The 115343-nt window shown below is 75.1% G+C and carries 100 protein-coding genes and 3 tRNA genes (2 of these 103 cut by a window edge); 58 read left to right on the top strand and 45 right to left on the bottom strand.

Going from position 1 to position 115343, the window contains the following annotated elements; genetic code table 11:
• The 4 genes from ACWIX6_RS20200 to ACWIX6_RS20185 all read right to left on the bottom strand — a co-directional run.
• On the bottom strand, positions 1-57 hold the 5' end (the start) of the coding sequence (locus tag ACWIX6_RS20200; protein WP_448614225.1) for a hypothetical protein. It extends 174 nt beyond the left edge of the window; only the first 57 of its 231 coding nucleotides appear in the window; the start codon lies at positions 55-57; the stop codon falls past the left edge of the window.
• A gap of 316 nt (positions 58-373) precedes the next feature.
• On the bottom strand, positions 374-1906 hold the full coding sequence (locus tag ACWIX6_RS20195) for a carboxyl transferase domain-containing protein (protein ID WP_448614224.1): 1533 nt from the start codon (positions 1904-1906) through the stop codon (positions 374-376).
• Positions 1903-3135, bottom strand: coding sequence for a CaiB/BaiF CoA transferase family protein (locus tag ACWIX6_RS20190; RefSeq protein ID WP_448614223.1), 1233 nt, complete (start codon positions 3133-3135; stop codon positions 1903-1905). The genes ACWIX6_RS20195 and ACWIX6_RS20190 overlap by 4 nt, the downstream gene beginning before the upstream one ends.
• 45 nt (positions 3136-3180) lie before the next feature.
• Positions 3181-3786 carry a 5-formyltetrahydrofolate cyclo-ligase gene (locus ACWIX6_RS20185; RefSeq protein WP_448614222.1) on the bottom strand — a complete coding sequence of 202 codons (606 nt, stop codon included), beginning with the start codon at positions 3784-3786 and terminating at the stop codon, positions 3181-3183.
• Between the two features lie 44 nt (positions 3787-3830).
• On the opposite strand from ACWIX6_RS20185, the gene ACWIX6_RS20180 reads away from it, so the two are divergent.
• The 6 genes from ACWIX6_RS20180 to ACWIX6_RS20155 all read left to right on the top strand — a co-directional run bounded on the left by ACWIX6_RS20180 (position 3831) and on the right by ACWIX6_RS20155 (position 10692).
• Complete coding sequence (locus tag ACWIX6_RS20180) at positions 3831-4757, top strand: UTP--glucose-1-phosphate uridylyltransferase (RefSeq protein WP_448614221.1); 927 nt, start codon at positions 3831-3833, stop codon at positions 4755-4757.
• Positions 4758-4854: 97 nt separating this feature from the next.
• Positions 4855-6339: a molybdotransferase-like divisome protein Glp gene (glp, locus tag ACWIX6_RS20175; RefSeq protein ID WP_448614220.1), complete on the top strand. Its 1485-nt coding sequence runs from the start codon at positions 4855-4857 to the stop codon at positions 6337-6339.
• Between the two features lies 1 nt (position 6340).
• Positions 6341-6958, top strand: a complete 618-nt coding sequence (locus ACWIX6_RS20170; RefSeq protein ID WP_448617015.1) for a GNAT family N-acetyltransferase — start codon at positions 6341-6343, stop codon at positions 6956-6958.
• Between the two features lie 232 nt (positions 6959-7190).
• Positions 7191-7892: a divisome protein SepX/GlpR gene (sepX, locus tag ACWIX6_RS20165; protein ID WP_448614219.1), complete on the top strand. Its 702-nt coding sequence runs from the start codon at positions 7191-7193 to the stop codon at positions 7890-7892.
• 125 nt (positions 7893-8017) lie between these two features.
• Positions 8018-10504 carry a PQQ-dependent sugar dehydrogenase gene (locus ACWIX6_RS20160; RefSeq protein ID WP_448614218.1) on the top strand — a complete coding sequence of 829 codons (2487 nt, stop codon included), beginning with the start codon at positions 8018-8020 and terminating at the stop codon, positions 10502-10504.
• Between the two features lie 114 nt (positions 10505-10618).
• Positions 10619-10692, top strand: a tRNA-Ala gene (locus ACWIX6_RS20155).
• Between the two features lie 96 nt (positions 10693-10788).
• Here ACWIX6_RS20155 and ACWIX6_RS20150 read toward each other — a convergent pair.
• From ACWIX6_RS20150 to ACWIX6_RS20140, 3 genes are all read right to left on the bottom strand, one after another.
• Entirely contained in the window at positions 10789-11817 is a 1029-nt protein-coding gene (locus ACWIX6_RS20150) for a methyltransferase (RefSeq protein ID WP_448614217.1), read from the bottom strand.
• A 176-nt stretch (positions 11818-11993) separates the two neighbouring features.
• The gene (locus ACWIX6_RS20145) at positions 11994-13040 is read right to left on the bottom strand and encodes an alpha/beta fold hydrolase (RefSeq protein WP_448614216.1); all 1047 of its coding nucleotides are present in this window, start codon (positions 13038-13040) and stop codon (positions 11994-11996) included.
• Between the two features lie 717 nt (positions 13041-13757).
• Positions 13758-14363, bottom strand: coding sequence for a DUF1326 domain-containing protein (locus ACWIX6_RS20140; protein WP_448614215.1), 606 nt, complete (start codon positions 14361-14363; stop codon positions 13758-13760).
• A 466-nt stretch (positions 14364-14829) separates the two neighbouring features.
• Here ACWIX6_RS20140 and ACWIX6_RS20135 point away from each other — a divergent pair, with 466 nt between their 5' ends.
• From ACWIX6_RS20135 to ACWIX6_RS20115, 5 genes are all read left to right on the top strand, one after another.
• Positions 14830-15486, top strand: coding sequence for a hypothetical protein (locus ACWIX6_RS20135; protein WP_448614214.1), 657 nt, complete (start codon positions 14830-14832; stop codon positions 15484-15486).
• Positions 15483-16271 carry a signal peptidase I gene (locus tag ACWIX6_RS20130; protein WP_448614213.1) on the top strand — a complete coding sequence of 263 codons (789 nt, stop codon included), beginning with the start codon at positions 15483-15485 and terminating at the stop codon, positions 16269-16271. Before ACWIX6_RS20135 ends, ACWIX6_RS20130 begins: the two co-directional genes overlap by 4 nt.
• Positions 16272-16454: 183 nt before the next feature.
• Positions 16455-17456 (top strand): hypothetical protein, encoded by a 1002-nt coding sequence (locus tag ACWIX6_RS20125; protein WP_448614212.1) that lies wholly within the window; start codon positions 16455-16457, stop codon positions 17454-17456.
• Entirely contained in the window at positions 17453-19147 is a 1695-nt protein-coding gene (locus ACWIX6_RS20120) for a diguanylate cyclase (protein WP_448614211.1), read from the top strand. Before ACWIX6_RS20125 ends, ACWIX6_RS20120 begins: the two co-directional genes overlap by 4 nt.
• Before the next feature lie 158 nt (positions 19148-19305).
• Positions 19306-19500, top strand: coding sequence for a hypothetical protein (locus ACWIX6_RS20115; RefSeq protein WP_448614210.1), 195 nt, complete (start codon positions 19306-19308; stop codon positions 19498-19500).
• A 185-nt stretch (positions 19501-19685) separates the two neighbouring features.
• Here the strand turns inward: ACWIX6_RS20115 and ACWIX6_RS20110 are convergent, their stop codons facing one another.
• Positions 19686-21212 carry a dolichyl-phosphate-mannose--protein mannosyltransferase gene (locus ACWIX6_RS20110; protein ID WP_448614209.1) on the bottom strand — a complete coding sequence of 509 codons (1527 nt, stop codon included), beginning with the start codon at positions 21210-21212 and terminating at the stop codon, positions 19686-19688.
• A 103-nt stretch (positions 21213-21315) separates the two neighbouring features.
• On the opposite strand from ACWIX6_RS20110, the gene rsmI reads away from it, so the two are divergent.
• Positions 21316-22164, top strand: coding sequence for a 16S rRNA (cytidine(1402)-2'-O)-methyltransferase (gene rsmI / locus ACWIX6_RS20105; RefSeq protein ID WP_448614208.1), 849 nt, complete (start codon positions 21316-21318; stop codon positions 22162-22164).
• 58 nt (positions 22165-22222) lie between these two features.
• Here the strand turns inward: rsmI and ACWIX6_RS20100 are convergent, their stop codons facing one another.
• Together ACWIX6_RS20100 and ACWIX6_RS20095 are read right to left on the bottom strand one after the other, a co-directional pair.
• Positions 22223-23098, bottom strand: a complete 876-nt coding sequence (locus ACWIX6_RS20100) for an endonuclease domain-containing protein (RefSeq protein ID WP_448614207.1) — start codon at positions 23096-23098, stop codon at positions 22223-22225.
• 131 nt (positions 23099-23229) lie between these two features.
• Complete coding sequence (locus ACWIX6_RS20095) at positions 23230-24354, bottom strand: magnesium and cobalt transport protein CorA (RefSeq protein WP_448614206.1); 1125 nt, start codon at positions 24352-24354, stop codon at positions 23230-23232.
• A gap of 154 nt (positions 24355-24508) precedes the next feature.
• Here ACWIX6_RS20095 and ACWIX6_RS20090 point away from each other — a divergent pair, with 154 nt between their 5' ends.
• From ACWIX6_RS20090 to ACWIX6_RS20055, 8 genes are all read left to right on the top strand, one after another.
• Positions 24509-26014: an amino acid permease gene (locus tag ACWIX6_RS20090; protein WP_448614205.1), complete on the top strand. Its 1506-nt coding sequence runs from the start codon at positions 24509-24511 to the stop codon at positions 26012-26014.
• 108 nt (positions 26015-26122) lie between these two features.
• Entirely contained in the window at positions 26123-26779 is a 657-nt protein-coding gene (locus ACWIX6_RS20085; protein ID WP_448614204.1) for a hypothetical protein, read from the top strand.
• Between the two features lie 54 nt (positions 26780-26833).
• A complete protein-coding gene (gene metG / locus ACWIX6_RS20080; protein WP_448614203.1) occupies positions 26834-28654 on the top strand; it encodes a methionine--tRNA ligase in 1821 nt (606 codons plus the stop codon).
• The gene (locus ACWIX6_RS20075) at positions 28651-29523 is read left to right on the top strand and encodes a TatD family hydrolase (protein ID WP_448614202.1); all 873 of its coding nucleotides are present in this window, start codon (positions 28651-28653) and stop codon (positions 29521-29523) included. Before metG ends, ACWIX6_RS20075 begins: the two co-directional genes overlap by 4 nt.
• Positions 29524-29778: 255 nt before the next feature.
• Positions 29779-30615 carry a hypothetical protein gene (locus ACWIX6_RS20070; RefSeq protein ID WP_448614201.1) on the top strand — a complete coding sequence of 279 codons (837 nt, stop codon included), beginning with the start codon at positions 29779-29781 and terminating at the stop codon, positions 30613-30615.
• A gap of 349 nt (positions 30616-30964) precedes the next feature.
• On the top strand, positions 30965-32089 hold the full coding sequence (locus ACWIX6_RS20065; protein ID WP_448614200.1) for a transglycosylase family protein: 1125 nt from the start codon (positions 30965-30967) through the stop codon (positions 32087-32089).
• A gap of 73 nt (positions 32090-32162) precedes the next feature.
• On the top strand, positions 32163-32984 hold the full coding sequence (rsmA, locus tag ACWIX6_RS20060; protein ID WP_448614199.1) for a 16S rRNA (adenine(1518)-N(6)/adenine(1519)-N(6))-dimethyltransferase RsmA: 822 nt from the start codon (positions 32163-32165) through the stop codon (positions 32982-32984).
• 136 nt (positions 32985-33120) lie between these two features.
• Positions 33121-34092, top strand: a complete 972-nt coding sequence (locus ACWIX6_RS20055; RefSeq protein ID WP_448614198.1) for a 4-(cytidine 5'-diphospho)-2-C-methyl-D-erythritol kinase — start codon at positions 33121-33123, stop codon at positions 34090-34092.
• 137 nt (positions 34093-34229) lie between these two features.
• On the opposite strand, the gene ACWIX6_RS20050 is transcribed toward ACWIX6_RS20055, so the two are convergent.
• Together ACWIX6_RS20050 and ACWIX6_RS20045 are read right to left on the bottom strand one after the other, a co-directional pair.
• Complete coding sequence (locus ACWIX6_RS20050) at positions 34230-34895, bottom strand: TetR family transcriptional regulator (protein ID WP_448614197.1); 666 nt, start codon at positions 34893-34895, stop codon at positions 34230-34232.
• Positions 34892-35890 (bottom strand): acyl-CoA desaturase, encoded by a 999-nt coding sequence (locus ACWIX6_RS20045; RefSeq protein WP_448614196.1) that lies wholly within the window; start codon positions 35888-35890, stop codon positions 34892-34894. Before ACWIX6_RS20045 ends, ACWIX6_RS20050 begins: the two co-directional genes overlap by 4 nt.
• A 344-nt stretch (positions 35891-36234) precedes the next feature.
• Here ACWIX6_RS20045 and ACWIX6_RS20040 point away from each other — a divergent pair.
• The 11 genes from ACWIX6_RS20040 to ACWIX6_RS19990 all read left to right on the top strand — a co-directional run bounded on the left by ACWIX6_RS20040 (position 36235) and on the right by ACWIX6_RS19990 (position 51759).
• Positions 36235-36310 (top strand) — tRNA-Gln (locus ACWIX6_RS20040).
• Positions 36311-36398: 88 nt separating this feature from the next.
• On the top strand, positions 36399-37946 hold the full coding sequence (gene glmU / locus ACWIX6_RS20035; protein ID WP_448614195.1) for a bifunctional UDP-N-acetylglucosamine diphosphorylase/glucosamine-1-phosphate N-acetyltransferase GlmU: 1548 nt from the start codon (positions 36399-36401) through the stop codon (positions 37944-37946).
• The gene (locus ACWIX6_RS20030; RefSeq protein WP_448614194.1) at positions 37943-38923 is read left to right on the top strand and encodes a ribose-phosphate diphosphokinase; all 981 of its coding nucleotides are present in this window, start codon (positions 37943-37945) and stop codon (positions 38921-38923) included. Before glmU ends, ACWIX6_RS20030 begins: the two co-directional genes overlap by 4 nt.
• Before the next feature lie 401 nt (positions 38924-39324).
• Positions 39325-40017, top strand: a complete 693-nt coding sequence (locus ACWIX6_RS20025) for a 50S ribosomal protein L25/general stress protein Ctc (RefSeq protein ID WP_448614193.1) — start codon at positions 39325-39327, stop codon at positions 40015-40017.
• Entirely contained in the window at positions 40014-40676 is a 663-nt protein-coding gene (gene pth / locus ACWIX6_RS20020) for an aminoacyl-tRNA hydrolase (RefSeq protein WP_448617014.1), read from the top strand. The genes ACWIX6_RS20025 and pth overlap by 4 nt, the downstream gene beginning before the upstream one ends.
• A gap of 199 nt (positions 40677-40875) precedes the next feature.
• Positions 40876-42381, top strand: a complete 1506-nt coding sequence (locus tag ACWIX6_RS20015; RefSeq protein ID WP_448614192.1) for a sugar transferase — start codon at positions 40876-40878, stop codon at positions 42379-42381.
• Positions 42382-42615: 234 nt separating this feature from the next.
• Positions 42616-43977 carry a DUF1972 domain-containing protein gene (locus ACWIX6_RS20010; protein WP_448614191.1) on the top strand — a complete coding sequence of 454 codons (1362 nt, stop codon included), beginning with the start codon at positions 42616-42618 and terminating at the stop codon, positions 43975-43977.
• Positions 43974-44753 carry a CDP-alcohol phosphatidyltransferase family protein gene (locus tag ACWIX6_RS20005; protein ID WP_448614190.1) on the top strand — a complete coding sequence of 260 codons (780 nt, stop codon included), beginning with the start codon at positions 43974-43976 and terminating at the stop codon, positions 44751-44753. The genes ACWIX6_RS20010 and ACWIX6_RS20005 overlap by 4 nt, the downstream gene beginning before the upstream one ends.
• Entirely contained in the window at positions 44750-45466 is a 717-nt protein-coding gene (locus ACWIX6_RS20000) for a hypothetical protein (RefSeq protein ID WP_448614189.1), read from the top strand. The genes ACWIX6_RS20005 and ACWIX6_RS20000 overlap by 4 nt, the downstream gene beginning before the upstream one ends.
• 273 nt (positions 45467-45739) lie before the next feature.
• Positions 45740-50281, top strand: coding sequence for a PKD domain-containing protein (locus tag ACWIX6_RS19995; RefSeq protein ID WP_448614188.1), 4542 nt, complete (start codon positions 45740-45742; stop codon positions 50279-50281).
• A gap of 197 nt (positions 50282-50478) precedes the next feature.
• The gene (locus ACWIX6_RS19990) at positions 50479-51759 is read left to right on the top strand and encodes a hypothetical protein (protein WP_448614187.1); all 1281 of its coding nucleotides are present in this window, start codon (positions 50479-50481) and stop codon (positions 51757-51759) included.
• Between the two features lie 30 nt (positions 51760-51789).
• On the opposite strand, the gene ACWIX6_RS19985 is transcribed toward ACWIX6_RS19990, so the two are convergent.
• The 3 genes from ACWIX6_RS19985 to ACWIX6_RS19975 are packed head-to-tail and all read right to left on the bottom strand — an operon-like array spanning position 51790 to position 55455.
• The gene (locus tag ACWIX6_RS19985) at positions 51790-52926 is read right to left on the bottom strand and encodes a glycosyltransferase (RefSeq protein ID WP_448614186.1); all 1137 of its coding nucleotides are present in this window, start codon (positions 52924-52926) and stop codon (positions 51790-51792) included.
• Between the two features lie 49 nt (positions 52927-52975).
• Positions 52976-54253 carry an O-antigen ligase family protein gene (locus ACWIX6_RS19980; RefSeq protein WP_448614185.1) on the bottom strand — a complete coding sequence of 426 codons (1278 nt, stop codon included), beginning with the start codon at positions 54251-54253 and terminating at the stop codon, positions 52976-52978.
• Entirely contained in the window at positions 54250-55455 is a 1206-nt protein-coding gene (locus ACWIX6_RS19975; protein ID WP_448614184.1) for a YveK family protein, read from the bottom strand. Before ACWIX6_RS19975 ends, ACWIX6_RS19980 begins: the two co-directional genes overlap by 4 nt.
• Positions 55456-55852: 397 nt before the next feature.
• Between ACWIX6_RS19975 and ACWIX6_RS19970 the strand changes: the two genes are divergently transcribed.
• The 4 genes from ACWIX6_RS19970 (at position 55853) to ACWIX6_RS19955 (ending at position 62109) form a co-directional block, all read left to right on the top strand.
• Positions 55853-56296, top strand: a complete 444-nt coding sequence (locus ACWIX6_RS19970) for an adenylyltransferase/cytidyltransferase family protein (RefSeq protein ID WP_448614183.1) — start codon at positions 55853-55855, stop codon at positions 56294-56296.
• Between the two features lie 106 nt (positions 56297-56402).
• Positions 56403-59948, top strand: a complete 3546-nt coding sequence (gene mfd, locus ACWIX6_RS19965) for a transcription-repair coupling factor (protein ID WP_448614182.1) — start codon at positions 56403-56405, stop codon at positions 59946-59948.
• A gap of 233 nt (positions 59949-60181) precedes the next feature.
• Positions 60182-61210, top strand: a complete 1029-nt coding sequence (locus ACWIX6_RS19960) for a SurA N-terminal domain-containing protein (RefSeq protein ID WP_448614181.1) — start codon at positions 60182-60184, stop codon at positions 61208-61210.
• 5 nt (positions 61211-61215) lie between these two features.
• Positions 61216-62109: a MazG family protein gene (locus ACWIX6_RS19955; RefSeq protein ID WP_448614180.1), complete on the top strand. Its 894-nt coding sequence runs from the start codon at positions 61216-61218 to the stop codon at positions 62107-62109.
• Positions 62110-62175: 66 nt separating this feature from the next.
• On the opposite strand, the gene ACWIX6_RS19950 is transcribed toward ACWIX6_RS19955, so the two are convergent.
• Positions 62176-63132: a hypothetical protein gene (locus ACWIX6_RS19950; protein WP_448614179.1), complete on the bottom strand. Its 957-nt coding sequence runs from the start codon at positions 63130-63132 to the stop codon at positions 62176-62178.
• Positions 63133-63257: 125 nt separating this feature from the next.
• Here ACWIX6_RS19950 and eno point away from each other — a divergent pair, with 125 nt between their 5' ends.
• The 4 genes from eno to ACWIX6_RS19930 are packed head-to-tail and all read left to right on the top strand — an operon-like array spanning position 63258 to position 66913.
• Positions 63258-64547: a phosphopyruvate hydratase gene (eno, locus tag ACWIX6_RS19945; RefSeq protein ID WP_448614178.1), complete on the top strand. Its 1290-nt coding sequence runs from the start codon at positions 63258-63260 to the stop codon at positions 64545-64547.
• Positions 64548-64578: 31 nt separating this feature from the next.
• On the top strand, positions 64579-65415 hold the full coding sequence (locus ACWIX6_RS19940) for a septum formation initiator family protein (protein WP_448614177.1): 837 nt from the start codon (positions 64579-64581) through the stop codon (positions 65413-65415).
• Complete coding sequence (locus ACWIX6_RS19935) at positions 65412-65966, top strand: DUF501 domain-containing protein (protein ID WP_448614176.1); 555 nt, start codon at positions 65412-65414, stop codon at positions 65964-65966. The genes ACWIX6_RS19940 and ACWIX6_RS19935 overlap by 4 nt, the downstream gene beginning before the upstream one ends.
• Entirely contained in the window at positions 65963-66913 is a 951-nt protein-coding gene (locus ACWIX6_RS19930) for a Ppx/GppA phosphatase family protein (RefSeq protein WP_448614175.1), read from the top strand. The genes ACWIX6_RS19935 and ACWIX6_RS19930 overlap by 4 nt, the downstream gene beginning before the upstream one ends.
• Before the next feature lie 137 nt (positions 66914-67050).
• Here the strand turns inward: ACWIX6_RS19930 and ACWIX6_RS19925 are convergent, their stop codons facing one another.
• Positions 67051-67356, bottom strand: coding sequence for a DUF4235 domain-containing protein (locus ACWIX6_RS19925; RefSeq protein WP_448614174.1), 306 nt, complete (start codon positions 67354-67356; stop codon positions 67051-67053).
• A 63-nt stretch (positions 67357-67419) separates the two neighbouring features.
• Here ACWIX6_RS19925 and ACWIX6_RS19920 point away from each other — a divergent pair, with 63 nt between their 5' ends.
• The 3 genes from ACWIX6_RS19920 (at position 67420) to ACWIX6_RS19910 (ending at position 69736) form a co-directional block, all read left to right on the top strand.
• A complete protein-coding gene (locus tag ACWIX6_RS19920) occupies positions 67420-68187 on the top strand; it encodes a uracil-DNA glycosylase (protein ID WP_448614173.1) in 768 nt (255 codons plus the stop codon).
• A gap of 45 nt (positions 68188-68232) precedes the next feature.
• A complete protein-coding gene (locus ACWIX6_RS19915) occupies positions 68233-69615 on the top strand; it encodes an NAD(P)/FAD-dependent oxidoreductase (protein ID WP_448614172.1) in 1383 nt (460 codons plus the stop codon).
• 47 nt (positions 69616-69662) lie between these two features.
• Positions 69663-69736, top strand: a tRNA-Leu gene (locus ACWIX6_RS19910).
• 11 nt (positions 69737-69747) lie between these two features.
• Here ACWIX6_RS19910 and ACWIX6_RS19905 read toward each other — a convergent pair.
• Positions 69748-70941, bottom strand: a complete 1194-nt coding sequence (locus ACWIX6_RS19905; RefSeq protein WP_448614171.1) for a MalY/PatB family protein — start codon at positions 70939-70941, stop codon at positions 69748-69750.
• A 185-nt stretch (positions 70942-71126) separates the two neighbouring features.
• On the opposite strand from ACWIX6_RS19905, the gene ACWIX6_RS19900 reads away from it, so the two are divergent.
• Positions 71127-71936, top strand: coding sequence for a Bax inhibitor-1/YccA family protein (locus ACWIX6_RS19900; protein WP_448614170.1), 810 nt, complete (start codon positions 71127-71129; stop codon positions 71934-71936).
• A 166-nt stretch (positions 71937-72102) separates the two neighbouring features.
• Here ACWIX6_RS19900 and ACWIX6_RS19895 read toward each other — a convergent pair whose 3' ends face one another.
• A complete protein-coding gene (locus tag ACWIX6_RS19895; protein ID WP_448614169.1) occupies positions 72103-73323 on the bottom strand; it encodes an acetyl-CoA C-acetyltransferase in 1221 nt (406 codons plus the stop codon).
• 81 nt (positions 73324-73404) lie between these two features.
• On the bottom strand, positions 73405-74424 hold the full coding sequence (locus ACWIX6_RS19890; RefSeq protein WP_448614168.1) for an SGNH/GDSL hydrolase family protein: 1020 nt from the start codon (positions 74422-74424) through the stop codon (positions 73405-73407).
• A gap of 104 nt (positions 74425-74528) precedes the next feature.
• Between ACWIX6_RS19890 and ACWIX6_RS19885 the strand changes: the two genes are divergently transcribed.
• Entirely contained in the window at positions 74529-75884 is a 1356-nt protein-coding gene (locus tag ACWIX6_RS19885; RefSeq protein WP_448614167.1) for a DUF2252 domain-containing protein, read from the top strand.
• Here ACWIX6_RS19885 and ACWIX6_RS19880 read toward each other — a convergent pair.
• From ACWIX6_RS19880 to ACWIX6_RS19870, 3 genes are all read right to left on the bottom strand, one after another.
• Positions 75877-76356, bottom strand: a complete 480-nt coding sequence (locus tag ACWIX6_RS19880) for a GNAT family N-acetyltransferase (protein WP_448614166.1) — start codon at positions 76354-76356, stop codon at positions 75877-75879. The genes ACWIX6_RS19885 and ACWIX6_RS19880 overlap by 8 nt on opposite strands.
• 124 nt (positions 76357-76480) lie before the next feature.
• On the bottom strand, positions 76481-78478 hold the full coding sequence (locus ACWIX6_RS19875) for a VWA domain-containing protein (protein WP_448614165.1): 1998 nt from the start codon (positions 78476-78478) through the stop codon (positions 76481-76483).
• 1 nt (position 78479) lies between these two features.
• Positions 78480-79943 (bottom strand): sigma 54-interacting transcriptional regulator, encoded by a 1464-nt coding sequence (locus tag ACWIX6_RS19870; RefSeq protein WP_448614164.1) that lies wholly within the window; start codon positions 79941-79943, stop codon positions 78480-78482.
• A gap of 99 nt (positions 79944-80042) precedes the next feature.
• Between ACWIX6_RS19870 and ilvA the strand changes: the two genes are divergently transcribed.
• On the top strand, positions 80043-81329 hold the full coding sequence (ilvA, locus tag ACWIX6_RS19865; protein WP_448614163.1) for a threonine ammonia-lyase: 1287 nt from the start codon (positions 80043-80045) through the stop codon (positions 81327-81329).
• 58 nt (positions 81330-81387) lie between these two features.
• A complete protein-coding gene (locus tag ACWIX6_RS19860; RefSeq protein WP_448614162.1) occupies positions 81388-83469 on the top strand; it encodes a M3 family metallopeptidase in 2082 nt (693 codons plus the stop codon).
• A 129-nt stretch (positions 83470-83598) separates the two neighbouring features.
• Here ACWIX6_RS19860 and ACWIX6_RS19855 read toward each other — a convergent pair whose 3' ends face one another.
• On the bottom strand, positions 83599-83922 hold the full coding sequence (locus ACWIX6_RS19855; protein ID WP_448614161.1) for an RNHCP domain-containing protein: 324 nt from the start codon (positions 83920-83922) through the stop codon (positions 83599-83601).
• A 17-nt stretch (positions 83923-83939) separates the two neighbouring features.
• Positions 83940-84446, bottom strand: a complete 507-nt coding sequence (gene greA / locus ACWIX6_RS19850) for a transcription elongation factor GreA (RefSeq protein ID WP_448614160.1) — start codon at positions 84444-84446, stop codon at positions 83940-83942.
• A gap of 191 nt (positions 84447-84637) precedes the next feature.
• On the opposite strand from greA, the gene mca reads away from it, so the two are divergent.
• Both mca and ACWIX6_RS19840 read left to right on the top strand, forming a co-directional pair.
• A complete protein-coding gene (gene mca, locus ACWIX6_RS19845) occupies positions 84638-85525 on the top strand; it encodes a mycothiol conjugate amidase Mca (RefSeq protein ID WP_448614159.1) in 888 nt (295 codons plus the stop codon).
• Complete coding sequence (locus tag ACWIX6_RS19840) at positions 85522-85872, top strand: hypothetical protein (protein WP_448614158.1); 351 nt, start codon at positions 85522-85524, stop codon at positions 85870-85872. The genes mca and ACWIX6_RS19840 overlap by 4 nt, the downstream gene beginning before the upstream one ends.
• Positions 85873-85974: 102 nt before the next feature.
• Here the strand turns inward: ACWIX6_RS19840 and ACWIX6_RS19835 are convergent, their stop codons facing one another.
• Entirely contained in the window at positions 85975-86553 is a 579-nt protein-coding gene (locus tag ACWIX6_RS19835; RefSeq protein WP_448614157.1) for an AMIN-like domain-containing (lipo)protein, read from the bottom strand.
• Positions 86554-86764: 211 nt separating this feature from the next.
• On the opposite strand from ACWIX6_RS19835, the gene ACWIX6_RS19830 reads away from it, so the two are divergent.
• From ACWIX6_RS19830 to ACWIX6_RS19805, 6 genes are all read left to right on the top strand, one after another.
• Positions 86765-88771, top strand: a complete 2007-nt coding sequence (locus ACWIX6_RS19830) for a thioredoxin domain-containing protein (protein WP_448614156.1) — start codon at positions 86765-86767, stop codon at positions 88769-88771.
• 44 nt (positions 88772-88815) lie between these two features.
• The gene (locus tag ACWIX6_RS19825) at positions 88816-89397 is read left to right on the top strand and encodes a hypothetical protein (RefSeq protein WP_448614155.1); all 582 of its coding nucleotides are present in this window, start codon (positions 88816-88818) and stop codon (positions 89395-89397) included.
• Between the two features lie 51 nt (positions 89398-89448).
• Positions 89449-90111 carry a maleylpyruvate isomerase N-terminal domain-containing protein gene (locus ACWIX6_RS19820; protein ID WP_448614154.1) on the top strand — a complete coding sequence of 221 codons (663 nt, stop codon included), beginning with the start codon at positions 89449-89451 and terminating at the stop codon, positions 90109-90111.
• A 130-nt stretch (positions 90112-90241) separates the two neighbouring features.
• The gene (locus ACWIX6_RS19815) at positions 90242-91486 is read left to right on the top strand and encodes a geranylgeranyl reductase family protein (RefSeq protein WP_448614153.1); all 1245 of its coding nucleotides are present in this window, start codon (positions 90242-90244) and stop codon (positions 91484-91486) included.
• A 100-nt stretch (positions 91487-91586) separates the two neighbouring features.
• Positions 91587-91922, top strand: a complete 336-nt coding sequence (locus tag ACWIX6_RS19810; protein WP_448614152.1) for a PadR family transcriptional regulator — start codon at positions 91587-91589, stop codon at positions 91920-91922.
• Complete coding sequence (locus tag ACWIX6_RS19805; protein ID WP_448614151.1) at positions 91919-92974, top strand: HAAS signaling domain-containing protein; 1056 nt, start codon at positions 91919-91921, stop codon at positions 92972-92974. Before ACWIX6_RS19810 ends, ACWIX6_RS19805 begins: the two co-directional genes overlap by 4 nt.
• 34 nt (positions 92975-93008) lie before the next feature.
• On the opposite strand, the gene trhA is transcribed toward ACWIX6_RS19805, so the two are convergent.
• Positions 93009-93839, bottom strand: a complete 831-nt coding sequence (trhA, locus tag ACWIX6_RS19800) for a PAQR family membrane homeostasis protein TrhA (protein ID WP_448614150.1) — start codon at positions 93837-93839, stop codon at positions 93009-93011.
• 122 nt (positions 93840-93961) lie between these two features.
• On the opposite strand from trhA, the gene ACWIX6_RS19795 reads away from it, so the two are divergent.
• The 4 genes from ACWIX6_RS19795 to ACWIX6_RS19780 all read left to right on the top strand — a co-directional run bounded on the left by ACWIX6_RS19795 (position 93962) and on the right by ACWIX6_RS19780 (position 97720).
• A complete protein-coding gene (locus ACWIX6_RS19795; RefSeq protein WP_448617013.1) occupies positions 93962-94735 on the top strand; it encodes an isoprenyl transferase in 774 nt (257 codons plus the stop codon).
• A 43-nt stretch (positions 94736-94778) separates the two neighbouring features.
• Complete coding sequence (locus ACWIX6_RS19790) at positions 94779-95996, top strand: DUF885 domain-containing protein (RefSeq protein WP_448614149.1); 1218 nt, start codon at positions 94779-94781, stop codon at positions 95994-95996.
• Between the two features lie 5 nt (positions 95997-96001).
• Positions 96002-96187 carry a hypothetical protein gene (locus ACWIX6_RS19785; RefSeq protein ID WP_448614148.1) on the top strand — a complete coding sequence of 62 codons (186 nt, stop codon included), beginning with the start codon at positions 96002-96004 and terminating at the stop codon, positions 96185-96187.
• A 237-nt stretch (positions 96188-96424) separates the two neighbouring features.
• Positions 96425-97720: a PhoH family protein gene (locus ACWIX6_RS19780; protein ID WP_448614147.1), complete on the top strand. Its 1296-nt coding sequence runs from the start codon at positions 96425-96427 to the stop codon at positions 97718-97720.
• 109 nt (positions 97721-97829) lie between these two features.
• Here the strand turns inward: ACWIX6_RS19780 and ACWIX6_RS19775 are convergent, their stop codons facing one another.
• The 18 genes from ACWIX6_RS19775 to ACWIX6_RS19690 form a co-directional block, all read right to left on the bottom strand.
• A complete protein-coding gene (locus tag ACWIX6_RS19775) occupies positions 97830-98756 on the bottom strand; it encodes a hypothetical protein (protein WP_448614146.1) in 927 nt (308 codons plus the stop codon).
• Positions 98757-98923: 167 nt separating this feature from the next.
• Complete coding sequence (locus tag ACWIX6_RS19770) at positions 98924-99190, bottom strand: hypothetical protein (protein ID WP_448614145.1); 267 nt, start codon at positions 99188-99190, stop codon at positions 98924-98926.
• A 52-nt stretch (positions 99191-99242) separates the two neighbouring features.
• Entirely contained in the window at positions 99243-102233 is a 2991-nt protein-coding gene (locus ACWIX6_RS19765) for a hypothetical protein (protein WP_448614144.1), read from the bottom strand.
• A complete protein-coding gene (gene flhA, locus ACWIX6_RS19760; protein ID WP_448614143.1) occupies positions 102214-104256 on the bottom strand; it encodes a flagellar biosynthesis protein FlhA in 2043 nt (680 codons plus the stop codon). The genes ACWIX6_RS19765 and flhA overlap by 20 nt, the downstream gene beginning before the upstream one ends.
• 293 nt (positions 104257-104549) lie before the next feature.
• Positions 104550-105680: an EscU/YscU/HrcU family type III secretion system export apparatus switch protein gene (locus ACWIX6_RS19755; protein WP_448614142.1), complete on the bottom strand. Its 1131-nt coding sequence runs from the start codon at positions 105678-105680 to the stop codon at positions 104550-104552.
• A 6-nt stretch (positions 105681-105686) separates the two neighbouring features.
• Positions 105687-106451, bottom strand: coding sequence for a flagellar biosynthetic protein FliR (gene fliR / locus ACWIX6_RS19750; protein ID WP_448614141.1), 765 nt, complete (start codon positions 106449-106451; stop codon positions 105687-105689).
• A 7-nt stretch (positions 106452-106458) separates the two neighbouring features.
• Entirely contained in the window at positions 106459-106734 is a 276-nt protein-coding gene (fliQ, locus tag ACWIX6_RS19745; protein WP_294690416.1) for a flagellar biosynthesis protein FliQ, read from the bottom strand.
• Positions 106731-107591 (bottom strand): flagellar type III secretion system pore protein FliP, encoded by an 861-nt coding sequence (fliP, locus tag ACWIX6_RS19740; RefSeq protein ID WP_448614140.1) that lies wholly within the window; start codon positions 107589-107591, stop codon positions 106731-106733. Before fliP ends, fliQ begins: the two co-directional genes overlap by 4 nt.
• The gene (locus ACWIX6_RS19735; protein ID WP_448614139.1) at positions 107588-108022 is read right to left on the bottom strand and encodes a FliO/MopB family protein; all 435 of its coding nucleotides are present in this window, start codon (positions 108020-108022) and stop codon (positions 107588-107590) included. Before ACWIX6_RS19735 ends, fliP begins: the two co-directional genes overlap by 4 nt.
• Positions 108023-108176: 154 nt before the next feature.
• Complete coding sequence (fliN, locus tag ACWIX6_RS19730) at positions 108177-108929, bottom strand: flagellar motor switch protein FliN (RefSeq protein ID WP_448614138.1); 753 nt, start codon at positions 108927-108929, stop codon at positions 108177-108179.
• Positions 108929-109891: a flagellar motor switch protein FliM gene (locus tag ACWIX6_RS19725; protein WP_448614137.1), complete on the bottom strand. Its 963-nt coding sequence runs from the start codon at positions 109889-109891 to the stop codon at positions 108929-108931. The genes fliN and ACWIX6_RS19725 overlap by 1 nt, the downstream gene beginning before the upstream one ends.
• Before the next feature lie 205 nt (positions 109892-110096).
• A complete protein-coding gene (locus tag ACWIX6_RS19720; protein WP_448614136.1) occupies positions 110097-110573 on the bottom strand; it encodes a flagellar basal body-associated FliL family protein in 477 nt (158 codons plus the stop codon).
• Entirely contained in the window at positions 110570-111586 is a 1017-nt protein-coding gene (locus ACWIX6_RS19715) for a flagellar motor protein MotB (protein ID WP_448614135.1), read from the bottom strand. The genes ACWIX6_RS19720 and ACWIX6_RS19715 overlap by 4 nt, the downstream gene beginning before the upstream one ends.
• Positions 111583-112353 (bottom strand): motility protein A, encoded by a 771-nt coding sequence (locus tag ACWIX6_RS19710; protein ID WP_448614134.1) that lies wholly within the window; start codon positions 112351-112353, stop codon positions 111583-111585. The genes ACWIX6_RS19715 and ACWIX6_RS19710 overlap by 4 nt, the downstream gene beginning before the upstream one ends.
• Positions 112354-112356: 3 nt before the next feature.
• On the bottom strand, positions 112357-112644 hold the full coding sequence (locus ACWIX6_RS19705) for a flagellar FlbD family protein (protein ID WP_448614133.1): 288 nt from the start codon (positions 112642-112644) through the stop codon (positions 112357-112359).
• 251 nt (positions 112645-112895) lie between these two features.
• A complete protein-coding gene (locus tag ACWIX6_RS19700; RefSeq protein WP_448614132.1) occupies positions 112896-114182 on the bottom strand; it encodes a flagellar hook protein FlgE in 1287 nt (428 codons plus the stop codon).
• 64 nt (positions 114183-114246) lie between these two features.
• Positions 114247-114681, bottom strand: a complete 435-nt coding sequence (locus ACWIX6_RS19695) for a flagellar hook assembly protein FlgD (protein ID WP_448614131.1) — start codon at positions 114679-114681, stop codon at positions 114247-114249.
• Between the two features lie 18 nt (positions 114682-114699).
• Positions 114700-115343, bottom strand: partial view of a flagellar hook-length control protein FliK gene (locus tag ACWIX6_RS19690; RefSeq protein ID WP_448614130.1) — the 3' portion only. It continues 721 nt past the right edge of the window; 644 of the gene's 1365 nt are visible here — the last part of the coding sequence; the start codon falls outside the window, past its right edge — the gene reads right to left on this strand; the stop codon is at positions 114700-114702.

Raw genomic sequence — 115343 nt, 5'->3', positions numbered from 1 at the left:
GGTGTGCACCGAGCCCCCCTCGGGGTTGAGCCCCAGGGTGACGGCCAGCAGCTCCATCAGCGTGGACTTGCCCGCACGGCCCCGTCCTGGCGTGCCCTGAGCTTGCGAAGGGCTCGGGGACGGGGTCCTTTCACTGGGCGATCGCCGACACCGTCAGCGGCCAGGCCGACCGCTGCTCCGGGGCCGGTGGCGGGGCGTCGCGGTCCGGCCGGAGGCGGCGGATCGGACGGCGGTCCACGTCGGGCATGGTGCCGCACGGCCCCCCTGCAGGGTCCCGCCACGAGCCCCCAGTGGTGGGGGCATGGTGCCGTACGGCCCCCCTGCAGGGTCCCGCCACGAGCCTGCGAGTGGTGGGGGGCAGGGGGGTCCTTCCTCAGCGGCCGAGGTGCCGCCAGCGGCGGGCCCGGCTGCGCATCCGCTCGGCGGGGTCCCGGCCCAGCAGGCCGGTCAGCTCCTCGGCGAGCACCCGGCCCATCCGCTGGCAGAACTCCACCGGCTCGTCGGCGGCGTCGGGGCGTTCGGGCACCACCCGGTCGACGATCCCGTCGCGCCACAGGTCGGTGGCTCGCACGCCCTGCGCGGCGGCCATCTCACCGGCCCGGTCGACGGTGCGGTGCACGATCGCACTGGCCCCCTCGGGCGGCAGCGGGCCCAGCCAGCCGTTCGCCGCGGCCAGCACCCGGTCGGCCGGCACCAGGGCCAGCGCGCCGCCACCGGTGCCCTGCCCGAGCAGCACGGCCAGCGTCGGCGCGTCCAGCATCACGAGGTCCTGCAGGCAGCGGGCGATCTCGCCGGCCATGCCGCCCTCCTCGGCCGCCACCGACAGGGCCGCGCCGGGGGTGTCGATGAGGGTGAGCAGCGGCAGCCGCAGCTCCGCGGCCAGCCGCATCCCGCGCCGTGCCTCGCGCAGGGCGCCCGGCCCGAGCGGCGCGGACAGCGACTGGACGGTGCGGTCCTGGCCGAGCACCACACAGGGCGCCCCGCCGAAGCGGGCCAGCGCCAGCAGCAGCCCCGGGTCCCGCTCGCCCGCCCCGGTGCCCGACAGCGTCACCACGTCGGTGGCCGCGGTGCGCAGCAGCTGGCGGGCGCCGGGCCGGTCCTCGCGGCGGGACGCGGTGACGACGTCCCACGCCGTCCGGCCGTCCTCGGGGTCGTCGGCGTCGGTGCCGTCGCCCTCGACCGGGCCCTCCACCTGGGCGCCGCGGTGCCAGGTGGCCCGTGCCGCGAGCACCTGCAGCGCGCGGTCGGCCACCTCGGCGATCTCCTCCGGCGGCACCACCCCGTCGATCAGCCCCCGCTCGGCGAGGTGCTCGGCGGTCTGCACGTCGGGCGGGAACGGCTCCCCGTACAGCGCCTCGTACACCCGCGGGCCGAGGAAGCCGATCGCCGCACCGGGCTCGGCGATGGTCACGTGGCCCAACGACCCCCACGACGCCAGCACCCCGCCGAACGTCGGGCCGCGCAGGTAGACCAGGTAGGGGAGCCCCGCCTCCTTGTGCCGGGCGATGGCGGCGGTGATGCCGATCATCTGCAGGAACGCGACCGTGCCCTCCTGCATCCGGGTGCCGCCGGAGATGGGCGCGGCCAGCAGCGGCAGGCCCTCGTCGGTGGCCCGCTCCACGGCGGCCATCAGCCGCTCGGCGGTGGCGATCCCGATCGACCCGGCCAGGAAGCCGAACTCACCGGCGACCACCGCGACGCGGCGGCCGCGCAGCGTCGCCTCCCCGGTGACGATGGCCTCGTCCTGCTGGGTCTTCCGGGTGGCGGCGGCCAGTTCGCGGGCGTACTCGTCGTCCACCTCGCGCGGGGGCACCGGGGTGTCCCAGGTCTGCCAGGACCCCGGGTCCAGCACCATGTCGCGCAGCGTGCGGGCGTCCAGCCGGCGTGCCCGGGGTGCGGCCGTCACGTGGCGTGCCCGTCCTCCACGTCGGCGCCCGCGGGCTGGGCGGTCCCGGCGGAGCCGGACAGCCAGGCGCGGATCGCGTCCCCGTCGGCGCCGAGGACCGGCGGCGGGGTGTGGTCGCGGCGGGTGGTCTCGGACTCGCCGTCCGGGCTCGCGGCGAAGAACCGCAGCGGCGGCCCGGGCAGCGTCAGCGGCCCGGCGGTGGGGTGCTCGACGGAGATCTTCAGCCCCTGCGACTCCACCTGGTCCCAGCCGTAGACCTCGTCCAGGGTGCGCACCTTGCCCGCGGGGACGCCGGCGGAGTCCAGCCGGGCGAGCAGCTCCTCGGCCGGGATGTCGGCGAAGACGCCCTCCAGCAGGGCGATGACCTCGTCCCGGCGGGCGACCCGCTCGCCGTTGGTGGCCAGCCCGGGTGCCTCGGCGTCCAGCCCGAACTCCGTGCACAGCCGCCGCCACAGCCCCTCGCTGCCGCAGGACAGCTGGACGCTGCCGCCGCCGGCGCAGTGGAAGAGCCCGTACGGGGTGATCGAGGGGTGGTGGTTGCCCTGGGCGCGGTTGACCTTGCCGGCGACGGTGTACGCCGTCCCCTGGTAGGCGTGCACCCCGACGACGGCGGACAGCAGCGAGGTGCGCACCACCTGGCCGCGGCCGGTGCGCTCGCGCTCGAGCAGGGCGGCCAGCACGCCGTAGGCGCCGTACATGCCGGCGAGCAGGTCGCTGATCGGGACGCCGACCTTCTGCGGGTCCTCGGGCCCGGCGCCGGTCAGGGACATCAGGCCGCCCTCGCCCTGGGCGATCTGGTCGTACCCGGCCCGGCCGCCCTCGGGCCCGTCGTGGCCGAAGCCGCTGATCGCCAGGCTGACCAGCCGGGGGTTGAGCTCGGCGAGCGCGTCGGTGCCGAAGCCCAGGCGGGCCAGCGTGCCGGGCCGGAAGTTCTCCAGCAGCACGTCGGCGCGCCGGATGAGCTCGGTCAGCACCTCCTTGTCGCCGGCGTCCTTGAGGTCGAGGGCGATCGACTCCTTGTTCCGGTTGGCGGAGAAGAAGTAGGTGGACTCCCGCCCGGCCGGGGTGTCGACGAACGGCGGGCCCCAGCCGCGGCTGTCGTCACCGGAACCGGGCGTCTCCACCTTGATCACCCGGGCGCCGAGGTCGCCGAGCATCATCCCGGCGTGCGGTCCGGCCAGGGCGCGGGTCAGGTCGACGACGAGGACGCCGTCCAGGGGGCCACTCACAGCGGGCCGTCCTTCCGTTCGGGGGCGGTGGGCGCCGTCACCTTCTCACCGGAGCCCGCCCGGGGCACGGTCGAGTTCCCGCCAGCCGCCGGTCGGCGTCACCACGGCGTGCACCCCGACGTCGTGCTCGCCCGCGGGCAGCTCGTCGAGCAGCTCGTCGTCGAACACCACCGCGACCAGCAGCGCGTCCGTGCGGACCAGCCGCAGCGCGCGGTCGTAGTACCCGCCGCCGCGGCCCAGCCGGGTGCCGTCCGGGGCAACGGCCAGGGCGGGGACGACGACGACGTCCGCCGTCCCCAGGGTGGCGGCCGGCAGCCGCGGCCCGGGCGGCTCGGCCAGCCCGAAGCGGCCGGGCGCCAGCCGGCCGTCGTACCCGGCCCAGGACAGCTCGCGCCCCCGGTCGGGGACGACGGGCAGCAGCAGCCGGCCCACGACGGCGGCCAGCGCCGCGGGCAGCGGTCCGTGTCCCGGTTCCTCGGCGGTGGGCACGTACCCGGCGACCACGGGGGTGCGGGCCAGCCGGGCGGCCAGGCCGGCGGCGAGCAGCCGGGCCGCCAGCGTCCGGTCGGCCGGCGGCCGGGCGGCCCGCGCGGCCAGCAGCCGGGCCCGCAGCTCGGCCTTGCGGGTCACCATCGCGGGGGAGTCGGCCACGGCGGCAGGCTAGGCCCGGGCGGGCGGCTGGCTAGGCTCGCGCCATGCCGAGCCCGTCCACCGAGCGTCCGACAGCCCCGACGACGACCAAGGCCGTCATCCCGGTAGCCGGGATGGGCACCCGCTTCCTGCCCGCCACCAAGGCGGTGCCCAAGGAGCTGCTGCCGGTCGTGGACCGGCCCGCCCTGCAGTACATCGTGGAAGAGGCCGCCCGCGCCGGGCTGGGCGAGGTCCTGATGGTCACCGGCCGGAACAAGGCCGCGATCGAGGACTTCTTCGACCGCACCCCCGAGCTCGAGACGGCCCTGGAGAAGAAGGGCGACCGGTCCCGGCTGGACGCCGTGCACGCCTCCACCGACGTCGCCCAGGTGCACTTCGTGCGTCAGGGCGAGGCGCGCGGCCTCGGGCACGCGGTGCTGCAGGCGGCGGCGTTCGTCGGCGACGAGGCCTTCGCCGTGCTGCTCGGCGACGACATCATCGACGCCCGGGACCTGCTGCTCGAGGAGATGCTCGCGGTCCAGGCCGAGCACGGCGGCGCCGTGGTCGCCCTGCTGGACGTGGGCCGGGAGAACATCAGCAAGTACGGCGCCGTGGCCGTGGACGGCGACGGCTCCACCGTGCGGGTCACCGGGCTGGTGGAGAAGCCCCCGGCCGACGAGGCGCCCAGCAGCCTGGCCATCATCGGCCGCTACGTGCTCCCGCCGGAGGTCTTCCCCGCGCTGCGGATCACCGAGCCCGGCGCCGGCGGGGAGATCCAGCTCACCGACGCGCTGGTCAAGCTGGTCGAGGACGGCGTCCCGGTGCACGGGGTCGTCTTCTCCGGCCGCCGCTACGACACCGGCGACCGGCTGGACTACCTCAAGGCCGTGGTCCAGCTGGCCGTCGAGCGGGAGGACCTGGGCCCGGCGCTGCGCCCCTGGCTGCAGCAGTTCGTCGCCGACCTGCCGGCCGAGGGCGCGTCGCCGGCCTGACCGGCGCCCGCAGAGGGCACGATCGCAGTCGGGACGTCCGGGGACGCCCGCTCGTGCGGGCCCGGACAGCGACGACGGCAGGACGACGGTGGTGGGCATGACCGAGGACAAGTCACGCGGGTGGTTCGGCGGCGGTGCCCGCGAGACCACCCAGCTCGACCTGGAGCGCGGCACCCCGGTGCCCCGGGAGGCGCCGGACAGCCGGCTCCCGGACCCCCCGGCGGCGGGCAGGGACACCGTGCAGGTCGACCGGTCGGTGTTCGCCGCCGAGCGGGTGCCCTCCCCGGCGGTGTCCTCCGGCGACCGCGCGCCCGACCCGGTCGGTGACACCGGCTCGGTCGACGTGTCGGCGCTGCGGCTGCGCACCGTCGAGCAGCACCTGGACGAGATCCTGGGCAACGTCCCGCAGCCCGACCCGATCGAGCTGGCGGTCCTCGACGCCCAGGGGCTGCTCTGCGCCGAGCTGGTGACCAGCACCCGCGCGTTGCCGTCCTTCGAGCAGGCCGGGCTGGACGGGTACGCCGTCTCCTCCGCCGACATCACCGCCGCCAGCGTCGAGACGCCGGTCGAGCTCGCGGTGGTCGGGACGAGCACCGCCGGGTCCGGCGAGCGCGCCGCGATCGGCCCGGGGCTCGCCCAGCAGGTCGCCGTCGGCGCGATGATGCCCAGCGGAGCCGACGTCGTCGTCCCGGCCGCGTGGACCGACCAGGGCGCGGCCCGGGTGGCGGTCTACGCCGCCCTCGCGCCGGGCAGCTACGTGCGCCGCACCGGGGACGACGTCGCGCCCGGCGACACCGCGGTGCAGATCGGCACGCCGATCGGCCCCGCCCAGATCAGCCTGCTGGCCGCGGTCGGCCGGGAGCGGGTGTCGGTGCGCCCGCGCCCCCGGGTGGCGGTGCTGTGCGCCGGCGACGAGCTCGTCGACGTCGGCGCCACCCCCGGCCCTGGCCAGGTCGTCGACGTCAACAGCTACGCGCTGGCCGCGGCCGCCCGCGACGCCGGCGCCGAGGCCTACCGGGCGGGCATCCTGCCCAGCGACCCGCGGCGGCTGACCGACCTGCTGGAGAGCCAGCTGCTGCGCAGCGACGTCGTGCTGATCGCCGGCACCTTCGCCAGCGGCGGGGCCGACGTGCTGCAGGAGGCGCTGCACGCCCTCGGCGGCATGTCCTTCACCCAGGTCGCCATGCACCCCGGCCCGCTGCACGCCTTCGGCCGGCTGGGCCGTGACCAGGTCCCGGTCATCTGCGTGCCCGGTGAGCCGGTGGCCGCGCTGGTCGCCTTCGAGGTGTTCGTCCGGCCGGCGATCCGGCTGATGCTGGGCAAGCGCCAGCTGTTCCGCCGCACCGTGCAGGCCGTGTCGGCCCAGCAGCTGCTCTCGCCGCTGGGCTACCGGCAGTACCTGCACGGCCAGGTGATGCGGCACCCCGACGGCGGCTACGTCGTCGAGCCGATCGGCGACGGCGACCAGGCCATGCTCGCCCGGATGGCGCGGGCCAACTGCCTGATCGTGGTGGACGAGGACGTCACCGAGGTGTCCGCCGGCGGCCTGGTGACCGTCATGCCGATGCTGCTGGGCGGCTGACCTGGAACCGGCACCGCATCCCGGCTGGCCGGCCCGGCTGGCCTACGGCCCGGTCGAGCTGGTCCCGCTGCAGCGCGGTGACGCGCGCGAGTGGTCCCGGCTGCGCGCGGCCAACGAGGACTGGCTCGCCCCGTGGGAGCCCTCCGCCGGCACCGCCTGGCCCGACCGGCACTCCGCGGCGGCCTACCGGGCCATGCGCCGGGCGGCGCTGCGGCGGGCCCGGGACGGCGCGTCGCTGCCGTTCGCGCTGCGCTACCAGGGCCGGCTGGCCGGGCAGGTGACGGTGGACAACGTCGTCCGTGGGGCGCTCCGCTCCGGTCACCTGGGCTACTGGCTGGACCGGGCCGTGGCCGGCCGTGGGGTGGCGTCGCTGGCGGTCGCGCTGGTGTGCGACCACGCGTTCGGCCCGGCGGGGCTGCACCGGCTGCAGGCCGACATCCGCCCGGAGAACCGGCCCAGCCGGCGGCTGGTCGAGCGCCTGGGCTTCCGCCAGGAGGCGCTGTTCCGCTCGTACCTGGACATCGACGGTGCGTGGCGCGACCACCTGGGCTACGCGCTGCTGGCGGAGGACGCGCCCGGCGGCGTGCTCGCCCGGTGGCGGCAGCGTGCCGGTCACTGACGGACCGCACCCGGGAACGGGGCGCGGTCGGACCCTGCCCCGACCAGGGGCTCCGGCCGGCGAGAGGGAGCGCGACACGCCGGTGTGCCGCGAACCTGCAGCGACACACCGGTGAGCTTCCGCTGTATCGGCAGGTCGCGTCCCTAGATTGACCGACGAGTGACAGGTGTGACTCGTGTGGTCCCAGGGATGGGGGTCGCAGGGTGCCAGGGATGGATCGAGGTGTTCGGTGATGGGATCGGGCGTGCTGCTGGCCGCTCTCGTCGTGCTGTGGTTCGTCGTGCTGGTGCCGATGGTGGTCACCCGCGGCGAGCCGAGGACGACGGGCTCCGGGTCGGCCGAGTCGGGACGGACCCTGCAGCGGCGGAGGGCGGTGGACCCCGTCGTCTCCGCGCCGACCGAGCGGGTGACCATCGACCGCGCCGCGCTGCGCACCTCCGGTGAGCTGAAGGTGGACGTGCACGCCGTGCGCCGCCGGACGCTGGGCGGGCTGGTCGCGCTCACGCTGCTGGTGCTGGTGGGCGCGCTGACCTACCGGTCGTGGCTGTGGGCGCCCCAGGTGCTGCTCGACGTCGCGGTGGTCGGCTACCTGATGGTGCTGCGGGCCGCCGCCCAGCGGGAGCGCCGCGCCGCGGCCCGGCGCGCCGCCCGGATGGCGCACCGCCCGCCGGCCCGGGCCGCCCAGCGGGTGCAGCGCCCCACGCCGATGGCGATGCCGCAGGTCGTGCAGCCGGTCTCGGTCCAGCCGTCGGCCCCCACGCACCCAAGCCTGCCGCTGGCGCCGGTGCACCCGCTGCGCCCCGGCCGGGTGGTCGCCGCCCGCACGCCCACCCCGGCCGGCTGGCAGCAGAGCGCCGTCGTCGGCCTGGACGACGAGGACATCGGCTTCGCGGAGATCGACGTCTACCAGCCCCGGCGCGTCGCCAACGGTTGACCGTGTGGCGCCGGGTCCGGGCGGACCCGGCGCTGCCCGTCGGCTCGGGAGGTGTCGGTTGTGACCCAGGTCACATCCTGGTACCCACGACTGATGCCGCCGACAGCGCACGACTCCGTCCCCGCGTGAGGTCCGCCGCCCGCTCGCTCCAGATCGCCCTCGTCCTGCTCCTGGTGACCACGATGACCGGGCTGGCCCCCGGGACCGCGGCCGCCGAGGCGGGCCTGCCGGCCGGGTTCGCGCTGGTGGACATGCCCAGCGGGCAGGACGAGCTGCTCACCGACGTCGCCTTCGCCCCCGACGGCAGCTACGTCACCACCGGCAAGAACGGCCGGGTGGCCTGGGTCTCGGCCGACGGCCGGGCCACCACCCTCGCCGAGCTGCCCGTGGTCGCCACCCGGGACCTCGGGCTGGCCGGGGTCGCGCTGGCCGCCGACCACGCCACCTCCCGGCGCCTCTACCTCGCCCGGACGACGACGGTCGGCGAGCAGACGGTCATGCGGCTGAGTTCCTGGGCGCTGGCGGGGGAGCCCGAGCCGACCTCGCTGACCGACGAGCGCGTCCTCTGGGACCTGCCCGTGGGGTCCGACGTGCACGCCATGACCGACGTGGCGACCGCCCCCGACGGCACGCTGTTCGTGACGATCGGGGACAGTGCCGACCACCCGACGGTGGACCCCAAGGCGCTGCGCGCGCTGGACGTCGACCAGGGCTACGGGAAGCTGGTGCACGTCACCCCCGACGGCGCCGGCGTCCCGACCAACCCGTTCTACGACCCGGCCGCGCCCTCCTCCTGGCGCAGCCGCGTCTACGCCAGTGGCTTCCGCAGCCCGTTCCGCGTCGGCCTCGACCCGGTCAGCGGGGCGCCGGTCGTCGGCGACGTCGGCTGGAACTCCTGGGAGGAGGTCGACCTGGTCCGGCCCGGGAGCGCGTACGGCTGGCCGTGCTGGGAGGGGCGGGCGCCGACGCCGGGCTACGCCGACCTCCAGGGCTGCCAGGGCGTGCCCAACACCGAGCCGCTGTGGACCTACCCGCACGGGCCGATGGGCACCGCGGTCACCGGCGGCACGGTCTACACCGGCGCCTCCTACCCCGAGCAGTACCGGGGCGCGTACTTCTTCGGCGACTACGCCTCCCAGCGGCTCTACACGCTCCGCTACGACGACAGCGGGCAGCTCGTCGGCGAGCCCGAGGCCGCCGGGTTCGGGGCGGAGCAGGGCGCGCCGGTCTCCTTCGCCACGGCCGCCAACGGCGACGTGGTCTACGCCGACATCGTCAGCAGCCGGCTCCAGCGGCTGGTGCACGTCCCCGGCAACCGCGCGCCCACCGCCCGGGCCGTGCCGACCGTCGACGCGGCCTCCCGGACCGTCACCTTCGACGGCAGCACCTCGAGCGACCTGGACGGCGACGCGGTGGACCACCGGTGGGACTTCGGGGACGGTGCGACGGGTGCCGGCCCGCGAGTGACGCACACCTACGCGGAGCCCGCGACCGCGCCGGTGACCGCCCGGCTCACCGTCACCGACCCCTCCGGGGAGCAGGGGACGGCGGAGGTCGTCGTCGTCCCGGCCAACGCCGCGCCGGTGGTCTCGCTCACCGCGCCGGCGGCGGACCGGCAGTTCGCGGTGGGCGAGCCCGTTGAGGCCACCGCCACGGCCGTCGACCGGGAGGACGGCGAGCTGCCCGTCCGGTGGAGCGTCGTCCAGGTCCACTGCGGCGGCGGGTACTGCCACGACCACCCGGGGGAGTCCTTCCAGGGCGGGACGTTCGCCCAGCCGTTCGACGACCACGGCGACGCGACGCAGCTGGTCGTGGTGGCCTCCGCCACGGACCGGTTCGGCGTGGTGACCGAGGCCCGCTTCACCGCCCAGCCCCGGCTGCGGGTGCTGACCCTCACCAGCGCGACGCCCAGTGCCCTCACCGTGGACGGCAGTGCCCGGGCCGTCTCGCAGGTGACCGTCGGCGCCCGGGTGGCCGTGGCCGCGCCGGCGCTCGCCAGCGACGGCGTCGCCGGCTTCGACGGGTGGGACGACGGCGGGGACCGCGAACGGACGCTGGTGATGCCGGACGCCGACGTGACGCTGACGGCCGTCTACCGCACGCCGATCGAGCGCCGGTTCGCCGACGACGCGGCGCTGCGTGCGCTGCTGGGGGAGCCGACCGGGCCCGAGGTCGGCGATGCCGCGCTGCGGTACCGGGAGCACACCGGCGGCCGGCTCTACTGGACGCCGGACTCCGGGGTGCACGAGGTGCACGGGCTGGTGCTCGCGGGCTACCTCGCCGCCGGCGGCTCCGCGCTGCTCGGCGCGCCCGTGATCGACGAGGCGGCGACCCCGGACGGCGTCGGGCGGCACAGCGACTTCGAGCGCGGCGTCGTCTACTGGACGCCGGACACCGGGGCGCACGAGGTGCACGGTTTGGTGCTCGCCCGCTGGCAGGAACTGGGGCGCGAGGCGTCCTACCTGGGCTACCCGACGAGCGACGAGTACGACGTGCCGGGGGGCCGGCGGTCGGACTTCCAGCGGGGGTCGATCACCTGGGACGCCGCGACGGACTCCGTCGTCGACGAGCCGTCGGGCGGTCCGCCCGTCCTGGCCGTGGCCGGCGTCTGAGCGAGGATCCCGTTCTCCGCACCGTCCGCGAGCTCACGGCGAGCCTCTGGACGGGTCCGCCACGCGCCCCCCACCGCACCGCCGCACGGGCGGACGGTAAGCTGTCCGACGCAAGGGGCTGTGGCGCAGTCCGGTAGCGCACCTCGTTCGCATCGAGGGGGTCAGGGGTTCAATTCCCCTCAGCTCCACTGCGGTAGGGGAGGGGCCGTCTCCCCATGGGTGACGGCCCCTCCCCGCCACTGCGTCAGTCCGCTGGCTGGCGGGTCAACTGCGCGGCAAACGGTCTACTTGTAGGCGATGGCTGCACTGGCGGGGCCGGCCAGCGGCAGGATCTCCGTCGTTCGGAAGCCGATCTGGTGGCACCAGCTCGCGAAGTCCCTTCCGGTGAAGTCGAAGGCGTCCCCGAACTCGATGAGCATGTTGAGCGACATCATCAGGCCGAATGCGTTGTCTCGACGGGGGTCGTCGATCAAGTTCTCGATGACGATGAACGCGCCGCCCTCGGGCAGGGCGTCATGAGCGGATCTGATCAGTGTCAGCTTCCGGTCGAGGTTCCAGTCGTGCAGGATCATGCCCATCGTGATGACGTCGGCTCTGGGTAGTGCGTCGACGAGGAAATCGCCTGATGCGCTGGTGACACGGTCGGCGAGGCCGGCGTTCGCGATGGTCTTCTCCGCGATGGGTGCGACCACCGGGAGGTCGAAGGTCGTGCACCTGAGGTGACTGTGCCGGCGGGCAAGGATCGTGCTCAGCTGTCCCGTGGCCCCTCCGACGTCGCACACGGTGTCGTACCTGGAGAAGTCGAAACGCTCGGCAAGGACATGGAAGTTGCCGAGAGAGATGCCCTCCATCGCATGCATGAATTGTGTGAGCCTCGCGGGGTCCGCGTAGACCTCGTCGAACATCGGCCGTCCGGTGAGCTTGACCTCGTTCTGGGGCAGGCCGGTCCGCAGCGCCTCGGTGAGCCCGCCCCAGAAGCCGTACAGCCGGGCGTTGAACATCTCGAGGATCCCACCGATGTACGTGGGGCTGCGTTCGTCCAGGTACGCGGCGGTGTCGGGAGTGTTCCGGTAGCGCCCTTCGGTGCCCTCGCCGTCGCGGTCGAGGAGACGCAGTGCGACGAGCGTGTCGAGGAAATCGTAGGTGCCCCGTTGTGACAGGCCGGCCTGGGTCCTGATCTCCTCGCCGGTCAGCGAGTCCTCGCCGAGCAGGGTGAACACCTGCAGCTCCACCGCGGAGAGCAGGGTCTTCGACGCCCAGAAACCCGAGCCGACCTGCATGATGTGCGACGGGTCGGTCTGCGTGTTCGACATGGTGCCCTCCACGGTCGGTCGAGGTGCCTCGTCCAGCGCTTTCGCGCGGCACCTGGTGGAGCTCACGCTAGGTAGCCGGCGTATGCCGTCGCATCGGTGGAACTGCGCATCTGCAGGGCGCTGGTGGACAGTCCCGACGGCGGCTCACGTGTCGATGGTGCGCGACCTGCGTGCGACTACGTAGTCCGCGGTTCCGCGTCGGCCGACGGCTCCACCTCGCCGGCTGGGCTCAGCCAATGAGCCACTGCCTCGGTCCGCCCTCGCACTCCGAGCTTGCTGTAGATGTTCAGCAGGTGCCGCTCGACCGTACGGACGCTCAACACGAGGCGTCCGGCGATGGCGAGGTTCGTGCAGCCGTCCGCCACCAGCCGGAGCACCTCCTCCTCTCGCGGGCTGAGCTGAGCCGACCGTCCACCGCCGTGGGCGCCGGCCGTGAATGCGTTGATCCGGTCCGCGATCGCAGCCACGTCACCGACGGTGTAGAGGTGCGCCTCGCCGTCCAGCATCTCCAACTTCGCGCCCTTGATGCTGCGCGCGAGCCAACGTGCCGTCTCGGTGGGGACGAACGGGTCGCCCCAGCGGCACATCACGAGCGTGGGCGTCCGGATCTCGGCCAGTAGGTGCGATACGTCGTGCTGGTCGGACGCGTCCCGGAGCGCGATCGTCATCTCCGGCGTCGCCGCCGCTCGCATCAGCGCCGCGAAGGCCTCCACGTCCCTTCCGTTGCACCCGGGTGTCGCCAGGGCGGCGATCGCCTTGGTCGCCGCCGGCCAGTTGGCCAGCATCAGGTCCCGCAGTGGCGGCCACGTCCGTGCGTCGTGCAAGGGGCCGGCCCCCGTGCCGTAGAGGATCAGGTGCGACACCCGACGTGCCTCGCCATGGGCGAAGGCGACCGCCACAGGTCCGCCACGCGACGGGCCCATCAAGGCGAACCGGCGAAGACCCAGGTGATCGGCCACATCCGTGAGCACCTGGACTTCGGCCTCGAGCGAGAAGTCGTGTCTGTCCCGGTCCGAGAGACCGGTTCCCCAGCGGTCGTAGTGCACCACCGTGTGGTGGGCTGCCAGCGCGTCGTTGAACTGCCGGTAACCCGACATCGCCGTCACCGCATCGAGGTGGGTGATCCACGGCGGGATGATGATCAGCGGCGGACCGGTGCCCTGCGTCGTGTACGCGATCTGCGCCCCGACCCGGGAATGCAGGAAGCTGACGCCGCCCGACATGTCGTGAAGGGTATCGGCGGACCCCGCTGTAGTGAGAGGAGAGCGACGTCTCCTCCCGGGTGGGTCCACCTCACCGCGGGGGTCACCGCTCCCATGGAGCCCGGAGCTCGACGCCGGCCCGCTCCAGCGCCTGCCGCACCGTTTCGGCATCGCAGCCGTAGTGATCGGCCAGGCGCTGGCACGACCACCCCTCCCCGTACGGCCGGAGCAGGTCGTCGAGGCGTTCGGCTGGGATGCCCCGGCGCCGTGACTGGATTTCAGGCCCGGCGCAGATGTCCGGCCACGGTCGTCCTGGGCGTCTTCCAGCGAGCTGCGAGCACCTTCATGTCGTCGCCGCCCTCGTACTCGGCGATCAGCTGCTCAACCTGCTCGGCCGTCAGGCGGTGCCGGATCTGCCGCAGCTTCGCGTCAGGTCATCGCTCACCGACGGCCACACGTCCGCCCCACTCGACCGGGCGCTGCACTCGGCGGCGGTGTCGGCACCGGAGGACCGGTGGCGCCCGGTGGACACATCACTCGATGCTCCATGCCTCCGCTGCCGTCCAGGGCGGGCAACAGCCACGGGATCAAGGGAGCGAGAGCGGCGCGCGCCGAACCCCACGAGCGACTGTCGGTCGAGCGAGCGCGATCGCCGCCGGTGACAGCGCTCGGCCCGGCCGGGACCGACGTGCAGGGACCCGGTCGTGAGCAGCGTGAGCAGCTCGGGCGACGAACAGCTCACGAGCTCCAGTCGAACGTGCCCGACGAACCGGAGCCACCGCTCTCCCATGCACGCATGTCGGGTCCGGCCCAGCGGCTGCCGTCACTGCGGGGCAGGGCGACGGTCCCGAGCCCGAACGCCGTGGCCGCCGCCGCGCCCTGCACGACCGTGACCCTGCCCGTCGGGTCCTGTGCCGGCGCCTGGTACTGCACGTGACCGACGTCCCCGACGCGCATCGACGGGGTCTCACCGTCGTTCAGCTCGAGCCTGGTGACCTCCGTGGGAAGCCACTCCGAGATCGTCCCTTGCCAGACGGCCTCGAGGTGCCCGCCCCGCCTGCCCGCGAAGATCTCCTCGAGCGCGACCCGCTGCTCCTGGCTCGCCGACTCGTCCAGGTACAGACGGGCGATGCCGTTCCCGCTGAAGAAGTCCGCGGGCCAGTCGGCCCGGAAGGCGACCTTCCCGCCGCCGAGGTCCACCCCGTCCGACTGGCCTTCCCGGACGTCGAAGAACAGCACCCCGGAACACCATCCCCGGTCGGGCTCTGCCGGCCCGAGCCAGCACGGGCACCACATCTTGCAGCTGCAGTGTTCCCACCATCGTCCCCTGACAGACCAAGCCATCGCTCCTCCTCCCCGAGCCGAGACCCTGTACTCGGGCGACTCCCATCGGGACCGGGCTGTGCCCGGAGGCCTGCTCGCGTCGTTCGCTCCGGCGTCCGACCACCCGAGGTACAAGCGACCACGCACCAGGGATGTTCGCGCCGATCGAGGCAGCGGTCCAGGGTCCGCAGGCCCTTCTCCCGCGTCCACCTCCTGAGCGCGAGCAGGCTCGCGGGCGGTCAGGCCGCAGCACCGGAGCGGACCCCGCCCGTCAGGGCTGCCAGCGGTAGACGGCATCCACACACGGACGGTGTCGTCGGGGACCTTGGGTCCGGCGGCACGTGGGCCCGTGCAGCTCCTGTCCCTCCCGTCACCACCCCGACGGGTGACCCGGCCGCCCCCGGTCCTCAGGGGGACCGCCCGGGTGCCCGATGCCTCCTGTGTCGAGCAGCAGCAGCTGCTCCCACCCCCCCCGGAAGGAGGCATCGTGGGCGTTTCCGTGCCCGCCGCTCGCCGCACGATGCTCGCTGCCGCGGTCCCCGTCGGACTCGTGCTGAGCGCCGCGCTGACCTGGAGCTCGACGTACGCCGCTTTCTCGGCGAACGCCGGCAACACCGGCAACACGTGGCAGACCGGCACCGTCGCGCTCGCCGACAACGACAGCGGCGCGGCCCTGTTCACCAGCGCCGACAACGGCGCGCTGAAGCCCGGGTCCACCCGGTCCCGGTGCATCCGCATCGACTACAGCGGCGACCTGCAGGCCGACGTCCGGATGCACGTCGCCACCCCGACCTCCGGTGCGGCCACGCTCGACCCCTATCTGGTGATGAGCGTGGAGCGCGGCGAGGACGTGGCCGCCGGCACCACGGTGGCGGCCGACTGCACCACCGGCTTCGCGCAGACCGCGACCCGCACGTTCCTCTTCAACACCCACCAGGCCAACGACCCCCTGGCCGACCAGACCATGACGATGGCGCGGCTGAAGAGCGAGAAGGGCACGTACGCCACCGGGCTGGTCGTCGACGGGACCACCGACCAGGGTGCGTCCCTCACGCTGAAGATCACCTACGTGGTCAGGGACGTCAACGAGGCGCAGAACACCACCTCCGACGCCACCTTCACCTGGGAAGCGCGCAACACGTGACCCCCGTCCTGAGCCCGGACGCCGCGGTGCGGCCGATGCCCCCGCGCTCCGCCTGGCCGGCCGTGCCGTCGCTTCCGGAGCACCGGCCCACCGCCGAGCCCCCGGCTCCGGCTCCGGCGTCCTGGCCGCTGGCCGTGTGCCGGGCCGTCGTCGCCGGGGTGCTGATGACGCTGGCCGGCCTGGTGCTCATCGCCGTGTCACCGCGCGGCGCCGGCTGGGAGGGCCACGTCGTCGTCTCTGGCTCGATGGCACCGCGGCTGGCCCCGGGGGACATCGTGCTGACCCGACCGGTGCTGCCGCAGGAGCTGCAGCCCGGGCAGGTCCTGCTGTTCCCCGACCCGGACAGCCCCGAGCGGCTGCTCCTGCACCGGCTGGTCTCCTTCGACGAAAACGGAGCCCTGGTCACCCGCGGGGACGCGAATCAGAGCAACGACAGCGTGCCCGTCCCCGTCGCCAGCGTCATCGGCCAGGCCGAGCTGCGGATCCCCTACGTCGGGCTGCCCACGTACTGGCGGCTGCAGGGCTCGTGGGGGCACATCGCCCTCGTCGCCGGGGTCCTCGCCGCGGCCACGGTGTTCGTCTCCTGCAGCGGCGGCAGCGCTCGGGCCGGAGGTGACCGGCCGCCGGCCCCCGCCGCCCCGACCGGACCGGCCGGGCGGCACGCCCACCGGCGGGAGGGCCGACCCACCGGGCACCGTGCAGGGTCCCGCGCCGGCCGCCGTCGGGGCTGGCGCGCCACCACGACCGGCGACCGGGAGCTGCGGCTCGCCGGTGGGCGGGCGTAGACCCCGACGCCCCCCGCTCAACATCCGCCCCGCCGGGCCGATGACATCGGGGAGGAGTGCCGCCGTCCCGGCGGACGGCTCGCGGGGTGTCCCCGCGGAGGAGGGGAGGCCGCGGTGGGCCCAGCGCCGGTCGGACCGCCCCGCCGGGGCAGCCGCGCGGCTGCCTGGTGCATCGGCGCCGCTGTGCTCACCACCCTTGCCGGCGGCTGGCTGCCGACCGACCTCCGTCCCGCCGCGGCCGGCACCAGCGCCGTCAGCCTCGTCGATGACCGCAACGGCGCCGCTCTGTTCACCGCCACCCGCCTGCACCCCGGCTACGTGGAGACCGCCTGCGTGGCCCTCAGCGTGTCCGGCTCCGCGCAGTCGTTCAGCGAGGTGACGCTCAGCGCCGAGGTGACGCAGGACGCCCTCGCCCCGTACCTGCAGGTCTCCGTCGAGCGCGGCACGCTGACCGACCCGGCGAGCTGTGCGACGTTCAGCGGGGGGCAGGTCTGGGACGGGACGCTCGCCCAGCTGCCCCGGACGCCGGCGGCCGGAATCCCGACCGGCTGGCAGCCGGGGGAGCTCCCCAGCACCGTGTACCGCTTCACCGTGACCGTCCTGGACGACCCGCGGGCGCAGGGCCTCGGCGCCGCGGCGGCCTTCGTCTGGGCACTGGACGTCGAGCCGGTCATGCCGGAACCGGACCCGGTCCCCGAACCCGTGCCTGCTCCTGTCCCGGAGCCGGTCCTCCCGACCGATCCGGCCGGCGAGCCCGCGCCCGAGCCGATCGCGCTCCCGCCGGCACCAGTCGCTGCCCCCCCGACGCCGACGCCGACGCCTACGCGGCCCCAGCCAGCGCTCCCCACCGATCCGACGCCCCTCCCCTCCATCCCGGTCGACAACCCCGCCCCCGCGGTCCGGCCGACCGGCGGGCCGCCCCGGACCGGCGACGTGGTGCAGGCGCCGCTGCTGAAGGCCTTCCCCGCGACCGTCGAGGAGGTGGTGGCCGCCGTCGGGGAGACCGCGATCGCCGTCGTCAACGACGGGCAGTTCCCCCTGGCGCTGGTCGCGGTGGTGGTCGGGTTCCTGGCCGTGCAGGGCCGGCTGGATCACCGCGACCCCAAGCTGGCGCTGGCACCCGTGCGCACCGACCTGAACGACTTCCGAGACTTCCCCGAGATGCCGAGGACGGCGACGACATGAGCCAAACGCCCAGCTCGCCCCAGGGCTCCTTGGACATCCTCCCCCTGGCCGACCGGCTCCGGTGGCTGCTCGCCGTCCGGATCGGCGTGGTCCTCCTGCCGCTCGCGGCCTGGCTCGTGACCCGGACCCCGGAGGCGACCTCGCCGTACCTGCTCGTCGTCCCCGGCGCCGCACTGCTGGCGACGGGGCTGCTGCTGCACCGGCTGTCGGCCCGTGGTCGCCGCTGGGCGGTCGCGGCCATCACGCTGCCGGTGATCCTGGACGCTGTCCACCTCGGGTGGGCGCTGTACCTCACAGGGGGCATCACCGGTCCGGTCGTGTACCTCATCGTGCTGCACGTGCTCGCCGTCACCCTGCTGGGCTCCTTCCGCAGCGGGCTGAAGCTCGCGCTGTGGCACTCCCTCGTCGTGATGTGCGCGCTGGAGGGCGTGACCACCGGCCTGCTGCCCGCGAACGGCGGGGTCGACGGCTTCGACAAGCTCACGTACAGCATCTTCCTGGCCGCGGTCTGGGTGACCGCGGTGACGACGGCGGGGCTGGGCGCGGTCAACGAGCGGGAGCTGCGCCGGCGCCGCTACGACGAGGCGGCCCTGCGCCGCCTGGCCGCCGCTCTGCACGAGGCGGACACCACCACTCTGGTCGCGGAGGCGCTGCTGGACTTCACCGTCGACGCTGCCGACACCCCGATCGCCGCCGTCCACTGCCACGTGCCCGGGGGGAAGGGCGTGCCGGAGATGGACCTGGCGGTCCGCAAGCGCCGGGACGACGAGGCGGAGCTGCTGCGCAGCGTCGGCGCGCCGGATCCGGGCTCCCTCCTGGTCGAGGCGACCCGCCACGGCAGCACGGTCCTCGCTGCCATGCGCGGCCCGGACCCGTGGGTCGACGAGGTGCTGGAGGGCGCGGGTCGCGTCGTCGCCGTCCCGTTCGGGCTCGACGGGCAGGGTGGCGGGGTGCTCACCTTCGCCGACGACGCGCGCACCGGGTCGCGGATCGAGCAGCGCCGGGTCAGCGTCGCGGAGCAGGCCGTGGCCCATGCGGCGACCGCGTTCGCCCGTGTGACGCTGCTGGAGCACCTGCAGGCCAGTGCCCTCACCGACGGGTTGACCGGGGTGGCGAACCGGCGGGCGTTCGATGCTGCGCTGGACCGGGAGCTGGCCATCGCAACCCGCGCCGGCGAGCCGCTCTCGGTGGTCATCATCGACCTGGACCACTTCAAGAGCCTCAACGACACCTACGGGCACCTGGCCGGCGACGACGTGCTGCGAGCGGTGGGCGCTGCGCTGCGCTCGTCCATCCGGCAGGGCGACATCGTCGCTCGGTACGGCGGTGAGGAGTTCGCCCTCGTCCTGCCCGGGACCGAGGCCGGGGACGCCGTCGGGATCGCCCAGCGGGTCCGCGAGGCGCTGAGCCGGATCGACGGACCACGGGCGGTGACCGCCAGCCTGGGCATCGCCTGCCGTCCGCACGCCGGGCTCACCGGGGCCGAGCTCCTGGCCGCCGCCGACAAGGCCCTGTACGCGTCAAAGGAGGGGGGACGCGACCAGGCGAGGATCGCGGGCCTGGAGGGTCCGGTCACCGGCGTCGCCGTCGACAGCGCGGTCCCGGCCGACGGTGGGCCGGGGAGTCGGCACGCGTCAGCCGGGCCGGACCTGCTCCCCGGGGTGCACGTGCAGGCGCCCGCCGGGCGCTGAGCACCACGCGCCGGGGAGCTCCTGACCGGCTCGAGCCGGACCGGGCTCGAGGCCGCGGCGGGGCGCGCCAACAGCTCGTCGAGGGCCTCGGCATCCCGCGGGGGCCCCTCGCGGTACCCCGGCGCCTTTTCCGCGGTGCGGGCGCCGTCCGGCTGTCCGTGCTGCTCCCGGTCGCGTTGACGGCGGCGATCCCGCCGACCTCCGCCGCGTTCGCCGCGTTCGCCGCCACCACCGTCACGCCCGGCGACATGCCGTCCGCCGACCAGCTCGCGACCCACGGGCCCGTCCGCCGTCTGCACCTGCTCGACCCCGGTCGCCAGCACCTTTCGTGCCGCCGGCACTGCCACCGGTAGTCCCCGGCGTCGGTGGTCACCTCCGGCGGTGCCACCGGTACCGGCGTGACCGCGCCCACGCCGTCGTCGTCGACCACGGCGACCCACACGCGGGGTCGTGCACTGCCCCGCGTGTCGGCACCCGGACATCAGCCGCCACCGCTGCGTGTGCTCCGGTCACACCGGCCTGCTGAGCGCCGGGACCGTCAGAACCAGGAGGGGAACCACATCCGCGCCAGCCAGTCCGCCCGGCTCAGCGGCTGCCCGCTGAGCACCGGGTAGAAGTAGGCGAACGTCAGCACGACCACCGCCAGGTACAGGCACACCGCGCCCAGCCCCAGCCGGCGCCGGACGTCGTCCGCCCGGGGCGGGCCGAGCACGTCCTGCAGCAGCAGCGTCACCGCCAGCACGAAGAACGGCGTCACCGGCGCCATGTAGAAGAAGAACATCGTCCGGTCCAGGTTGATGAACCAGGTCAGCCAGCCCGCGGCCACCGCCACCGCCACGGTCAGCGCCGCGGGGTCGCGCCGCGCGGCGATGCGCCAGCCCAGCCAGATGAGCGCGGGGACGAACGCGTACCAGAGCGTCGGCGTCCCGAGCATGAGGACGTACCGGACCACCTGGTCCCCGGCCGCGTCGGTGAGCCCCTGCGGGTTCCACAGCAGCACCGGCCGCCCGTTGACCAGCCACGACCACGGCCCGGACTCCCACGGGTGCGGCGAGGACAGGCCGCTGTGGAACGTCAGCCACTCACCGTGCATGTGCCACAGCGAGCGCAGCGCGCCGGGGACGACGTCGAAGGCGGTGTCGGGGTGCTGGTCGGCCCAGTGCCGGCCCTGGGCGGTCTCGTCGAGGAACCACCCGGTGAAGGAGGCCAGGTAGGTCAGCACCGGGACGACGGCGAGCGCCCACAGCGCGCCCGGCAGCCCGCGCCGGACCGTCACCCGCGTGGGGCCCGGCACCCCGGCCGCCCGCCACGCGGCCCGGTCCCAGAACAGCGACAGGACGGCGAACGCGGCGAGGAACCAGATTCCGCTCCACTTCACCGCGCAGGCGCAGCCGAACAGCACGCCGGCCGCGATCCGCCAGCCGCGGGGCCCGAGCGCGAAGCCGGCCGCCGGCACCCGGTCGGCGGCCTCCCGGACCCGCCGGCGCACCGTGTCCCGGTCGACCACCAGGCAGGCCACACCGGTGACCACGAAGACCTGCACGAAGACGTCCAGCAGGCCGATCCGGGACAGGCTGAACGACAGCCCGTCCACGGCGAGCAGCAGGCCGGCGACCAGCCCGAGCAGCGTCGACCCGGTCAGCCGCCGGGCCAGCCGGGTGAGCACGACGACGGCGACGGTGCCGGCGACCGCGGCGGGCAGCCGCCAGCCCAGCGGGTCGTACCCGAACAGCGCGATGCCGCCGGCGATCAGCCACTTGCCCAGCGGCGGGTGGACGATGAACGTGTAGCCGCGGTTGTACTCCGAGCCCCAGCGGAGCAGCTCCTGCGCCTCGGGCGGGTAGTAGGCCTCGTCGAAGACCAGCTGGTCGGGGTAGCCGATGTCCCAGACCCGGGAGACGAAGGTCGCCAGCCCCAGCGCGACGGTGAGCACCGCGGCCAGCCGGCGGTCGTCGGGCAGCGGGGGAGTGCCCTGCCGGCGGGGCAGCGGCGGCCGGCGGCGGCGCGCGGCCGGACGGGGTGCCTCCGGCGTCGACTCCGCCCGTTCCGGGGTCAGCACCGCCATGCGCGCCAGGGTAGACAAGGACCCGGCTGCCCCCCGGCACTCGCGGGCTCGCGCCGGGCCCCTGCAGCCGGGCCGGGGGCAGCCGGCGTGACAGGCTCGGCGGGTGAGCGACGGTGCGGGGCGGCTGGTGCTGGGTGGCGCGCCCCTCGGTCAGCCCGGGGACGTCGGCCCCCGGCTGCGCGAGGTGCTGGCCACCGCCGACGTCCTGGCGGTGGAGGACACCCGGCGGCTGCACCGGCTCGCCGCGGACCTGGGCGTGACCTTCACCGGCCGGCTGGTCAGCTTCCACGAGTCGGTCGAGCAGTCCCGGCTGCCCGGTCTGGTGGCCGCGATGCGGGACGGCGCCACGGTGCTGCTGCTCACCGACGCCGGCATGCCCTCGGTGTCCGACCCCGGCTACACCCTGGTCCGCGCCGCCGTGGAGGCCGGCGTCGTGGTGACCTCGGTGCCCGGCCCCTCCGCCGTCGTCACCGCGCTGGCCGTGTCCGGGCTGCCCTGCGACCGGTTCTGCTTCGAGGGCTTCCTGCCGCGCAAGGGCGGCGAGCGGCGGGCCGCGCTGGCGGCGCTGGCCGCCGAGCCGCGCACGATGGTCTTCTACGAGTCGCCGCACCGGCTGGCCGACGCCCTCGCCGACGCCGCCGCGGCGTTCGGCGACGACCGGCCGGCCGCCGTCTGCCGGGAGCTGACCAAGACCCACGAGGAGGTCCGGCGGGGGCCGCTGTCGGCGCTGGCGTCCTGGGCCGCCGAGGGCGTGCGGGGGGAGATCACGCTGGTCGTCGCGGGCGCCGTCGCCGGGCCGGTGTCGCTGTCCCCGGCGGAGCTGGCCGCGGAGGTGGCCGCCGAGGAGGCTGCCGGGGCCACCCGCAAGGACGCCATCCGCGCCGTCGTCGGCCGGACCGGGCTGCCCCGCCGGGCCGTCTACGACGCCGTGGTCGCCGCCAAGGGCTCCTGAGCGCGCACCCGTCGGGGTCTCGCGGCGGACCGAGACCCCCACGAGCGCGCAGTGGTCGTCACATGGCCAACGCGGTGGCGATCCGGGCGATCATCGGGCCCGGATGGTGCAGGTCGGCGGCGGTCACGAAGACGACCCGCCAGCCCGCCGCGGTGAGCCGGTTGAGGCGCTCCCGGTCGCGGGCGAACTGGCCCGGCTCGGCGTGCCACAGCCCGTCGTACTCGAGCGCCACCCGCTGGGCCGGCCAGCCGAAGTCCACCCGGGCCACGAACCGGCCGCCCTCCCGGACCGTGAACTGCGCGACCGGCGCCGGCAGACCGCTGCGTCCGATGGCCAGGCGGAGCCGGGTCTCCTGCGGCGACTCCGCCAGGCCGTCGGCGAGTGCGCAGGCGTCCCGCGCCCGCCGGGTGCCCCGGCCGGTGAGCTGCGTGGCCAGCTGCCGGACCGGGTCGAGGTCGACCATCCCGGAGGCGACCATCCGGTCGACGGCCACCACGCCGTCGTCGCCGGGCAGGGCGGCGGCCAGGCCCACGGTGGTCGCCTCGGGCGTCGTCACGGGGACGTCCCGCCGGCGGATCACCCAGGGCGGGGGGAGACGTGCCCGGCGCACCGTCGTCCCGGTCACCCGGACCTGGGCCGCGCCGGCGGGGACGGTCAGCTGCACCGGATCGTCGGCGGTGGCGAGCTCCACGCCCCACAGGACGGCGGCGCTGGCGCCGGTGACCACGGAACCGGGCAGCAGGACCCCGGCGGCGGCCCGGGCCCGGAGCGCATGCGTGACGGGGAGGTCCCGGTGCACGTACACGTCGCGGAAGAGCGCTCGCCAGGTCCGGCCGCGCAGTTGGTCCGGCGTGAGGAGGCCACGGCGGACCGCCACCGAGCCGCGGAACACCCGATGGCGGAGCTGTGGGGGCACGGCCGCGGCGACAGGCACCGGGGAACGGTGCCCGAACCGGTCACTCCACCGCTCGCGTCGTCCACAGCCGGCCTCGACTGCGCGCAGATCGGGGTCTCACCGACGGAGCAGACCCCGATGGCCGCGCACTCGCTGCGGGCGGAGAGGGGTCAGAGCCAGCCGCTGCGCTTGAAGCCGCGGTACAGCAGGAAGCAGGCGGTCAGCATCGCCAGCAGCGCCATCGGGTAGCCGAAGCGCCAGTGCAGCTCCGGCATGTGCTCGAAGTTCATCCCGTAGACGCCGGCGATGGCGGTCGGGACGGCGATGATCCCGGCCCACGCGCTGATCTTGCGCATGTCCTCGTTGTCGGCCAGCGAGGTGCGGGCCAGCGAGGACTGCAGGATCGAGGTGAGCAGCTCGTCGAGGCCGGTGACCTGGTCGCGGGTGCGCAGCGCGTGGTCCTGCACGTCCCGGAAGTAGGTGCGCATCGCGTCGGGCACCACCGCCAGCGGCCGCTCGGCCAGCGTGGACAGCGGCAGCTCCAGCGGCCCGACCGCCCGGCGCAGCTGCATCAGCTCCCGCTTGAGCTGGTAGATGCGCGCGCTGTCGTCGGTGCGGGCCGGGCTGAACACCGAGGCCTCGACCTCCTCGACGTCGTCCTCGACGGCCTGGGCCACCTCCACGAAGTCGTCGACCACCTGGTCGGCCACGGCGTAGAGCACCGCGGCCGGGCCGTGGCAGAGCAGGTCCGGCTGGTCCTCCAGCTGGCGGCGCAGCCGGCCCAGCGACCCGTGCGATCCGTGCCGGACGGTGATGACGTGGTCGGGGCCCAGGAAGACCATGACCTCGCCGGGGATGACCACCTCGCTGGTGCTGGTGAGCTCCTCGTGCTCCACGTACTGCGCCGTCTTCAGCACCATGAACAGCGCGTCGTCGTCGAAGCGCTCCAGCTTGGGTCGCTGGTGGGCGTAGACGGCGTCCTCGACGGCCAGCGGGTGCAGGCCGTAGTGCGCCCCGATCGCGGTCAGCGCCTCCTCGGTCGGCTCGTACAGCCCCAGCCAGACGAACCCGCCGAGCTCGCGGGCCACCCGCAGCGCCTCGGACGGGTCGACGTCCTGCCGTTCACCCCGGACGTACACGGCGCAGTCCACCACCGGGTCGGCGGCCGCCTGGGTGGCCGTCCGGTTGCGGGGGGCGCCGGCCGGGCGTGGGCGCACGGTCGGGGACAGCCCGGTCGGCGGCGGTCGCGTGGAGGTCCCGGTCGGCGGGTCGTGCGGGCGGTCGTTCTCGCTCACCGGACCTCCTCGGTCGTGCTGCTGGGCCGCCGCCGGGCGGGCGGTCGGCACCGGGCAGCGTAGGCATGCGGCCGGTGGCCGTGCGTGGCACGCTCCCCGCAGCAGACGATCACGATCCGGCCGGCGTCCCGCGCCGACCCGGGAGGGGGACGGCGTGGCCGACAACAGGGCGCGGGTGAAGAGCGTCGAGGAGTCGATCCGCGACACCGAGGAGCCCGAGCACCAGCTCAAGAAGAACCTCTCCGGCCTGGACCTGACCGTCTTCGGGGTCGGGGTGATCATCGGCACCGGCATCTTCGTGCTGACCGGTGTGGTCGCCAAGACCGCCGCCGGCCCGGCGGTGGCCATCTCCTTCGTGATCGCCGGTGTGGTCTGCGGCCTGGCGGCCATCTGCTACGCCGAGTTCGCCTCGACCGTGCCGGTCGCGGGCTCGGCCTACACGTTCTCCTACGCCACCCTGGGCGAGTTCGTCGCCTGGATCATCGGCTGGGACCTCGTCCTGGAACTCGCGCTCGGCGCCGCCACGGTGGCGGTCGGCTGGTCCGGCTACCTCAACCAGCTGCTCGGTGACCTGGGGATCCCGCTGCCCACGTCGATCGCGGGCGAGACCGCGAGGTTCAACATCCCGGCGATCCTCATCGTCGCGGTGATGACCGCGGTGCTGATGTTCGGCATCAAGCTGTCCTCGCGGGTGACCTCCGTCATCGTCGCGATCAAGGTCGCCATCGTGCTGCTGGTCATCGCGGTCGGCCTCTTCTTCGTCAAGGCGCAGAACTACACGCCCTTCGTGCCGCCGGCGCAGCCGACCCCGACCGGCAGCGGGCTCACCGCGCCGCTCATCCAGACCCTGTTCGGGTTCGCCCCCAGCACCTTCGGGGTCGGCGGCATCCTCGCCGGCGCCGCCATCGTCTTCTTCGCCTTCATCGGCTTCGACATCGTCGCCACCGCCGCGGAGGAGACGAAGAACCCCTCGCGAGACCTGCCCCGCGGCATCATCGGGTCGCTGGTCATCTGCACCGTGCTCTACGTGGCCGTGTCGCTGGTCGTGGTGGGCATGCAGCCGTACACCGAGCTGTCGGAGGCGGCGCCGCTGGCCGACGCCTTCCGGAGCGTCGGGCTGCCCTTCCTGTCCGGTGCCATCTCCGTCGGCGCTCTGGCGGGGCTGACCTCCGTGGTGATGATCCTGATGCTCGGCCAGTCCCGGGTGCTGTTCGCGATGAGCCGTGACCACCTGCTGCCGCCGAAGCTGGGCACCGTCCACCCGACGTACGGGACGCCGTACAAGATCACCATCATCACCGGCATCTTCGTCGCGGTGCTGGCCGGCCTGGTGCCGCTGAGCACGCTGGCCGAGCTGGTCAACATCGGCACGCTGTTCGCCTTCGTGCTCGTGTCGATCGCCGTCATCGTCCTGCGCCGCACCCGGCCCGAGCTGCCGCGGGCCTTCCGGGTCCCGCTGGTGCCGCTCCTGCCGGTGCTCTCGGCACTGGCGAGCATCTACCTGATGCTCAACCTGCCGGTCGAGACCTGGTTGCGGTTCATCGCCTGGATGCTGCTGGGCGTCGTCCTCTACTTCGTCTACGGCCGGCGCAGGTCCCGGTTCTCCGTCCGCGGCGCCGCCGAGCGCGCGGCCGCCGGGCGGGCCCCCGGCGGGACCTGACCCGACCGGGGGTCACCCGGACGGGTGGATCCCGGCCGCGGGCCTCCGGCCGGCCCCTGACACGGCCGACCTGACTGGAGACAGCCCGTCCCCGGTCAGGGAGTCCCCGTGCCCAGCACCACCGCGCCCGACGCGACCCCCGTCGTCCGCCCGGCCCCGCCCGTCCCGGCGCGGGGGCCGGTGCCGCTGCCGGTGGTCGCGGTCGCGCTGCTGGCGGTGGCCGAGTCCCTCGCGCTGCTGGCCCTCGGGCTCACCGGCCTGGACGGCGTCCTCGCCGCCCGGGTGCGTCCCGACGGAGCTGTCGTCGCGCTCGTCCTGCTGGTGCTCGCGACCTGGGTCGTGCTGTGCGCGGGCGGCGGCGCCAACCTGGCCGACGGCGCCGGCCGCCTGCTGCTCGTGTCCGTCTCCGCGGCGGAGGTGGGCCTGCTGCTCGCGGTGACCGGAGCCGGGCTGCTCGGCGTCGGCGGGGTGGGGACGGTGGTCGTGGGGCCGCTGGGCGCCCTGCCGCTGCCCGCACTGACCCTGCTCGGTCTCGGCGTCCCGATGACCAAGCTGCTGCTGGCCTTCTCCCTCCCGGCCACCGAGTGGCTGGCCGCGGGTCCCCGGCCGCGGGCGCGCCGTCCCGCGCTGCCGCCCCGGCAGCGGGTGGTCCGCGGCGTCACGCTCGGCGTCATCGGCCTGGCCCTGACCACCGTGGCACTGGTCGGCCCACCGGCCGGACCGGCGACCGTCGCCGACCCCGCGTCCGTCGGCACCGCACCCTGAGGTCCCCGGGCCGCCGCGCGGAACCGGCTGGACGCCGCTCACTAGAGTCGGGACGTGAGTGACAGACACATCCTGACCGCCGTCGCCTGGCCCTACGCCAACGGGCCGCGGCACATCGGCCACGTCTCGGGCTTCGGCGTCCCCTCCGACGTCTTCAGCCGGTACCACCGGATGGCCGGCGACCAGGTGCTGATGGTCAGCGGCACCGACGAGCACGGGACGCCGATCACCGTCGCCGCCGACGCCGAGGGCGTGACCCCCCGGGAGATCGCCGACCGGAACAACCGGGTGATCGTCGACGACCTGGCCGGCCTCGGGATGAGCTACGACCTGTTCACCAGGACGACGACGGCCAACCACGCCGCGGTGAGCCAGGAGATCTTCCTCGGGCTGCTGAGGAACGGCTACGTCTTCCCGCAGACCACCCTGGGCGCGATCAGCCCGTCCACCGGGCGCACGCTGCCCGACCGCTACATCGAGGGCACCTGCCCGATCTGCGGCTACGACGGCGCCCGCGGCGACCAGTGCGACAACTGCGGCAACCAGCTGGACCCGGTCGACCTGATCAACCCGGTCAGCCGGATCAACGGCGAGACCCCGAAGTTCGTCGAGGAGGAGCACTACTTCCTGGACCTGCCGGCGTTCACCCGCGCGCTCGGCGACTGGCTGGGCACCCGCAAGAGCTGGCGGCCCAACGTCCTCAACTTCAGCGTCAACCTGCTCGAGGACCTCAAGCCGCGCAGCTACACCCGCGACATCGACTGGGGTGTGCCGGTGCCGCTGGAGGGCTGGCGGGACCGGCCGGACAAGCGGATCTACGTCTGGTTCGACGCCGTGGTCGGCTACCTGTCGGCGTCCATCGAGTGGGCCCGCCGGTCCGGCGACCCGGAGGCATGGCGTGCGTGGTGGCAGTCGCCGGACTCCGACGCCTACTACTTCATGGGCAAGGACAACATCGTCTTCCACGCCGAGATCTGGCCGGCCCAGCTGCTCGGCTACAACGGCGAGGGCGACAAGGGCGGGACGCCGGGCTCCTACGGCCGGCTCAACCTGCCCACCGAGGTCGTGTCGAGCGAGTTCCTGACCATGGAGGGGCGGAAGTTCTCCTCCTCCCGGCAGGTGGTCATCTACGTCCGCGACTTCCTCGCCCGCTACGACGCCGACGCGCTGCGCTACTTCATCGCCGTCGCCGGGCCGGAGACCCAGGACACCGACTTCACCTGGGCGGAGTTCCTCCGGCGGAACAACGACGAGCTGGTCGCCGGGTGGGGGAACCTGGTCAACCGCTCGGTGTCCATGGCGGCCAAGAACGTCGGCGCCGTCCCGACGCCCGGTGAGCTGACCGACGCCGACCGGGCACTGCTGGCCACCACGTCGGGGGCCTTCGGACCGATCGGGGACCTGCTGGCCCGCAACCGGCAGAAGGCCGCGGCCACCGAGGCGATGCGGGTGGTGGGGGAGGCCAACAAGTACCTGTCGGACCAGGCGCCGTGGAAGCTCAAGGAGGACCCGGCCCGCCGGGACACCGTCCTGCACACCGCCCTGCAGGCGATCAAGGACTGCAACGCGCTGCTGACCCCGTTCCTCCCGCACTCCTCGCAGCAGGTGCACGAGCTGCTGGGCGGCACGGGCGTCTGGTCCGCGCTGCCCACGGTCCAGGAGGTCACCGACCTCGACGACGGCTCGCCGTACCCGGTCATCACCGGTCCGTACGAGCAAGCGCAGGCGGTGTGGGGCTCCACGCCGCTGGCCGCCCCCGGCACGCCGCTGGCCCCGCCCAAGCCGGTGTTCACCAAGCTCGACCCGTCGGTGGTCGACGAGGAGCTCGCCCGGCTGGCCGAGGGCGGGAAGTCCACGGGGGACGGCGCGGCGTGAGCAGGTCGGCGGCCTCCCGAGCCAACCGGCGGGGCGACCCGCCGCCGTCCCCGGAGCCGCTGCCCGCCCCAGCGGTGGACAGCCACATGCACCTCGACATCGCCGTCGGCGGCGAGGACCGGCAGCCCACCGACGCCGAGGTCGACGAGGCGGTCGCGGCCGCGGTCGCCGTCGGGGTGCCGCGGCTGGTCCAGGTGGGGGTGGACGTCGGGTCCTCGCGCTGGTCGGCGGAGCTGGCCGCCCGGCATCCGGCCGTGCTGGCCGCGGTCGCGCTGCACCCGAACGAGGCCGGCGTCGGCGCGGCGACCGACGAGGCGCTGGCCGACATCGACGCCCTGGCGGCGTTGCCCCGGGTGCGGGCGGTGGGGGAGACCGGCCTGGACCGCTACCGCACCGGCCCGGAGGGGTGGGCGGCGCAGGAGGCCTCGTTCCGGGCGCACATCGGGATCGCGAAGCGGCACGGGACGGCGCTGGTGGTCCACGACCGGGACGCGCACGAGGAGATCCTGCGCGTGCTGGACGACGAGGGCGCCCCCGAGCACACCGTCCTCCACTGCTTCTCCGGGGACGCCGGGTTCGCGCGGGCCTGCGTCGAGCGCGGCTTCGTGCTGTCCTTCGCCGGCACGCTGACGTTCAGCAGCGCCGGCCGGCTCCGCGAGGCGGCCGCCCTCACCCCGCTCGAGCAGCTGCTGGTGGAGACCGACGCGCCGTTCCTGACCCCGGTGCCGCTCCGCGGCCGGCCGAACTCCTCCCGGCTGGTCCCGCACACCGTCCGCGCCCTGGCCGACGTCACCGGCACGCCGCTGGACCAGCTCTGCGCAGCCCTGACCGCCACCGCGGAGCGCGTCTTCGGTCCCTGGAAAAGCTGAAGGACCCCGTCCTCCTCAGCCCTCGCACGCTCGGGCCGAGCCTCGGGACGGGGCCAACACCCCCACGCCTCGCACGCTCGGCGTGGGCCCCTGCGGCGGGGCCTGAGCCGGGGCCAACCACCCCCACGCCTCGCACGCTCGGCGTGGGCCCCTGCGGCGGGGCCGGGGCCGTCGCCCCACCCCTCGTCGGCTCAGGACGACGATGTGCCCGAGGCCGGGCCCCGGCTCACAGCGAAGGGGGGCACACTGTTCGGCGTGGGCCGCCTCATCGCCGTCGTCCTCTTCATCGCCCTGATGGTGCCCGCCGGGCTGCTGGTCCGCGGGTGGTCGCTGGCTGCCGGCCGCCGGGCCGTCGCCGGCGCCGCGGTCGAGTTCGTCGTCCCGACCCAGGCCGGTGCCGCCGAGCTGACCCGCCAGGCCGTGCACGGCCGCCGGGTGCGGCAGCTGGGCCTGGCCCTGGGCCTGCTGGCCGTGGTCGCCAGCGTCTTCCTGCTTGCCGAGGCGTCGGTGTTCCTCTGGCTGCCGGTGCTCGTCGCCGGCCTGCTGCTGGGGGTGCTGCTCGCCGAGGCGAGCCGGCCCCGGCCGCGGTGGGCGCTGTCCTCGCCCGCGCGCCGACAGCGCCGCACCGAGCAGGTCTCGCCGTGGCTGCTGTGGACCATGCGCGCCGCCGTCGCCGGTGAGGTGCTGGCCGCCGTGCTGCTGGCCGACGACCTCGGCCGGCCGCTGACCGTGGCAGCGCTGGCGGTGCCGCTGGTCGGCTGGCTGCTGGCGGAGGCCGCGCTGCTGCGGGTGCTGCTCCGGCCGCTGCCCGCCGAGGGGGCCGACGTCCCGGTCGACGAGGCGCAGCGGACCTGGACGGCGCACCTCGTCGTGGCGGCCACCAGCACGCTGGCCCTGCTGCCGCTGGGCAGCCTGCTGCTGGTCGCCGGGCTCGGGCTGGGCGAGCGGGCCGCCAGCGTGGGCGCCGGGCTGGTGCCGGTGGCCCTGGTGGCCGGCGGGTTCTCCGCCCTGACGGCCGGGTTGGCCGTCGCGGGCTTCCTGGTCACCTGGCTGCGGCCGGTCCGGCACACCAGCCGGGCGCTGGCGAGCTGAGCGGGGCGCTCGGTACCCCCTCGGCCCCCGATCAGTCCTGTGGCTCTTCCCACTGATCAACTCCGGCCCGGAGCCCAGCTGGGCGGCGCGTGTGTCACGTTGCGTGTCGGCGCGCCTGCGCAACGACGTGTCGACAAGGCGCTTCACTGATGCCGCACGGTTGTCTTCCGTACCGCGTTCGTTATCGTGTCGTGACCGACCAGCCGGGGTGGGGAACGCCCAGGCAACGGCCCCGCTGACCCTGGGGCCCCACGTCGGGCCGCACGACGACGGACCGCCGCCTCCGGGCGGGGTCTGTGGACTGCTGCCCACGTTCCCCTGCCCGGACCTGTGACCACGTGGATGTGTTGTGCGCCGTTCCTTGAAGCTCAGTCTGTTCGCCCTGGTCCTGCTGGGCCTCGTGGGCGGCTCCCTCGCCTACTTCGTCGCCCAGAAGACGGTGACCCTCACCATCGACGGCCAGTCGCGCGAGGTGAGCACCTACGCCTCCACCGCCGGGGAGATCCTCGCCGACGAGGGGCTGAGCCCGGCCGCGCACGACGTCGTCCTGCCGGCCACGGACGCCGCGGTCGGCGACGGTGACACCGTCGTCCTGAACCGGGCGCGCCCCCTGGCGCTGACCGTGGACGGCGTCCGCAGCGACGTCTACACGACGGCCCTCTCCGTGGACGACGCGCTCGAGCAGCTCGGCTACCGCGAGGAGGACCTCGTGCTGTCCGCCAGCCGCAGCGAGCGCCTCCCGCTCGACGGCATGGACCTGGCGATCCAGACCCCCAAGGACGTCACCCTGATGCTGGACGGCCAGCAGCGGGTGGTCACCACCACCGCCCCCACCGCCGGCGAGCTGCTCGCCGAGCAGGGCGTCGCGCTCGCCCCGACCGACCGCACCAGCCTGGCGGCCACCCAGCCGCTGCTGGACGCGATGGTGCTGCGGGTCTGGCGGGTCCAGGTCAGCGACGTCGCCGAGGTGTCGACGATCGACTACGAGACGGTCGAGACGCAGGACGCCGAGGCGCTGGTGGGCACCCGCACCGTCACCGTCAAGGGCGTCGAGGGCGAGCAGACCACCACCTTCCGGGTCACCCTGACCGACGGCGTGGAGACCGCGCGCGAGCAGGTCGGCGTCGAGGTCACCAAGCCCGCGGTCGACCAGCAGGTCGCCGTCGGCACCAAGCCCAAGCCGGCCCCGGCCCCCGCGCCCGCCGGGAGTGGCGCGCCTGCCCCGGCAGTGGCCGGCGGCAGCGTCTGGGACCAGCTCGCCAAGTGCGAGGCCGGCGGCAACTGGGCCATCAACACCGGCAACGGCTACTACGGCGGGCTGCAGTTCTCGCTGGGCACGTGGCGCGCCAACGGCGGCACCGGCATGCCGCACGAGGCCAGCCGCGAGCAGCAGATCGCCGTCGGCGAGCGGGTCCAGGCCTCGCAGGGCTGGGGCGCGTGGCCCAGCTGCACCCGCAAGCTCGGCCTCCGCTGATGAAGGACCCCGCTGCCCCCCACCGCTCGCACGCTCGCGGCGGGACCCTGCAGCGGGGCCGGTCCTGACGGCCTTGCTGGGCCCGGCCGCGATCCGCGACCTGGCCCAGCAGCTCGACCTGCGTCCCACCAAGGCGCTGGGGCAGAACTTCCTGCACGACGCCAACACCATCCGCAAGATCGTGCGCACCGCCGCCCTGTCGGCCGACGACGTGGTGTGCGAGGTCGGCCCCGGACTCGGCTCGCTGACCCTGGGGCTGCTGCCGGCCTGCGCAGCCGTGACCGCGGTGGAGATCGACGAGCGGCTGGCCGGCCAGCTGCCCCGCACCGTCGCCGAGCGCCTGCCGCGGTACGCCGACCGGCTCACCGTGGTCACCGCCGACGCGCTGCGCGTGACCGAGCTGCCCGGCCCGCCGGTCACCGCCCTGGTCGCGAACCTGCCCTACAACGTGGCCGTGCCGGTGCTGCTGCACCTGCTGGAGCTGCTGCCCACGGTGCGCAGCGCCCTGGTCCTGGTCCAGGCCGAGGTGGCCGACCGGCTGGCCGCCGCCCCCGGCACGCCCGCCTACGGGGTGCCCAGCGTCAAGGCCGCCTGGTACGCCGACGTGCGCCGCGCGGGCAACGTGCCCCGGCCGGTGTTCTGGCCCGCCCCCAACGTCGACTCAGGCCTCGTGGCGCTCACCCGGCGGCCGCCCCCGCCGGGGGACCGAGCCGCGACCTTCGCCGTCGTCGACGCGGCGTTCGGCATGCGGCGCAAGGGACTGCGGGCCGCCCTGGCCCGGTGGGCCGGCAGCCCGGCGGCGGCCGAGGCCCGGCTGCGGGCCGCCGGCATCGACCCGGCGACCCGCGGCGAGCAGCTGTCGGTCACCGACTTCGCCCGACTGGCCGCGACCTGAAGGACCTCCCCGCCGTGGCCCGCTCCAGGGACCCGGCCCCAGCTCGCGAGGGTCGGGGAGCAGCGGGTCCTCCCACTCGTGGCAGGCCTCTGCGGGGAGGCCGGTCCGGCCGGTCGGGACATGGCAGGGTGTCCCGGTGATCAACGCGACGCACGGGGGGCCGGGCCGGATCGCCGGCAACGGCGCCGTGGTCGCCCGCGCCCCCGCCAAGGTCAACGTGCACCTGCGGGTGGGCCCGCTGCGCGCCGACGGCTTCCACGAGCTGACCACCGTCTACCTGGCCGTCTCGCTGTCCGACACCGTGACCGCGCGCCCCGGGGAGGGCATCACGCTCACCGTCCGCGGTGAGGGCAGCGCCACGGGGCGCGGCCCGGCCAGCGTGCCCACCGACCGCGGCAACCTGGTGTGGCAGGCCGCCGAGCTGCTGGCCCGGCACGCCGGCGTGGCCGCCGACGCGCAGCTCGAGGTGGACAAGTCGATCCCGGCCGCCGCGGGCCTGGCGGGGGGCAGCGCCGACGCCGCCGCCGCCCTGGTCGCCCTGGACGCGCTCTGGGGCACCCGGGCGACCCGCGGCGACCTGGCCGGGCTGGCCGCCCAGCTGGGCAGCGACGTCCCGTTCAGCCTGCTCGGCGGGGTCGCCCTGGGCACCGGTCGGGGGGAGCAGCTGTCCCCGGTGCTGGCCCGACGGCGCAGCGACTGGGTGCTGGGCATCGCCGGCGAGGGCCTGTCCACCCCGGCCGTCTACGCCGAGCTGGACGCCCTGCGCGCCGGGGGGACGGCGGCCGACGGCGACGCGGCCGGGGACGCCGCCGAGCCGGTCATCGCGGCGCTGCGCAGCGGCCCTCCGTCGGCGCTGGCCGCCACCCTCGCCAACGACCTGCAGGCGCCGGCGCTCCGGCTGCGGCCCGAGCTCCGGCGGGCGCTGCGGGCGGCCACCGAGGCCGGCGCGCGTGCCGCGGTGGTCAGCGGCTCCGGCCCGACGGTCGCCGCGCTGGCCGACGACGAGGACTCCGCGATCGAGCTCGCCGCCCGGCTGGCCGGCGCCGGGGTGTTCCGCACGGTGCGCGCCGTCCACGGCCCGGTGCCCGGCGCCCGGCTGGTGGGCTGAGAAAGGACCCTCCTGCCCTTGGCCCCGTCCCGAGGCTCGCCCCGAGCCTGCGAGGGGTGAGGAGGACGGGGTCCTTCAACTCGCGGTGGGCCCCTGCAGGAGGGCCGGGACGGGGCCGGGCCCTGCTGGGCGGGCGGTCAGGAGGGCGGTGGCGCCGACGGGCGGAGCCGGCCGACGAGGCCCGGGGACGGGTCGAGGTGTGCCAGGCCGTTGTAGGCCAGGTTCACCAGGTGCGCGGCCACCTGCCGCTTGCCCGGCGTCCGGTGCTCCAGCCACCACTGGCCGACCAGCGCCACCATCCCCACCAGCGCCTGGCTGTACAGCTCGGCGGCCCGCGGGTCGTACCCGTTGCTGCCCAGCTGGGCGGCCAGGATGTGCTCGACCTTGCGGGCCACCTCGCTGATCAGCGACGAGAAGGTGCCCGACGCGGCCACCGGTGAGTCGCGGGTGAGCACCCGGAAGCCGTCGGTCTCGTCCTCGATGTAGTCCAGCAGCACCAGCGCGGCGCGCTCCAGCAGCTCGCGGGGGTGCCCGCCGGAGGCGAGCGTGGAGGTGAACCGGTCCAGCAGTCGCTGCATCTCCCGGTCGACGACGACGGCGTACAGCGCCTCCTTGCCGCCGAAGTGCTCGTAGACGACCGGCTTCGAGACGTCGGCGCGGGCGGCGATCTCCTCGATCGAGGTGGCCTCGTAGCCGCGCTGGGCGAACAGCTCCCGGCCGACGTCGAGCAGTTGCCGGCGACGCTGGGCCCGGGTCATCCGTACCCGCGGCCGGTGCCCGCCGGCGCTGCCGGGTGCCGTCACGCGGCGGGCGCGGGCTCGCTCTGCCGCCGCTTCGCCGCCAGCCGGACCGGGTCGGGCCACTTGACGTCCCGCGCCCAGCCGAGCTTCTCGAACGCCCAGATCACCCGGGCGCTGATGTCGACCTGCCCGGGCAGCACGCCGTGCCGCGCGCAGGTCGGGTCGGCGTGGTGCAGGTTGTGCCAGGACTCGCCGAAGCTCAGCACGGCCAGCGGCCAGAAGTTGGTGGACCGGTCCCGCGAGGTGAAGGGCCGGCTGCCGACCGTGTGGCAGATCGAGTTGATCGACCAGGTGACGTGGTGCGAGAGCGCGACCCGGACCAGCCCGGCCCAGAAGAACGCCGTCCACGCGCCGGTCCAGCTCATGGTGACCAGCCCGCCGATCAGCGCCGGCAGCGCGAGGCTGAGGAAGGCCCAGAGGACGAACAGCCGGCTGGTGCGGCGGACGGCGGCGTCCTTGAGCAGGTCGGGGGCGTAGCGCTGCGGGTTGGTCTGCCGACGGTCGAAGAGCCAGCCCAGGTGCGCGTGGAACATGCCCTTGAGCAGCGAGCGGGTGTCGGTGCCGTAGCGCCACGGGGAGTGCGGGTCACCCTCCCGGTCGGAGAAGGCGTGGTGCCGGCGGTGGTCGGCGACCCACTGGACGACCGGACCCTGGATCGCCATGCAGCCGGCCACGGCCAGCGCCACCCGCAGCGGCGTGCCGGCCTTGAACGACCCGTGCGTGAAGTGCCGGTGGTAGCCGACCGTGATGCCCAGCAGGGTGAACACGTAGAAGACCGACGAGAGGACGACGTCGGTCCAGGACAGCCCCCAGCCCCACACCGCGGGCACCACGGCGGCCAGCGCGAGGAACGGGACGAGGACGAAGACGTAGAGCGCGATCTGCTCGACCGCACCCTTCTCCGCGCCCAGCGCGTTGGCCGGGAGGTTGGCGTCCGGGCGGGCCGGCCTGGTGGGGCGGGCCGGCGCGGTCGTGCGGTCGAGCGCGGGAGCGGACACGGGGCCTCCGGTGCGGGATGTCGCCGGCGGGCTCGTGGGCCGGTCGGCAGTGCGGCGATCCGGCGGGCACCGGGTTACGCGGCCGTAACCTACGTCACCGTAAGCGGGACGGCGCGGTGAGGTCCGGCGAGCGGGGCCACCGCTGTGCGCTCCGGACGGCCTCCGTGCCGTCGAGACGGCCGTCGGCGCACACCGCCGTCGGGCGGCCGGTGCCGACCACTGGGTGCCCGGGCGCCCGCCCGGCCCTACGCTCAGGTCCGGGTCACCGGTCTCCCGGACGTCCCGGTCGAGGCGCGCCGGTCCGGGCGTCCGGTCGAGGCGCCGCGGACGGGTGGCGCCGTCGATGGGGGATGGGGTAATCGGCAGCCCGCCGGCCTTTGGAGCCGTGCAGTCTCGGTTCGAGTCCGAGTCCCCCAGCCACGACGGCCGCTCTGTGCCCGGTCCCGGGACCCGTCCGGGCCGGGCGGGAGCGGGGGCGTCCGCCCGACCACGCCAGCCGAGGAGTCACGTGAGCCTGCCAGCACCCCCGCCGTCCACCACCGGTGCAGCGTCCGCAGCGGACCCGGTCGTGACCGCCGTCGTCGTCCTGGCCGCCGGTCAGGGGACCCGGATGCGGTCCCGCACCCCCAAGGTGCTGCACGAGCTGGGCGGCCGCTCGATGCTCGGCCACGTGCTGGCCGCCGCCGCCCCGCTGGGCGCCGCCCGGACGGCCGTCGTCGTCGGGTCCGGCCGCGAGCAGGTCACCGCACACCTGGACGCCGTCGCCCCGGCCGCGCTGGCCGTGGTGCAGGAGGAGCAGCGCGGCTCGGGCCACGCCGCGGCGGTCGCCCTCGACGCGCTGCCCGACGTCGCCGGGCCGGTGCTCATCGTCAACGGCGACGCCCCGCTGCTCCGGACCGAGACGCTGGCCGGCCTGGTCGCCGCCCACCGCACCGGCGGCAACGTCCTCACCGTCCTCACCGCCGACGTCGCCGACCCCGCCGGGCTGGGCCGGATCGTGCGGGACGCCGACGGCGCGGTGCGGCAGATCGTCGAGGAGAAGGACGCCGACGACGCCCAGCGGGCCATCACCGAGGTCAACGCCGGGGTCTACGTCGGGGACGCCGCCGCCGTGCGGGAGGCGCTGACCCGGGTCGGGTCGGCCAACCAGCAGGGCGAGCAGTACCTGACCGACGTCCTGGGCCTGCTCGTCGCCGACGGCCGGCCGGTCGGTGGCCACCGCGCCGACGACCCGGCAGACACCCTCGGATGCAACGACCAGCGCGAGCTCGCCGACCGGCGCCGGACGCTCAACGACCGGGTGCTCGACCGGCTGATGCGCGACGGCGTCGTCGTCGTCGACCCGCGGACCACCTGGGTGGACGTCACCGCCGAGGTCGCCGCCGAGGTGGTGCTGCACCCGGGCACCCAGCTGCTGGGCGCCACCACCGTCGCCGCCGGCGCCGTGGTCGGGCCGGACACCACCCTCACCGACACCGAGGTGGGGGAGGGGGCCGTGGTGGTCCGGACGCACGCCCAGCTCGCCGTCGTGGGGCCCGAGGTCTCCGTCGGGCCGTTCGCCTACCTCCGTCCCGGCACGCAGCTGGCCCGCGGCGCCAAGGTCGGCACCTTCGTGGAGACCAAGAACGCCCGGCTCGGCGAGGGTGCCAAGGTGCCGCACCTGTCCTACGTCGGCGACGCCACCATCGGCGAGCACACCAACATCGGGGCCGCGACGGTCTTCGTCAACTACGACGGCGTCGCCAAGCACCACACCACCATCGGCCGCCACGCCCGTACCGGCGCGGACAACATGTTCGTCGCCCCCGTGCAGGTCGGGGACGGTGCCTACACCGCCGCCGGGTCGGTGATCACCCAGGACGTGCCGCCCGGTGCCATGGCCGTGGCCCGGGGACGCCAGCGCAATGTGGCAGGCTGGGTGGGACGCCGACGCCCGGGGACCCCCGCGGCCGAGGCCGCCGCAGCGGCGCAGGACGGTACCGGCCGGCGCGGCGGGGACCGGTCGCCGGACCCCGCGCCGGCCGACGAACGAGCAGGGGGACAGCAGAGCCGATGAGCACGATCCGGCAGACCACCAACAAGAGCCTGATGCTCTTCTCCGGCAGGGCATTCCCCGAACTGGCGGACGAGATCGCCGGGCACCTGGGCGTCAGCCCGATCCCGACGTCGTCCTACGAGTTCGCCAACGGCGAGTTGTTCGTGCGGTTCGAGGAGTCGGTACGCGGCTGCGACGCCTTCGTCGTGCAGAGCCACACCGCCCCGATCAACACCTGGCTCATGGAGCAGCTGATCATGGTCGACGCGCTCAAGCGCGCGTCGGCCAAGCGGATCACCGTGGTCGCGCCCTTCTTCCCCTACGCCCGGCAGGACAAGAAGCACCGCGGCCGCGAGCCGATCTCCGCCCGGCTGGTCGCCGACATGTTCAAGACCGCCGGCGCCGACCGGCTGATGACCGTCGACCTGCACACCGCGCAGATCCAGGGCTTCTTCGACGGCCCCGTCGACCACCTGTTCGCGATGGACCTCCTCATCGAGGAGGTCAAGCGGAAGTGGGGCGACCGCGACCTGACCGTCGTGTCCCCCGACTCCGGTCGCGTCCGGGTCTCCGAGCGGTGGAGCGACAAGCTCGGCGGCACGCCGCTGGCCTTCATCCACAAGACCCGCGACGTCAGCCGGCCCAACGAGGTCGTCGCCAACCGCGTGGTCGGCGAGGTCGAGGGCCGGGTCTGCATCCTTGTCGACGACATGATCGACACCGGCGGCACCATCGTGAAGGCCGCCGAGACGCTGTTCGCCTCCGGCGCCGCCGAGGTGATCATCACCGCGACGCACGGCGTCCTCTCCGGCCCCGCCGTCGACCGGCTCAAGAACAGCCGGGTCAGCGAGGTCGTCATCACCAACACGCTGCCCATCGAGCCGGCCCGCCAGTTCGACAAGCTCACCGTGCTCTCCATCGCCCCGCTGCTCGCCCGGGCGATCAAGGAGGTCTTCGAGGACGGCTCGGTGACCAGCCTGTTCGACGGGGCTTCGTGACATCGCGATCCTGACGGATCGCACCGCGGCCAGCGGCCGTCCCCGGCGGCCGCTGAGCCGTTGCCCGCCGCGTCGTCAGGGAGCCTCCGGCCCCCGTGACGGCGCGGCGGTCGGACCGGCCTGCGGTCCTCGGCGGGAGCCTCCGGCCCCGCGCCGCTGACCGCAGACGTCCCTACCGGGACGACGGTCCGGGGTCCCCCGGTGAGGGCGCTGGTCCGCCCAAGCCTCCTGGGTCTTCGACTCGCTCGATGTCGACCGCATGTCGTCGGGTAGGCTGGTCGTCGCTGCCCGGCGAGGGAGACGGTCCGACCGTGCTCCGTGATCGACGTGCGTGCTCCCTCTCGGGTGTGCCGCGCTCGCCGGCCCAGGACCCCGATCCACCTGTTGAGGAGCACACCACCGTGGCTGACTTCCGCCTCGAGGCCCAGACCCGCACCGAGTTCGGCAAGGGCAGCGCCCGCCGGACCCGCCGCGAGGGCCGCGTCCCCGCCGTCCTCTACGGCCACGGCCAGGACGTCGTCCACCTGTCCCTGCCGGCCCGCGAGTTCGCCGCGGCGCTGCGCAACGGCGGCACGAACGTGCTGCTGACCGTCGTGCTGGACGGCAAGGAGCAGCTCGCGCTGACCAAGGCCGTGCAGCGCGATCCGATCAGCCGGGTGCACGAGCACGTCGACCTGCTGCTGGTCCGCCGCGGCGAGAAGACCACCGTCGACGTCCCCGTCGTCATCGTCGGCGAGCCGGCGCCGGACACCATCAGCAACCACCAGCTGAACACCGTCTCCCTCGAGGCCGACGCCACCAACCTCCCGGAGACCATCGAGGTCGACATCACCGGCCGCACTGCGGGCAACGGCATCACCGCCGGCGACCTCCCGCTGCCGGCCGGCGCGACCCTGGTCACCGACCCCGAGGCGCTGGTCATCGGCTTCCTCGGCGCGCCGACCGCCGAGCAGCTCGAGGCCGAGCTGGCCGACGCCGAGGCCGAGGCCGGCATCGAGCGCGACGAGTCCGACGCCGACGGCGACGTGGTCGGCGAGCCGTCCGACCAGGGCAGCGGCGAGTCGATCGAGGCCGCCGACTCCGACGAGTCCTGAGTCCGCTGAGCGAGAGCACGACCCGCGGGGGCGCCGGCACGGCCGGCGCCCCCGCGGCGTCTCCGGCCCCGCCCTCCGAGGGCCCCTTTCTCGTCGTCGGCCTCGGCAACCCGGGTCCCGGCTACGCCGGGAACCGGCACAACGTCGGTGCCATGGTGCTGGCCGAGCTGGCCGGCAGGGCCGGGATCAAGCTGTCGCCGGGCAAGGGCCCGCGGGCGCGGGCGGTGTCCGGTGAGGGCCGGCTGGCCGGCCGCCGGGTGGTGCTCGCCCAGCCGACCAGCTACATGAACGAGTCCGGCGGGCCGGTCCGCGGGCTGCTGGACTACCACTCCCTGCCGGCCGGCGACCTGGTCGTGCTGCACGACGAGCTGGACCTGCCCTTCGAGGTGGTGCGGCTCAAGCGCGGCGGCGGGGAGGGCGGGCACAACGGGGTCCGCTCTGTCTCCCGCTCCCTGGGCACCCGCGACTACCTGCGGGTGCGGATCGGCATCGGCCGGCCGCCGGGCCGGCAGGACCCGGCCGACTTCGTGCTGAAGGACTTCTCCGCGACCGAGCGCAAGACCTTGGACCTGCTGGTCGCCGAGGCGGCCGACGCCACCGAGCTGCTCCTCGAACGGGGACTCGAGGCCGCCCAGAACGTGGTGCACCCCCGCAGCTGAGCCGACCGCCCGCACGAACGGGTGGTCGGCCGGGGGGAGCGGCGTCTCCCTTCGAGTGAAGACGGGGCGGAGCGATTGCCGCTCTGGTGACTCACGGTGATGGTTGGGCCCGTCGTCGACCGGCGCCCATCCCCTGGACCGGGGGCACGTGGGCGTCGGCGGCGACGTTCCGTCACCGCCGGAGTGCCTGGGAGAAGCCGTGCTGCTGGAACGCACCGAACTGACCGGCCGCCTCGGCCGGGCCCGGGTCGTGCCCACGCCCCGCCCGTCCCCTCCGCCGGCCGCCGCCCGGCCGGTCCGGCTGGCGCACCGCGGCGCGCGTCGCTGGGTGCGCCGGTACCAGCGGCTGCTGCTCACCGCCGAGGTCCTGGCCGCGGCCTCGACCGGCACCGTCGTGGTCGCCCTGCACCCGGCACCGGTCACCCCGTACAGCGACCTGCTGTGGGCCAGCGCCTCCCTGGTCGTCTCGTGGCCGGCCCTCATCGCCGCGTGCGGCGGGTACGACCAGCGGCTGTTCGACTCCGGCGGCGAGGAGTACCGCCGGGTCGGACGGGCGGGGCTGGTGCTGCTCGCCGTCCTCGGCTTCGTGTCCTACGCCGCCGCACTGGAGCTGAGCCGGGCGCTGGTGGTGCTCGCCGTCCCGGCGCTCACCCTGCTCACCCTCGTCGGCCGCTACGTCGCCCGGCAGCTGCTGCACACCCAGCGGGCCTCCGGCCGGTGCGTCAAGCGGGTCGTCCTGGTCGGCCGCGGCGGCGCCGCGCTGGAACTGCTGGACCGGATGCGGCGTACCCCGCACGTCGGCCTGGACGTGGTCGCGCTGTGCGTGCCCGTCGCCGACCGGACCCGGGTCGAGGCCGCCGTAGACCTGCCCGTCTCCGGCCTGGAGGACGTGCTGGGCACCACCGCCCGGACCGGGGCCGACGCGGTGGCGGTCACCTCGGCCAGCGACACCGCCTCGGCGTACCTGCGCACGCTCAGCTGGCAGCTGGAGGGCAGTGGCCTGGAGCTGCTGGTGGCCCCCGGCCTGGTCGAGGTCGCCGGCCCCCGGCTGCACATCCGCCCCTTCGACGGGCTGCCGCTGCTGTCGGTGGAGCAGCCCACTTTCTCCGGCTGGCGCCGGGTGGTGAAGAACGGGCTCGACCGGTCGGTGGCGCTCGCCGGCCTGATCGCGCTGCTGCCCGTGCTGGTCGCCATCGCGCTGCTGGTCCGCCGGTCGGGCCCGGTGTTCTACCGGCAGCGGCGGGTCGGCCTGGGCGGCGTGGAGTTCAGCATGCTGAAGTTCCGCAGCATGGTCGTCGGGGCGGACCAGCAGGTGGCCGGGCTCAGCGACGGCAACGACGCGGACGGCCTGCTGTTCAAGATGAGGGCCGACCCCCGGGTCACCCCGGTGGGCCGCTGGCTGCGCCGGCTGTCCCTGGACGAGCTGCCCCAGCTGGTCAACGTGGTGAAGGGCGAGATGTCCCTGGTGGGTCCGCGTCCGCCGCTGCCCGCGGAGGTCGCCCGCTACGACAGCTCGGTGAGCCGCCGGCTGCTGGTCAAGCCGGGCCTGACCGGCCTCTGGCAGATCTCCGGCCGCAGCGACCTCCCGTGGGAGGAGGCCGTGCGGCTCGACCTGCGCTACGTGGAGAACTGGTCGCTGGCCCTGGACCTGCTGATCCTCTGGAAGACCGTGCGCGCCGTCGCCACCGCCTCCGGCGCCTACTGAGCCGCCGCTCCGGCGCCTGCCGAGCCATCGCTCCGCCCGCCGGACCGCGGTCACCCGTCGGGGTGACCGCGCCGCCCGTGGACGAGAGCCGCCGTCCGCCCGGACCGATGGTCTCGGTGATCGGGCCGACGAGGTCCGGATGAGGTCCATCCCGCCGGACGGCGCGGAGTCGGGCCGGCGCCCTCGCGGCCGCCGGCCCTGCCGCGGCGTCCGGAGGAGAAACGGAGCGACACGATGGCACGACGCACCTCGGGCAGGCTGCGCATCGCCCTGGTGGGCACGCGTGGCGTGCCGGCGCGCTACGGCGGCTTCGAGACGGCGGTCGAAGAGGTCGGCCGCCGGCTGGCCGACCAGGGGCACGACGTCGTCGTCTACTGCCGGACGACGGCGGACGGCGACCGCCCGCGGACCCACCTCGGGATGCGGCTGGTCCACCTGCCCGCGCTGCGCCGTCGGTCGCTGGAGACGCTGAGCCACACCGGGCTGTCCGTGGCGCACCTGCTGATCCACCGGGTGGACGCCGCCATCGTCTTCAACGCCGCCAACGCGCCCTGGCTGCCGCTGGTGCGCGCCGCCCGGATCCCGGTCGCCACGCACGTGGACGGCCTGGAGTGGAAGCGGGCCAAGTGGGGCGGGGTCGGCCAGCGCTACTACCGCGCGGTGGAGGCGCTGTCGGTCCGCTGGTCCGACGCGCTGATCGCCGACGCCCGCGGCATCGCCGACTACTACCGCGACGAGTTCGCCGCGCCGACCGAGCAGATCGCCTACGGCGCCCCCCAGGTCGACGGCTCGGCCACCGGCAAGCTGGCCGAGCTGGACCTCACCCCGGGCGGCTACCACCTCGTCGTCGCCCGCTTCGAGCCGGAGAACCACGTCGACGTCATCGTCGACGGCTACCGGCGCAGCTCGGCCGCGCTCCCGCTGGTGGTGGTCGGCTCGGCGCCCTACGCCGACGAGTACACCCGCCGCGTGCACGCGCTGGGCGACGACCGGGTGCGCTTCCTGGGCGGGGTGTGGGACCAGGAGCAGCTCGACCAGCTGTACGCGCACAGCCGCACCTACCTGCACGGCCACTCGGTGGGCGGGACCAACCCCTCCCTGCTGCGGGCCATCGGCGCCGGTGCGGCCACCATCGCCTACGACGTCTCCTTCAACCGCGAGGTGCTGGAGACCAGTGGCAGGTACTTCACCACCGCCGGGGACGTGGCCGCGGCACTGGAGGCGGCCGAGGCCGACCCGGACCGGACCGCGCGGGACGGCGAGCAGGCCCGGGCGCTGTCCGCCCGCTACGACTGGGACGCCGTGGCCGCCAGCTACGAGGTGCTCTGCCGGCGGCTCGCCGCGCGGGACTTCCCGCGCTCGCGGCCCAGCGGCCGGCGTCTGATCGCCGGTCCGGCTCCGGCGCCCCGGCCCGTCCCCGAGCCGGCCGACCGGCCGGAGCAGGCCGTGCCCGCACCGGGTCCGGCCGGGCCGGCGACCGTGCCGGCGGTGCCCGCTCCCCGGCGTCCCCGGGCGCACCCGCCGCTCCGCCGTCCGGCGGCTGCCGGCGCCGAGCCGCCAGCCCCGGCGACACCGGCACGGGTGGCCGGGGCGTGAGCCAGACCCTGCCGCCACCGCCGGCGCCGTCCCCGCTCCGCCCGGCCGGCGAGTCCTTCGGCACGACCGTGCGCCGCCTCCGGGCGGCCCAGAAGGGCGCGGCCGGCGCGCCGGCGTACTCCCGGTTCGTCAACCGGCGGCTCGGCCGGGCGCTGGCCGCGGCCGCATTCCACGCCGGGCTGACCCCGAACGCGGTCACCGCGCTCAGCGCCCTGTGCACCTTCACCGGGATCGGGCTGCTGGCCGCGGTCCCGGTGTCGGGGACCCTCGGCCTGGCGGTCGCCGGCCTGCTCGTCCTCGGGTACGCGCTGGACTCCGCCGACGGCCAGCTCGCCCGGCTGCGCGGCGGCGGGTCACCGGCCGGGGAGTGGCTGGACCACATGGTCGACGCCGCCAAGATCGGCAGCCTGCACCTGGCGCTGCTGGTCGGGCTGTACCGCTCCGAGCCGGGAGACCGGGGCGCGGAGCTGCTGCTGCCGCTGGGCTTCTCGGTGGTCGCGGTGGTGCTGTTCTTCGCCACCCTGCTCAACGAGGCGATGCGCGCGCAGCACGGAGCGCCCACCCGGGCCGCCGGCGCCGCCGGTGAGCGCCCCGGCGTGCTGCGCTCGCTGGTGGTCGCCCCCACCGACTACGGGGTGCTGTGCCTGGTGTTCGCCCTCCTCGGCGCGCCACCGGTGTTCCTCGCGGCCTACGGGCTGCTCTTCCTCGCCACGGCCGGCTACCTGGCCCTGGCCTCGTTCGCGTGGTTCGCCGAGATGGGCAGGTTGGGTCGATGATCAGCACCCCGCAGGGACCGGACACCCCGACGCCGCCGCGCCCACGCCGGCGCCGGCTGGTCGCGGCGGCGGTCGGGGCAGTGCTGGTGGCGGCGCTCGTCGTCCTCGGGTCGGTGCTGGGACCGGACGAGGACGCCACCGCGGCCGGCAGCCCGGCTGCGGGTACCTCGGCGGCGTCCCCGTCGGCGTCCCCCACCGGGGACCCGGCGACGACGGACCCGACCGCGGAGCCGGGCGCGGCGGCGACCACGTCCGACGCGCCCGCTGTCGAGGACCCGGCGCCGTCCCCGGCGGCCGGGGGCCTGGACCAGCCGCCCCCCTCGCTGCCGGCCGTCCCGCTGGACGAGGAGGTCCCGGTGCAGGGCGTCACCGCGTCGCTGACCCGGATCGAGTCGATCCAGGGGGAGGCGACCGGTCCGGGCAACGTCAACGGACCCGCGCTACGGGTCACCGTGCGCCTGGCGAACGGCACCGGCGCCGACCTCGGCGTCGACGGGGTGACCGTGGACCTCGCGTACGGCGCCGACCGGACCCCCGGGTCCCCGCTCGACGACGTCTCCCAGGCGCCGTTCGCCGGGGTGCTGCGTCCCGGCGAGGCCGCGGAGGGGACCTACGTCTTCCGGGTGCCCTCCGGCGAGCAGGACGACGTCACGATCGGCGTCGGCTCTGCCGCGGGCGCCCCGATCGCCGTCTTCACGGGGTCGCCCGGCTGACCCCCGTCCTCCCGCACACCGGCCCCCTCGACCGCCTGGTCGAGGGGGCCGTGCTGCGTCCGGGGCGTTCCCCGTCCACAGCACGGAAGGTCACCGTCCGGGTGGCCTGAGGGCCGGATCGACTCCGCAGAGTGCCGGAACGGGCGATCTCTCCGCCCTAACGTGTACCCACCGTCACCGGATCAGGGGATGAGGGCGGAGCCCTCGTCACGCTTAGTGTTCGTCGACCGGTCCACCAGGACCGGCCGATGGCTGAGCGAGCGGGGAACACGGATGTCTGGACGGACGTCGGCGACGGCGCGGGCGCTGGTGGCGGGGGTGCTCAGCTGCCTCCTGGTCGGCGGCGCCGTGGGCGGGGTCCTCACCGGGACGGCGCGCGCGGACTCCGCACCGGTCAACCCGGCCGACCCGGGCACCCCGCCCACGGTCACCGCCGACGCCCTGCCGACGGTGCAGGTCGACGGCGTCGTCTGGTCGCAGGCCGTGGTGGGCACCACCGTCTACGCCGCGGGCGAGTTCGCCACCGCCCGCCCCGCGGGAGCCGCGCCGGGCACCCAGCTGACGACCCGCCGGAACCTGCTCGCCTACGACATCCGCACGGGCGCGCTGATCACTTGGTTCGCCCCGGACCTGAACGCCCAGGCCCGGGTGGTGACCGCGTCGCCGGACGGGTCGCGGATCTACGTCGGCGGCGACTTCACCGTCGCCAACGGCCAGACCCGCCGGCACGTCGCCGCCTACGACACGGCCACCGGGAAGCTGGTGCCGGGCTTCGCGCCGAGCGTGTCCAGCTCCGTCCGTGCGCTGGCCGCCACCGACTCCACCGTCTACCTGGGCGGCAACTTCGCGGCCGTCGGGTCCTTCGCCCGGGCCCGCCTGGCCGCGGTGTCGGCCGCCACCGGCGCCGTGCTGCCCTGGGCGCCGGTGCTGGGCACCGGCCCGACCGACGGCAACCGGCTGCCCTACTTCGACGCGGCCGGCAAGCCGATCCCCGGCACGCTGGACACGGCGGCCAACGCGCGCACCAGCACCGAGGTGCTGTCCCTGGTGCTCACCGGCGGCGGCAGCCAGGTGGTCGCGTCCGGGCGGTTCCACACCATCAACGGCGTCCGGGCCACCGGCGTCGGGGCGATGGACGCCGGCACCGGTGCCACCCGGCCCTTCGCCATCGGTTCGATGACGACCAACCAGGGCGTCAACTCCGCCGTCTACAGCCTCAGCACCGACGGGTCGGCCGTCTACGGCACCGGCTACGACTTCTACGGACCGGGCAACCTCGAGGGCGCGTTCGCGGTGGAGGCCGCCGGCGGCGCGGTCCGCTGGATCGCCGACTGCCGTGGGGACTCCTACTCCAACTACTCCAACGGCAGCGCGCTGTACCTGGCCACCCACGCCCACGACTGCTCCAACATCGGCGGCTACCCCGACCACAACCCGTTGGTCTTCCGGTACGCCACCGCGCTGTCCCTGAGCGCCGTCGGCCGGAACGAGACGGTCGCCGACCTGCGCGGGAACACCGCCTTCGCCGGCCAGCCCGCGCCCCGGCTGCTGGACTGGTTCCCGACCATGTCGGTCGGCACCTACACCAAGCAGAACCAGGCCGGCTGGTCGGTCACCGGGAACCGGCAGTACGTCGTCTACGGCGGTGAGTTCAAGAACGTCAACGGCGCTCCCCAGGAGGGCCTGGTCCGCTACGCGGTGACCGCGATCGCCCCGGACCAGCTCGGCCCCAACAGCGGCGGGCTGACCCCCAAGGTCGTCTCGCTGGTGCCCGGGACCGCCCGGGTGACCTGGACCGCCAGCAGCGACCAGGACAACGGCCGGCTGACCTACCGGGTCTACCGCGACGGCGGGACCACCCCGGTGCACACCGTCACCCAGTGGTCCAACTGGTGGGACCGGCCGGGCATGCTCTTCACCGACCGCAACGTGCCGGCCGGGACGCACAGCTACCGGGTCACCGCGTCGGACGCCACCGGGCGGACGGCGACCGGCGGGACCGTCTCGGTGACCGTGGCGGCAGGCACCGCGCCGGCCGCGCGGGCCTACGCCCAGGCCGTCCTCGGGGACGGCGCCCAGAGCTACTGGCCGCTGGGGGAGACCTCCGGCACGACCGCCCACGACCAGGCGGGCGGCAACGACCTCACGGTCGGCGCCGGGGTCACCCTCGGCCGCGCCGGCGCGGTGCGCGGCGACACCGACACCGCCGCCCGCACGAACGGGACCGGCACCGGCATCCTCTCCACCCGCACGCCGGGCCTGACGCCGAACACCTTCAGCGTCGAGGCATGGTTCCAGACCACCACCACCGCCGGCGGCCGGCTGATCGGGTTCGGCAGCACCACCGCCGGGGAGAGCCCCAACTACGACCGGCACGTCTACATGACCGCGATCGGCCAGCTGTACTTCGGCGTCTTCACCGGCGAGCTGCGCACCGTGAACAGCGCGGCCCGCTACAACGACGGCGCCTGGCACCACGTGGTCGCCTCGCTGAGCCCCGCGGGCATGGCGCTGTACGTCGACGGGGTCCTGGTGGGCTCCCGCGCCGACACCAGGGCCGGCGAGCCGTACACCGGCTACTGGCGGATCGGCGGGGACAACACCTGGTCCGGCGCCCGGTACTTCACCGGGCAGCTCGACGAGGTCGCCCTGTACCGCAAGGCGCTGAGCCCCGACGTGATCACCAGCCACCAGCAGCTGGGCAGCGCCGGCCGGGTGACGAACGTCGCCCCGGTGGCGGCGTCCAGCACCTCGCTGGCCGGCTCGACCGCGACCTTCGACGGCTCCGCCTCGACCGACCGCGACGGCAGCGTCGTCCGGCACGGCTGGGACTTCGGGGACGGCACCACGGGCACCGGGGCGACGGTGGCGCACACCTACGCCGCTCCCGGCACCTACTCGGCGACGCTCACGGTCACCGACGACAAGGGCGCGACCGGACGGCGGACCAGCCTGCTGACCGTGGCGGCGCCCACGCCGAACGCCGCCCCCGCCGCGGCCTTCACCGTCGGCGGGACCGGCCTCACCGCCGCCTTCGACGGCTCCGGGTCCGGTGACGGCGACGGGGACATCAGGTCCTGGGCCTGGGACTTCGGCGACGGCACGACGGGCACCGGCGCGACCGCGCAGCACACCTACGCCAAGGACGGCAGCTACACCGTGCGGCTGACGGTCACCGACGACGACGGCGCCACCGGCTCCACCACGCGGACCGCCACGGTGGCCACGCCCACCGCCACCACCGCGCTGGCCTCCGACGCCTTCGGGCGCACGGTGTCCGGTGGGCTGGGGACGGCCGACACCGGCGGGCCGTGGACGGCGCAGGCCGGCGCCACGCGCCAGTCGGTCGCCCCGGGCACCGCCACGATGCAGCTGCCGACCGCCGGCACCAACACCGGCTCTCACCTGGCCGGTGTGCTGCAGACCAGCGGGGACCTGCGGACGTCGGTGTCCCTGTCGGCCGCCCCGACCGGCGGCGGGACCTACGTGTACCTCACCGGTCGCCGGGTCGGGGTCAACCAGGAGTACCGGGCCCGGCTGCGCTTCCTGGCCGACGGCCGGGTCGCGGTGGGGACGACCCGGCTCGCCGGGTCGGCCACCGAGACCCTGATCGGCAGCGAGGTCCTCGTGCCGGGCCTGGTGTACCGGGTGGGCACGCCGCTGGAGGTCCGGCTGCAGGTGTCCGGCACCGGCACCACCGACCTGAAGGCGACCGTGTGGCCGGCCGGCTCCCCGGAGCCGGCGACCCCGACGGTGGTCCGCACGGACACCACGGCCTCGCTGCAGTCCCCGGGCGGCGTCGGCCTGGCGGCCTACCTGACCGGCAGCTCCACCAGCCCGGTCGCGGTGCGGTTCACCAAGCTGACCGTCGTCCCGGTGGGCCCGGCGCCGGCGCCGAACGCGGCGCCGACGGCGCGGTTCACCTCGACCGCGGCGGACCTGGTGGCCACGCTGGACGCGTCGGGCTCCACCGACTCCGACGGCACGGTCGCGGCCCACGCCTGGGAGTTCGGCGACGGGACCCGGGGGACCGGGGCGAAGGCGTCGCACAGCTACGCCACGGCGGGCACCTACTCGGTGACCCTCACGGTGACCGACGACGACGGTGCCACCGCGCGGGTGACCCAGCCGGTCACGGTGACCGCTCCGGCCCCGGCGCCGGCGCCCGCCCCCGGGGTGGTGGCCTCCGACGCCTTCGACCGCACCGTCTCCGGTGGGCTCGGCACGGCCGACGTCGGCGGGGCGTGGACGGCGCAGGCCGGCGCGACCCGGCAGCGGGTGGCCGCCGGGACCGCCACGCTGGACCTGCCGGCGGCCGGCACCAACACCGGCTCGCACCTGGCCGGGGTCTCCCAGACCCGCACGGACCTGCGGACGTCGGTGTCCCTGTCGGCCGCGCCGACCGGCGGCGGGACCTACGTCCACGTCACCGGCCGCCGGGTCGCGGTCAGCCAGGAGTACCGGGCCCGGCTCCGGTTCCTGGCCGACGGCCGGGTCGCCGTGGGCGTCACCCGGCTGGCCGGGACGGCCACCGAGGCGCTGGTCGGCACGGAGGTCCTCGTCCCCGGGCTGACCTACCGCCCCGGCGACGTGCTGCAGGTCCGGCTCCGGGTCACCGGCACCGGCACCACCGACCTGGCGGCGACCGTCTGGTCCGGCGCGACGGAGCCGACGGTGCCGACGCTCACCCGGACCGACACCACCGCGTCGCTGCAGGCGGCCGGCGGCATCGGCCTGGCGGCCTACCTGACCGGCAGCTCGACCGCTCCCGTCGCGGTCCGCTTCGGTCCGGTCACCGCCACCGTCGTCCCGTGAGCGTCGTCCCGTGAGCCGGGCCCGGTCCGGCCGCACCCCGCGGCCGGGCCGGGCCCTCGGCACGCCGGGTCACCCGGGCGGGTCGGTCCCGGCTCCGCTCACCGGTTCGGATGACGACACGGCGGCGCGCCCGTGTCACGGTGACCCTCCGTGCCCGCCGACCGGGCCCGCCGTCCGCTGACCGAGGGAGGTCGACCGTGGTCCCGCGCCTGCTCGGGCTGCTCCGCCGGCCGGCCACCGGGGCGGTCCTCGGCCAGGTCACCCAGGCCGCCGCGGGTCTGGTGCTCCAGGTCGCCGCCGCCCGGTCCCTCGGCGCGGCGGGCTTCGCCACCTTCGCCCTGCTGTACGGCGCGGTCGTGCTGGCCACCGCCGTCGCCAGCGGCCTGGTCGGCGACTCGCTCACCGTGCTGGACCGGCACGAGCCGCGGGTCCGGGCGGGTCTGCACGTGTGCGCCGTGCTGGTCGCGGGCGGGGCGGGCCTGGCCGGCGCGGCGCTCGGTGCGGCGACCGGGGTCGTCGGGACCGTCGGCGCCGTCGTCCTGGGGCTGGCGGTCACCGCCTTCGTGCTGGAGGACACCCTGCGCCGGCTGCTGATGGCCGCCGGGCGCTGGTGGGCGCTGCCGCTGGTGGACGCCACCAGCCTGCTGCTCGCCCTGCTCACGCTGGCCGGGTGCGCGCTCACCGGACCGCTCTCCCTCCCGGACTTCCTGCTGGCCCTGCTCGTCGGCCAGGTCGGCGCCGCCGTCGTCGCCTGGGGGCGGGCGCCCGCCGCGGAGCGGGCCCGTGGCCCCTGGCGGTCGCCGGACCTGCGGGCGGTCTGGACCTTCGGCAGCTGGCGGGCGGCGTCCCAGACGGTCCGTCCCGGCGTCTTCACCGCGCTGCGGCTGGTGGTCGTGGGAGCGCTCGGCGCCGCGGCGTACGGGCCCCTGGAGGCCGCCCGGGTCTACACCGCGCCCACCCTGGTCCTGGTCGCCGGCCTGGGCTCCTACCTGCTCCCGGCGCACGTCGCCCTGCGGCACCGCCCGCTGGCGGAGTCGGTCCGCGGGGCCGACCGCACCGCCGCCGGCCTGGCCGCCGCGGTCGCCGCGCTCACCGGGCTGGCGGTGCTGCTGCTGCCGGTCGCCGGACCGCTGCTCACCGGCGGGGCCTACCGCGTGCCGGTGGCGGCCGTCCTCGGCTGGGGTGCCTACGCCGTGGCCGCGGCGCTGCTGCTGCCGTACTCGGGGCTGGCGGCCGCCCACCACCGGCAGCGCAGGGTGCTCACCTGCCGGCTGCTCGAGCCGGCCGCGCTGCTGCCGGTGGCCGCGCTGGCGCTGCTGGTGGACGGCGGTCAGCAGTGGGCGCCGCTGGCGCTGGCCGCCGGCCCGGTGCTCGCCGCCGTCGCCGTGCGGCGGACGGTGCTGCGGGCCCCCGCCGCACGCACCGCGCCGCTGGGGCGACCCGCCGACGTCCGGCCGGTCGCGGCGCCGGCGGCCTGACCGCCGGGAGCGCGGGCCGGCGGCGGGCGGTCACCGACGGGTGCGCCGGACCGCCTCGCTGATCGCGGCCCGGTACCGCCCGGTGGTGAACTGCCGCTCCGCGGAGGCCCGGCCCGCGTCGGCCAGCGAGCGGGCCAGCGCGGGGTCGTCGAGCACCGCCGCGATCGCCGCGACCAGTGCCGGCGCGTCGTCCGGCGGCACGAGCAGCCCGGTCTCCCCGGAGGTGACGATCTCCGCCAGCCCCTGCACCGCCGAGGCGACCACCGGCCGGCCGGCCAGCTGGGCCTCGACCGCGGCGTTGCCGAACGGCTCGGCGCGGGAGGGCACCAGCACCACCTCGGCGCGGGCCAGCGCCGGCCAGGTCGGCGAGGTGTAGCCGGAGAACGTCACGGCGCCGGCCAGGTCGGGTTCGGACGCCCGGGCGCGCAGCTGGTCCTCGAACCACTCGTAGCCGGGGAACACCGACCCGCAGAGCTCCAGCCGGACGTCGCGGCCCTGTGCGCGCAGCAGCGCCAGCGCCTCCACGGCCACGTCGGTGCCCTTGCGCGGGGAGAGCCGGCCGACCAGCACGACCCGGCGGGGGCCGCCGTCCGCATCGGCCGGGACCGGTGCCCGGCCGGGGCCTGGCACGCCGTTGTGCACCACCTCGGTGCGGGACGCCAGCGGCGGCACGGCGCGCAGCAGCGTGCCCGCGGCGGCCCGGCTGTTCACCACCACGGTCCGGGACAGCAGCAGCGGGGCGTTGAGCAGCGTGGAGACCAGGCGGGGGGCGTCGTCCTCCGCCTCGTGCACGTGGCAGAGGGCGGGACGGCGGGCCAGCCGGGCGGCGACGAGCCAGAGCGGGACGGTCACCGTGTTCACGTACACCGCGTCCGGGCCGGTTGCGCGCAGCAGCCGCAGCATCGCGGGCAGCGCGCGGGCGCTGCCGGCGACGAGGCGGAGGAAGCCGGCCGGCCGCAGCAGCGACTTGCGGAGCACCGGGACGTCCAGCAGGCCGACCGCGGCGCCCGCGTCGCGCAGCCGGTCGACGAGCGGGCCGGGTGCGGGCAGGGAGACCTCGACCCGCCAGCCGGCGTCGGTCAGCCCGCGCACGCTCTCCAGCAGCTGGAGGTCGGACCCGTAGAGGTCGGCGGAGGGGTGGGCGACCAGCACGGTCCCGACGGTCACGTCGTCCCTCCCGTTCCGAGCTCGTCCCGCGGCGGACCGGGCCATGGTGTCAGAGCGCGGGGCCGTCGCCCGCGGAGGAACGGAGCTCGGCGGCCAGCCGCTCGCGGGAGCCTCCTTCGGCGAGCAGCGAGACCGCCACGAAGGCCAGGAAGGCCGGCGTGGCGTCGAACAGGCCGCTCTCCAGGACGCTGCGGCCGAGCAGGAAGACCAGCAGCCCGAGGAACAGCGCGCGGTGCGGCCGGGGTGCGCGCCAGGCACCGCGGAGCACCCACGCGGCCCAGCAGGCGGCGACCAGCAGCCCCAGGACGCCGGTCTGCACCAGCGCGGACACCCAGCTGCTGTCCAGCGGCTGGGTGTCCCAGAGCTGGCCCTGCACCCGGATGATCTTCACCGACAGGCCGCCCCCGAAGACCTGCTGCCAGGCCGAGTCCGCCCAGGTCAGCGACGCGCGCCAGGCGATGAAGCGGGAGTGCAGCGTGCTCACGCCCGCGCCGTCCCGTTCCGCGAAGCCAGCGACGGCGCCGGTCGTGACCACGGCCAGCACGCCCAGCGCAGCCAGCAGCAGGCCGCTGACCACCAGGCCCACCCGGGCCCGCCGGACGTGCGCGGCGACGACCAGCAGGCCGACCACGAGCATCAGCAGCCCGGTGCGGGACCCGGTCTGCCAGATGACGCCGAGGGCGAGCAGCGCCGCGACCGCCCGGCCCGGGCCGACGTCCCCGAGCACCGCCCGCCAGGTGACGTGGACGACGACGACGCCGGCCAGCAGGGCCAGCTCGTTGGGCGCCAGGGGCGGCAGCCCGCCGGCGAGCCGGCCGGTGGCGGCTGCCGCGGGCAGCCCGGTGACGGCGGCGACGGACCCGATGAGGCCGCACGCCCGGGCCAGCGCGGTGGAGAACTGGAGCAGGGTGCCGGCGCGCAGCAGGAAGAACACGGTGGCGGCCAGCACCGCGACCCGCGCCGACACCACCGCGCCCGGGAGCAGCCGGCCGGAGGTGAGGGCGCCCAGCAGCGAGCAGCCGAGCAGGACGGCGAGGAACCACAGCGAGCCGGTGCCCAGCCGACGGCGGGCCGGCCCGGCGGCCGAGGCCAGGAGGAACGCCCCGGCCAGGGCCAGCAGGCTGATCAGGCCCTTGCCCGCCACCACCGGGTCGATGGAGCCGGCGAAGTACTCGCCGCGGCGCCAGCCGACCGTCCCGGCCACGAGCAGCAGCGCCACCCCGGTCCGGGCGGTGCCGCCCGTGCCGATCGGCGGGCGGGCCGGGGAGGGGGTCGCCGCGACCGGGGCGTCCGCGGCGCTGCCGTGCGGCAGCACCGGTGCGCTCACCGGCGGAGGGCCGGCGCGGACCGCGGGTCGCGGGCGGTCGGGACGACGGCAGCCGCAGGCACGGGGACACCGTCCGCGGACCGCTCCGCCCTCACCTCGGAGCCGGTGCCCGCGGTCGCGGCGGTGTCCGCCCCGGATCGCGCCGACCGCGCGGGCCGAGGGGTGACCGCGGTCGCCAGCACGGGGAGCCCGGCGTCGGCGAGCACGGTGCGCAGCTCCAGCAGAGCGGCGGCCTCGACCCGGCCGCTGGGCACGACGAGCACGACGCCGTCGGTGGTGACGGCCGCGGCCCGCCAGCTGCGCAGCGGGGCGTGCGGCTCCGCCATGTCGAGGACCACCCGGGCGCCGTCCGGCCCGGTCCGGTCCCCGGCGCCGTCCAGCGCGGTCGGCACGCCGAGTGCGGTCAGCTCCGCGGCGACCTCGCCGGCCAGGGCCTCGGCCGCCGCCCGTCCCCCCGGGGCCGGGCAGAGGAAGCCGACGCGCACCGGCCCCGACTCAGCCCGCGCCTCCAGCCGGCGCGCCAGGGTCACCGCCGGCCGGCCGGACCGGACCCTCCCGGTGGGCGGGGCGAGCACGGTCTCGGGCGCGCCCAGGGCCCGCACGTCCGCGGCGGTGTGCAGCCGGGTGTCCGTCCGGCTGCGCACGATCGCCGCGGCCGCACCGAGCAGCAGCCCCAGGACGGCGGCGAGCGCGAGCACGTGCAGCGTCTGCGGCGAGGCCGGGCCGGTCGGCTCGGTCGCCGGGTTGGTCACTGTGAGCGACACCGGGGAGCGCCCGGAGGCCGACTGCTCCAGGTCCTCGACGACGTCGGCGAACTCGGTCGCGACGGCGTTGGCGACCGCCGCGGCGGACGCGGCGTCCCGGGTGGTCGCGACCACGTCGATCTGCGAGGTGTCCGGCGGGTTGGTGGCCGTCACCTGGCTGCGCAGCTCCCGCAGGGTCGTGGACGTGCCCAGCCGCTCACCGGCCGGGCCGAGGACGGCGGCGCTCACCGCGACGTCGGGGTAGCTGGTGACCCGCTGGCTGACGAACTGGGGGCTGCCGCTGTCGGTGGTGCTGCTCACGAACACCTGCGCGGTCGCCTGGTACGTGCGCGGCGTGAGGCCGATGACGACCAGGGCGACGGCCAGCGCGGCCGCCGTGATGCCCAGCCAGACGCGCCAGTGCCGGCGCAGCGCTGCGATGTAGTCCGTGAGTTCCATGTCCCCGCTCCCTGTCGCGCCCGGCACCTGCACGGGCACGGGGACAGCCGGGCGGCCGCCTGCGGTCGCGCCGGGTGGGCTGTTCCCCGCAGCGATTCTCGGGTGGCCGGGGCCCTCCGGAGCCCGCTTCCCGGACGGGCTCACCCTTCCGGGGGCCGGCGCGCACCCTCCGGTGCCGGGCGCTCCGACGGCGGCCCGGGACGGGTGACCCGAGCGGGTCGGATCCGCAGCCCGAACGGGTGAGCGCCCCGGCGGACATGACGGAGGGTGATCGGATCCGGGCTAGCTTCGCGGTCATCAGCCAGGCACGGCGGGCCGTCCCCTGAGGACAGGTCACCGAGCGTGGTCGTAGACGGTCGGCGGTCTCCCCACCGCCGGCCGGGACCGAGGAGGACCCATGCCCGTCGTCGGTTACGCCCCCGGCGCGTACGACCTGTTCCACATCGGCCACCTGAACGTGCTCCGGCACGCCAGTGAGCACTGCGACGTGCTCGTCGCCGGTGTCGTCGCCGACGACGTCCTGCTGCAGACCAAGGGCCGGCTCCCGGTCGTGCCGCTGGCGGAGCGGATGGAGATCGTCCGCAACCTGCGCTTCGTGGACGCGGTGCACGCCGAGGTCGTCCCGGACAAGGTCGAGACCTGGCGCGAGGTCCGCTTCGACGTGCTGTTCAAGGGCGACGACTGGCGGGGCACGGCCAAGGGCGACGCCCTGGAACGCGACTTCGCCGCCCTGGGCGTCGAGGTCCGCTACTTCCCGTACACGATGCACACCTCGAGCACCTTGCTGCGCACGGCGCTGTCGGTGATCACCGCCGAGCAGCCGGCGGCCGCCCTGGCCTGACCTGCGCACCGGCCGCGGCGTCTCGGCGCCCGGCATATCCTGGGCGACGGCCCCCCGCGCGCACCCGGCGTGCCGGGCGTGGGCCCAGGAACCAGGAGCGGCCCCCGTGAGCTTGCGCGGCGTGCTCGACGTCGTCCTGACCGACCCCGGCCTGGCCTCGGTCGTGGCGAGGGCCGGCTCTCCCGAGCTGGCCGTCACGGCGCCGCCGTCGGTGCAGCCGCTGGTGGCCGCCGCCCTGGCGGCCGGGCAGCCGGGCGCCGGCGTGCCCGTGCTGGTCGTGACGGCCGGCGAGCGGGACGCCGACGCGGTCGCCGACCTGCTGCGCTGCGTCGTCCCCGACCGGCGGGTCGCGGTCTTCCCGGCCTGGGAGACCCTGCCGCACGAGCGGCTCTCGCCCCGCGCGGACACCGTGGGCCGCCGGCTCGCCGTCCTCCGCGACCTGGCGCACCCCGGTGAGGGCGGAGCCATCGACGTGCTCGTCGCCCCCGTCCGCAGCGTCCTGCAGCCGCTGTCCCCGGGGCTGGGCGACCTGGTGCCGGTGGAGCTGCGTCCCGGGCAGACCGCGGAGCTGGACGACGTCGCCCGCGCGCTGATCGACGCCGCCTACACCCGGGTGGAGCTGGTCGAGAAGCGCGGGGAGTTCGCCCTCCGCGGCGGCCTGCTCGACGTCTTCCCGCCCACCGAGCCGCACCCGGTGCGGGTCGAGTTCTGGGGCGACGAGGTCGACGAGCTGCGGTACTTCTCCGCGAGCGACCAGCGGTCGCTGGACGAGCGTCCCGAACGGCTGTGGGCGCCGCCGTGCCGGGAGCTGCTGCTCACCGAGGAGGTCCGGGCCCGCGCCGCACAGCTGGCCGTCGACCACCCGGAGCTGGCCGAGGTGGCCGGCAAGCTCGCCGAGGGCATCGCCGTGGAGGGGATGGAGTCGCTCATCCCGGCGCTGATCGGCGGGCACGCGATGGACCTGCTCACCGACCTGGTCCCGCTCGGGACGCACGTGCTGGTGCTCGACCCCGAGCGGGTGCGCAGCCGGGCCGCGGACCTGGTGCGCACCGCGGAGGAGTTCCTGGCCGCCTCGTGGCAGACCGCCGCCGCGGCCGGCGAGGCGCCGATCGACCTGGGCGCGTCGTCCTTCCGCGACCTCGCTGACGTCGCGGACGCCGCCCGCGGCCGCGGGCTGCCGTGGTGGACGACGGGTGCGTTCACCCTCGCCACCGAGGACGACGACACCCACGTCGCGCTGGACGCCACCGCGGTCGAGCGGTTCCACGGCGACCAGGCCCGGGCGTTCGACCAGTTGCGGACGTGGGGCCGGGAGGGCTGGCGGGTGGTGCTGACCTTCGCCGGCCCGGGCCCCGCCCAGCGCGCCACCGACCAGCTCACCGAGGCCGACCTCGGCGCCCGGCTGGTGCCCGGCATCGAGGCCGCTCCTGACGCCGGCCTGACCCACGTCACCCAGGGCAACCTGGACGCCGGGTTCGCCTTCCCGGGCATCGGCCTGGCGCTGGTCACCGAGCACGACCTCACCGGCCAGCGCGGCACGTCGATGCGGGACGCGACGAAGATGCCGGCCCGCCGGCGCAACGCCGTGGACCTGGTGCAGCTGCAGCCCGGTGACCTGGTCGTGCACGAGCAGCACGGCATCGGCCGCTACGTGGAGATGGTCAGCCGCACCGTGCACGGCGGCCAGCGCGACTACCTGATCGTCGAGTACGCCCCAGGCAAGCGGAACCAGCCGCCGGACCGGCTGTTCGTGCCCACCGACGCCCTGGACCAGCTGACCCGCTACGTCGGCGGCGAGGCGCCCGCGCTGTCCAAGCTGGGCGGCGCGGACTGGGCCAAGACCAAGGGCCAGGCCCGCAAGGCGGTCAAGCAGATCGCCGCCGAGCTGATCCGGCTGTACTCGGCGCGGATGGCGAGCAAGGGCCACGCCTTCGGTCCGGACACCGTCTGGCAGCGGGAGCTGGAGGACGCCTTCCCGTTCCACGAGACCCCTGACCAGCTGGCCGCGATCGACGAGGTCAAGGCCGACATGGCCCAGCCGGTGCCGATGGACCGGATCATCTGCGGCGACGTCGGCTACGGGAAGACCGAGATCGCCATCCGGGCGGCGTTCAAGGCGGTGCAGGACGGCAAGCAGGTCGCCGTCCTGGTGCCGACGACGCTGCTGGCCAACCAGCACTTCAAGACCTTCTCCGAGCGGATGGCGCAGTTCCCGGTGACGGTGGCGGTGCTGTCCCGGTTCCAGTCGAAGACCGAGAGCGACGAGACGCTGCGCAAGCTCGCCGCCGGTGAGGTCGACATCCTCGTCGGCACGCACCGGCTGCTGCAGCCGACCACCCGGTTCAAGGACCTCGGGCTGGTCGTCGTGGACGAGGAGCAGCGCTTCGGGGTCGAGCACAAGGAGTACCTGAAGACGATGCGGACGGCGGTCGACGTGCTGTCGATGTCGGCCACCCCGATCCCGCGCACCCTGGAGATGAGCCTGACCGGCATCCGGGAGATGTCGACGATCCTCACCCCGCCGGAGGAGCGGCACCCGGTGCTGACCTACGTGGGCGCCTGGGACGACAAGCAGATGGCCGCCGCGATCCGCCGCGAGCTGCTCCGCGACGGCCAGGTGTTCGTCATCCACAACCGGGTGCAGTCGATCGACAAGGCCGCGGCGAAGATCCGCAACCTGGTGCCCGAGGCCCGGATCGCGGTGGGGCACGGGCAGATGAAGGAGCATGAGCTCGAGCGGATCATGGTCGGCTTCTGGGAGAAGGAGTACGACGTCCTGGTCGCCACCACGATCGTCGAGTCCGGGCTGGACATCCCCAACGCCAACACCCTGATCGTCGACCGGGCCGACGCCTTCGGGCTGTCGCAGCTGCACCAGATCCGCGGCCGGGTCGGCCGCGGCCGGGAGCGCGCGTACGCCTACTTCACCTACGACCCGTCCAAGCCGCTGACCGAGACCTCGGTCGACCGGCTGACCACCATCGCGCACAACACCGACCTCGGCGCCGGCATGGCGGTGGCGATGAAGGACCTGGAGATCCGCGGCTCGGGCAACCTGCTCGGCGGCGAGCAGTCCGGGCACATCGCCGGGGTCGGCTTCGACCTGTACGTGCGGCTGGTCGGGGAGGCGGTCAGCGACTACCGGGCGCAGGCGACGGGGGAGTCCCCGGCGGTGGAGCCGGCCGACGTCCGGGTCGACCTGCCGGTCGACGCGCACCTGCCGCACGACTACGTGCCCGGTGAACGGCTGCGGATGGAGGCCTACCGCAAGGTGGCCTCGGTGACCGACGACGACCAGGCGCAGGCCGTGCTGGACGAGCTGACCGACCGCTACGGCCCGGCGCCCGCGCCGGTGCTCAACCTGCTGGCCGTCGCGCGGTTCCGTGCCGCGGTGCGCACGCTGGGCGTCACCGAGGTGTCCATGCAGGGCCGGTCGATCCGGGTGAGCCCGGTCGACCTGCGGGAGTCCCAGCAGATGAAGCTGGCCCGGCTGGCCGACGGCGCGACCTACAAGTCGACGGTGCAGACGGTGTCGCTGAAGGTGCCGGTCGGCCCGGACCGCCGCACCCCGCTGCGGGACGTGGCGCTGCTCGAGAAGCTGCACGCCCTGCTGTCCGCCGTCCTGGAGGCACCCGTTCCCGTCGCCTCCTGAGGGGGCCTCCTGCCCATGGCCCGCTCCAGGGGCCCGGCCCGAGCTCGCGAGGGTCGGGGAGGAGCGGGTCCTTCCACTCGCGGCGGGGCCCGGCAGGGGCCTGACCGTCACCTCCTGACGGAGGACCCCGTCCTCCCCGCCCTTCACGAGCTCACGGCGGGTCCCGGGACGGGGCCAACGGCACCACGTGCGTCTGCGGCGTGCGGCACACCGGCTGTGGCACGCTCGTTGGCGTGTCGCGTCGCAGAGGAACCGCCGTGCTCGCCGTCGGCCTGGCCGGGGTCGCCGTCCTGGCCGGCTGCCGCACGTCCCCGAACGTCGCCGCCTACGTCGGCGACGCCGAGGTGAGCGTCGCCGAGCTGCGGACGGCGGTCGACGAGCGGCTGGCCGACCCCGACATCGCCGCGTTCGCCGCCGCCGACCGGACCGGCTACACCCGGCAGGTGCTGGGACTGCAGGTGGCCGAGGAGGTCTACGACGTCGCGGCCGCCCGCTACGACGTCACGGTGACCGACGAGCAGGTGCGGGAGCGGATCGGCACGCTGCTGGCCGGGGCCGAGCCGGAGGGCGTCTTCCGCCAGTTGGCGCAGGAGCAGGGGGTCAGCGCCGAGGACGTGGAGGAGAACGTCCGCCAGCAGCTGGTCCGGGTGCAGCTGGCCGCGGCCGCCGGGGAGGCCGACCTCTCCGAGGCCGCGCTGCAGCGCCGCTACGAGGAGGCGCGCGCCTCGCTGGCCCAGGTCCAGCTGGGCATCATCACCGTGCCCGACCAGGCCACCGGCGACGCCGTGCTGGCCCAGCTCGTCGCCGACCCCGCCGCCTACCCGGCGCTGGCGGCGCAGCACCCCGGCCCGAACACGCTGCCCGCGGTCCGGCCCTTCGGGCCCGGGGAGGTGCCCGAGGTGCTCGCCGAGCCGGTCGCGGCGACCCCGCCCGGCCAGGGGTTCGCCCGCGCCGTCCCGGAGGCCGGCGGCGTCGTCGTCGGCTTCGTGGCCGGCAGCGTCGTCCCGACCTTCGCCGAGGCCCGTGAGCAGCTCGCCCAGCAGGCCGGCACCGAGGCCGACCAGGCCGGCGCCCAGCTGGTCGCCGACGTGCAGGCCGACCTCGACGTCACCGTCAACCCGCGCTACGGGGTGCTGCAGGACGGCCAGGTCGTCCCCGGCCAGGGCGGGGTGGTGCAGCTGCTGGAGGACGCCGGCGCCGGCGCGGCCCAGACCCCGCCCGGGACTCCCGGCGCGCCGCCCGCAGGGGGCAGCGGAGACTGACGGGCGTGCCGACCCCCGTCCTGGTCTCCGTCAGCCCGCGGCTCCCCGGCCTCCTCGCCCCCGCCGGCTGGCAGGCCGTGCGGTCCGCCGACCCGCTGGTGGCCCTGCCCGGGGCAGCGGCCACCGCGCAGGCGCTGCGCGAGGCCGGGACGCCGGTCACCGACGTCGCCGCGCTGGCCGACGTGCCCCCTGGGGCGACCTGCCTGCTCACCCCCGAGGAGGCCGAGGGCGCGGGCCCGCTGGTGGCCGGCGCCCCTGAGCCGCCGGGGGCCCGGCTGCTGGACGTGGTGACCGTGATGGACCGGCTGCGCTCACCCGGCGGCTGCCCCTGGGACGCCGAGCAGACGCACGCCTCGCTGCGCGGGTACCTGCTGGAGGAGGCGCACGAGGCCTACGACGCGATCGTCGACGACGACCCGGTCGCCATGCGCGAGGAGCTCGGCGACGTGCTGCTGCAGGTCGCCTTCCACGCCCGGGTCGCCGCCGAGGCCGACCCGGCGCGCGCCTTCGACGTCGACGACGTGGCGGCCGGCCTGGTCGACAAGCTGGTCCGCCGGCACCCGCACGTCTTCGGGGACGCCGGTCCCCGGGACGTGGCCGCGGTCGAGCGGGGGTGGGAGGAGATCAAGAAGGCCGAGAAGCAGCGACGCTCGCCCACCGAGGGCGTCTCCCGCTCCCAGCCGGCCACCTCCTGGGGCGCCGCCCTGGCCGGGCGCGCGGCCCGCGCCGGGCTGCCCACGCCGGCCGCGGCCGAGCTGACCGCCCGGGACGCCGCGGAGCTGGGGGAGCAGCTGCTCGGGCTGGTGGTCGCCGCCCGGGACCGCGGCTGGGACGCCGAGGACGCCCTGCGCGCCGCCGTCCGCCGCTACGCCGACGAGCTGGACGCCGCCGCCTCCTGAGTGGAGGAAGGACCCCGTTGCCCCCCACGGCTCGCGAGCTCGCCGCGGGCCCCTGCAACGGGGCCGTCAGGCTCGGGTGGCCCGGGGGTCCGAGCCCAGCAGCTGGGGCAGCCAGAAGAGCACCCCGGCGGCCAGCGCCGTGGTCACCAGGAAGCCGCCGGTCCCGCTCTCGCTGACGTAGGCCCACAGCAGGCCGAGCACCGGCGCCAGGAACGGCAGCACCCCGTCGGCCCGCGCCTGCCGGGCCATCCCGAGGTCGGTCGCCTCCCGGTCCACCCCGGCCTGGCGCAGGTCCCCGCGCGGCTCGCGTGACCGCACCCGGCCCGACGGCCACACCTCGCTGCCGTCGACCACCGGCAGCACCAGCCGGTCGCGGGCCGGGTCGCCGTGCACGGTCAGCTGGGCGCCCGGGGCCAGCCGCTCCAGCTCCGGCGCCCAGTGGACCGGCAGCCAGCGCGTCCCGGCCGCGGTGGACAGCTCCAGCCAGCTGCGCACCACCAGGCCCTGCCGGCCCACCAGGTGGGTCGCCGCCGCGCGCGTCACCGGCCGGCGGTGCAACCGGGGCCGGCCGAGCAGCCGGGCGGCGGTGAGCGCACCGGTCACCGCCAGGACGGCGACCACCGCGAGCAGCCCGAACAGCAGGTCGGTGACCACCGCCGAGGTGGCGTCCCCGTCGGCGTGGACCCGGACCGGGTCCCCCGCGTCGTCCGGGTCGTAGCGGACCGTCAGCGCCGCGCCGGGCGGGACGTCGAGCGGGCGGCGCAGCACCAGCCGACCGGTCCGCTCCCGGCCGTCGTCGTCCCGGAAGGCGACCGCCAGCCCCCGCCCGTCCGGTGGTCCGCCGCCCTCGGTGACCGTGGCCGCGGCGGTGGCTGTGGCCGCGGCCAGCGGCGCCCGGGCGGACGGCAGCCGCGCCGCCAGCACGGTGAGCGCCACCAGGCCGACGACGAGCACGGGCACCAGCCCGAGCAGCAGCTGGGCGACCGCGCGGCGGTGCGGGCGGGGCCGGGGCGGGGTGCTCATCGCCGGCCATGCTCCCAGCCGGGACCCCGGCCCTGCTCCCAGCCGGGACGTAGGCGGCGGGGGCGGCCGGGAGCGGTCCGGGCGTGGTGTCCCGTCCGACGCGCCCGCCTGGCTAGGCTGACGCCGTGGCCAGCATCGACGCAGTAGGCGCGCGGGAGATCCTCGACTCGCGCGGGAACCCCACCGTCGAGGTCGAGGTCGCCCTCGACGACGGGACGATCGCCCGGGCGGCGGTGCCGAGCGGCGCCTCCACGGGCGCCTTCGAGGCGGTGGAGCTGCGCGACGGCGGCAGCCGCTACAACGGCAAGGGCGTGACCCAGGCCGTCGACGGCGTCCTGGACGTCATCGGCCCGGAGCTGGTCGGCTTCGAGGCCTCCGAGCAGCGGCTGGTCGACCAGCGCCTGCTGGACCTCGACGGCACCCCGGACAAGTCCCGGCTGGGCGCCAACGCCGTCCTGGGGGTGAGCCTGGCGGTGGCCAGGGCCGCCGCCGAGTCCTCCGGCCTGCCGCTGTTCCGCTACGTCGGCGGCCCGTCGGCGCACCTGCTGCCGGTGCCGATGATGAACATCCTCAACGGCGGCGCGCACGCCGACAGCAACGTCGACGTGCAGGAGTTCATGATCGCCCCGATCGGCGCGGCGACCTTCGCCGAGGCGCTGGCCGTGGGCACCGAGACCTACCACGCGCTCAAGTCGGTGCTCAAGAAGCGCGGGCTCTCCACCGGCCTCGGCGACGAGGGCGGGTTCGCCCCCTCGCTGCCGAGCAACCGGGACGCCCTGGACCTGATCGTCGAGGCGGTGGAGGCGGCCGGCTACGGCGTGGGCACCGACATCGCCTTCGCCCTCGACGTCGCCGCCACCGAGTTCCACAGCGAGGCCGGCTACGCGTTCGAGGGCCGGACGCTGTCCGCCGAGGACCTCGTCGGCTACTACCGCGAGCTGGTCGACGCCTACCCGATCGTGTCCATCGAGGACCCGCTGTCCGAGGAGGACTGGGACGGCTGGGTGGCGATGACCACCGCGCTGGGCGACCGGGTGCAGATCGTCGGCGACGACCTGTTCGTCACCAACCCCACCCGGCTGGCCGACGGCATCGCCCGCGGCGCGGCGAACGCGCTGCTGGTCAAGGTGAACCAGATCGGCACCCTCACCGAGACCCTGGACGCGGTGAACCTGGCGCACCGGTCGGGCTACCGGTCGATGATGAGCCACCGGTCCGGCGAGACCGAGGACACCACGATCGCCGACCTCGCCGTGGCCACCGACTGCGGCCAGATCAAGACCGGCGCCCCCGCCCGCAGCGAGCGGGTCGCCAAGTACAACCAGCTGCTCCGGATCGAGGAGGAGCTGGACGACGCCGCGCGCTACGCCGGCGCCGCCGCCTTCCCGAGGCTGGCCGCGCGCCCGACCGCGTGACCGGGCCGGCGCCCGCCGGCGGGGAGGACCCGTGAGCTCGACGGCCCGCAACCGGCAGGGGAGGTCCGGCGGCAGTCGCCGCCGGGCGTCGTCCCGGCCGGTGCGCGCCGGCGCCCGGGGTGCGGTGGACAGCCGGCCGGGACGCCGGACCACCCGCCGGCCGCCGCGCAGCGCCGGCACCCCGGGTCGCGGTCCGCGGTTCACCGGGCGCGCCGTCCTGCTGGGCGCGCTGGTGCTGCTGCTTGCCATGACGCTCGCCGGGCCGGTCCGGCAGTACGTCGCCGGCCGCCAGGAGCTGGCCGAGCTGGCCGCCGAGCAGGAGGCGCTCACCCAGCGGGCCGCGGACCTGCAGGCCCAGCTGGACCGGCAGGCCGACCCCGCCTACATCGCCCAGCAGGCCCGGGAGCGGCTCACCTACGTGCTGCCCGGCGACCGGCTCGTCGTCGTCGGTGACGCGGGGGACGCCGGGGACGGCGCGGCGGCGGAGGAGCTGCCGGACGGCGGCACCCCGGACAGCGACCCGGTGCCCTGGTACGAGGGCCTGCTCGGGTCGCTGGCCGCGGCGGACGGCGAGCCCGCCGACGGGGCGCCGGCGCGCACCGTCCCGGCGCCCGGCACCGGCCCCGCGCCCTCGGACCCGGTCCCGTCCACGCCGTCGACGTCGGACCCGGCGCCCCCCGTGCCGTCCGGTACCGCGCCGTCCGCTCCTGCGCCGTCCGCGCCGTCCGCACCGGTGCCCGCCGTCCCGGCGCCCAGCGACACCCTGCCCGCCGACAACCTGCCCACCGACACCGTGCCCACCGGTCCCGTGCCGGCCGACCCCCCGGCGTCCCCGGCCCCCGCGCCGTCCGGAGACTCGACCGGGTGAGCCACCCCGGAACCCGCCCGCCGCAGCCGTCCCCCGTGTCCGACGCCGAGCGTGCCGTCGTCGGGCGGCAGCTCGGCCGCCCGCCCCGGGCGCTGGCCGGCGTGGCACACCGCTGCCCGTGCGGGCAGCCCGACGTGGTCGAGACCTCACCGCGGCTGGAGGACGGCACGCCGTTCCCGACGCTGTACTACCTCACCTGCCCCCGGGCGACCGCGGCCGCCAGCCGGCTGGAGTCCGCCGGCCGGATGCGCGAGTGGCAGGACGAGCTGGGCACCGACCCGGAGCTGGCGGCGGGGTACCGGGCGGCGCACGAGTCGTTCCTGGCCACCCGGGACGCCCGCGACGTGCTGCCCACCCGGGCCAGCGCCGGCGGCATGCCCGACCGGGTCAAGTGCCTGCACGCCCTGGCCGGTCACGCGCTGGCCGCCGGCCCCGGGGTCAACCCGATCGGTGACCGGGCGGTGGCCGAGATGGGGGAGTGGTGGGCGGCCGGGCCGTGCGCCGCGCCCTCGTCCGACGACCCCGCCGACGTCCGCGCGGTGTCCGCATGACCCGGGTGGCAGCGATCGACTGCGGCACCAACTCGATCCGGCTGCTGGTCGCCGACGTGCCCCCCGAGGGTGCGCACACCGACCTGCTGCGCCGGATGGAGGTGGTCCGCCTCGGCCAGGGCGTGGACGCCACCGGCCGGCTGGCCCCGCAGGCGATCGAGCGCACCCGGGTGGTGCTGGCCGAGTACGCCGCGCAGGCCCGCGAGCTCGGTGCCGAGCGCATCCGGATGGTGGCCACCAGCGCCACCCGGGACGCCGCCAACCGGGCCGAGTTCGAGGCGATGGTCACCGCCACGCTCGGCCAGCTGCCCGACGTCGCGACCGGGATCGAGGAGGCCGGGCTGTCCTACTTGGGCGCGACGGCGTCGCTGGCCGCCGCGGCCGCCGCCCACGGCACCCCGGATCCCCGGCCGCCCTACCTCGTGGTGGACATCGGCGGCGGCTCCACCGAGTTCGTGCTCGGCGACGCCGCGGGCGTCCGGGCGGCCCACTCGGTCGACGTGGGCTGCGTGCGGCTCACCGAGCGGCACCTGCACGGCGACCCGCCGACGCCGGACGAGGTGCAGGCGGCCGAGGCCGACGTCCGGGCCGCACTGGCCGAGGTCGCGGCGGTGGTGCCCGTGGACCAGGCCGCCACGCTGGTCGGGCTGGCGGGCACGGTGACCACGGTGGCCGCCCTCGCGCTGCGGCTCCCGGCCTACGACGCGGACGCCATCCACGGCTCCCGCATCCCGGTGGCGGCCGTGCGGTCGGTCACCGCCGGGCTGCTCACCGCCGACCACGCGCGGCGGGCGGCGCTGCCGGTGATGCACCCCGGCCGGGTGGACGTGATCGGTGCCGGCGCGCTCGTGCTGCGGGTGGTGATGGACGCCTTCGACCTCGACGAGGTCGTGGTCAGCGAGCATGACATCCTCGACGGCATCGCCCTCCGCCTCGCCCGCTCCTGACGCCGCCCGCGGCGTCAGGCCCCTCTGCAGGGGCCCGCGCCGAGCTTGCGAGGCGTGGGGGGCAGAGGGGTCCTTCTCCTGCAGGGCCCCGCGCCGAGCCTGCGAGGCGTGGGGGGCAGCGGGGTCCTTCTACTTCCTCAGGCGGGGCTGTCGACGTTGAGGCCGGGCGGCAGCTTGCCGGTCAGCTTCTGGTACGTGGTGGCCGCGCCCTGGGCGGCCACCAGCCGCGCGAAGGCGTACAGCGTGCCGGAGACCGCCGACCAGGCCAGCGCGTCCGGCCACGAGACGCCGGGCGCGGCCGGGTTCTTCGGCGGCGGGTAGCCGCGGACCTTCAGCCACGCGGCGTCGGCGACCTTCCGGACCACGATGCCGCTCGGGATCGCCATCGCCGGGCCCAGCAGCTTGTACAACAGCGGGGTCTTGACCTTCTGCTTCTTCGCCACGACGGCGATCATGCCGTGGGGGCCGGTGCCGCGCCCGCTCCGCACCGTGCTGTGCTGTCGGGCATGGCACTCGACGCCGACGGCTACCCGGTCACCGCCAGTCCGGCCGGGGTCCGCCGGGGCGCCGCGGCGACGCGTGACCTCGCCGTCCTGGACCAGCGGGTGTCCGGCTGCCGCGCCTGCCCCCGGCTGGTGCGCTGGCGGGAGGAGGTGGCGCAGGTCAAGCGGGCCTCGTTCCGCGACCAGGAGTACTGGGGCCGGCCGGTGCCCGGGCTCGGTCCCGCCGACGCCCGGATCGCCGTCGTCGGGCTGGCCCCGGCCGCGCACGGGGGGAACCGCACCGGCCGGGTGTTCACCGGCGACCGCAGCGGCGACTGGATCTTCGCCGCGCTGTGGCGGGCCGGGCTGGCCAGCCAGCCGACCTCGACGCACATCGGGGACGGCCTGGAGCTCACCGACGTCCGGGTGTGCGCCGCGGTGCGCTGCGCGCCGCCGGCCAACGCGCCCACGCCGGAGGAGCGGGACACCTGCTCGCCGTGGCTGGCCCGGGAGCTGGCGCTGCTGCCCCGGCTGCGGGCGGTCGTCGTCCTGGGCGGGTTCGGGTGGACGGCGCTGTGGCCGGTCCTCGCCGCCGCGGGGTACGCACTGCCCCGCCCCCGGCCGGCGTTCGGCCACGGGGTGGAGGTGACGGTGCTCGGACCGCGGCGTCCGCTGACCCTGCTGGGCAGTTACCACGTCAGCCAGCAGAACACCTTCACCGGGGTGCTGACCGAGCCGATGCTGGACGCCGTGCTCGCCCGGGCCACCCAGCTGGCCGCCGAGGTGGACTGACCGATTCCGCCGGGTCGCACGGCCCCGGCGGGCCTAGGGTGTGGCATGCCCAAGCGTCCGGTGATCCTGATCGTGGGCGGCGGCTACGTCGGCCTCTACACCGCCCTGCGACTGCAGAAGAAGCTGAGCCGCGGACGGGCCGACGTCATCGTCGTCGACCCGCAGCCGCACATGACCTACCAGCCGTTCCTGCCCGAGGCCGCGGCCGGCTCGGTCGAGCCCCGCCACGTCGTCGTCCCGCTCCGGCGCACGCTGGACCACTGCCGGGTCATAACCGGCGCCGTCACCGCGGTGAGCCACGCGCAGCGCACCGCCCAGGTCGCCCCCGTGGTGGGGGAGTCGTTCGAGCTGAAGTACGACGTCCTCGTGATGGCGGCCGGGTCGGTCGCCCGCACGCTGCCGATCCCCGGCCTCCGCGAGCACGGGATCGGGTTCAAGAACGTCGGCGAGGCCATCTACCTGCGCAACCACGTGTTGTCCCAGCTGGACATCGCCAGCTCCACCGACGACCCCGACGTCCGCCGCAAGGCGCTCACGTTCACCTTCGTCGGCGGCGGCTACGCCGGCATCGAGGCCCTCGCCGAGCTCGAGGACATGGCCCGGTACGCCGTCGAGCACTACTACCCGCGGCTCACTCCCGACGACATGCGCTGGGTGCTGGTCGAGGCGACGGGCCGGATCCTGCCCGAGGTCGACGAGGACATGGGCCAGTGGACCGTCCAGCAGCTCGTCGCCCGGGGCATGGAGCTCAAGCTGGACACCCGGCTGGAGTCGGTGTCGCCCGACGGGGTGGTCACCACGGGCGACGGCGACTCCTTCGCCAGCGACACCCTGGTGTGGACGGCGGGCACCAAGCCGCACCCGCTGCTGGCGGCCACCGACCTGCCGCTCGACGAGCGCGGGCGGGTCCGGTGCGAGGCGACCCTGCAGGTCGTCGGCACCGACTGCGCCTGGGCGGCGGGTGACCTGGCCGCCGTCCCCGACCTGACCAAGGACGAGCCGGGGGCCACCACCGCCCCCAACGCCCAGCACGCCGTCCGGCAGGCCAAGCGGCTGGCCGACAACATCGTCGCGGTCCTCGCCGGTCAGGAACCCACGCCCTACCGGCACGCCTACGCCGGTTCCGTGGCGAGCCTGGGTCTGCACAAGGGCGTCGCCCAGGTGTACGGCGTGAAGCTCAAGGGCTGGCCGGCCTGGATGATGCACCGCGCGTACCACGTCAGCCGGGTCCCCACCCTCAACCGCAAGGTCCGGGTGCTGGCCGACTGGCTGCTCACGGCGGTCCTCCGGCGCGAGGTGATCTCCCTGGGGCAGCTGCAGGACCCCCGGCACGACTTCCTCGAGGCCTCGGTCGGGGGCGCCCCGCTGCCCCCGCCGTCGGCCGGGGACAGGGCGCAGTCCGGCAGCCGGGCGTCACAGGCCAGCTGAGGGCGGGGCGGGCGCTAGGGTGCGGCCGGGCCCCGCGGGGCCCGGCCGCCCCCGTAGCCCAATCGGCAGAGGCAGGCCCCTTAAAAGGGTCCCAGTGTCGGTTCGAACCCGACCGGGGGCACAGCCGGTGGGTCAGCGGCGCGCCAGCGCGGCGCCCATCTGCTCGACCAGCCGGACCAGCACCGGCCGCGGCGTGGCGATGTTGCAGCGGACGAAGCCGCGGCCGGCTCTTCCGCACCGGCTGCCGTCGATCAGCGCGACACCGGCCTCGGTGAGGAAGAACTCGCCCGGCTCGGCCAGGCCCAGCGCGCGGCAGTCCAGCCAGGCCAGGTAGGTGCCCTCCAGCGGGCAGAGCGAGACCCCGGGCAGGTGTTCGGCGACCAGGTCGGCGAGCAGCCGCCGGTTCCCGTCCAGGTAGTCGAGCACCCCGTCCAGCCACGGGCCGCCGGCGGACCAGGCCGCGGTGGCCGCGACGACCCCGAGGGTGGCGGCGCCGTGCTCGGGCAGCAGGCCGTCCCGCGCCCACACCGCGCGGTCCGCGTCGTTGGACAGGACGAGCTGCGCGCACTTCATCCCCGGCAGGTTCCAGGCCTTGGACGCCGACGTCGCCGTCACGGTGTGCCCGGCGGTGACCTCGCTGATCGACGCGTACGGGACGTGCCGGTGGCCGGGGAGGACCAGCGGGGCGTGGATCTCGTCGGAGAAGACCCGGCCGCGGTGGTGCTCGACGACCTCCGCGACGGCGGCCATCTCGTCCCGCTCCAGCACCCGGCCGACCGGGTTGTGCGGATTGCACAGCACCAGCAGGTGCCCGCCGGCCCGGAACGCGGCGTCCAGCGCGTCGAGGTCGCAGCCGTAGCGCCCGTCCCGGGTCGACATCGGCACCTCGATCACCTCCCGGCCGAGGGCGGGCGGGACCGTCAGGAACGGCATGTAGGCCGGGGTGGGCAGGACGACCGGCGACCCGGGGCGGGAGAAGTGCTCGATCGCGGCCTGCAGGCCGGCGATCACGTCGGCCAGCGGCCGGACGTCGGTGGGGTCCACCGCCCAGCCGTACCGGTCGCCCGCCCACTGCGCGCAGGCCTCGGCCATGCGCCGTCCGGCCGCCTCCGGCAGGTACCCGAGCAGGCCGCGGTCCACGGCGGCATGCACCGCCTCGGTGACCGCCGGCGCCGTCCCGAAGTCCATCTCGGCGACGAAGGCCCCGATCGCGTCGGGGTACTGCGACCACTTCAGGCCGCCGATGCGCCGGAGGTCCTCCACGCCCACCGCGTCGATCCCGGCCGCGTCGAACGCCGGGGCGTCGACCTCGAGCTGTCGCGTCATGGAGTCCTCTCCGGCCGGGATGTGCCCGGCGCCCGCGCGCGTCCTACCCGTGCACGGTCCGGCCACCCGTCCGGGGGACGGCGGGGCGGTCAGGAACGCACCGGCACCCTCCGGCGTTGTACTGGCAGCGTGGGGTGCACCAAGCTGATCCCCACGGACCGACCAGTCACCTCGAGGAGATGACGATGCCCAGCAGCAACCCGGCCTTCAGCCGGGGGTTCCCCGCGGCCGGAAACGGCCAGTACGCCGGTTGGGGCGCAGGCCCGCAGCAGACGTACGGCGGGGCGCCCACGCAGTACGACCCCTACGCCGCTCCGTCGCCGTACGCGGCGAAGGGCACCAGCTACCTGACGATGGACGACGTCGTCACCAAGACGGGCCTGACCTTCCTGGTGACTGTCCTCGCGGCAGCCGCCACCTGGGCGATGCCCGGCGACGCCGCGTGGGGCCTGGCGCTGCCCGCCATGCTGGTCGCCTTCGTGCTCGGCCTGGTGATCTCGTTCAAGCAGATCGCCAACCCGGCGGCGACGCTGGCCTACGCCGCCCTCCAGGGTGTCGCGGTCGGCGCGTTCAGCGAGGCGTTCAACACCTTCTACCCGGGCATCGTCATGCAGGCGGTGATCGGCACCTTCGGTGTCTTCGCCGGCATGCTGGTGGTCTACAAGACCGGTGCCATCCGGGTCACCCCCAAGCTGACCCGCTGGATCGTCGGCGCCATGATCGGCGTCCTGGTCCTGATGCTGGCCAACCTGATCGGCGGCATCTTCGGCGCCGACCTGGGGCTGCGTGACGGTGGCCCGGTGGCGATCATCTTCAGCCTGGTCGTGATCGGTGTGGCGGCGTTCTCGCTGCTGCTCGACTTCGACATGGCCGACGAGGCCATCCGGCGCGGTGCCCCGGCGAAGTTCGCCTGGTACATCGCCTTCGGCCTGCTCGTCACCGTGGTCTGGTTGTACCTGGAGATCCTGCGTCTCCTGAGCTACTTCCGCGAGTAACGGACACCCGCACCTCACGACCGTGGCCCGGTCCCCGCACGGGGGCCGGGCCACGGTCGTGCCGCGGCAGGCGTCCAGTTGTCGATCATCGGCCTCTTGCCATCGACGCGCCGGAGGACGGCGTGTCGATGAGCAAAGAGCCAATGATCAACGCGGCGCAGGCCCCCTAGGAGAGGCGCTCGAGCACCATCGCCATGCCCTGGCCGCCGCCGACGCACATCGTCTCCAGGCCGAACTGGCCGTCCCGGCTGCGCAGGCCGTTGAGCAGCGTGCCGGTGATCCGCGCGCCGGTCATGCCGAAGGGGTGGCCGACGGCGATGGCCCCGCCGTGCACGTTCAGCTTGTCCAGGTCGATGCCCAGGTCGCGGTAGCTGGGGATCACCTGGGCGGCGAACGCCTCGTTGATCTCCACCAGGTCCATGTCGTCGATGGTCATGCCGGCGCGGGCCAGCGCCTGCTGGGAGGCGGCGACCGGGCCGTAGCCCATGATCTCCGGCGACAGGCCGGTGACCCCGGTCGAGACGACCCGTGCCAGCGGGGTGATGCCGAGCTCGCGGGCCTTGGTGTCGCTCATGACCACCAGGGCGGCGGCGCCGTCGTTGAGCGGGCAGGCGTTGCCGGCGGTGACCCGGCCGTCGGGGCGGAACACCGGCTTCAGCCCCGAGATGCCCTCGAGGGTGGTCCCGGCGCGCGGGCTGTCGTCGGTGCTGACCACCGTCCCGTCGGGCAGCGTCACCGGGGTGATCTCCCGCGCCCAGAAGCCGTCGGCGAGCGCCTGCTCGGCGAGGTTCTGGCTGCGGACGGCGAACTCGTCCATGTCCTGCCGGGAGACGTCCTTGAGCAGCGCGAGGTTCTCCGCGGTCTGCCCCATGGCGATGTAGGCGTCGGGGACGTCGCCGTCCTCGCGCGGGTCGCGCCAGCTCTCCGCGCCGCTCTCGGCGGTCTTCGCCACCCGGGCCTCGGCGTCGGCGAAGCGCGGGTTGTGCGTGTCGGGGAGGGAGTCGGAGTTGCCCTTGGCGAACCGGGAGACCATCTCCACCCCGGCCGAGATGAACACGTCGCCCTCGCCGGCCCTGATCGCGTGCAGCGCCATCCGGGTGGTCTGCAGCGACGAGGAGCAGTACCGGGTGACCGTGGTGCCCGGCAGGTGGTCCATGCCGAGCAGCACCGCGACGACCCGGCCCATGTTGAAGCCCTGCTCGCCACCGGGCAGGCCGCAGCCGAGCATCAGGTCGTCGATGTCGGTGGGGTCGAGCTGGGGCACCTGGTCCAGGGCCGCGCGCACGATCGTGGCTGTCAGGTCGTCGGGGCGCAGGTCCTTCAGCGACCCCTTGAAGGCGCGCCCGATGGGGGAGCGCGCGGTGGCGACGATGACGGCTTCGGGCATGGGTCCTCCACGATGAGGGCGCACCCTGGTGGGCGGCTGGGACGTCGGGTCGGCCCTGAACCTACTCTCCGGTAGCCGGGGTCAGTGGCCCGCGTCGACGGGCGCAGCGACCTCGGCGGTGTCCGGGACGGGGATCTCCGGGGGACGGCGCCGGCGCAGCAGCGCCCAGGTGCCCCAGGGCCCGGTCTCCTCGCCGCGGACGGCGGTGGCCTGGACCTCGGTGCCGGGGCGGCCGGCCGCCCGCGCGGCGGCCTGCGCGACCGGCCGGACGGTGCCCCGTCGCCGGCGCAGGCCCCGGTCGGCCGCGGCCGGCCACGCGCCCACCGAGTCCGCGACCGAGGGCAGCAGCACCGACGCCGCCGCGGCGTACCCCGCGGCGGAGGGATGGAACTCGTCGACGCTGAACAGCCCCCGGTCGGTGGCGAAGTCCGGTCCGAGGACCGATCCGAGCGACACCGTCCGGCCGCCCTCGGCGACCACGGCGATCGTCTGCGCGGCCGCCAGCTGCCGGCTCCAGCGCCGGGCCAGCAGCCGCAGCGGCTGGCGGATCGGGCGGATGGTGCCCAGGTCCGGGCACGTGCCGACGACGACCTGGCAGCCGGCGGCGACCAGCGCGCGGACCGCCTCGGCCAGGTGCCGGACGGAGTCCGCCGGCCGGGCGCGGCTGGTGACGTCGTTCGCCCCGATCATGATCACCGCGACGTCCGGCCTCTCGGCCAGGGCCAGCTCCACCTGGGCGGCCAGCCGGTCCGACGTCGCCCCGGACACCGCCACCCGGACCAGCCGCACCGGACGTTCGGCCAGCTCGGACAGCGCCGAGGCGATGAGCACGCCCGGGGTCTGCTCGGCCCGCTCGACGCCCAGGCCCACCGCGCTGGAGTCCCCGAGGACGGCGAGCACCAGCGGCTTGGTGCGGCCGCTGCCGTACCGCCCGTTGCCGGTGGGCGGGTCGGCCGGTGCCCGGCGGGCCTCGACGGAGCGACGTGCGGCGCGGGCCTCGCCCTGGAGGACGGCGAACAGCGTGGCGCCGGCGACCCCCAGGCCGCCGCCCCCGTACATCGCCGCGGTGACCAGTCGGCGTGCCCTGCTGGCGCGTGTCACCTCGTCCGCCCTCCTGTGGCAGGTCGCCCTGTCCTGCGGCAGGTCGCCCTGTCCTGCGGCAGCGAGACCTGATCAGCAGGCTAGCCACCCCCTACGGTGGGGCCGTGCCCGACCGAGACGACCTCACCCCTCCGGACGAGAGCGGCCGGCAGCAGCAGATCGTCGACGTGCTGGTCGACGCCTTCTCCGAGCTGATGACCGCCGACGCGGACGCGTTCCGCACCAAGTTCCGCAAGATGGCCGCGGACCCCTTCGCCTTCTACCGCGGCTCCGCCTGCCTGTTCTACGCCGACATGGCGGACACGACCGACGGCTGGTGCGACGAGCGGACGTCGCGCGTGTGGATCCAGGGCGACCTGCACGCGGAGAACTTCGGCACCTACATGGACGGGCAGGGGCGGATCGTCTTCGACGTCAACGACTTCGACGAGGCCTACCTGGGGCACGTCAGCTGGGACCTGCGCCGCTTCGTGGCCAGCTTCGCCCTGCTGGCCTGGCGCAAGGCGCTCGGGGACGACGTCATCGGCGAGATGCTGGCCCGCTATCTGCACTCCTACCTGGACCAGGTGGAGGCCTTCACCCGCTCCGACGACGACCGCTCGTTCGCCCTGCTCCGGGAGAACACCGAGGGCGCGGTGCACGACGTCGTCCTGGCCACCACCGCCCGGACCCGGCTGGGGCTGCTGGACCGGCTGACCGTGGTGGAGCGGTACGAGCGGCGGTTCGCCGAGGGCGGCAGGAACCGGCGGCTCGACGACGCCGAGCGGTCGACGGTGCTGGCCGCCATCGACCGGTACCGCGAGACCGTGCACCCGCCGCGGCGGCGGCGCGACGTGGCCTACGACGTGAAGGACGTCGTCGGGACCGGCGGGTTCGGCATCGGCAGCGCGGGGCTGCCGGCCTACAACGTGCTGCTGGAGGGCTACGACCAGGCGCTGGAGAACGACGTCGTCCTCTCGGTGAAGCAGGGCAACGTGCCCGCTCCCAGCCGGATCGTGCGGGACCCGGAGATCCGGCAGCACTTCGAGCACGAGGGGCACCGGACCGCCGTCAGCCAGCGGTCGCTGCAGGCCAACGCCTCGCAGTTCCTCGGCCACACCGAGATCGACGGCGTCGGGTTCGTGGTCTCCGAGCTCTCGCCGTACGAGGTCGACCTGGACTGGGAGGACCTGACCGAGCCGGAGGAGATCGGTCCGGTGCTGAACCAGCTGGGCCGGGCCACCGCGAAGCTGCACTGCGTGGGGGACGCCGACAGCGACCACACCCTGGTGCCCTTCCAGACCGAGGAGGCGATCACCACGATGATCGGCGGGCGGCGCGAGCAGTTCGTCGCCGACCTGGTCGACTTCGCGCACACCTACGCCCGGCGGACCCGCGAGGACCACCGGCTGTTCGTCGACGCGTTCCGCGCCGGGTCGATCCCGGGGATCAGCTCCAGCGGAGCCCACCCGCTCAGCTGATGGGCAGCGTCAGCACCATGCCGCGGTGCGGGCCGACCGGCTGCAGGTCGTACTCGTCGGTGACCGGGGTGAACCCGATCCGCTCGTAGAACCCGACGGCCGCCGCGCGGGCGTCGCACCAGACCAGGTCGGCGCCGCGCTGGACGACGCGGGCCAGGCCCTCGGCCACCAGCGCCCGGCCCACGCCGAGCCCGCGCACCCGGGGGTCGGTGGCCATGCCGCGCAGCTGCCAGGGGGCCTCGGCGGCCAGCCACGGGCAGTCGCGGGGGTGGAAGCGGACCACACCGACGATCTCGCCGTCCGGGCCGGCGCCGCCGTGCAGGCGCGCAGCCAGGTGCAGCGCGTACGGGGCGTCGTCGCCGTCCATCTCGGCCGGCCGGCCCTGGCGGAGCTCCTGGAGCCGCAGCGCGTGGGTGGCAGCGGCGTCGACCTGCTCGATCGTGATGGTGCCCGGACCGGCGTCGGCGCTCACCCCGACAGTCTCCCCGACGCCGGCCCGATCGGCCCCGCTGCAGGGTCCTGCGCCCAGCTCACCCGGCCCCGTCCAGAGGCTCGCCCCGAGCTTGCGAGGGGTGATGAGGACGGGGTCCTTCAACTCATCGGGATCGCCGCCCCCTGCGGACGCGCAGGTAGTCGGCGACCACGTACTCGCCCAGCCGGTCGCTGTCGGGCTGGAACACCCGGCCGCCGGCCCGCGCGGTGATGTCGTGCACGAAGTCGACCAGCCCGGGATCCGGGTCGAGGGCGAACACGTTGAGCGTGGCACCCGACCGGGCGCAGCGCTCCACCTCCGCGACGGTCCGGGCGATCGTCTCGGGCATCGGCGGCCAGCAGAAGTACGGCGTGCCGTCGTCCTCGAGGTGCGCGGTCGGCTCCCCGTCGGTGACCACCAGGATCACCGGCTCCGCGTCCCGGTGCCGGGCGAGGAACCGCCGGGCCAGCATCAGGCCGTGCTGCAGGTTGGTGCCCTGCAGGGTGTCCACGGACAGCTCCGCGAGGGTCTCCGGCCGCAGCACCTGGGCGGTGGAGGAGAACCCGATGATCTCGATGGCGTCCTGCGGGAACCGGGTGGTGACCAGCGAGTGCAGCGCCATGGCGGTGGACTTCGCCGCGCCCCAGGTGCCGCGCAGCGCCATCGAGTAGGAGAGGTCGACCAGCAGCGCGACCGCCGCCCCGGTACGCCGCTCGGTCTCCACCACCTCGAAGTCGTCGACGGCGATCCGCACCCGCCGCTGCCCCTCCTCGCGGGGCTCGCCGGCCTGCCGGAGGACGGCGTTGCGGACGGTGCGGACGACGTCCAGCGGCTGCTCGTCGCCGAAGTGCCACTCCCGCGAGCCGCCGGTCAGCTCCCCGGCGGCGCCGGCGTCGGCCACGTCGTGGTCCCCGCGGCCGGCCGCGGACAGCGCGGCGAACACCCGCCGCAGCGCGGTGGCGCCCAGCCGGCGGACCGCCTTGGGGGAGAGCTCGAGCTTGCCCTCGGAGCGCTGCAGGTAGCCCTGCCGCTCGAGCTCGCGCTCCAGCCGGCGCAGCGCCGCCAGGTCGTCGACGGCGGACCGGCCCAGCGCCTGCTCCAGCAGCTCCTCGTCGACGTCGGCCAGCGACGCCCCGGCGTAGCCCTGGGACAGCTGGGAGGACAGCGCCTCCAGGTCGGCGAGCTCGGCCACCGCGGTGGTCGCGTCGCCCAGCCCGAGCCCCTCCGCGCCGTCGGGCACCGGCCCCCGCTGGCCCCAGCCCAGGTCCGGCCGGGCCTGGCGCAGCGCGTCGGACAGGTGGGCCATCTCGCTCTGCAGGCCCAGGTCGCCCATCGCCTGGGCCATCAGGTCCTGCAGCTCGGAGCGCTGGTCCGGGGACAGCCCGGCCATCATCCGTTCCTGGGCGGCGGCCCGGCGGGCCAGCGAGTCGATCAGCTCGTCGACCGACTGCGGGTCGTCGGGGAAGAACTGCCCGTGCTTGCTCATGAAGTCGGCGAACTGCTGGTCGGTGTCCTCGCCGCGGTTGTGCGCGTCGACCAGCGCGGACAGGTCGGCGACCATGTCCTTGACCGCCTGCATCCCGGCGCTGTCGCCGTCCTGCATCGCCTGCAGCGCCTGCTTCATGCCCTGGAAGGAGCTGTCCAGCACCTCCCGGCGCAGCAGGTCCTCGATCTCCCGGTAGGCCTGCTCGGCCTCGGGCGACCGCCACTGGTGGTCCTTCAGCGCGCGGACGGCGCCGGCGGTGTCCTGCGGGAGGGCGTCCAGCTCGGCCTCGGCCAGCCGGGCGGCGTCGTCCGGGTCGGGGAACAGCTCGCGGCGCTCGGCGGCCACGGCCCGGTCCAGCAGCTCGCGGACCTGCTCCAGCGTGCCGTCCATCCGCCCGGCCTGCCGGGCCTTGCGCAGCCGGTCGCGCACCGAGCGGCGCAGCTGGTCCAGGCCGGGGCGGCCGTCGACCCCGCGGCGCAGCAGCTCGCGCAGCGCCTCGCGCACGCCGCTGCCGCCGAGCACCGAGTCGCCGAGCTCGTCGACGGCGGCCGCCACGTCGTAGGGCGGGGCCAGCGGGTCGGGCCCGCCGTGCCAGCGGCCGTATCGGTACCCCCGGGAGGAACGTCCCCGCGCCACGTCAGGCCCCGTAGACGGTGCGGGAGCCGTCGGTGTCCTTGGCGAGCCGGCGGGTGAGGTACAGCCCCTCGAGGGCGAACTCCACCGCGGCGGCGGCCTGCTCGGCGGACTGCTCGCCCTCCGGGACGCCGACCCGGCCCAGCAGCTCGGCCAGTCGCGGGATGGTCCCGAGCTGGCCCAGCAGCGCCGCGGCGGGCACCAGGTCCCCGGACTCCACGGTCTCGCCCCCGGTGAAGTGCTCCTGCAGCCCGGTCAGGTCCAGGCCGCCGCAGCGGGCGCGGAACGTCTGTGCCGTCGCCTGCCGCAGCAGGTGCTCCAGCACCTCCAGCTCGCGCTCGTCGTCGGGGTCGGAGCCGGCGTCGGCGAACTCCACCTTGCCGCGGCTGGCCGGCACGATCGCCGGCAGGTCGACCACCCGGGCCACCGGCCGGGTCTCCCCGGAGACGGCCGCCCGCCGGACGGCGGAGGCGGCGATCGTCTCCAGTCCGGCGATGGCGAACCGGGCGCTGACGCCCGAGCGCTGGTCCACGTGGCTGGACTCGCGCACCAGGCGGGTGAACCGGGCGACGATCTCGACCAGGTGCTCGGGGACGACGGGGGAGTCGAGCCCGCCGGCGTCCCGCCCGCCCGCCGACCCCGGCCAGGTCGTCTGCGCCTCCTGGTGCAGCAGCCGCAGCTCGTCGGCCAGCTCGATCGGGTAGTGGGTGCGGACCTCGGCGCCGAACCGGTCCTTGAGCGGGGTGATGATCCGCCCGCGGTTGGTGTAGTCCTCCGGGTTGGCGCTGGCCACCAGCAGCAGGTCCAGCGGCAGCCGGACCCGGTAGCCGCGGATCTGGATGTCCCGCTCCTCCAGCACGTTGAGCAGCGAGACCTGGATCCGCTCGGCCAGGTCGGGCAGCTCGTTGATGCTGAACACGCCCCGGTTGGTGCGCGGGACCAGGCCGTAGTGCACCGTCTCCGGGTCACCGAGCGTGCGCCCCTCGGCGACCTTGATCGGGTCGACGTCGCCGATGAGGTCGCCCACCGAGGTGTCCGGGGTGGCCAGCTTCTCGCCGAAGCGGTCGCTGCGGTGCAGCCACCCCACCGGGGTCGCGTCGCCGTGGGCGGCGATCTGCCGCTGGGCCCAGACGCTGATCGGGGCCAGCGGGTGCTCGTTGAGCTCACTGCCGACCAGCACCGGCGTCCACTCGTCGAGCAGGCCGACCAGCGTGCGGATCAGCCGGGTCTTCCCCTGGCCCCGCTCGCCCAGCAGGACCAGGTCGTGCCCGGCGATCAGGGCCCGCTCGACCTCGGGCAGCACGGTGTCCTCGAACCCGACGATGCCGGGCAGCGTGGGCTCACCCGCGGCGAGGCGGGCGAGCAGGTTGGCGCGGATCTCGGCCTTGACCGGCCGGAAGGTGGCCCCGCTGTCGCGGAGCTCGCCCAGCGTGGTGGGAGCGGGGGCGGGAGGTGCGGCGTCCGTCACCTCGACCACGGTACGACGCACCAGGGACGGTCCGGTGACCTCGGTGCGTCCGCCCGGTGACGGCTCCCGGCGGCGCCGGCGACCTGCCAGGATCGGCGCGTGTCCGGTCCCGCAGCGGTGTCCCTCCCCGAGCCGGTCCCCGGCGGCGCCGAGGTGCCCGGCGCCCGCCGGTCCGAGGTGCCGCTGGTCGGCGGAGCCGAGGTCGAGGCGGCCGCGGAGCTGCTGGCCGGCGTCGTCCGGCGGACGCCGCTGGAGCACTCCCGCGCGCTGGCCGACCGGGTTGGCGGGCCGGTGTGGCTCAAGTGCGAGAACCTGCAGCGGGCCGGGTCGTTCAAGATCCGTGGCGCCTACACCCGGATCGCCCGGCTGACCGACGCCGAGCGGGCACGCGGCGTCGTCGCCGCCAGCGCCGGCAACCACGCCCAGGGGGTGGCGCTGGCCGCGCGCCAGCTGGGTGCGGAGGCCACGGTGTTCATGCCCGAGTCCGCGCCGCTGCCCAAGGTGGCCGCCACCCGCGGCTACGGGGCCGTGGTCCGGCTGGGCGGTCCGACGCTGACCGAGGCGATGGTCTCGGCGACCGAATTCGCCGCGGAGACCGGTTCGGTGTTCATCCACCCCTTCGACCACCCCGACGTGATCGCCGGCCAGGGCACGGTGGGCCTGGAGCTGCTCGAGCAGTGCCCGGACGTGGCCACCGTCGTCGTCTGCACCGGTGGGGGCGGGCTGGTGTCCGGGATCGCCGCCGCGGTGCGGTCCCGTCGTCCCGACGTCCGGGTGGTCGCAGTGCAGGCCGCGACCGCCGCGGCCTTCCCCGCCTCGCTGGCCGCCGGGCACCCGGTGCGGCTGACCTCGATGGCGACGATGGCCGACGGCATCGCCGTCGCCGCCCCCGGCGACCTGACGCTGGCGCACGTGGCCGGGCTCGTCGACGAGGTCCGCACGGTCAGCGAGGGCGACCTCTCCCGGGCGCTGCTGTTCTGCCTGGAGCGCGCCAAGCTGGTCGTCGAGCCGGCCGGCGTGGCCGCGGTCGCCGCCGTGCTCGCCGACCCGGGTGCCTTCGCGCCGCCGGTGGTCGCGGTGGTCTCCGGCGGCAACATCGACCCGGTGCTCATGCTCAAGGTGGTGCAGCACGGCATGGCGGCCGCGGGCCGGTACCTGTCGCTGCGGGTCCGCGTCCCCGACCGGCCCGGCTCGCTGGCCGCCCTGCTCGCCGAGCTGGCCCGGCTGGCGGCCAACGTGCTGTCCGTCGAGCACGAGCGGACGACGGCGCGGCTGGACCTCGGCGAGGTCGAGGTGGGCGTGCACCTGGAGACCCGCGGCCCCGACCACGCCGCCGACGTGCTCGCCGCCCTGGCCGCCGCGGGGTACGCCGTCCAGGCCGAGTGACCCAGCGGCGGGACCCCGTGCGGCGGGTGCTGCGCCGGCGGGGTGAGTATGGGCAGCGATGAGCACCGCCGACCCGGCTGCCGCGCCGGTCCCCGCGTCCCTGTCCCCGTCCAACCCGCTGGCCACCCGCTCGGAGCTGCCCTACGAGCTGCCGCCGTTCGCCGACATCACGCTCGAGCACTGCCGGGAGGCGCTGCTGGTCGGCATGGCCGAGGAGCGGGCCGAGGTCGCCGCCCTGGTCGCCGACCCCGCCGAGCCGACCTTCGAGAACACCGTCGTCGTCCTGGAGCGCTCCGGTGAGCTGCTGGGCCGGGCGGGGCGGGTCTTCTACAACCTGGCGTCGTCGAACTCCTCGGACCGGCTGCGCGAGATCGAGCGGGAGATCGCCCCGCTCGCTGCCGCCCACTCCGACGCCCTCCGGCTGGACCCGGCGCTGTTCGCGCGGATCGACGCGGTGCACGCCGCCCGGCACGACGCCGGCCTGGACGCCGAGTCCGTCCGGCTGGTCGAGCGCTACCACCTGGACTTCGTGCTCGCCGGCGCCGGACTGGACGAGGCCGGGCGCGAGCAGCTCCGGCAGCTGAACCAGCGGCTGTCGGAGCTGTCCACCACCTTCGGGCAGAACCTGCACCTGGCCACCGAGGCGGCCGCCGTGCTGGTCACCGACCCCGCCGAGCTCGACGGCCTCAGCGACGCGGAGGTGCAGGCCGCGGCCGGCGCCGCCACGGAGCGGGGCTCGGCCGGGGGGTACCTGCTGCCGCTGGTGCTGCCCAGCGGGCAGCCGGTGCTCGCGAAGCTGACGAACCGTGCGCTGCGGAGCCGGGTGCACGAGGCATCGGTCACCCGGGCGTCGTCCGGGGAGCACGACAACGGCCCGGTGGCCGCCGAGATCGCGCACCTGCGGGCGGTGCGGGCCCGGTTGCTGGGGCACGCCACGCACGCCGACCTGATCGCCGCCGACCAGACCGCGAGGACGTCGGCCGCGGTCGACGAGCTGCTCGCCACGCTGGTGCCCCCGGCGGTCGCCAACGCCCGCAAGGAGGCCGAGGTGCTCACCGAGCTGGCCGCCGCCGACGGGGTGGAGCTGGCCGCGGAGGACTGGGCGTTCTACTCCGAGCGGGTGCGCGCGGAGCGCTACGCCGTCGACCGGGCCGCGCTGCGGCCGTGGTTCGAGCTGGACCGGGTGCTCGTGGACGGCGTCTTCCGGGCCGCCGAGCTGCTCTACGGCTTCACCTTCAGCCCGCGGCCGGACCTGACCGGCTACCACCCCGACGTCCGGGTGTGGGAGGTCTTCGGGGCCGACGGGCAGCCGGTCGGGCTCTACCTCGGTGACTACGTCGCCCGCGAGGGCAAGCGCGGCGGCGCGTGGATGAACTCCTTCGTCACCCAGTCCGGGCTGCTGGGCACCCGGCCGGTCGTGGTGAACAACCTCAACGTCACCCGGGCCGCGCCCGGCCGGCCGACGCTGCTGACCCTCGACGAGGTCACCACGCTGTTCCACGAGTTCGGCCACGCCCTGCACGGGCTGTCGTCCGCGGTCACCTACCCGCGGTTCTCCGGCACCAGCGTGCCCCGGGACTTCGTCGAGTTCCCCAGCCAGGTCAACGAGATGTGGGCGCTGTGGCCCGAGGTGCTCTCCGGCTACGCGCGGCACGTGGAGACGGGGGAGCCCCTGCCCGAGGACGTCGTCGCCGCCATCGAGGCCGCCTCGCTGTGGGGCGAGGGCTTCGCCACCCTGGAGTACCTGGCCGCCACCCTGCTGGACCAGGCCTGGCACCGGATCGACCCGGACACCGTCGTCCCGGACGCGCAGGCCTTCGAGGCCCAGGCGCTGGCCGGGGCCGGGGTCGCCTCCGACCTCGTGCCGCCGCGCTACCGGACGACGTACTTCCAGCACGTCTTCTCCGGCGGCTACTCGGCCGGCTACTACTCCTACATCTGGTCGGAGGTGCTCGACGCCGACACGGTGGAGTGGTTCCGCGAGAACGGCGGGCTCACCCGCGCGAACGGCGACGTCTTCCGCGAGCGGCTGCTGTCCCGGGGCGGCGCGGTCGACCCGCTGGGCGCCTTCCGGGCGGTCCGCGGCCGGGACGCCGACACCGGACCGTTGTTGCGGAGGCGCGGTCTGATCAGGGCTTGAGGCGGGCGCGGAAGCGCCCTGGGCGATGACGGGTGGGGGCCGGAGGCCTCCGACCGGGATCGCTCGCAGCGGCTCGGCGTCGGCCGGGCACGGCTCCTGGCCGCGGTGCGATCCGCGGGGATCGCAGTGTCAGAGCCAGGGGAGGGAGAGCACGAGGTCCAGGTCGTCGGGGGCCGCGCCCTCGCGCACCAGCCGGTTGGGCTGGCGGTGGCCGCACGCCGTGCAGCGGTGCACCACCTGCCAGCCCTTGCCGGACTTCTCCACCAGGCCGATCGGCTCCATCTGCCCGCGGCAGTCGCTGGCCCGGTCACCGGGCAGGTCGTCGACGTGCAGCGACCAGAGGCACCACGGGCAGTGGTTGCGGTAGTGCCCGTCGGTGTTGGCCGGCACCGGGGCGGCGCAGTGGGCGCACGCGAACGAGGTGTTCTCCGCCTGCCGGGACCGCGCGCCCACCTGCCGCACCCCGCCGGTCAGGGGACGAACGGCTCGACGGCCAGCACCTTCACCGAGATGTCCCGGCCGTTGGGTGCCTGGTACGTCACCGTCTCGCCCGGTGCCGCACCGACGATCGCCGCGCCCAGCGCCGACTCCGGCGAGTAGACGGTCAGGTCGGTGGTGCCGGCGATCTCCCGCGAGCCGAGCAGGAACTTCTCCGTGTCGTCCTCGTCGCCGTCGAAGGCGATGGTGATCACGGTGCCCAGCGCGGCGTTGGTCGCCGTCGTCGGCGGCTCGCCGACCCGGGCCTTGCGCAGCAGGTCGGTGAGCTGCCGGATGCGGCCCTCCTGCTTGCCCTGCTCCTCGCGGGCAGCGTGGTAGCCGCCGTTCTCCTTGAGGTCGCCCTCTTCGCGACGGTCGTTGATCTCCTTGGCCATGGCCGGACGGTTGGCCACCAGCTGGTCGAGCTCGGCCTTCAGCCGGTCGTGGGCCGTCTGCGTCAGCCAGACGCCCGGGTCCTGCTCGTCAGTGGGGGTGGACACGATGTGGGGACTCCAAGACTCGGATCTGTGGCGCTCGGGAAGGAGACCGCCGTTGGCCAATCCGAGCAAAGTAACACCGGAACGGAGCGGTCCGCAGACACCGGAGCGACCGCGGCCACCCGGTCAGGTGGTCTGCGTCACCCTCCGGGGGCACCCGCCGCGGGAGGCGGCGACGGGGGACAATGGGCGGCGTGACAGATCCGGACCAGTTGCGCCTGCTCGCGGTGCACGCCCATCCCGACGACGAGTCGAGCAAGGGCGCCGCGACCATGGCGAAGTACGTCGCCGAGGGCGTCCGGGTGCTGGTGGCCACCTGCACCGGCGGGGAGCGCGGCTCGGTGCTCAACCCCGCGATGGACCGTCCGGAGGTGTGGGAGCGGCTGCCCCAGCTGCGGATCGAGGAGATGGCGAGGGCCCGGGAGATCCTCGGGGTGGAGCAGGAGTGGCTGGGCTTCGTCGACTCCGGCCTGCCCGAGGGCGACCCGTTGCCCCCGCTGCCCGAGGGGTGCTTCGCGCTGGTGCCGGTGGAGGAGGCGGCCGCTCCGCTGGTGGAGCTGATCCGCCGGTTCAAGCCGCAGGTGATCACCACCTACGACGAGCGTGGCGGCTACCCGCACCCCGACCACATCAAGACCCACGAGATCTCGGTGCACGCCTTCGACGCCGCCGGCGACCCGGAGCGCTACCCGGAGCTCGGTGAGCCCTGGCAGCCGAGCAAGCTCTACTACCAGATGGGCTTCACGCTGCCGCGCACCAAGGCGCTGCACGAGGCGGTGCTCGCCACCGGCGCGGAGTCCCCGTACACCGAGTGGCTGGCCAACTGGGACCCGGCCCACGACATCTCCCACCGGGTCACCACCAAGGTCCCCTGCTCCGAGTACTTCCCGGTCCGCGACGCGGCGCTGGTCGCGCACGCGACGCAGATCGACCCGACCGGCCGCTGGTTCTCCGTGCCGCTGGACGTGCAGTCGCACGCCTGGCCGACCGAGGACTACGAACTGGCCCGCTCGCTGGTCGACTCGCCGGTGCCCGAGGACGACCTGTTCGCCGGCATCCGCAGTTCGGTGCAGGTCCCGTGACCGGGGCGCTGGTGACCGGTCTCGCCGTCCTCGCGGTCGAGGAGCAGCAGCTCCCCGAGGACGTCGGCAAGGCCGGCCCCATCGGGCTCGCGCTGATCGTCGCGCTGCTGATCGCCACCCTGCTGCTGGTCCGGTCGATGGGGCGGCACCTGAAGCGGGTCCCGCGCAGCTTCGACCCGGACGACGAGCCGATCGACGTGCCCGACACCCCGGCGGAGCTGCTGGACCCCCCGCCACCGCCCGGCCAGCAGCTGCTGGACTCGCTCCGCCAGGCCCCGCTGGCCATCGAGCCGCCCCGCGAGCCGCGGGACCGGGACGGCGGCGACGGCCGCACCGGCAGGGCCTGACCGGCGGACGGCGAGGCTCCCGGCCCGCCGTCCCCGGACGGCCTGAGACGCCGGGTGGGGTCTCCCGCCCGGCGTCTGCAGGGTGGTGCGGCGTGGCACGGACTACCAGCGGTGCGCCACGTCGATCACCAGCCGGGGGCCCTGGTCGGACCAGGGGGCACCGGGCAGGAAGAACACCCGGTGGGGCAGCTTCGCCCGGACGCCCAGCCCGAAGGTGGTCTGGCCCTCGAAGCTCCCGGCCAGGGCGACCTGGCGGAAGGTGGTGAAGTTGCGCACGTCCACCACCTCGGCGGGGTCGGACGGCCAGTAGGTCACGTCCCCGGACTCGTCGTAGGTGGGCGCCTTCACGACCACCTGCAGGACGGCGCCACCCCGGACCGGGACGACGTCCCCGGACCCGTCGGCGACGATGCGCGGGACGTAGCGGACGTCGTACGAGCCGAAGGACTGGTCCTCGCCGTTGAGGTCGATGACCAGGCGGTCGTAGCAGGCGTGCCGGCCGGCGCGGACGTCGGTGATGAACTCGCGGTCGCCGGCGTCCTGTGACTTGGGCAGCGAGCCCCAGGTGATGCCGCAGTACGGCGCGGCGGACGCGGGGCTGACCAGGCCGAACACCGCTGCGGCGACGGCAGCGAGCACGACCATCAGGTGGGTGAGCGGGCGGGTGTGGGAGCGGTTCACGGGGACCTCCTGGTGTGGTGTGAGCCACCGTGAGAGTGCCGCGACACGCCGAGCCATTACCAGATGTCCGCTTCCACCACAACACATGAGCCGGAGGAACTCGGCTGTCAATTCTCGTCGAGACCTCGGTGTGTCGCGCCGATGCCGATCCGGGAGGTCGCGCTGCGCAGTCGCCCGGTAAGGGCTCCGCGGCATGGGTAGGCCCGACGGCATGCCCAACCGCCTTGCCGGAGCCACCTCGCCGTACCTGCTGCAGCACGCGGGGAACCCGGTCGACTGGTGGGAGTGGGGCGCCGACGCGTTCGCCGAGGCGAGGGAACGCGACGTGCCGGTGCTCGTGTCGGTCGGGTACGCGGCCTGCCACTGGTGCCACGTCATGGCCCACGAGTCCTTCGAGGACGAGGCGACCGCCGCGCAGATGAACGCCGGCTTCGTCTGCGTGAAGGTCGACCGGGAGGAGCGCCCCGACGTCGACAGCGTCTACATGACCGCCACCCAGGCGCTGACCGGGCACGGCGGCTGGCCGATGACGGTCTTCACCACCCCGGACGGACGGCCCTTCCACTGCGGCACGTACTACCCGCCGCGGCCGGCACACGGGCTGCCCTCCTTCCGGCAGCTGCTGACCGCGGTCGGCGAGGCGTGGTCCACCCGCCGGGACGAGCTGGAGCACGCCGGCAGCCGGGTCGCCGAGGGCATCTCCGGCCGGCTGGACCTCGGTGCGCCGGCCCCGCTGTCGGCCGACGTCCTGGACGGCGCGGTCGCCGCCCTGGCCGACGGCTTCGACCCGCGGTCGGGCGGCTTCGGCGGAGCACCGAAGTTCCCGCCGTCGATGGTGCTGGAGTTCCTGCTGCGGGCGCACGCCCGGCGCGGGGACCAGAACACCCTGCGGATGGCCGTGGGCACCGCGGAGGCGATGGCCCGCGGCGGCGTCTACGACCAGCTGGCCGGCGGCTTCGCCCGGTACTCCGTGGACGCCGACTGGGTGGTCCCGCACTTCGAGAAGATGCTCTACGACAACGCGCTGCTGCTGCGGGTCTACTCGCACCTGTGGCGGGCCACCGGTGCGGACTGGGCGCGCCGGGTCGCCGACGAGACCGCCGGCTTCCTCGTCCGTGACCTCGGCACCGCCGAGGGGGGCTTCGCCTCGGCCCTGGACGCCGACACGGAGGGCGTCGAGGGCCTGACCTACGTCTGGACGCCGGACCAGCTGGCCGAGGTGCTCGGGCCGGACGACGGCGCCTGGGCCGCCGAGGTCTTCGCGGTCACCCCGTCGGGCACCTTCGAACACGGCAGCTCCACGCTGCAGCTGCGCGCCGACGTCGCCGACCCCGACCGTCTCGCCGACGTCCGCCGGCGGCTGTCCGCGGCCCGGGCCCGACGGCCGCAGCCGGCCCGGGACGACAAGGTCGTCACCGCCTGGAACGGCCTGGCCGTCGCCGCGCTCGCCGACCACGGCGCCCTCACCGGGGACACGGAGCTGGTCCGGGCCGCCCGCGCCGCGGCCGAGCTGCTGCACCGCACCCACTGGGTCGACGGCCGGCTGAGGCGCGCCTCCCGGGACGGGGTGGCGGGCGCCCACGCCGGGGTCCTGGAGGACCACGGCGACCTGGCCGAGGGCCTGCTGGCGCTGCACGCGGCCACCGGCGAGGGGCGCTGGCTGTCCTGGGCGGGCGAGCTGCTCGACGTCGTCGCCGACCAGTTCGTCGACGACGACGGGCGGTGGCACGACACCGCGGCGGACGCCGAGGCGCTGGTGCACCGCCCGTTCGACCCGACGGACGGCCCGACCCCGGCCGGCATCGCGGCGGCCGTCGGCGCGCTGGTCGGGTACTCCGCGCTGGCCGGGTCCCCGGAGCACCGGGCGCGGGCGGAGCAGGCTCTCGGGTCGCTGGCCGGGCTGGTGACGCGCGCGCCGCAGGCGGCCGGCTGGGCCGCGGCGGTGGGGGAGGCGCTGCTGGCCGGGCCGCTCGAGGTGGCGGTGAGCGGTCCGGCGGGCCCGGAGCGGGACGCGCTCGCCGCCGCGGCGCGGGCCTCGACGAGCCCGGGCGCGGTCGTGGTGGCGGGGGAGCCGGACGCCCCCGGCGTGCCGCTGCTGGCCGGCCGCCCGGCCAGGGACGGCCGTCCCGCCGCCTACGTCTGCCGCGGGTTCGTCTGTGCCGCCCCGGTGTCGGACGTGTCCACTCTCAGCGCAGCGATGACCGGCTCCACGAGCTGATTACACGATTACAGTGTGCTTCTCGACGTCCTGAGGAGGACACCATGCACGCACACCACCGCTTCCCGCCCGAGGGGTTCCTCGGCCGCGGCCGGGCGCGCGGCCGCGCCGCCGACGCGCCGCCGCCGCTGGACCGGTCCGAGGTGGCCGGGTGGTTCGCCGGCCGGCTGCCCGACGACTGGTTCACCGGACCGGTCGAGCTGTCCCTGGACCGGGACGAGATCACCGTGGTCGGCACCGTCGCCGAGCCGGAGGCGGGCGAGGGGGACGCGACGGCCGCCCGCGCCGGGCGTATCGCCCGGTTCCGCGAGCAGACCCGGGAGCAGCGGATGGCCATCGCCGACGCGGCGCAGGCCCGCTACGGCCGCTCCGTCGCCTGGGGCGCCCGCTGCGGGGACACCCGGGAGCTGTTCACCACCCTGTCGGTCCCGGTGATGACCCGGCTGCGGCAGCCCGAGCGGCAGGTGCTGGACACCCTGGTCGACGCGGGCGTGGCCAGGTCCCGGTCGGACGCGCTGGCCTGGGCGGTCCGGCTGGTCGGCCAGCACGCCGACGACTGGCTCACCGAGCTGCGCGACGCGATGGCGTCGGTCGAGGAGGTCCGCGCCCGCGGCCCGCAGCTCTGACAGGGCGTCCGGGGCGGCACGGACGCCCCGGCCGCCTGCCAGGCTGGACCGATGACCGGCCCGACGGCCCTGCTGCTGACCGCGTACGACGACCTGTCAGCGCTGCTGGGCTCGCTGACCGAGGAGGAGGGCTGGCAGCCCACGGGCTGTGCCGGCTGGACGCCGGTCGACCTGGGCTTCCACCTCCTCGGGGACGCCCGGCGCGCCCTGGTCACGCTGGCCACCCCGGCGGCCGGGCCGGCCGACACGGACGCGGTCAGCTACTGGACGGCGTGGCAGCCACCGGAGCCCGGTGACCAGGAGGAGCTCTGGAGCACCCGGATCGCGGCCAGCACCCAGGGCGGGCTGGCCGCCGTCGCACAGCGGTACGCCGAGACGGCGGCCGCGGTCGGCGTGGCCGCCGGGCGGGTGCAGGCCGGCGAGCGGGTGCGCACGCAGGGGCGGGTGCTGACCGTCGCCGACCTGCTGTCGACGCTGGTCGTGGAGGCCGCCGTCCACCACCTCGACCTGGTGGCGCACCTGGACCGGGCCGGTCCGGACGCGGGGCCGCTGGCCGAGGTGCGCCGGGTCCTGGAGCAACTGGCCGGGGGACCGCTGCCCGCCCGGTGGGACGACGCCACCGCCGCCCGCCGGGGCACCGGCCGGGAGCGGCTGACCGCGGCGGACCGCCTGGAGCTGGGCCCCGCCGCGGCGCTCTTCCCGCTCTTCGGTTGAAGAGGGACCCCGTCCTCCCCACCCTTCGCAGGCTCAGGGCGGGACCCGGGACGGGGCCGCCTCCGGCCTGCAAGGGGGCCGCCCTCCGGGGCCGGAACGGCCACCTGGGCCGAACGGGGACACTGGAGGCGTGCCGATCCCCGACGAGCCCGCCAGCACCGACGTCCTCGTGGTGGGAGCGGGGCCGGCCGGAGCGGCGGCCGCCGCCTGGGCCGCGCGGGGCGGCGCCGACGTGGTGCTGGCCGATGCCGCGGTCTTCCCCCGGGACAAGACCTGCGGGGACGGGCTGACGCCGCGGGCCATCGCCGAGCTGGACCTGCTGGGCCTGGGCGACTGGGTGCGCAGCCACGGCCGCAACCGCGGGCTGCGCGCGGCCGGCTTCGGACAGGAGCTGCTGCTGCCCTGGCCGGGCGGCTCGCTACCCGACCACGGGGGCGCGGTGCCGCGGACCGAGCTGGACGCCCGGATCCGGCAGGTCGCGCTGGACGACGGGGCGCAGCCATTGGAGGGCGCCAAGGCCGTCGACGTGCAGCGGGACGGCGAGCGGGTGACCGGCGTGGTGTTCGCCCGCCCGGACGGCGCGACCACGACGGTGGGCTGCCGCCGGCTGGTCGTCGCCGACGGCGCCCGCTCGCCGCTGGGCCGGGTGCTGGGCCGGCAGTGGCACCGCGACACCGCCTACGGTGTCGCCGCCCGCGGCTACGTGGCCTCGGGTCGCAGCGACGACGAGTGGATCTCCTCCCACCTCGAGCTGCGCGGGAGTGCCGGAGAGCTCTTGTCCGGCTACGGCTGGGTGTTCCCGCTGGGCGGCGGCGAGGTGAACATCGGCGTCGGGACACTGGCGACCGGCCGCCGTCCGGCCGGCGTGCAGCTCAAGGGCCTGCTCGAGCTGTACACCGACCAGCGCCGGGACGACTGGCGGATCGAGGGACCGGTGCGGGCCCCGGCCAGCGCGCTGCTGCCGATGGGCGGAGCCGTCTCCGGCGTCGCCGGGCTCAACTGGGCGCTGATCGGTGACGCCGCCGGCTGCGTGAACCCGCTCAACGGCGAGGGGATCGACTACGGGCTGGAGACCGGCCGGGACCTCGCCGGGCTGCTCGACGAGCCGGACTGGTCGGCTGCCTGGCCGGCCACCCTCCGCCGGCACTACGGCGAGGCGTTCTCCATAGCCCGCCGGCTGGCCGGGTTGCTGACCGTGCCCCGGTTCCTCCCGGCCGCCGGGCCGGTGGGGATGCGCTCCCGGCTGCTGATGACCGTGGCGCTGCGGGTGATGGGCAACCTGGTGACCGACGCCGACCGGGACCTCACCGCCCGGGCCTGGCGCGCCGCCGGGCGCCTGTCGTCGAAGCTGGACCACCGGCCGCCCTTCAGCTGAGCGCCGCGTCCTCCGCCCGGACACACCCGGCGTCCCATGCGCGTCCGCTAGTGCGTTCTGCGTAGTACTGTGCGCTCCACTGACCAGCCGGAGGGCGCAGATGGACACCACGCAACTGCTCAAGGGGGTCCTGGACCTCGCCGTCCTGGCCGTCCTGGACGACGGGGACGGGTACGGCTACGACGTCGTCCGCCGGCTGCGCGCCGCCGGTCTCGAGGACGTCGGCGACGCCTCCGTCTACGGCACCCTGCGGCGGCTCTACGGGGCCGGGCACCTGACCTCCTACGTCGTCCCCTCCGTCGAGGGACCGCACCGCAAGTACTACGGCCTCAACGCGTCGGGCCGCGCACAGCTGGAGGGCTCGACCAAGACCTGGTCGAGCTTCGCGGAGACGATGGCGGCCCTGCTCGCCGGACAGAGGGGAGCGGCGGCATGACCGCCACCGGAGGGGCGGACTTCGGTCCCGAGGTGCTCGACTACGCCCGGGACGTGCGCGCGGCGCTCGCCGACGTGCCGGCCGAGCGGAAGGCCGAACTGCTGGAGGACCTCGAGGAACACCTGGCCGAGGTCGCCGCCGACGGCGGGGCGCCGCTGTTCGTCCGGCTGGGGCCGGCCGCCGAGTACGCCGCCGAGCTCCGCCGGGCGGCCGGGCTGAGCGCGCCGGCACAGGCGTCGGCGCCGACGGGGAGCCGTTGGCGGAGCGACCTCGCCCGGCAGCTGGCCGAGCAGCGCGCCTCGGCCACGGTGACCGCGGTGCGGGACTTCCTGCCCGAGCTGCGGCCGGCCTGGTGGGTGGTGCGGGCCTGGGGCGCGCTGCTGGCGGTGGACGCCGTGTTCTTCGGCGCCTCGTCCTTCCCGGTCCCGACCCTGGGCCTGGGTCCCCTCATCGGCCTGGTGCTCACCGCGGCCGCGGTCACCTGGTCGGTCCGCCGGGGGCTGCGCGCCCGGCAGCGCCCGGACACCGGCTCCCGCCCGCTGGCGCTGCTGGCCAACGCGGTGCTGGCAGCGCTGACCGTCCTCGCGGTCATCGCCGTCGCACAGCGGACCGACCCGGCCCAGGCCTCGACGGAGTACTACGGGCCGCCCGCGCCGACGACGCTGTCCCACGAGGACGGCGCACCGATCACCAACATCCACCCGTTCTCCTCGACCGGCGAGCCGCTGAGCGGCGTCCTGCTCTACGACCAGGACGGCCGGGCCATCGAGAACCTCGCGGAGTACACCGGGGACGGCGCGGAGATCGTGCCGGTCCCGCAGTCACCGCCGCTCCCGGCCAACTCGTTCCCCCGGGAGCAGCAGGTGCTGGTCTACGACGACTGGGGCCGGCCGGTGCCGGTCCCGTCGACCGGGCCGAGCCCGACCGGACCCAGCCCGACCGACGCGCCGCCCGCCTCCACCAGCGCTGCCCCCACGACCACGAGCCCGCCGCCCGAGCCCACCTCCCCCCTGGGGCCGGTGCCCACTCCCGAACCCACGCCGACGCCCTGACGGCCCTCCTGCTGGGGGGCAGGAGGGTCCTTCTTCACACGAAGGGCGAGTTGTAGAGCGCGAAGTAGACGGCGATGTAGTGGCAGGTCGCGGCCACGATGGTCATGGCGTGGAAGACCTCGTGGTAGCCGAAGGTGCCCGGCCAGGGGTTGGGCCGCTTGAGGCCGTAGGCCACGCCGCCGGCGGTGTACAGCACGCCGCCGACCGCCAGCAGCACCATGGCGGTGACCCCGGCGAGCTGCAGGATGTCGGTGAGCACGAAGACGGCGACCCAGCCGAGCGCGAGGTAGATCGGCACCCCGACCCAGCGCGGCGCCGTCGGCCACACGAGCTTGAGCGACATCCCGGCCAGCGCGCCGATCCACACCACCGCGAGGATCCACACGTTGGTCGGTGCGGACACGGCCAGCATGGCGAACGGGGTGTACGTGCCGGCGATGAACAGGAAGATCATCGAGTGGTCGAGCCGCTTCATCAGCCGCCAGCCGCGCGGTGACCACCGGCGGCGGTGGTAGGCGGCGCTGATCCCGAACAGCCCGAGGATCGTCAGGCAGTACAGCGACACGGGGATGCCCGCGCGGGGGCCGTGCGTCCAGGCCAGCGGGACGAGCACCGCGCCGGCCACGACCGCCCCGAAGGCGGCGAACAGGTGCAGCCAGCCGCGCATCCGGGGCCGGGTGTCGGGGTGGGCGTAGTCGCGGTCGCCGTAGTCGGCGACGGTCCAGCTGCCGTCGGCCCCCTCGACGGCCTGGACCTGCTCGCCCTCGGCGAGGACGGTGTCCACGGCGTCACCGAGCTCTGCCTCGAGCTGGGCGCCGTCGGCGGTGACCCGGGCGCGTCCTCCGCGGTCGGGGGAGAGGGTCATGCCCCGAGGTTACGGAGCCGTAGGGAACCCGTCATCCCGGGCGACTGTGATCCCGCCGGGAGTCCGACCGAGCGCGTCGGGAGGCGCGGGACGGCGGGGGTCCTAGGCTGCTGTCCGTGGGGATGCGCGCGCGGGTCCGCGAAGCGCTCACCACCGTGTACGAACGGCGGCTGGCGCGAGGCTTGCTGAGCGGGGAGACCCCACGGCACGTCGGCGTCATCATCGACGGGAACCGCCGGTGGGCCCGGGCGATCGGCCTGGAGGACGTCAACGACGGCCACCGCGTGGGCGCGGACAAGATCGTCGACCTGCTGCGCTGGTGCGACGAGGCCCGCGTCGAGGTGGTCACCCTCTTCCTGCTGTCCACCGACAACCTGCAGCGCCCCGAGCCCGAGCTCACCCCGCTGCTGCGGATCATCGAGGGCGTCGCCTGCGACCTCGCGCTGCCCGGTCGGAACTGGCAGCTGCGGGCCGTCGGCGCGCTGGAGCTGCTGCCGGCCGAGACCGTCGCCGTCCTCAAGGAGGCCGAGGAGGACACCCGCGACCGGCCGGGGGCCAGCGTGAACCTCGCCGTCGGCTACGGCGGCCGGCGGGAGATCGCCGACGCCGTCCGCTCGCTGCTGGCCGAGCACGCCGAGCGGGGGACGACGCTGCCCGAGCTGGTCGAGGTGCTGGACGTCGAGCACATCGCCGAGCACCTCTACACCCGCGGCCAGCCCGACCCGGACCTGGTCATCCGCACCAGCGGTGAGCAACGGATGTCGGGCTTCCTGCTGTGGCAGACGGCGCACTCGGAGTTCTACTTCACCGACGTCTACTGGCCGGACTTCCGGCGGGTGGACTTCCTGCGGGCGCTGCGCGACTACGCCGCCCGGAGCCGGCGCTTCGGCAGCTGAGCCGCCCGGAACCGGCGTTCCGGCGGCTGACAGACTCGCGGGCATGGCAGCCGGCGCGGTCGACGTCCCCCTGGAGTACGTGCGCCTGGGGCTGCGCTTCGACCGGTTGGAGCCCGGCTTCGTCGACGCCTACACCGGCGACCCGCGGCTGCGCGCCGAGGTCGCCGACGAGCCGGCGCCCACACCGCAGCGGCTGCGGGACCAGGCCCGGGCCCTGCTGGCCGAGGTCGACGTCGCGGACCTGCCCGCCGACCGGGCGGGGCACCTGCGCGGCCAGCTGGCCGGGCTGGAGTGCACCGCCCGCAGGACCGCCGGTGAGCCGGTCGGCTTCGTCGAGGAGGTGCGCGCCTACTTCCAGGTCGACGTCGCCCTCGGCGATCCCGCGGACTACGCGGCCGCCCACGCCGAGCTGGAGGGGCTGCTGCCCGGCAGCGGCACGCTGGCCGAGCGCTACGCGGTGCACCGACGGCGCGAGGAGTGCCCGCCGGACCGGCTGGAGGTCGCCGTGCACGCGTTGTCCTCGGCGCTGCGCGACCGGGTGCGCGGCCAGTACGGCCTGCCCGAGGTCGAGACGGTGCGGTACGAGGTGGTCACCGACAAGCCCTGGTCGGGCTTCAACTACTACGAGGGCGACTACCGGTCCCGGGTGGCGATCAACGCCGACCTGCCGCACCGGCTGGGCCAGCTGCCGCACCTGGTCGCCCACGAGGCCTACCCCGGCCACCACACCGAGCACTGCCGCAAGGAGCGCGGCCTGGTCGAGCGGGACCACCACCTCGAGCACACCGTCTTCCTGGTCAACACCCCCGAGTGCCTGATGGCCGAGGGGCTGGCCGACCTCGGTCTGGAGGCCGCGGTCGGCCCGGGATGGGGGCCGTGGGCGGCGGAGGTCCTCGGCGACCTGGGCCTGCGGTTCGACGGTGAGCTGGCCGAGCGGGTCGCCGCCGCCGCGGCACCGCTCAACCGGGTCCGCCAGGACGCCGCGATCCTGCTGCACGACCGGCACGCCGACCCCGACGAGGTGATCGCCCACCTGCAGCGCTGGGGGCTGGTCAACCACGACCGCGCCGTCCAGCAGCTCCGCTTCCTCACCGACCCGCTGTGGCGGGCCTACATCTCCACCTACGTCGAGGGCTACGACCTGCTCAGCCGCTGGCTGGCCGCCCGACCCGACGGCCAGCCGGTCGCCGACCGGTTCGTGCGGCTGCTCGACGAGCCGCTGACGCCGGCCGCCGTGACCGCCGAACTGGCGGCGGCCTGAGCGCGGTGGTGCGTCCGACCGCGCGGGAACGGCGGGTGCTCGGCCTGTGGACGGCGGGCTGGCTGGCGGTGCTGCTGGTCGCCGGGCTGCTGTGGGTGGGCGACCTGTCGGTGCAGTGGCCGGTTCTGCTGGTCCCGGTGGTGTGGGCGCTGGCCGCGCTGCGCCACCGCGGGAGCTCCCGGGAGGGATGAGGGCGCAACCCTGACGGTGGCCGTCCCACCTGTCACTCGAAAGCGTGTCGCACCGGTGCTTTCGTCGGCGTCTGCGCCTAGCGTCCGGAGTGGAGGACGGGTGCCACCCCGTCGTCCACGGGAGGCCCGGTTGGTGCGACTGAGCACGTCGACCAGAGGGGCCGCGTCCCGGCCCCTGCGCCGGGACCCGGCCACCTTCGAGCCGGGGCGCGCCGCGCGCCCCACGGGAGCCGACTCGTGACCTCACGCCGCACGTTCGTCCTCGACACCTCCGTCCTGCTGTCCGACCCGGGCGCCCTGCTGCGCTTCGACGGGCACGACGTGGTGCTGCCGCTGGTGGTCATCAGCGAGCTGGAGGCCAAGCGGGACCACCCCGAGCTCGGCTGGTTCGCCCGGCAGACGCTGCGGATGCTCGACGACCTGCGGGTGCAGCACGGCCGGCTCGACTGCCCGGTCCCGGTGGGTGACGCGGGCAGCACCCTGCACGTGGAGCTCAACCACAGCGACCCGGCGATGCTGCCGGCCGGCTTCCGCAACGACAGCAACGACAGCCGGATCATGGTGGTGGCGCTCAACCTGCGCCACGACGGCCGGGACGTCTGCCTGGTCACCAAGGACGTGCCGCTGCGGGTCAAGGCCGCGGCCGTCGGCCTGGAGACCGACGACTACCGGGCGCTGGGCGCCGTCGACGCCGGCTGGACCGGGATGCGCGAGGTCTCCCTGGACGAGGCCGAGATCAGCAGCCTGTACGAGGCCGGGTCGCTGTACCTGGAGGCCGCCGCCGAGCTGCCCACGCACACCGGGCTGGTGCTGCTGTCCCCGCGCGGGTCGGCGCTGGGGCGGGTCACCCCTGACAAGCACGTCCGGCTGGTGCGCGGCGACCGGGAGGCCTTCGGCCTGCACGGGCGCTCGGCCGAGCAGCGCATCGCCCTGGACCTGCTGCTGGACCCCGAGATCGGCATCGTCTCGATGGGCGGCCGGGCCGGCACGGGCAAGTCGGCGCTGGCCCTGTGCGCCGGGCTGGAGTCGGTGATGGAGCGGCGGGCGCACAAGAAGGTGGTCATCTTCCGGCCGCTGTACGCCGTCGGCGGCCAGGATCTGGGGTACCTGCCCGGCAGCGAGGGCGAGAAGATGGCGCCCTGGGCCCAGGCGGTCTTCGACACCCTCGGCGCGCTGGTGTCGGCCGCCGTCCTGGACGAGGTCATCGCCCGCGGGCTGATCGAGGTGCTGCCGCTGACCCACATCCGCGGGCGCTCGCTGCACGACTCGTTCGTGATCGTCGACGAGGCGCAGTCCCTGGAGCGGGGCGTGCTGCTGACCGTGCTGTCCCGGCTGGGGACCAACTCGCGCGTCGTGCTCACCCACGACGTCGCGCAGCGGGACAACCTGCGGGTCGGCCGGCACGACGGCGTGACCGCGGTCATCGAGGCGCTCAAGGGACACCCGCTGTTCGCGCACGTGACCCTGACCCGCTCGGAGCGCTCACCGATCGCGGCGCTGGTCACCGAGATGCTGGAGGACCTCCCGCTCTGACCCCGCCGGCCCGCCCGTGGCGCCGCGGCCGTCCGACTCTTGCGCTGTTCATCCTGCTCCTGCGGTCGTGCAAGACCGCAGGAGCGGGAGGAACACCGTAAGAGTGGGGTCAGCGCTGCCTGGTCCCTCGAGCGAAGGCCCGCAGGAGCCGGTCGGCGACCACCTCAGGGGTCCCAAGTTCCGCCCAGGTCCACCGCGCCACCTGACGGCCGGTGTCGCGCAGCTCGTCCTCGCGGAGCTTCTCCTCGTACACCGCGTCCCCGGCGGACTGGCCTGGTCGGAGGAGACGTCCGTACTTGATCCGGCCGTCGAACTCCCCGAGCGTGCCGTGCTCCTCCCAGCCGAAGTCGCAGCGTCCGATCACGCTGCCGTTCCGTCGGCCGACCGTGACCTGCAGCTGCGGAGCCGGGATGCCGATCCGCTGGAAGAGCACCCGGCTGCGGCTCTCCCCGACGCTCTCACTGCGTCCGTCGGCGAAGGCGAGGACCCGCGCCGCTGCCCGGCTCCCGGGGACAGGGCCCATCCGGGCCAGGCACGACGAGAGCGCTGCAGGCGTCGTGGCCCGGGCGGCCAGTGCGGCGTCGGCGACGACCACGGCCGACTCGAAGGACGCGGACCTGGCCACGTCGACCACCGTGCGCGTGACATCGGTGAGCGTCAGGCCCTGCCAGGTCGTCGTCTCCTCCACCGGCAGCCGGGCGACGTGCAGGTGCACCCGGCTGCTGCCACTACCGGACGCAGGCGGTCGCCGGATGACGTGCACCCTGCGCAGTGGCATCCGGAAGAGCGGCAGCCCGTGCAACAGGGCAGCGGACGCATGGCTCACCACGCCGGGCACCTGCAGCCCCGCCACCGTCGCCAGCACGACGGCCCGGTGCCGGTCCTCCGGTGACCGGGCCTCCTCCTGCAGGTAGGCGCCTCGTTGCAGGGCGATTAACCGTTGCCGTCGGACCAGGCGGGCCAGTTCACCGTCGGACAGGCCCTCGGTCACCGCGACGGACCGGAGCACCACACGGGGGGCAGCGGGAGGACGCATTCGGGAAGCCTGGCCGACTGAGGCTGGAGCCGCGGGCGGGTCGGCCCGTCCTGTGGAGGACGCCCGCTCCTGCGGTGTTCTGTGCGCTCCTGCGGGCGGGCAATGCCGCAGGAGCGTGCGCAGCACCGCAAGAGCGGCAGGTGGCAGGTGGCAGGTGGCAGGGGGCGTCAGGGGGTGGCGGGCTCGGTGTCCGGCTCGGGCACGACGGCCGGCGCCGGGTCCGCCGGCGCTGGGTCCGCCGGCGCGGGCGGTCCTGGCGTCCGCGGGGTGCTGGCCAGCCGGACCAGGGCGACCGCACCCCAGCCGGCCGCCAGGCACCACAGCACCCGCACGGCCACCTCGTCGGGGGTCAGGTCACCCCGCACCCCCAGCATCAGCACCGGCACGGCCAGCACGAATCCGGCGACGAGGACGTCCCACCGCAGCGGGCTCACCGGACGTCCAGGACCCGCCGCGTCACGTCAGCCGGCGCGCCGGGGCGGCCGCTCACGCGTCCATCTCCTCGAGTCGCTCGCACAGCAGCGACGCCCAGCGGTGCGCGGTCGCCCGCGCCCCGTCGATCCGGGCCACCGGGGCGGTCAGGTGGCTGAGCACCGCGGCCGGGTCGGCGGTGGACTCGGCCTCCTGCACCACGACGGCGTCCAGCCGGGGGAGCGCGTCCAGCCACGGGACGACGTCCTCGGGCTTGCGGGTGGCGTCCACGACCCCCCAGACGGCGTCCGGCGACCAGATCGACAGCATGTGCGACAGCCAGCCGCCACCTCCGGCGCGCAGCGGCGCGTCCACGGCCACGATGGTCACCGTGCCGGACCCGGTGCTGGTCCGCTGACGGTCGGCAGCGGTCTCCAGCGTGGTGATCCTGCTGTGCTCGGGGACCAGGGTCGCGGCGTCCCCGGGCGTCGCCCACTGCACGCGGGCCGGGTCCAGCCGCACCGAGACGGCCAGCGACCGGGCGGCTGCCAGCGTCTCCGGGCCGGGGCCGACGACGAGCAGCACCGAGCCCGGCTCCGCCGGCACCTCGGGGATGGGCGCCAGCCGCTCGGCGAGGGTCCGGGTCAGGGCCGCGTACAGCCCACGGACGGCGGCGTCGCTGGCGAAGCCCGGCGCGATGAGGAACTCGGGCAGGCCGAGGGCGAGCAGCCGGACGACGAGCTCGTCCCCGCTGTCCGGGCCGTAGGGGGTCATGGCGGTCGACGGCAGCGGCACCAGCCGGGTCACCGTGGCCAGCCGCGGCCCGAGCTCCGGGACGGCGGGTGTGGTGCGGGCGAGGTCGCGCGACGAGGCCGTCACCTCGAGCGCGGCCTGGTCGTCGTCCCCGCCGGTCGGCGCGGGGACGGCGGGCCGCCCGGCGATCGCGGGCCGGCTGGCCGTGCTCGGCCCTGAGGCCAGCGGCCGGCGCGGCGGCGGGACCGCCGGGCGGCCCCGGAGCAGCGGGGGCATGCCGTCGACCGAGGCCATCCGCTGCGGCGGGAGCAGGGACAGCGGCGGCAGGATCGTGGTGTGGTCCATCGACAGCGGTGCGGGGTCGCTGGCGGTCCGGGCCATCGACGGCCAGGCCGCCATGGACGGGGTCATGAGCAGCGGCTCCCGGTGGGCGAGCACCTCGTTGCCGCGCACGTCCAGGACGACGTCGCGGCGCGAGGTGTGCACCCGCGGCTCACGGGCCCGGACCTCGGCCCAGGCCGCCACCCGGTCGTCGGCGGACCGGTCGTCGACCAGCTGGGCCGGCTCCTCGTCCCGGTGGTCGGCGGTCAGCGCGGCCAGCTGCCGGTCGGCGCGGTGGTCGGCCGGTCGCACGGCGGGCATCTCCTGGGTGACGGGGTGGGTGACGGGGCGGCTGACGGGTGCGGGCTCGGGGAACCGGTGCCGGCCACGGTCGGCGAGGTCCTCGACGTCGGTGCCCAGGTACTCCTGGGTCAGCGAGGCCACGTCGACCTGCGGAGCCGGAGCGGCCGACGCGCCTGACACGGCGGCCGGGACGGCGGCGGGGGCGGCCGGGGCGGCCGGGGCGGCCTCCGACCCCCCGGACAGCACGCGCTCGAGGACGCCCTCGAGCAGCCGCTCCACGTCCTCGTCCGCCGATCCGGCCGACCGCAGCGCGGACTGCAGCGCGGACTGGAGCGCGGCCCGCTTGTCTCGGGGTGCGTCCGCCGCTTCGGCGGCGGAGTCGGCCGGGACGGCGGCCGGAGCCGGGGCGGGGACCGACGCGACCGGCTGCGGCGCCGGGGCGGGATCGGCCACCGGGGCCGGGGCCGGGGCCGGAACCGGGGCGGCAGCAGCGGCCGGAGCGACCGGCTCCACGGCCTGGGGCGCCTGCGCAGCGGGCGCGGGTGCAGCAGCAGGAGCGGCGGCCGGAGCGGCGACCGGGGTGGCGGCGGAGGCCATCGGCGCCGGGGCAGGGGCAGCGGCCGGTGCGGGGGCAGCCGGAGCCGGAGCCGGAGCCGCGGGAACCGGAGCGGGGGCGGCGGTCGGCGCCTGCTGGGCCGGGGCGCTGGGGGCGGCGGCCTCGAGCGGCTCGCCGTCCTCGACCCACTCGTCGGCCGGGACCCGGAAGACGTGGTCCTCCGCAGGCGCCTCGGTCGCGGACGCCAGGGGGGCGTCGGTGGCAGCGGACCGCTCGACCGCGTCGGAGACCGCGGACGAGACCTGGCGGTCGGCCACCATCCGGGCCAGCGCGGCGGTGAACGGGGACGGGCCGGCCGGGGCCGCGGCGACCGCGGGCTCCGGTGTCGGCTCGACCAGCCGGTCCAGCGTCGGCCGGTACTTCGACGGGGTGAAGGGGGCGGCCGGCGCGGCAGCCGCGGCCTGCACGGCGGCCGCGAACCGGCCGGGCGCGACCGGGGACGCACCCCGGGAGGCCGGTGCGGCGGTCCGCGGGGTGCCGGTGGCACGGGCGGGGGCGGCGTCCCGGGTGAAGGCGTCCAGGGCAGAGGCGGCGTCCCGGGCGAGGGCCTCGCGGGCAGAGGCGGCGTCCCGGACGGGGGCGGCCGGGGCCGCGGCGGCGCGGGCCGGCGCAGCGCTCCGCGCCGCCGACTGCGCGCGGGAGGCGGCCGCGGACCGCAGCGGTGCGTCGTCGTCCGCGGACGACGACGTGCGGGGACGCCGCTGGGCGAGGACGTCCTCGGCGGCCGGGGTGCGCGAGACCCCGGCGGAGGAGTACAGCCCCACCGGCACGTCCCCGGAGGCCGGGCCGAACAGGTCGGCCAGCTCGTCCATCCGCTCGTCCTCGGTGGCCCGGGCGCGCGGCGCCCGGCGCGGCTTCGGTACGTCGTCCGCGCGGGGGGCGGCGGGCGCGGGCTCGGCCCGCGGCGCGCTCAGGTCCACCTCGGCGACGTAGCGCTCGGCGGCGAAGAACCCCAGCACCCCGCCGGAGCGGATGCGCCGGACACCGACGATCTTCACCGACGGCCCGTACTCCTCGCGGGCGGCCGCGATGGCCTCGTCCCGCGTGGCGGCCTCAACGGATTGCGACGGCACCGCTCACCACTCCCAGCGACTCGATCTGGGCCGTGCGGGACACCTCGTTGTAGGAGATGACCGACAGCCGGGGAAGGACCTGGCGGACCAGGCGGGACAGGGCGGCGCGCACCTGCGGCGAACACACCAGGACGGGGGAGAGGTTCACGCGTTCGGCCTCCTCGAGCAGTTCGGAGCAGCCGCGGACCAGGACGTCGACGGTGTGCCCGTCCAGCGCGAGCACCTGGCCCTCCGCGCCCTGGCGGATCGACTCGAGCAGGCGCTGCTCGAAACCGGGCTCCAGGGTGATCACGTGCAGCCGCTCGTCGGGCGTGACGTAGGGGTGGCTGATCGCGGCGCCCAGGGCGTTGCGCACCGCCTCCACCAGCCCGTCGAGGTCGGTCGAGGTCTTGGCCCGCAGGGACAGCGCCTCGAAGATCCGGACCAGGTCGCGGATGGAGACGCCCTCGTCGAGCAGCGCCGCCAGCACCCGCTGGATCTCGCCGGTGGTGAGCAGCGTCGGGGTGAGCTCCTCGACCACGATGGGGTGCCAGCGGCGGACCATCTCGATGAGCAGCCGGACGTCCTCGCGTCCCAGCAGCGCGGACGCGTTCTGCCGGACGACCTCGGCCAGGTGCGTGGTGATGACCGAGGAGCGGTCGACCACGGTGGCCCCGGCCATCTCGGCCTGGCGCTGCAGCTCGGCGGGCACCCACTTGGCGGGCAGGCCGAAGACCGGCTCGCGGGTCGGCTTGCCGGGCAGGCCGTCGAGGTGGTCCCCGATGGCCAGCACGGTGCCGGCGGGGGAGGAGCCCTTGGCCGCGGGGACGCCGTTGAGCCAGATGACGTACTCCGACGCGGCCAGGTCCAGGTTGTCGCGGGTGCGGACCAGCGGGATGACCAGCCCGGTCTCCATCGCCACCTTCCGGCGCAGCGCCTTCACCCGGTCCAGCAGGTCCCCGCCGCGGGCGGTGTCGACCAGCTCCACCAGGTCGAAGGCGACCTCGAGCTCCAGCGGGTCGACCCGCATCCGCTCGGCGATGGACTCCGGGGAGTCGGGCTTGGCCTCGGCCTCGGCGGCGGGGTCGACCTGCTCCTCGTCGTCGGTCTCGACGACCTCGGTCACCTTGCTGGCGGCGAACAGGAAGAGGCTGCCGACGATGAGGAAGGGGAGCTTGGGCAGGCCCGGGATGAGGCAGAGGGCGATGGCGGCGCCGCCGGCGATGCGCAGCGGCTGCTTGTTGCGGCCCAGCTGGCCCAGCAGGTCCTGGCCCATGTCGCCCTCGGACGCCGACCGGGTCACGATCAGGCCGGTGGCCGTGGAGATCAGCAGCGCGGGGATCTGCGAGACCAGGCCGTCGCCGACGGTCAGCAGCGAGTAGGTGGCCACCGCCTCGCCGGGCGCCATGCCGCGCTGCAGCACGCCGATGGCGAAGCCGCCGATCAGGTTGATCAGCGTGACGATGATGCCGGCGACGGCGTCGCCCTTGACGAACTTGCTGGCGCCGTCCATCGAGCCGTAGAAGTCGGCCTCGGAGGTGACCTCCAGGCGCCGCTTGCGCGCCTGCTTCTCGTTGATCAGGCCGGCGTTGAGGTCGGCGTCGATGGCCATCTGCTTGCCGGGCATCGCGTCGAGGGTGAACCGGGCGCCGACCTCGGCCACGCGTCCGGCACCGTTGGTGATGACGACGAACTGGATGATCGTGAGGATCACGAAGATCACCAGGCCGACGATCAGTGATCCGCCGATCACGAAGTGGCCGAAGGCCTCGATCACCTTGCCGGCGTAACCGTCGGTGAGCACCAGCCGGGTCGAGGACACGTTGAGCGCGAGGCGCATCAGCGTGGCGATCAGGACCAGGGCGGGGAAGACGGCGAAGTCCAGCGGGCGCTTGATCTGCATCGACACCAGCAGGATCAGCAGCGACACGGTGATGTTCAGCCCGAGCAGCAGGTCCAGCAGCCCGGCCGGCAGCGGCACCACCAGCATCAGGACGATCGAGACGACCCCGATGGGGACCGCGACCTTGCTCACGTTCCGCATCCGTCCTCCTCTCCGTACCCGACGTCCGCGGTGCGCGGGACGGCTCGTGGGAGCGGCGTGCTCCCCTCAGCCGTTCTCGGCAGTCGGCCCGGGAGCCGGTACCGAGCGTGAGCGGCCCGTGCCTCGCGAGTCACACGCGCTCCGCCGGTCGCGGGGAGGCTCCGGCGGTGGGCCGTTGGCCCTGCTGCAGGGGCCCACCGCGAGTGGAAGGACCTGATCTTCGGCCGCTCCTCGGCCCTGCTGCAGGGTCCCGCCGCGAGCTTGCGAGTGGCGGGGGGCAGCAGGGTCCTTGTTCAGCGGCGGCGGGCGCGGGGGAGGCCGGCGGTGACCGGGGGCTCGAACCCGGGCCGGTGCATGCCGCCGCGGACGCCGCGGGCGGACAGCTGCATGACGAAGGCCAGCACCCGCGCCACGGCGGTGAACAGCTGGGCCGGCACCTCCTGGCCCAGGTCGCAGGAGGCGTGCAGGGCGCGGGCCAGCGGGATGTCCTGGACCATCGGCACCCGGTTCTCCTCGGCCAGCGCGCGCAGCCGGGCGGCGACCTCGCCGGACCCCTTCGCCACCACCCGCGGAGCGCCCTTCTCCGCCGAGTACGCCAGCGCGACGGCCACGTGCGTGGGGTTGACCAGCAGGACGTCGGCGTTCGCGACCTCGCTCATCATGCGGTTGCGGGACATCGCCATCTGGGTCGCCCGCCGCTGGCCCTTGACGTGCGGGTCGCCCTCGGCCTGTTTGTGCTCCTGCTTGATCTCGGTGTGGCTCATCTTCAGTTCCTTCATCATCTTCTTCCGCACGACGACGTAGTCGGCGACGGCGATGACGAGACCGGTGATGCCCACGACGCGGAACATCAGCACCGCCGAGTCGGCGAAGGTGCTGGCGATCCGGGACAGCGGCAGGGCGCCGGAGGCCGAGACGAGCTCCTGGGCCTTGTCCGACGTGGTGACGATCACGACGGCCAGGGCGATGGTCTTGATCAGCGCCTTGATCGACTCCCACACCCCCTGGGTGCCGAACATCCGCTTCACGCCGGGCCACGGGTTGATCTTCTTGAGCGTGGGCTTCATGCCCTTGGTGGCCAGGGTGACCCCGCCCTGCGCCGCCGAGGCGAGCGTGCCGACCAGCATCATGGTCAGCGCCATGGGCAGCAGGGTGGTGAGGAAGGCGGTCAGCGCCTGGCCCAGGAGTGCCGTCAGCGCCTCGGTCTCCGGCTCGGCGGCGACCACGCCGACCTGCACGAACAGCACCTGGACGGCGTCGAAGGCGTTGGCCACCAGCATCGGCAGCAGGATGCTGGCCGCCGCCGTCCCGAGCCACGTGCCCAGTTCCTGGGTGCGCGGGATCTGGCCTTCCTTGCGGGCCTTCTTGAGCCTCTCCGGAGTCGGCTTCTCTGTCTTCTCACCTCCGGGCCCGTCCTTGGCCACCCGCCCTCACCCGCTCCGGAAGGAGGTCATCGCCTGCACGGCGGTGTCCATCAGCGCGTCCAGGGCCGGCGGCAGCAGCGGGAACGTGAGCCCGAGCAGCGTCAGGGTCACCATGATCTTCACCGGGAAGCCGAGGGAGAACATGTTCAGCGCGGGCGCGGCCTTGCTGAGCAACGCCAGGGCGACGTCGGCCAGCAGCAGCACGGCCACCATCGGCCCGGCGATCTGGAGCGCGGCCAGGAACATCATCCCCAGCGCGGTCGCCATGGCCGCACCCACCTGCGCGGTGTCCAGCGAGCCGCCCAGCGGCAGCCCCTCGTAGGAGGTCACGAAGCCGCGGACGAGCATCAGGTGGCCGCCGCTGGTGAACAGCAGCGTGATGGCCAGCAGGTAGTGCAGCCGGCCGATCGCCGAGTTCATCGTCAGCGACAGCGGGTCGTAGGCCGGCTGGAGGGAGAAGCCCCCGGCGAGGTCGATGATGTCGCCGGCCAGCTGGACGGCGGCGAACAGCACCTGGACGACGAAGCCCAGCGCCGCGCCGATGACGGCCTCGGTGATGGCCGCGACCACCAGGAAGCCGGCCGTGACCGCCGGCATGTCACCCGTCAGCTGCGGGAAGACGACCAGGGACAGGGCCAGCGCCAGGGCGCCCTTGACCGGCGGCGGGATGGCCTTGGAGTTGAACGGCGGGGCCAGGAGGACGAAGCCGGTCGCCCGCGCCGTGCCCAGCAGCAGCGCGGCCAGGGTCGCCGACGGGACCGTGAGGTCCACGGTGCCCTCAGCTCCTGCCGAGCAACCGCGGCAGCGACTCGAACAGGTGGTCGGTGAAGGACACCAGCTCGGCGAGCACCCAGTTGCCGGTCACCAGCAGCGCGATGGCGACCGCGATCATCTTCGGCACGAACGACAGCGTCGGTTCCTGGATCTGGGTCGCGGCCTGGAACAGCGAGATCATGAAGCCGACCAGCAGCGCGGTGAGCAGGATCGGGGCGGAGACCTTCGCCGCCACCAGCATGGTCTGGGTGGCGATCTCGGTGACGTCGGCGTCACTCATGTGTAGCTCCCCACCAGCGCGGTGGTGATCAGCGCCCAGCCGTCCACCACCACGAACAGCAGCAGCTTGAAGGGCAGGGAGACCACCGACGGCGGGACCATCATCATGCCCATCGCCATCAGCGAGGCGCTGACCAGCATGTCCAGCACCAGGAACGGGATGAAGACGACCAGCCCGATGATGAAGGCGCTCTTGAGCTCCGAGAGCACGAACGCCGGCACCAGGGTCAGCATGCTCACCGACTCGCGGTCGGCCGGCCGCTCCTCGCCGGAGAGCCCGACCATCAGCTCGAGCTCGTCGTCGCGGGTGTTCTCCAGCAGGAACCCCTTGAGCGGGGTCACCCCGGAGTCGTAGGCCTGCGTGGCGGTGATGGCGCCGTCCAGGTAGGGCCGGACGGCGACCTCGTTGATGTCGCTGAAGACCGGGCCCATCACGAAGATCGTCAGGAACAGGGCGATCCCGGTGAGCACCTGGTTCGGCGGGGAGCTGGGCAGGCCCAGCGCGTTCCGGGTCAGCGCCAGCACCACGATGATCTTGGTGAACGAGGTGACCAGGAGCAGGGCGGACGGCGCGATCGACAGCACCGTGATGGCCAGGATCAGCGTGACCGCGGTGCTCGGGCTGTCCCCGCCGATGGAGATGTCCACGCCGCCGGAGTCGACGACCGGGCTGACCGGGGCGGTGGGCGCGGTGGGGGGCGTCGGTGCGGCGGAGGCCGGGCCGGCCAGCGCCACCAGGGCGGCGAACAGCAGGGCACCCAGCAGGAACACCGCCGCCGGCAGCAGGACGGTCGACAGCGCCGACGTGCGGCGGTCCCGGCGGACGGCGGGTCCGGCCGGCGCGGGGAGGCGGGTCACCGGCGGACCGTCCGGTCGCGCAGGTCCTGGACCAGCGAGGTCCACGCGCCGCGGTCCAGCACGGAGCCGGCCAGCGCGCCGGGGGAGCTGCGCGCGACCAGGGTCGGTCGGGTGACCGGGGCGCCGTCCGGACCGTCCTCGCCGCGGAGCGCGGCCGCCCGCGGGGAGGCGGCCAGCGCCGTCTGCACCTCGTCCTCCTCGACCTCGGCGAGCAGGGTGACCTGCTCGTCGGTCGAGCCGACGACCAGCACCCGGCCGGCCACCCGCAGCACCGAGACGTTGCTGGCCCGGCCCATGCGCTGGCGGGCGACGACCTCGATCAGCCCGTTGCCCTGGCCCAGCCCGCGCTTCTTGGCCAGCCGGGAGGCGACCACCAGCACCATGGCGATGAAGCCGAGGCTGAGCACGAGGCGGATGAGCATCCAGGTCATCGCTCGACTCCTCCTTCGTTCCGCTCCTCGGTCGAGGACCGGGGTCGCCTCCGCGGGCGCTCCGCTCCTCGCTCGCTGGCGCTCGCTGCGATGCCCACGCCCTGTCGGCTCCGGGCATCTCCCTGCGATGCTTGCTTCGGTGTCGTCTTCGACGTCATGACGCCGAGGGCCCGAACTCGTTGGCGTCCGTCACGATCTCGCTGATCCGCAGGCCGAAGTCCTCGTCCACGACGACGATCTCGCCGCGGGCGATGAGCGTGCCGTTGACCAGCAGGTCGGCCGGCGCGCTCGCCGCGCGGTCGAGCTCGATGACCTCGCCGGGGTAGAGCGAGAGCAGCTCCTGCACCGTCATCCGGGTGCGGCCGATCTCGACGGTGACCTCCATGGCCACGTTCCGCAGCAGGTCCAGGCTGCCGCGGCGTTCGCGCGGCGTCGCGTCCGGCAGCGTCACCTGCAGCGCGAAGGTGGCCTCGACCACGCCGCCGGCCAGCAGCGGCACGGCGATGAACATGCCCTTGTCGCGCAGCCCGTCGAGCGCGGCGACGACGTCCTCGACCCGCTCCGAGGAGACCCGCACCCGGCCCAGTGTCGCCGCGGCCGCCTCGAGAGCCGGTCGCAGCGCGGCGGCGACGTCCATCCGGCCCACCGGGGAGTTGTCCAGCGCGGACACCATCTCGGCCGACAGGACCAGGGCGACGTCCCCGCTCACCTCCCCGGTCAGCCGGGCGGTGACCGCGGCGGCGGCCTCGGGGGGCAGCAGCAGAGCCTCGGGGTCCCCGATCGGGTCCCCCGCGGCGAGCTCGGTGGCGGCGGGCAGCAGCGTGGCCGCGGCCTGTGCCGCGGCAGCCACGGCAGCCGCGATGGTCTCGGACTCCGGGCTGCGCTCGATGCCGAAGGCGGTGGTCATCAGTGGTCCTTTCCGCCGGTTGGGTCGGGGACGATCTCGGCGGCCAGTCGGCGCCGGTGGTTGCTGGCGATCGCGTGCGCGAAGGTCTCGTCGTTGGTGGAGACCTCCAGCGGGCTGTCCCGCGGGTGCCGGAGCAGCAGCACGTCGCCGACGGCCAGCTCCAGCAGGTCGGCGGAGGGCACCTGGAGCGGGGCGAAGCGCACGCTCACGTCGACCGGGACGTGGCTGATCCGCTCGGTCAGCGCCTCGGCGGCCCGCTGCCGCTTGCGCAGCGCCGACTCCGACAGCTGCGGGGACGCGGCGTTGGTCAGGGCGGGGGCGAAGGAGGAGAACGGCAGCATCAGGGTCGCCGAGGGCGCCCGGTTGCCGATCCGCAGCTCGTAGGAGGCGACCATCACGGTCTCGGACCCGGCGGCGGCCTGGGCCAGCTGCGGGTTGTACTCCAGGCCGGCCAGGGCCGGCTGCACCTGCGTGATCGGTGCGAAGGTGTCGGCCAGCTCGCTGAGCAGCCGCTCCAGCAGGTGGTTGGTGATGGTGGCTTCCATCGCCGTCATCGGCCGGCTGGGCTGCTCGGCGCCACCGGACCCACCGAGCAGGTGGTCCACGATCGCCATCGCGGTGTCCAGCGGGTAGACCAGCATGCCCTTGCCGGGGAGCGGCTCCAGGGTGAAGGTGGCGATGAAGCACTGCGCGGGCAGCGTGGCGATGTAGTCGTCGTAGGAGTGCTGCTCGATGCCCTCGAGCTCCATGCGGGCGCCGGTGCGCAGCATCGAGGTCAGCACCGTGGTGGCCTGGCGGGCGAAGCCCTCCTGGGCGATCTGCAGGATCCGCACGTGCTCCCGGGAGAGCTTGGTGGGACGCCGGAAGTCGTAGGTGCGCGGCACGCTACGGCGGCGCCCGGTCCCGGGGGGTGACAGCGGGACGGCGCTGCGCGCGTCAACCACGGTGTCGGACAAGGTCACGACACCCTCATCGGCGGAGCCCGGGCCGACCCTGACCGCCCACCCGGGCGGGCCGCGCGGACTGGTGCGCCCGGGCCGGGTGTGATCCCTGGGTCGGGCGGGGGCCGGTCGGGCGCCGCACGGTGTGCGCTCGGGGCGGGTCCTGCGCCCGGGACCGGCCGTCCGCCGAGCGTCCCCGGAGCCGGCGCCGGAGCCGCCGCGGGGGCTACTGGGTGACGTACTCGGTGTAGTAGATCTCGTAGACGTCACCGTGGTAGGCCTCCACGACGGCGTGCTCGAGGGCGGCCTTCATCGCCTCGCGGTTGTTCTGCACGTCCGACAGCGCGGCCCCGGAGAACTGCGCGATGGCGATGTCCAGTGCCTTGGAGCCGTCCGGCGCGGCGCCGCCGCCGTGCCCCCCGCCGGCGGCCTCGTCGTAGGCGGCGGTGAACTGCATCGCGAACCCGAGCTTCAGGTAGCTGCCGCCTGCCAGGTTGATCGCCACCGGCTCGACGGCGAGGACGACGCTGCCGGCCTCCGGGGCCGGCCGGGCCTCGGCCTCGCCGCCGGAGAAGAGGAAGAAGTACGCCCCTGCCCCGATGGCCAGCACGGCCACCAGCGCGATGATCAGCAGCTTCTTCTTGCCGCCCCCGCCGGCCTCCTCGTCGGTCGCGGCGTCCTCGACCTTGGTCTTCTTTCTCACGGGTGGCTCCCATCATGGGTCGCCGCTGGCTCGGCGGCTGGGCTTGAGGTGGCGGGGGTGGAGGCGGTGCCGGTCGTGGTGGGGACGGGAGCCGCGGCAGCGGCGGCGGCCTCGAGGCCGGGCAGCAGCTGGTTGGCCTCCGCGGACGCGGTGGACAGCACGATGACGTCCACCCGCCGGTTGGCGGTGACGTGGGTCGGGTCGGAGTCGGGCACGAGCGGCTTCGTGCTCCCGTAGCCGGCCGCCGACAGCCGGTCCTCGGCGACGTTGCCCCGCTCGGACAGGTGTCGCAGCACCGTGGTGGCGCGCACCGCCGACAGCTCCCAGTTCGACGGCCAGGGCCCGCCCCGGGTCACCGGGATGGAGTTGGCGTGGCCCTCGACCCGGAGCAGGTTCGGCAGCGCGACCAGCGTGGGCGCCAGCGCGTCGAGGACGGTGGCTCCCTGGGGCTGCAGCGCCGCGGACTCCGGCGCGAACAGCACCGGGTCGGACACCACCCGGATGACCAGCCCGCGCTCGTCGATGACGAACTGGGCGGCGTCGGCCTCGCCGGCCGCGGCGAGCGCGGCGGCGAGCGCGTCCCGGGCCCGGGACAGCTGGTCGTAGGCAGCCCTGGCCTCGTCGGCGGTCCGTGCGGCTCGCTGGGCGGCCGCCGCCTCTGCGGCCGCGGCCTCCGCGTCGGTCAGCCGGGTGCCGTCGATCGCGGCCTCCTCGCTGATCTGGACCGGCAGCAGGGGGCTGTCGTCCTCGGTCGGCGCGTCGATCGCCGCGCCGTCGTTGAGGACCGTGACCGGGGCGCCGAAACCCTCCTGGGCGCCGGCGGCGAAGGCGGTGAACTTCTCCTTGTCGATCTGGCTCAGGGCGTACAGCACGACGAAGAGCACCAGGAGCAGCGTCATCATGTCGGCGTAGGACACCAGCCACCGCTCGTGGTTCTCGTGCTCCTCCTCCTCGTGCTTCTTGGCGCGGCGGCCGCCGTGACCGCCGTGCCCGGAGGACTTCTTGCCGCTCATGCCGCCTCGCGTCGCTGTTCACTCGGCGGGACCAGGGAGGTCAGCTTCTGCCGCACGGTACGGGGGCTGGTGCCCGCCTGGATCTCGGCGATCCCCTCGACGAGCAGCTCCATCTGCGCGGCCTGCAGTTCACTGACCCGGAGGATCTTCGCGCCCATCGGCAGGAACCAGAAGTTGGCGGCCATGACGCCCCAGAGCGTGGCGACGAACGCCGCGGCGATCATCGGGCCGAGCGCCTCCGGGTCGCTGAGGCTGCCCATCACGTTCATCAGGCCGACGATGCAACCGACGATGCCGATCGTCGGGGCGTAGCCACCCATCGCGGTCATGAACTTGGCCGCGACCTTGTCCTCGGCCTTCTTGGCCGCGATCTCGCCCTCCATGATGCCCCGGAGGTCCTCGGGGTCGGTGCCGTCGATGCTCATCTGCAGGCCCCGCTTGAGGAACGGGTCCTCGATGTTCTTGACCTCGGCCTCGAGTGCGAGGAGGCCCTCCTTGCGTGCCCGCTCGGCCAGGGTCACCAGGGTCTGGATCCGGTCGGTGGCCGGCGGCACCTTGGCCGGCATCACGGCCATCTTGAACCAGCCGGGCATCTTCTTGAGGTCGTCCATCGTCTGGTGGGCCATCGCGGCGCCGAAGGTCGCGACGATGACGAGGATGATCGCGGGGAGGAAGAGCAGCGACATCGGGTCCGCTCCCTCCATGATCATGAAGATGAGGAGTGCGGCGAGGGAGACGACGAACCCGATCAAGGTGGCGGGGTCCATGGTTCAGCGCTCTTCTCGGGTCGGGAAGGGGAGGACCGAGGAGTCCTCGGAGCCCTGTGGTGCATGGGCGGAGGGGACGCGGTACTCGCCACGGTCCATCTGGAAGGCCACCGCGTGGATGCTCGCGCGGTAGTCGCGGATCTCCCGGATCACCTGGTCGACGCTCTCGGCGACGACGTACTTGTTGCCCTCGAGGAGAGTGATCACCGTGTCGGGGTGACCTTCCACGCGCTCGATGAGGTCGGCGTTCACCGCGAAGTGCTCCCCGTTGAGTCGCGTCACACGGATCACGGGAGTTCCTCCGGTCGGGTAGCAGCGTGCGGTGGTCCCGGGCACGGGGATCGCGGCCCTGGTCTGACATCGGCCCCCGGCGGAGGCCGCTTGAGCTGAACGTCCGGTGCCTGGCGTCCCGGTCACCCTCGCGGGGGTGACCGGGCGCGGCCTTCCAGGCCGCCGGCCCCGAGCGCTCGGGCCCTGGAAGAGGCCTTCCTCCAGGGGCCCTCCAGCAGCTGGCGAGTGGTGGGGAGGAGGGAGGTCCTTGTTCAGCGCTTGAGCTGGACCAGGTCCTGGAGGAGCTCGTCGGAGGTGGTGATCACGCGGCTGTTCGCCTGGAAGCCGCGCTGGGCGACGATCAGGCCGGTGAACTCCTCGGCGAGGTCCACGTTGGACATCTCCAGCGCGCCGGCGGACAGCGTCCCCCGGCCGCCGGCGCCCGCGAGGCCGATCGCCGGGGCGCCGGAGTTGTCGGCCATCCGGAACGAAGTGTTGCCGGCCTTCTCCAGGCCACCGGGGTTGGCGAAGGTGGCCAGGGCGAGCTGCCCGATCGGCTGCCGCAGCCCGTTGGAGAAGACGCCCGTGATCGTGCCGTCGTTGCTGAGCGCGAAGGACTCCAGCGTGCCCAGCGCCGACCCGCTGGCGGCGGTGCGGGTGGCCGCCACGCTGCTCTTGCCGCCGAACTGGGTGATCGAGGTGATGTCGATGGTCACCGGGCCGTCCCAGGAGGGGAAGTCCGCGGCCGGCGGGTAAAAGGCGAACTGCTTGACCGGCGGGGTGCCGGTCGCCGTCGGGGAGGTCATCACGCCGTCGGCGTCGAAGACCACGTTGACCGAGGTGGCCGGCGGGGTCGCGGTGCTGGTCGGCATGGGGGTGCCGTCGGCGTCGAGGACCCGCGCCTGCCAGGTGGTGACGCCGGCGGCGGTCACCGCCGTCTTGGTCAGCTGGTAGTTGACCATGTGCGGGTTGCCCAGCGAGTCGTACATCTCGGCCTGGAACTGCAGCGAGGTGCCGATCGCCGCGTCGGCGGAGAGGTTGCCGACCATGCCACCGCCGGTGGTGGCGCTCGGCGCCAGGACCTGACCGAAGGGCACCTTCAGCGGGCCGATCGGCCCGTTGGCGCTGACCACCCCGCCGTCGGCCATCCAGCCCTGCAGCATCGCGCCGTCCGGGGTGACCAGGTTCCCCGCGCCGTCGAAGTCGAAAGAGCCGGCCCGGGTGTAGAGGTTCTCGTTGCCGGCCCTGGTCACGAAGAAGCCGTCACCCTGGATCATGAAGTCGGTCGAGCGGCCGGTGTTCTGCTGCGCGCCCTGACTGAAGTTGGTGGTGATGCCGGCGACCTTGACGCCCAGGCCGACCTGCGCCGGGTTGCTGCCGGCGGCGTCGCCGGTCGGAGCAGAGCCGTTGCGCAGCACCTGGGACAGAGTGTCCTCGAAGACGGTCTGGCTGCCCTTGAAGCCCACGGTGTTGACGTTGGCGATGTTGTTGCCGCTCACGTCGAGCTTGGTCTGGTGGGCGCGCAGGCCGGAGATGGCGGAGAACATGGAACGCAGCACGGGAGGGACTCCTCGGTCGGGGTCGAGCGCCGGGTGGCGGGAGAGTGCCGGGCAGGGCGGTACGTCAGCTGTCGGGCAGGGAGACCTGCGTCAGCCGGCCCATGGCGACGGGGACACCGTCGACGACGGCCTCGGGTTCGCCGGCGGCGCTGCCGAGCCGGACGGCGCTGACGGTCCCGGTTCTGGTTGCTCCGTCGGTGTCGGTGTAGGAGACGGTGTGGCCGACCATGGCGCCGGCGCTGAGCGCCCGTTGCATCGTCACCAGGGCAGCGTTCTGGGTGGCCAACTGCTCGAGCTTCTCCACTTGGCTGAAGGTCGCGGTCTGGGCCATGAACTCGCTGCTGCTGGTCGGGTTGCTCGGGTCCTGGTAGCGCATCTGGGCGACCAGGAGCTTCAGGAAGGTGTCCTTGCCCATCTGGTCGGCGCGGTTCAGCTCGGCGGTGGCCGTCGCGGTGGTCGTGGGGACAGTGGAGCCGCTGCCGGGGATCGGGCTGGTCATCGGGGGGTCGTCTCCGTCTCAGACTCGGACGTCCACGCCGGCGGACGCAGACGGATGGGGAAGGGGAGCAGGACCGGCCTCACCGGACGGCCCACCGGTGGCGGCCCAGCGGGACCGGGGTGCTCCCTGCTGCTGGCCGCCCTGCGGCTGGCCGCCCCGGTCGCCCCGCAGGTCGGCGAGCAGCTGCCCGGCCGGCCGGCCGGCCGGGCCGCCGTCGCGGGGTGCGTCGGGGTCGACGGTCAGCCGGGAGAAGCTGAGGCCCGAGGCCTCCAGGTCGCGACGCAGCTCGGGCAGGGCGTCGGCCAGCGCGTGCCGGCCGTGCTCGGAGCCCCCGCGCAGGGTCAGGTCCAGCGTCCCGTCGGTGACGGTGACCTGGACGGTCACCTCGCCCAGGGTGGCGGGCGTGAGGACGACGGTCATCGTCTGGCTGCCGTCCGGGGCGTTCCGCAGCACCGCGAGCTGCGGTGCGAGCTGGGCCGCGACCGGGGTCTCCCGGGCTGCAGCGGTCGCGGCCGGGGGAGCCGGGGTGGCGGGCGTCGTCGGGCCGGCGGCCGGCAGCGGCTGGGCAGCGGACGCCGTGGCCAGGTCGCCGGCGGCATCGTCGGTGTCGACCGCGGCAGCCGGGACCGGAGCGGCAGGGCCCGAGCCGGTCCCGGTTCCGG

The sequence above is a fragment of the Modestobacter sp. URMC 112 genome, from assembly GCF_053502575.1.
Note: the sequence above shows the minus strand (reverse complement) of the source record. Positions and strands in the feature narration are given on the sequence as shown.

What these genes read in the sequence shown, in the direction of transcription:
- ACWIX6_RS19710 (WP_448614134.1), bottom strand. Translation starts at nt 112,353, where the DNA reads ATGGACCCCGCCACCTTGATCGGGTTCGTCGTCTCCCTCGCCGCACTC.
- ACWIX6_RS19775 (WP_448614146.1), bottom strand. Translation starts at nt 98,756, where the DNA reads ATGCGTCCTCCCGCTGCCCCCCGTGTGGTGCTCCGGTCCGTCGCGGTG.
- ACWIX6_RS19820 (WP_448614154.1), top strand. Translation starts at nt 89,449, where the DNA reads ATGACCGGCCCGACGGCCCTGCTGCTGACCGCGTACGACGACCTGTCA.
- ACWIX6_RS19810 (WP_448614152.1), top strand. Translation starts at nt 91,587, where the DNA reads ATGGACACCACGCAACTGCTCAAGGGGGTCCTGGACCTCGCCGTCCTG.
- ACWIX6_RS20150 (WP_448614217.1), bottom strand. Translation starts at nt 11,817, where the DNA reads ATGTCGAACACGCAGACCGACCCGTCGCACATCATGCAGGTCGGCTCG.
- trhA (WP_448614150.1), bottom strand. Translation starts at nt 93,839, where the DNA reads ATGACCCTCTCCCCCGACCGCGGAGGACGCGCCCGGGTCACCGCCGAC.
- flhA (WP_448614143.1), bottom strand. Translation starts at nt 104,256, where the DNA reads ATGCGGAACGTGAGCAAGGTCGCGGTCCCCATCGGGGTCGTCTCGATC.
- fliQ (WP_294690416.1), bottom strand. Translation starts at nt 106,734, where the DNA reads ATGAGTGACGCCGACGTCACCGAGATCGCCACCCAGACCATGCTGGTG.
- ACWIX6_RS19970 (WP_448614183.1), top strand. Translation starts at nt 55,853, where the DNA reads ATGCCCGTCGTCGGTTACGCCCCCGGCGCGTACGACCTGTTCCACATC.
- fliN (WP_448614138.1), bottom strand. Translation starts at nt 108,929, where the DNA reads ATGACCACCGCCTTCGGCATCGAGCGCAGCCCGGAGTCCGAGACCATC.
- ACWIX6_RS20180 (WP_448614221.1), top strand. Translation starts at nt 3,831, where the DNA reads ATGCCGAGCCCGTCCACCGAGCGTCCGACAGCCCCGACGACGACCAAG.
- ACWIX6_RS19790 (WP_448614149.1), top strand. Translation starts at nt 94,779, where the DNA reads ATGGCAGCCGGCGCGGTCGACGTCCCCCTGGAGTACGTGCGCCTGGGG.
- ACWIX6_RS19695 (WP_448614131.1), bottom strand. Translation starts at nt 114,681, where the DNA reads ATGACCAGCCCGATCCCCGGCAGCGGCTCCACTGTCCCCACGACCACC.
- ACWIX6_RS20030 (WP_448614194.1), top strand. Translation starts at nt 37,943, where the DNA reads ATGAGCACGATCCGGCAGACCACCAACAAGAGCCTGATGCTCTTCTCC.
- ACWIX6_RS20010 (WP_448614191.1), top strand. Translation starts at nt 42,616, where the DNA reads ATGGCACGACGCACCTCGGGCAGGCTGCGCATCGCCCTGGTGGGCACG.
- ACWIX6_RS19905 (WP_448614171.1), bottom strand. Translation starts at nt 70,941, where the DNA reads ATGACGCGACAGCTCGAGGTCGACGCCCCGGCGTTCGACGCGGCCGGG.
- ACWIX6_RS20120 (WP_448614211.1), top strand. Translation starts at nt 17,453, where the DNA reads ATGAGCCAAACGCCCAGCTCGCCCCAGGGCTCCTTGGACATCCTCCCC.
- sepX (WP_448614219.1), top strand. Translation starts at nt 7,191, where the DNA reads ATGGGATCGGGCGTGCTGCTGGCCGCTCTCGTCGTGCTGTGGTTCGTC.
- ACWIX6_RS19995 (WP_448614188.1), top strand. Translation starts at nt 45,740, where the DNA reads ATGTCTGGACGGACGTCGGCGACGGCGCGGGCGCTGGTGGCGGGGGTG.
- ACWIX6_RS19900 (WP_448614170.1), top strand. Translation starts at nt 71,127, where the DNA reads ATGCCCAGCAGCAACCCGGCCTTCAGCCGGGGGTTCCCCGCGGCCGGA.
- ACWIX6_RS19930 (WP_448614175.1), top strand. Translation starts at nt 65,963, where the DNA reads ATGACCCGGGTGGCAGCGATCGACTGCGGCACCAACTCGATCCGGCTG.
- ACWIX6_RS19735 (WP_448614139.1), bottom strand. Translation starts at nt 108,022, where the DNA reads ATGACCTGGATGCTCATCCGCCTCGTGCTCAGCCTCGGCTTCATCGCC.
- ACWIX6_RS19920 (WP_448614173.1), top strand. Translation starts at nt 67,420, where the DNA reads ATGGCACTCGACGCCGACGGCTACCCGGTCACCGCCAGTCCGGCCGGG.
- ACWIX6_RS20110 (WP_448614209.1), bottom strand. Translation starts at nt 21,212, where the DNA reads ATGGCGGTGCTGACCCCGGAACGGGCGGAGTCGACGCCGGAGGCACCC.
- ACWIX6_RS20145 (WP_448614216.1), bottom strand. Translation starts at nt 13,040, where the DNA reads ATGTCGGGCGGCGTCAGCTTCCTGCATTCCCGGGTCGGGGCGCAGATC.
- ACWIX6_RS19915 (WP_448614172.1), top strand. Translation starts at nt 68,233, where the DNA reads ATGCCCAAGCGTCCGGTGATCCTGATCGTGGGCGGCGGCTACGTCGGC.
- ACWIX6_RS19805 (WP_448614151.1), top strand. Translation starts at nt 91,919, where the DNA reads ATGACCGCCACCGGAGGGGCGGACTTCGGTCCCGAGGTGCTCGACTAC.
- ACWIX6_RS19975 (WP_448614184.1), bottom strand. Translation starts at nt 55,455, where the DNA reads ATGGAACTCACGGACTACATCGCAGCGCTGCGCCGGCACTGGCGCGTC.
- ACWIX6_RS19860 (WP_448614162.1), top strand. Translation starts at nt 81,388, where the DNA reads ATGAGCACCGCCGACCCGGCTGCCGCGCCGGTCCCCGCGTCCCTGTCC.
- glp (WP_448614220.1), top strand. Translation starts at nt 4,855, where the DNA reads ATGACCGAGGACAAGTCACGCGGGTGGTTCGGCGGCGGTGCCCGCGAG.
- ACWIX6_RS20140 (WP_448614215.1), bottom strand. Translation starts at nt 14,363, where the DNA reads ATGGCTTGGTCTGTCAGGGGACGATGGTGGGAACACTGCAGCTGCAAG.
- ACWIX6_RS19795 (WP_448617013.1), top strand. Translation starts at nt 93,962, where the DNA reads ATGCGCGCGCGGGTCCGCGAAGCGCTCACCACCGTGTACGAACGGCGG.
- ACWIX6_RS19825 (WP_448614155.1), top strand. Translation starts at nt 88,816, where the DNA reads ATGCACGCACACCACCGCTTCCCGCCCGAGGGGTTCCTCGGCCGCGGC.
- ACWIX6_RS19830 (WP_448614156.1), top strand. Translation starts at nt 86,765, where the DNA reads ATGCCCAACCGCCTTGCCGGAGCCACCTCGCCGTACCTGCTGCAGCAC.
- ACWIX6_RS19950 (WP_448614179.1), bottom strand. Translation starts at nt 63,132, where the DNA reads ATGAGCACCCCGCCCCGGCCCCGCCCGCACCGCCGCGCGGTCGCCCAG.
- ACWIX6_RS19895 (WP_448614169.1), bottom strand. Translation starts at nt 73,323, where the DNA reads ATGCCCGAAGCCGTCATCGTCGCCACCGCGCGCTCCCCCATCGGGCGC.
- ACWIX6_RS20000 (WP_448614189.1), top strand. Translation starts at nt 44,750, where the DNA reads ATGATCAGCACCCCGCAGGGACCGGACACCCCGACGCCGCCGCGCCCA.
- ACWIX6_RS19715 (WP_448614135.1), bottom strand. Translation starts at nt 111,586, where the DNA reads ATGAGCGGCAAGAAGTCCTCCGGGCACGGCGGTCACGGCGGCCGCCGC.